The organism is Embleya sp. NPDC050154 (assembly GCF_044460165.1).
Lineage (GTDB): Bacteria > Actinomycetota > Actinomycetes > Streptomycetales > Streptomycetaceae > Embleya.
In genome coordinates, this window is the sequence record NZ_JBITJP010000002.1 from 173,015 (window position 1) to 286,962 (window position 113,948).

Annotated in this window: 100 protein-coding genes, 1 pseudogene and 1 riboswitch (2 of these 102 running past the window's edge); of the genes and pseudogenes, 46 read left to right on the plus strand and 55 right to left on the minus strand. The window is 71.7% G+C overall.

Annotated elements, in window-relative coordinates:
- The 7 genes from ACIBSV_RS04385 to ACIBSV_RS04415 all read right to left on the minus strand — a co-directional run.
- Positions 1-858, minus strand: the 5' portion of a protein-coding gene (locus tag ACIBSV_RS04385) for an acetaldehyde dehydrogenase (acetylating) (protein WP_395859439.1). Its footprint begins 60 nt before the window's first position; only the first 858 of its 918 coding nucleotides appear in the window; the start codon lies at positions 856-858; the stop codon falls past the left edge of the window.
- The gene (locus tag ACIBSV_RS04390) at positions 855-1,919 is read right to left on the minus strand and encodes an amidohydrolase family protein (RefSeq protein ID WP_395859440.1); all 1,065 of its coding nucleotides are present in this window, start codon (positions 1,917-1,919) and stop codon (positions 855-857) included. The genes ACIBSV_RS04385 and ACIBSV_RS04390 overlap by 4 nt, the downstream gene beginning before the upstream one ends.
- Positions 1,920-1,975: 56 nt before the next feature.
- The gene (locus tag ACIBSV_RS04395; protein WP_395859441.1) at positions 1,976-2,590 is read right to left on the minus strand and encodes a 3-hydroxyanthranilate 3,4-dioxygenase; all 615 of its coding nucleotides are present in this window, start codon (positions 2,588-2,590) and stop codon (positions 1,976-1,978) included.
- A 145-nt stretch (positions 2,591-2,735) separates the two neighbouring features.
- Positions 2,736-3,227, minus strand: coding sequence for a RidA family protein (locus ACIBSV_RS04400; protein ID WP_395859442.1), 492 nt, complete (start codon positions 3,225-3,227; stop codon positions 2,736-2,738).
- Positions 3,224-4,066: a 2-keto-4-pentenoate hydratase gene (locus ACIBSV_RS04405; protein ID WP_395859443.1), complete on the minus strand. Its 843-nt coding sequence runs from the start codon at positions 4,064-4,066 to the stop codon at positions 3,224-3,226. The genes ACIBSV_RS04400 and ACIBSV_RS04405 overlap by 4 nt, the downstream gene beginning before the upstream one ends.
- The gene (locus ACIBSV_RS04410; protein WP_395859444.1) at positions 4,066-4,878 is read right to left on the minus strand and encodes a 2-keto-4-pentenoate hydratase; all 813 of its coding nucleotides are present in this window, start codon (positions 4,876-4,878) and stop codon (positions 4,066-4,068) included. The genes ACIBSV_RS04405 and ACIBSV_RS04410 overlap by 1 nt, the downstream gene beginning before the upstream one ends.
- Positions 4,879-4,912: 34 nt before the next feature.
- On the minus strand, positions 4,913-6,376 hold the full coding sequence (locus tag ACIBSV_RS04415; RefSeq protein ID WP_395859445.1) for a 2-hydroxymuconic semialdehyde dehydrogenase: 1,464 nt from the start codon (positions 6,374-6,376) through the stop codon (positions 4,913-4,915).
- Positions 6,377-6,624: 248 nt separating this feature from the next.
- Here ACIBSV_RS04415 and ACIBSV_RS04420 point away from each other — a divergent pair, with 248 nt between their 5' ends.
- The 3 genes from ACIBSV_RS04420 to ACIBSV_RS04430 all read left to right on the plus strand — a co-directional run bounded on the left by ACIBSV_RS04420 (position 6,625) and on the right by ACIBSV_RS04430 (position 9,555).
- Positions 6,625-7,545, plus strand: a complete 921-nt coding sequence (locus ACIBSV_RS04420) for an alpha/beta fold hydrolase (RefSeq protein WP_395859446.1) — start codon at positions 6,625-6,627, stop codon at positions 7,543-7,545.
- 267 nt (positions 7,546-7,812) lie between these two features.
- The gene (locus ACIBSV_RS04425; RefSeq protein WP_395859447.1) at positions 7,813-8,964 is read left to right on the plus strand and encodes a cytochrome P450; all 1,152 of its coding nucleotides are present in this window, start codon (positions 7,813-7,815) and stop codon (positions 8,962-8,964) included.
- Positions 8,965-9,270: 306 nt separating this feature from the next.
- Positions 9,271-9,555 (plus strand): hypothetical protein, encoded by a 285-nt coding sequence (locus ACIBSV_RS04430; protein ID WP_395859448.1) that lies wholly within the window; start codon positions 9,271-9,273, stop codon positions 9,553-9,555.
- A 131-nt stretch (positions 9,556-9,686) separates the two neighbouring features.
- Here ACIBSV_RS04430 and ACIBSV_RS04435 read toward each other — a convergent pair whose 3' ends face one another.
- On the minus strand, positions 9,687-10,382 hold the full coding sequence (locus tag ACIBSV_RS04435; protein WP_395859449.1) for a TetR/AcrR family transcriptional regulator: 696 nt from the start codon (positions 10,380-10,382) through the stop codon (positions 9,687-9,689).
- Positions 10,383-10,464: 82 nt separating this feature from the next.
- Here ACIBSV_RS04435 and ACIBSV_RS04440 point away from each other — a divergent pair, with 82 nt between their 5' ends.
- Positions 10,465-12,030 carry an MFS transporter gene (locus ACIBSV_RS04440; RefSeq protein ID WP_395859450.1) on the plus strand — a complete coding sequence of 522 codons (1,566 nt, stop codon included), beginning with the start codon at positions 10,465-10,467 and terminating at the stop codon, positions 12,028-12,030.
- 22 nt (positions 12,031-12,052) lie between these two features.
- Here the strand turns inward: ACIBSV_RS04440 and ACIBSV_RS04445 are convergent, their stop codons facing one another.
- Positions 12,053-12,634, minus strand: coding sequence for a hypothetical protein (locus tag ACIBSV_RS04445; RefSeq protein ID WP_395859451.1), 582 nt, complete (start codon positions 12,632-12,634; stop codon positions 12,053-12,055).
- Positions 12,635-12,956: 322 nt separating this feature from the next.
- Between ACIBSV_RS04445 and ACIBSV_RS04450 the strand changes: the two genes are divergently transcribed.
- A complete protein-coding gene (locus tag ACIBSV_RS04450) occupies positions 12,957-13,679 on the plus strand; it encodes a polysaccharide deacetylase family protein (protein ID WP_395859452.1) in 723 nt (240 codons plus the stop codon).
- A gap of 665 nt (positions 13,680-14,344) precedes the next feature.
- Here the strand turns inward: ACIBSV_RS04450 and ACIBSV_RS04455 are convergent.
- Positions 14,345-14,854 (minus strand): Fur family transcriptional regulator, encoded by a 510-nt coding sequence (locus ACIBSV_RS04455; protein ID WP_395859453.1) that lies wholly within the window; start codon positions 14,852-14,854, stop codon positions 14,345-14,347.
- Between the two features lie 94 nt (positions 14,855-14,948).
- On the opposite strand from ACIBSV_RS04455, the gene ACIBSV_RS04460 reads away from it, so the two are divergent.
- The 3 genes from ACIBSV_RS04460 to ACIBSV_RS04470 all read left to right on the plus strand — a co-directional run bounded on the left by ACIBSV_RS04460 (position 14,949) and on the right by ACIBSV_RS04470 (position 18,637).
- Positions 14,949-16,280, plus strand: coding sequence for a cobalamin biosynthesis protein CobG (locus tag ACIBSV_RS04460; protein WP_395859454.1), 1,332 nt, complete (start codon positions 14,949-14,951; stop codon positions 16,278-16,280).
- A 112-nt stretch (positions 16,281-16,392) separates the two neighbouring features.
- Complete coding sequence (locus tag ACIBSV_RS04465) at positions 16,393-17,022, plus strand: precorrin-8X methylmutase (protein WP_395859455.1); 630 nt, start codon at positions 16,393-16,395, stop codon at positions 17,020-17,022.
- 70 nt (positions 17,023-17,092) lie between these two features.
- Positions 17,093-18,637, plus strand: a complete 1,545-nt coding sequence (locus tag ACIBSV_RS04470; protein ID WP_395859457.1) for a precorrin-2 C(20)-methyltransferase — start codon at positions 17,093-17,095, stop codon at positions 18,635-18,637.
- Between the two features lie 146 nt (positions 18,638-18,783).
- Here ACIBSV_RS04470 and ACIBSV_RS04475 read toward each other — a convergent pair whose 3' ends face one another.
- Positions 18,784-19,671, minus strand: a complete 888-nt coding sequence (locus ACIBSV_RS04475; RefSeq protein WP_395859895.1) for a cobalt-precorrin-6A reductase — start codon at positions 19,669-19,671, stop codon at positions 18,784-18,786.
- 71 nt (positions 19,672-19,742) lie between these two features.
- On the opposite strand from ACIBSV_RS04475, the gene ACIBSV_RS04480 reads away from it, so the two are divergent.
- Positions 19,743-20,954, plus strand: a complete 1,212-nt coding sequence (locus tag ACIBSV_RS04480) for a cobalt-precorrin-5B (C(1))-methyltransferase (RefSeq protein ID WP_395859458.1) — start codon at positions 19,743-19,745, stop codon at positions 20,952-20,954.
- 44 nt (positions 20,955-20,998) lie between these two features.
- On the opposite strand, the gene cobM is transcribed toward ACIBSV_RS04480, so the two are convergent.
- From cobM to ACIBSV_RS04510, 6 genes are all read right to left on the minus strand, one after another.
- Positions 20,999-21,760: a precorrin-4 C(11)-methyltransferase gene (gene cobM, locus ACIBSV_RS04485; protein WP_395859459.1), complete on the minus strand. Its 762-nt coding sequence runs from the start codon at positions 21,758-21,760 to the stop codon at positions 20,999-21,001.
- Positions 21,761-21,764: 4 nt separating this feature from the next.
- A complete protein-coding gene (gene cbiE / locus ACIBSV_RS04490; RefSeq protein ID WP_395859460.1) occupies positions 21,765-23,258 on the minus strand; it encodes a precorrin-6y C5,15-methyltransferase (decarboxylating) subunit CbiE in 1,494 nt (497 codons plus the stop codon).
- Positions 23,251-26,898, minus strand: a complete 3,648-nt coding sequence (gene cobN, locus ACIBSV_RS04495; protein WP_395859461.1) for a cobaltochelatase subunit CobN — start codon at positions 26,896-26,898, stop codon at positions 23,251-23,253. Before cobN ends, cbiE begins: the two co-directional genes overlap by 8 nt.
- 212 nt (positions 26,899-27,110) lie before the next feature.
- Positions 27,111-27,209: riboswitch (cobalamin riboswitch) on the minus strand.
- 137 nt (positions 27,210-27,346) lie between these two features.
- Complete coding sequence (locus ACIBSV_RS04500) at positions 27,347-28,474, minus strand: threonine aldolase family protein (protein ID WP_395859462.1); 1,128 nt, start codon at positions 28,472-28,474, stop codon at positions 27,347-27,349.
- Between the two features lie 94 nt (positions 28,475-28,568).
- Entirely contained in the window at positions 28,569-28,769 is a 201-nt protein-coding gene (locus ACIBSV_RS04505; RefSeq protein WP_026218153.1) for a cold-shock protein, read from the minus strand.
- Positions 28,770-29,093: 324 nt separating this feature from the next.
- Positions 29,094-30,242 carry a CaiB/BaiF CoA transferase family protein gene (locus ACIBSV_RS04510; protein ID WP_395859463.1) on the minus strand — a complete coding sequence of 383 codons (1,149 nt, stop codon included), beginning with the start codon at positions 30,240-30,242 and terminating at the stop codon, positions 29,094-29,096.
- A gap of 87 nt (positions 30,243-30,329) precedes the next feature.
- On the opposite strand from ACIBSV_RS04510, the gene ACIBSV_RS04515 reads away from it, so the two are divergent.
- A complete protein-coding gene (locus ACIBSV_RS04515) occupies positions 30,330-31,061 on the plus strand; it encodes an ArsR/SmtB family transcription factor (protein WP_395859464.1) in 732 nt (243 codons plus the stop codon).
- 73 nt (positions 31,062-31,134) lie between these two features.
- On the opposite strand, the gene ACIBSV_RS04520 is transcribed toward ACIBSV_RS04515, so the two are convergent.
- On the minus strand, positions 31,135-32,349 hold the full coding sequence (locus ACIBSV_RS04520) for a hypothetical protein (protein ID WP_395859465.1): 1,215 nt from the start codon (positions 32,347-32,349) through the stop codon (positions 31,135-31,137).
- A gap of 827 nt (positions 32,350-33,176) precedes the next feature.
- Complete coding sequence (locus tag ACIBSV_RS04525; RefSeq protein WP_395859466.1) at positions 33,177-34,163, minus strand: GlxA family transcriptional regulator; 987 nt, start codon at positions 34,161-34,163, stop codon at positions 33,177-33,179.
- 131 nt (positions 34,164-34,294) lie between these two features.
- Here ACIBSV_RS04525 and ACIBSV_RS04530 point away from each other — a divergent pair, with 131 nt between their 5' ends.
- The 4 genes from ACIBSV_RS04530 to ACIBSV_RS04545 all read left to right on the plus strand — a co-directional run bounded on the left by ACIBSV_RS04530 (position 34,295) and on the right by ACIBSV_RS04545 (position 38,303).
- Positions 34,295-35,224 (plus strand): NAD-dependent epimerase/dehydratase family protein, encoded by a 930-nt coding sequence (locus ACIBSV_RS04530; protein WP_395859467.1) that lies wholly within the window; start codon positions 34,295-34,297, stop codon positions 35,222-35,224.
- 52 nt (positions 35,225-35,276) lie between these two features.
- Positions 35,277-36,026 (plus strand): hypothetical protein, encoded by a 750-nt coding sequence (locus tag ACIBSV_RS04535; RefSeq protein WP_395859468.1) that lies wholly within the window; start codon positions 35,277-35,279, stop codon positions 36,024-36,026.
- Positions 36,027-36,088: 62 nt separating this feature from the next.
- A complete protein-coding gene (locus ACIBSV_RS04540) occupies positions 36,089-37,504 on the plus strand; it encodes a tetratricopeptide repeat protein (RefSeq protein ID WP_395859469.1) in 1,416 nt (471 codons plus the stop codon).
- A 118-nt stretch (positions 37,505-37,622) separates the two neighbouring features.
- Complete coding sequence (locus ACIBSV_RS04545) at positions 37,623-38,303, plus strand: hypothetical protein (RefSeq protein WP_395859471.1); 681 nt, start codon at positions 37,623-37,625, stop codon at positions 38,301-38,303.
- A gap of 48 nt (positions 38,304-38,351) precedes the next feature.
- Here ACIBSV_RS04545 and ACIBSV_RS04550 read toward each other — a convergent pair whose 3' ends face one another.
- From ACIBSV_RS04550 to ACIBSV_RS04575, 6 genes are all read right to left on the minus strand, one after another.
- Entirely contained in the window at positions 38,352-39,455 is a 1,104-nt protein-coding gene (locus ACIBSV_RS04550; protein ID WP_395859472.1) for a DNA cytosine methyltransferase, read from the minus strand.
- A 9-nt stretch (positions 39,456-39,464) separates the two neighbouring features.
- A complete protein-coding gene (locus ACIBSV_RS04555) occupies positions 39,465-39,896 on the minus strand; it encodes a very short patch repair endonuclease (protein ID WP_395859897.1) in 432 nt (143 codons plus the stop codon).
- Positions 39,897-40,002: 106 nt separating this feature from the next.
- Positions 40,003-41,118, minus strand: coding sequence for an ATP-binding cassette domain-containing protein (locus ACIBSV_RS04560; protein ID WP_395859473.1), 1,116 nt, complete (start codon positions 41,116-41,118; stop codon positions 40,003-40,005).
- Entirely contained in the window at positions 41,115-41,951 is an 837-nt protein-coding gene (locus ACIBSV_RS04565; protein ID WP_395859899.1) for an ABC transporter permease, read from the minus strand. The genes ACIBSV_RS04560 and ACIBSV_RS04565 overlap by 4 nt, the downstream gene beginning before the upstream one ends.
- A gap of 50 nt (positions 41,952-42,001) precedes the next feature.
- A complete protein-coding gene (modA, locus tag ACIBSV_RS04570; protein ID WP_395859474.1) occupies positions 42,002-42,847 on the minus strand; it encodes a molybdate ABC transporter substrate-binding protein in 846 nt (281 codons plus the stop codon).
- A 25-nt stretch (positions 42,848-42,872) separates the two neighbouring features.
- Positions 42,873-43,301: a molybdopterin-binding protein gene (locus tag ACIBSV_RS04575; protein WP_395859901.1), complete on the minus strand. Its 429-nt coding sequence runs from the start codon at positions 43,299-43,301 to the stop codon at positions 42,873-42,875.
- 1,303 nt (positions 43,302-44,604) lie between these two features.
- Here ACIBSV_RS04575 and ACIBSV_RS04580 point away from each other — a divergent pair.
- The 3 genes from ACIBSV_RS04580 to ACIBSV_RS04590 all read left to right on the plus strand — a co-directional run bounded on the left by ACIBSV_RS04580 (position 44,605) and on the right by ACIBSV_RS04590 (position 46,646).
- Entirely contained in the window at positions 44,605-45,654 is a 1,050-nt protein-coding gene (locus tag ACIBSV_RS04580; RefSeq protein WP_395859475.1) for a C39 family peptidase, read from the plus strand.
- Positions 45,655-45,663: 9 nt separating this feature from the next.
- The gene (locus ACIBSV_RS04585; RefSeq protein WP_395859476.1) at positions 45,664-46,266 is read left to right on the plus strand and encodes a hypothetical protein; all 603 of its coding nucleotides are present in this window, start codon (positions 45,664-45,666) and stop codon (positions 46,264-46,266) included.
- Positions 46,267-46,487: 221 nt separating this feature from the next.
- On the plus strand, positions 46,488-46,646 hold the full coding sequence (locus tag ACIBSV_RS04590; protein WP_395859477.1) for a DUF397 domain-containing protein: 159 nt from the start codon (positions 46,488-46,490) through the stop codon (positions 46,644-46,646).
- 339 nt (positions 46,647-46,985) lie between these two features.
- Here ACIBSV_RS04590 and ACIBSV_RS04595 read toward each other — a convergent pair whose 3' ends face one another.
- The gene (locus ACIBSV_RS04595) at positions 46,986-47,966 is read right to left on the minus strand and encodes a LysR family transcriptional regulator (RefSeq protein ID WP_395859478.1); all 981 of its coding nucleotides are present in this window, start codon (positions 47,964-47,966) and stop codon (positions 46,986-46,988) included.
- A gap of 106 nt (positions 47,967-48,072) precedes the next feature.
- Here ACIBSV_RS04595 and ACIBSV_RS04600 point away from each other — a divergent pair, with 106 nt between their 5' ends.
- The 3 genes from ACIBSV_RS04600 to ACIBSV_RS04610 all read left to right on the plus strand — a co-directional run bounded on the left by ACIBSV_RS04600 (position 48,073) and on the right by ACIBSV_RS04610 (position 50,384).
- A complete protein-coding gene (locus tag ACIBSV_RS04600) occupies positions 48,073-48,966 on the plus strand; it encodes an NAD(P)H-binding protein (RefSeq protein WP_395859479.1) in 894 nt (297 codons plus the stop codon).
- A gap of 95 nt (positions 48,967-49,061) precedes the next feature.
- Complete coding sequence (locus ACIBSV_RS04605; RefSeq protein WP_395859480.1) at positions 49,062-49,427, plus strand: darcynin family protein; 366 nt, start codon at positions 49,062-49,064, stop codon at positions 49,425-49,427.
- A 408-nt stretch (positions 49,428-49,835) separates the two neighbouring features.
- A complete protein-coding gene (locus ACIBSV_RS04610; RefSeq protein WP_395859481.1) occupies positions 49,836-50,384 on the plus strand; it encodes a DUF1062 domain-containing protein in 549 nt (182 codons plus the stop codon).
- Between the two features lie 114 nt (positions 50,385-50,498).
- Here ACIBSV_RS04610 and ACIBSV_RS04615 read toward each other — a convergent pair whose 3' ends face one another.
- Positions 50,499-51,218, minus strand: coding sequence for a DUF4232 domain-containing protein (locus tag ACIBSV_RS04615; protein WP_395859482.1), 720 nt, complete (start codon positions 51,216-51,218; stop codon positions 50,499-50,501).
- 595 nt (positions 51,219-51,813) lie between these two features.
- On the opposite strand from ACIBSV_RS04615, the gene ACIBSV_RS04620 reads away from it, so the two are divergent.
- The 3 genes from ACIBSV_RS04620 (at position 51,814) to ACIBSV_RS04630 (ending at position 56,332) form a co-directional block, all read left to right on the plus strand.
- Complete coding sequence (locus ACIBSV_RS04620) at positions 51,814-54,339, plus strand: FtsX-like permease family protein (RefSeq protein ID WP_395859483.1); 2,526 nt, start codon at positions 51,814-51,816, stop codon at positions 54,337-54,339.
- A 113-nt stretch (positions 54,340-54,452) separates the two neighbouring features.
- Positions 54,453-55,688 (plus strand): sensor histidine kinase, encoded by a 1,236-nt coding sequence (locus ACIBSV_RS04625; protein ID WP_395859484.1) that lies wholly within the window; start codon positions 54,453-54,455, stop codon positions 55,686-55,688.
- On the plus strand, positions 55,685-56,332 hold the full coding sequence (locus ACIBSV_RS04630; protein WP_395859485.1) for a response regulator: 648 nt from the start codon (positions 55,685-55,687) through the stop codon (positions 56,330-56,332). Before ACIBSV_RS04625 ends, ACIBSV_RS04630 begins: the two co-directional genes overlap by 4 nt.
- A gap of 9 nt (positions 56,333-56,341) precedes the next feature.
- On the opposite strand, the gene ACIBSV_RS04635 is transcribed toward ACIBSV_RS04630, so the two are convergent.
- Both ACIBSV_RS04635 and ACIBSV_RS04640 read right to left on the minus strand, forming a co-directional pair.
- Positions 56,342-57,433, minus strand: a complete 1,092-nt coding sequence (locus ACIBSV_RS04635) for an alpha/beta hydrolase family protein (RefSeq protein WP_395859486.1) — start codon at positions 57,431-57,433, stop codon at positions 56,342-56,344.
- A gap of 332 nt (positions 57,434-57,765) precedes the next feature.
- Positions 57,766-58,329 (minus strand): hypothetical protein, encoded by a 564-nt coding sequence (locus ACIBSV_RS04640; protein WP_395859487.1) that lies wholly within the window; start codon positions 58,327-58,329, stop codon positions 57,766-57,768.
- A 215-nt stretch (positions 58,330-58,544) separates the two neighbouring features.
- Between ACIBSV_RS04640 and ACIBSV_RS04645 the strand changes: the two genes are divergently transcribed.
- Positions 58,545-63,500 (plus strand): tetratricopeptide repeat protein, encoded by a 4,956-nt coding sequence (locus tag ACIBSV_RS04645; protein WP_395859488.1) that lies wholly within the window; start codon positions 58,545-58,547, stop codon positions 63,498-63,500.
- Between the two features lie 80 nt (positions 63,501-63,580).
- Positions 63,581-64,030 carry a hypothetical protein gene (locus ACIBSV_RS04650; protein WP_395859489.1) on the plus strand — a complete coding sequence of 150 codons (450 nt, stop codon included), beginning with the start codon at positions 63,581-63,583 and terminating at the stop codon, positions 64,028-64,030.
- Positions 64,031-64,156: 126 nt separating this feature from the next.
- Here ACIBSV_RS04650 and ACIBSV_RS04655 read toward each other — a convergent pair whose 3' ends face one another.
- Together ACIBSV_RS04655 and ACIBSV_RS04660 are read right to left on the minus strand one after the other, a co-directional pair.
- Complete coding sequence (locus ACIBSV_RS04655; RefSeq protein ID WP_395859490.1) at positions 64,157-64,390, minus strand: hypothetical protein; 234 nt, start codon at positions 64,388-64,390, stop codon at positions 64,157-64,159.
- A gap of 8 nt (positions 64,391-64,398) precedes the next feature.
- On the minus strand, positions 64,399-64,662 hold the full coding sequence (locus ACIBSV_RS04660; RefSeq protein ID WP_395859491.1) for a hypothetical protein: 264 nt from the start codon (positions 64,660-64,662) through the stop codon (positions 64,399-64,401).
- Between the two features lie 370 nt (positions 64,663-65,032).
- Here ACIBSV_RS04660 and ACIBSV_RS04665 point away from each other — a divergent pair, with 370 nt between their 5' ends.
- From ACIBSV_RS04665 to ACIBSV_RS04675, 3 genes are all read left to right on the plus strand, one after another.
- On the plus strand, positions 65,033-66,253 hold the full coding sequence (locus ACIBSV_RS04665) for a helix-turn-helix domain-containing protein (RefSeq protein ID WP_395859492.1): 1,221 nt from the start codon (positions 65,033-65,035) through the stop codon (positions 66,251-66,253).
- A gap of 99 nt (positions 66,254-66,352) precedes the next feature.
- Positions 66,353-66,523 carry a hypothetical protein gene (locus tag ACIBSV_RS04670; RefSeq protein ID WP_395859493.1) on the plus strand — a complete coding sequence of 57 codons (171 nt, stop codon included), beginning with the start codon at positions 66,353-66,355 and terminating at the stop codon, positions 66,521-66,523.
- Between the two features lie 509 nt (positions 66,524-67,032).
- Positions 67,033-67,239, plus strand: a complete 207-nt coding sequence (locus ACIBSV_RS04675; RefSeq protein ID WP_395859495.1) for a hypothetical protein — start codon at positions 67,033-67,035, stop codon at positions 67,237-67,239.
- 209 nt (positions 67,240-67,448) lie between these two features.
- Here ACIBSV_RS04675 and ACIBSV_RS04680 read toward each other — a convergent pair whose 3' ends face one another.
- The gene (locus tag ACIBSV_RS04680) at positions 67,449-68,066 is read right to left on the minus strand and encodes a hypothetical protein (RefSeq protein WP_395859496.1); all 618 of its coding nucleotides are present in this window, start codon (positions 68,064-68,066) and stop codon (positions 67,449-67,451) included.
- A complete protein-coding gene (locus tag ACIBSV_RS04685) occupies positions 68,063-68,266 on the minus strand; it encodes a type II toxin-antitoxin system HicA family toxin (RefSeq protein WP_395859497.1) in 204 nt (67 codons plus the stop codon). The genes ACIBSV_RS04680 and ACIBSV_RS04685 overlap by 4 nt, the downstream gene beginning before the upstream one ends.
- Before the next feature lie 433 nt (positions 68,267-68,699).
- On the opposite strand from ACIBSV_RS04685, the gene ACIBSV_RS04690 reads away from it, so the two are divergent.
- The gene (locus ACIBSV_RS04690; protein WP_395859498.1) at positions 68,700-69,071 is read left to right on the plus strand and encodes a hypothetical protein; all 372 of its coding nucleotides are present in this window, start codon (positions 68,700-68,702) and stop codon (positions 69,069-69,071) included.
- A gap of 164 nt (positions 69,072-69,235) precedes the next feature.
- Here the strand turns inward: ACIBSV_RS04690 and ACIBSV_RS04695 are convergent, their stop codons facing one another.
- The 5 genes from ACIBSV_RS04695 to pruA form a co-directional block, all read right to left on the minus strand.
- A complete protein-coding gene (locus tag ACIBSV_RS04695) occupies positions 69,236-69,763 on the minus strand; it encodes a flavoprotein (RefSeq protein WP_395859499.1) in 528 nt (175 codons plus the stop codon).
- A gap of 247 nt (positions 69,764-70,010) precedes the next feature.
- Positions 70,011-70,154, minus strand: a complete 144-nt coding sequence (locus tag ACIBSV_RS04700) for a hypothetical protein (RefSeq protein ID WP_395859500.1) — start codon at positions 70,152-70,154, stop codon at positions 70,011-70,013.
- Positions 70,151-70,417, minus strand: a complete 267-nt coding sequence (locus ACIBSV_RS04705) for a DUF6247 family protein (protein WP_395859501.1) — start codon at positions 70,415-70,417, stop codon at positions 70,151-70,153. Before ACIBSV_RS04705 ends, ACIBSV_RS04700 begins: the two co-directional genes overlap by 4 nt.
- A 311-nt stretch (positions 70,418-70,728) precedes the next feature.
- Entirely contained in the window at positions 70,729-71,658 is a 930-nt protein-coding gene (locus ACIBSV_RS04710) for a proline dehydrogenase family protein (protein ID WP_395859502.1), read from the minus strand.
- 34 nt (positions 71,659-71,692) lie between these two features.
- Complete coding sequence (pruA, locus tag ACIBSV_RS04715; protein WP_395859503.1) at positions 71,693-73,321, minus strand: L-glutamate gamma-semialdehyde dehydrogenase; 1,629 nt, start codon at positions 73,319-73,321, stop codon at positions 71,693-71,695.
- 259 nt (positions 73,322-73,580) lie between these two features.
- On the opposite strand from pruA, the gene ACIBSV_RS04720 reads away from it, so the two are divergent.
- Positions 73,581-75,170, plus strand: coding sequence for a PucR family transcriptional regulator (locus tag ACIBSV_RS04720; RefSeq protein WP_395859504.1), 1,590 nt, complete (start codon positions 73,581-73,583; stop codon positions 75,168-75,170).
- Positions 75,171-75,266: 96 nt separating this feature from the next.
- Here ACIBSV_RS04720 and ACIBSV_RS04725 read toward each other — a convergent pair whose 3' ends face one another.
- On the minus strand, positions 75,267-76,058 hold the full coding sequence (locus ACIBSV_RS04725; protein ID WP_395859505.1) for an SDR family NAD(P)-dependent oxidoreductase: 792 nt from the start codon (positions 76,056-76,058) through the stop codon (positions 75,267-75,269).
- Between the two features lie 294 nt (positions 76,059-76,352).
- Here ACIBSV_RS04725 and ACIBSV_RS04730 point away from each other — a divergent pair, with 294 nt between their 5' ends.
- Together ACIBSV_RS04730 and ACIBSV_RS04735 are read left to right on the plus strand one after the other, a co-directional pair.
- Entirely contained in the window at positions 76,353-76,625 is a 273-nt protein-coding gene (locus ACIBSV_RS04730) for a hypothetical protein (RefSeq protein WP_395859506.1), read from the plus strand.
- Positions 76,622-76,870 carry a hypothetical protein gene (locus ACIBSV_RS04735; protein ID WP_395859507.1) on the plus strand — a complete coding sequence of 83 codons (249 nt, stop codon included), beginning with the start codon at positions 76,622-76,624 and terminating at the stop codon, positions 76,868-76,870. Before ACIBSV_RS04730 ends, ACIBSV_RS04735 begins: the two co-directional genes overlap by 4 nt.
- A gap of 84 nt (positions 76,871-76,954) precedes the next feature.
- Here ACIBSV_RS04735 and ACIBSV_RS04740 read toward each other — a convergent pair whose 3' ends face one another.
- The 4 genes from ACIBSV_RS04740 to ACIBSV_RS04755 form a co-directional block, all read right to left on the minus strand.
- Positions 76,955-78,115 (minus strand): acyl-CoA dehydrogenase family protein, encoded by a 1,161-nt coding sequence (locus ACIBSV_RS04740; RefSeq protein ID WP_395859903.1) that lies wholly within the window; start codon positions 78,113-78,115, stop codon positions 76,955-76,957.
- Positions 78,116-78,257: 142 nt separating this feature from the next.
- The gene (locus tag ACIBSV_RS04745) at positions 78,258-79,250 is read right to left on the minus strand and encodes a hydroxymethylglutaryl-CoA lyase (RefSeq protein ID WP_395859508.1); all 993 of its coding nucleotides are present in this window, start codon (positions 79,248-79,250) and stop codon (positions 78,258-78,260) included.
- Positions 79,250-81,325: an acetyl/propionyl/methylcrotonyl-CoA carboxylase subunit alpha gene (locus ACIBSV_RS04750; RefSeq protein ID WP_395859509.1), complete on the minus strand. Its 2,076-nt coding sequence runs from the start codon at positions 81,323-81,325 to the stop codon at positions 79,250-79,252. Before ACIBSV_RS04750 ends, ACIBSV_RS04745 begins: the two co-directional genes overlap by 1 nt.
- 11 nt (positions 81,326-81,336) lie before the next feature.
- Complete coding sequence (locus tag ACIBSV_RS04755) at positions 81,337-82,941, minus strand: carboxyl transferase domain-containing protein (protein WP_395859510.1); 1,605 nt, start codon at positions 82,939-82,941, stop codon at positions 81,337-81,339.
- Positions 82,942-83,018: 77 nt separating this feature from the next.
- Here ACIBSV_RS04755 and ACIBSV_RS04760 point away from each other — a divergent pair, with 77 nt between their 5' ends.
- Complete coding sequence (locus ACIBSV_RS04760) at positions 83,019-83,579, plus strand: TetR/AcrR family transcriptional regulator (protein WP_395859511.1); 561 nt, start codon at positions 83,019-83,021, stop codon at positions 83,577-83,579.
- 104 nt (positions 83,580-83,683) lie between these two features.
- Here ACIBSV_RS04760 and ACIBSV_RS04765 read toward each other — a convergent pair whose 3' ends face one another.
- The 3 genes from ACIBSV_RS04765 to ACIBSV_RS04775 all read right to left on the minus strand — a co-directional run bounded on the left by ACIBSV_RS04765 (position 83,684) and on the right by ACIBSV_RS04775 (position 85,935).
- Complete coding sequence (locus ACIBSV_RS04765; protein WP_395859512.1) at positions 83,684-84,193, minus strand: hypothetical protein; 510 nt, start codon at positions 84,191-84,193, stop codon at positions 83,684-83,686.
- A gap of 241 nt (positions 84,194-84,434) precedes the next feature.
- Positions 84,435-85,091, minus strand: coding sequence for an alpha-ketoglutarate-dependent dioxygenase AlkB family protein (locus ACIBSV_RS04770; protein WP_395859513.1), 657 nt, complete (start codon positions 85,089-85,091; stop codon positions 84,435-84,437).
- A 19-nt stretch (positions 85,092-85,110) separates the two neighbouring features.
- A complete protein-coding gene (locus tag ACIBSV_RS04775; RefSeq protein ID WP_395859514.1) occupies positions 85,111-85,935 on the minus strand; it encodes an enoyl-CoA hydratase family protein in 825 nt (274 codons plus the stop codon).
- A 342-nt stretch (positions 85,936-86,277) separates the two neighbouring features.
- Between ACIBSV_RS04775 and ACIBSV_RS04780 the strand changes: the two genes are divergently transcribed.
- Both ACIBSV_RS04780 and ACIBSV_RS04785 read left to right on the plus strand, forming a co-directional pair.
- A complete protein-coding gene (locus ACIBSV_RS04780) occupies positions 86,278-87,003 on the plus strand; it encodes a response regulator transcription factor (RefSeq protein WP_395859515.1) in 726 nt (241 codons plus the stop codon).
- A complete protein-coding gene (locus ACIBSV_RS04785) occupies positions 87,003-88,397 on the plus strand; it encodes a sensor histidine kinase (RefSeq protein WP_395859516.1) in 1,395 nt (464 codons plus the stop codon). The genes ACIBSV_RS04780 and ACIBSV_RS04785 overlap by 1 nt, the downstream gene beginning before the upstream one ends.
- A gap of 119 nt (positions 88,398-88,516) precedes the next feature.
- Here ACIBSV_RS04785 and ACIBSV_RS04790 read toward each other — a convergent pair.
- Together ACIBSV_RS04790 and ACIBSV_RS04795 are read right to left on the minus strand one after the other, a co-directional pair.
- Positions 88,517-88,924 (minus strand): annotated as a pseudogene (locus ACIBSV_RS04790) (PaaI family thioesterase); the annotation flags it as partial.
- A gap of 66 nt (positions 88,925-88,990) precedes the next feature.
- The gene (locus ACIBSV_RS04795; protein WP_395859517.1) at positions 88,991-89,890 is read right to left on the minus strand and encodes an alpha/beta fold hydrolase; all 900 of its coding nucleotides are present in this window, start codon (positions 89,888-89,890) and stop codon (positions 88,991-88,993) included.
- 217 nt (positions 89,891-90,107) lie between these two features.
- Between ACIBSV_RS04795 and ACIBSV_RS04800 the strand changes: the two genes are divergently transcribed.
- The 5 genes from ACIBSV_RS04800 to ACIBSV_RS04820 all read left to right on the plus strand — a co-directional run bounded on the left by ACIBSV_RS04800 (position 90,108) and on the right by ACIBSV_RS04820 (position 96,428).
- A complete protein-coding gene (locus tag ACIBSV_RS04800; RefSeq protein ID WP_395859518.1) occupies positions 90,108-91,568 on the plus strand; it encodes a glycosyltransferase in 1,461 nt (486 codons plus the stop codon).
- Positions 91,565-93,820 carry an ArnT family glycosyltransferase gene (locus ACIBSV_RS04805; protein ID WP_395859519.1) on the plus strand — a complete coding sequence of 752 codons (2,256 nt, stop codon included), beginning with the start codon at positions 91,565-91,567 and terminating at the stop codon, positions 93,818-93,820. The genes ACIBSV_RS04800 and ACIBSV_RS04805 overlap by 4 nt, the downstream gene beginning before the upstream one ends.
- Before the next feature lie 67 nt (positions 93,821-93,887).
- Entirely contained in the window at positions 93,888-95,162 is a 1,275-nt protein-coding gene (locus ACIBSV_RS04810) for a VWA domain-containing protein (protein ID WP_395859520.1), read from the plus strand.
- Positions 95,159-95,959 carry a peptidase gene (locus tag ACIBSV_RS04815; RefSeq protein WP_395859521.1) on the plus strand — a complete coding sequence of 267 codons (801 nt, stop codon included), beginning with the start codon at positions 95,159-95,161 and terminating at the stop codon, positions 95,957-95,959. The genes ACIBSV_RS04810 and ACIBSV_RS04815 overlap by 4 nt, the downstream gene beginning before the upstream one ends.
- A 160-nt stretch (positions 95,960-96,119) precedes the next feature.
- On the plus strand, positions 96,120-96,428 hold the full coding sequence (locus ACIBSV_RS04820) for an antibiotic biosynthesis monooxygenase family protein (RefSeq protein ID WP_395859522.1): 309 nt from the start codon (positions 96,120-96,122) through the stop codon (positions 96,426-96,428).
- A gap of 85 nt (positions 96,429-96,513) precedes the next feature.
- Here the strand turns inward: ACIBSV_RS04820 and ACIBSV_RS04825 are convergent, their stop codons facing one another.
- Together ACIBSV_RS04825 and ACIBSV_RS04830 are read right to left on the minus strand one after the other, a co-directional pair.
- Positions 96,514-97,023: a hypothetical protein gene (locus ACIBSV_RS04825; protein ID WP_395859523.1), complete on the minus strand. Its 510-nt coding sequence runs from the start codon at positions 97,021-97,023 to the stop codon at positions 96,514-96,516.
- A 108-nt stretch (positions 97,024-97,131) separates the two neighbouring features.
- Positions 97,132-97,920 (minus strand): dioxygenase, encoded by a 789-nt coding sequence (locus tag ACIBSV_RS04830; protein WP_395859524.1) that lies wholly within the window; start codon positions 97,918-97,920, stop codon positions 97,132-97,134.
- A 126-nt stretch (positions 97,921-98,046) separates the two neighbouring features.
- Between ACIBSV_RS04830 and hrpA the strand changes: the two genes are divergently transcribed.
- Positions 98,047-102,000 carry an ATP-dependent RNA helicase HrpA gene (gene hrpA, locus ACIBSV_RS04835; RefSeq protein WP_395859525.1) on the plus strand — a complete coding sequence of 1,318 codons (3,954 nt, stop codon included), beginning with the start codon at positions 98,047-98,049 and terminating at the stop codon, positions 101,998-102,000.
- Positions 102,001-102,036: 36 nt separating this feature from the next.
- Here the strand turns inward: hrpA and ACIBSV_RS04840 are convergent, their stop codons facing one another.
- From ACIBSV_RS04840 to lon, 3 genes are all read right to left on the minus strand, one after another.
- Positions 102,037-102,327, minus strand: a complete 291-nt coding sequence (locus ACIBSV_RS04840) for a YiaA/YiaB family inner membrane protein (protein WP_395859526.1) — start codon at positions 102,325-102,327, stop codon at positions 102,037-102,039.
- 116 nt (positions 102,328-102,443) lie between these two features.
- Positions 102,444-103,004: a hypothetical protein gene (locus ACIBSV_RS04845; RefSeq protein ID WP_395859527.1), complete on the minus strand. Its 561-nt coding sequence runs from the start codon at positions 103,002-103,004 to the stop codon at positions 102,444-102,446.
- 265 nt (positions 103,005-103,269) lie between these two features.
- Entirely contained in the window at positions 103,270-105,687 is a 2,418-nt protein-coding gene (gene lon / locus ACIBSV_RS04850; RefSeq protein ID WP_395859528.1) for an endopeptidase La, read from the minus strand.
- Between the two features lie 338 nt (positions 105,688-106,025).
- Between lon and ACIBSV_RS04855 the strand changes: the two genes are divergently transcribed.
- The 3 genes from ACIBSV_RS04855 (at position 106,026) to ACIBSV_RS04865 (ending at position 109,626) form a co-directional block, all read left to right on the plus strand.
- Positions 106,026-107,267 carry an MFS transporter gene (locus tag ACIBSV_RS04855; RefSeq protein ID WP_395859529.1) on the plus strand — a complete coding sequence of 414 codons (1,242 nt, stop codon included), beginning with the start codon at positions 106,026-106,028 and terminating at the stop codon, positions 107,265-107,267.
- A gap of 189 nt (positions 107,268-107,456) precedes the next feature.
- On the plus strand, positions 107,457-108,062 hold the full coding sequence (locus ACIBSV_RS04860) for an NADPH-dependent FMN reductase (protein WP_395859530.1): 606 nt from the start codon (positions 107,457-107,459) through the stop codon (positions 108,060-108,062).
- Positions 108,063-108,114: 52 nt separating this feature from the next.
- Positions 108,115-109,626, plus strand: coding sequence for a DHA2 family efflux MFS transporter permease subunit (locus tag ACIBSV_RS04865; protein ID WP_395859531.1), 1,512 nt, complete (start codon positions 108,115-108,117; stop codon positions 109,624-109,626).
- A 110-nt stretch (positions 109,627-109,736) separates the two neighbouring features.
- Here the strand turns inward: ACIBSV_RS04865 and ACIBSV_RS04870 are convergent, their stop codons facing one another.
- Positions 109,737-110,483 carry an HdeD family acid-resistance protein gene (locus ACIBSV_RS04870; RefSeq protein ID WP_395859532.1) on the minus strand — a complete coding sequence of 249 codons (747 nt, stop codon included), beginning with the start codon at positions 110,481-110,483 and terminating at the stop codon, positions 109,737-109,739.
- A 118-nt stretch (positions 110,484-110,601) separates the two neighbouring features.
- A complete protein-coding gene (locus tag ACIBSV_RS04875) occupies positions 110,602-112,437 on the minus strand; it encodes an AMP-binding protein (protein ID WP_395859533.1) in 1,836 nt (611 codons plus the stop codon).
- A gap of 252 nt (positions 112,438-112,689) precedes the next feature.
- On the opposite strand from ACIBSV_RS04875, the gene ACIBSV_RS04880 reads away from it, so the two are divergent.
- Positions 112,690-113,931 (plus strand): acyl-CoA dehydrogenase family protein, encoded by a 1,242-nt coding sequence (locus ACIBSV_RS04880; RefSeq protein WP_395859534.1) that lies wholly within the window; start codon positions 112,690-112,692, stop codon positions 113,929-113,931.
- Positions 113,928-113,948, plus strand: the 5' portion of a protein-coding gene (locus ACIBSV_RS04885) for an acyl-CoA dehydrogenase family protein (RefSeq protein WP_395859535.1). It continues 1,125 nt past the right edge of the window; 21 of the gene's 1,146 nt are visible here — the first part of the coding sequence; the start codon lies at positions 113,928-113,930; the stop codon falls past the right edge of the window. The genes ACIBSV_RS04880 and ACIBSV_RS04885 overlap by 4 nt, the downstream gene beginning before the upstream one ends.

Here is a 113,948-nt window from a genome sequence, read left to right on the forward strand (position 1 = left end):
CCCGGCGTAGGCCGGCAGGTAGTGCGCCGCGCCCTCGACTTCGAGGAAGACCGAGACCAACTTGCCGCTGCCGCCCGCCAGTCGGGCGAGCGGATCGTTCGCCGTGATCGGGCGGAACTGCACGTCCTGCTTGAGCCGGTAGCCCGGGACGTAGGAGGCGACCTCGGCGACCATGGTCAGGATCGACGCGGTCACCGCCGCCTCGTCGGCGTCCGCGCCGATCACGCAGTACACCGTGTCGCGCATGATCATCGGTGGTTCGGCCGGGTTCAGCACGATGATCGCCTTGCCCTCGGCCGCGCCGCCGACCTGTTCCAGGGCACGCGACGTGGTCTCGGTGAACTCGTCGATGTTGGCGCGAGTGCCGGGACCGGCCGAACGCGAGGAGATGGACGCGACGATCTCCGCGTAGGCCACCGGCGCGGTTCGGGACACCGCGGCGACGATCGGGACGGTGGCCTGGCCGCCGCAGGTGACCATGTTCAGGTTGGCCGCGTCCGGATGCTCGTCCAGGTTGACCGCCGGGATCACGTACGGGCCGAGCGCGGCCGGCGTCAGGTCGATCAGCCGCTTCCCGTACGGCGCGAGCACCTCGGCGTTGTGCCGGTGCGCGCCCGCCGAGGTCGCGTCGAACACGATTTCGATGTCCGCGAAGTCGGGCATGGCGAGCAGGCCCTCGACGCCCTCGTGCGTGGTCGGTACGCCGAATCGGGCCGCCCGGGCCAGGCCGTCCGACGCGGGGTCGATGCCCACCATCGCGGCGAGTTCGAGCGTGCTCGACACCCGCAGAATCTTGATCATCAGGTCGGTGCCGATATTGCCCGACCCGATGATGGCGACCTTGGTCCGGTCGGTCATCGCTTGAGTCCCTTCGTGGGTTCCGCCAACTGTCGCGGCGCGTACCGCTCGCCCGTGCCGGGTCGCTCACCGAGTCCGAAGAAGCGCGCCGCGTTGCCGCCGAGGATCATCCGTCTTTGCTCCGCGGTCAGTTCGGGGCAGGCCCGGATCACGCCGCCGGGGTCCGACTCGCCCAGCGGGAACGGGAAATCGGTGCCGAGCATGACCCGATCCGGCCCCATCACCTCGACCAGCAACCGCAACGCGCGCGGGTCGAACACGGCCGAGTCGACGTGGAAGCGCCGTACGTACTCGGACGGCGGCCTGGGCGAATCGGCCCGGACCAGATCCCGGTTGTGCCACGCGTTGTCGGCCCGACCGAGCAGGAAGGCGAAGCTGCCGCCGCCGTGGCAGAAGCACAGCCGCAGTGACTCGGGCAACTTCTCGAACGCGCCCTGGAGGATCATCCCGAGGATGCTCAACTGGGTCTCCGCGGGCATCCCGACCAGCCACGGCAACATGTGGCCGCGCATGCGCTCGCCGCCGAGCATGTCCCACGGGTGCACGAGCACCGGGATCTCCTCGGCGGCACAGTGCGCGAGGAACTCCACGATCCCGTCGTCGCCGAGGTACCGGTCGCCGACGTGGTTGCCGATGTGCACGCCGCGATGCCCGGCCGCCGCGGCCCGGGACGCGGTCTCGCACGCCGCGCCGATGTCCTGGAGCGGGACCTGACACAGCGGCAGCAGTCGCTCCGGGTCGAGCGAGCAGTAGTCGAGGATGCGTTCGTTGACCAGGTCGCACCACTCGACCGCGCGCGCGGTCTCGGCCGCGTAGCCGAACATCAGCGGCGTCGAGGAGATCGCCTGGACGTCCACGCCGAGCGTGTCCATGTCCGCCAGCCGGCGTTCGGGGTCCCACAGCGGCGCGATCACCGGGCGGTACTCGTCCTCGCCGCTCATCATCATCCCGGTGCCGTCACCGTGGACCCGCAGCCACGGCTCGCCCGCGCCCGTCAGGATGCGGCTCTCGGCCCGCGAGATCCTCGGGAAGACGTGCGAATGGACGTCGATGACAGTCACGGAACCTCCGTGGTTTCACCGCCGGGCTCGGCCGGCGGTCGGGGCAGGGGTGCAGATCAGGCGGCGGGTCCGGGCCCGGTCCGGGGGGTCCCGGCGGTGTCGGAGCGGGGCACGGTTCGCGGACGCATCGCGTCCGGCCAGTGCCGGCCCGGGTGGATCGCGCCGCAGTGCGGGCAGGTGCGGTCGCCGTCGTAGAAGGCCTCGAACAACGGCGGCAGGTCTTCGACGATCGACCCGAGTTGCACCGTCGAGCGGTTCACCAGCCGGTGACACTCGACGCAGTACCACTCGAAGGCGTCGATCAGACCCTGCGCCCGGCTGAATTCGACCACCAGTCCGATGCTGCCCGCCTCGGGCCGCTGCGGCGAGTGCCGCACGTGCGGCGGCAGCAGGAAGACGTCGCCCTCGTTGATCTGGATGTCGACCGGCGGCTTGCCCTCCTCCTCCATCACCCGGAGCACCATGTTGCCCTGGAGCTGGTAGAAGAACTCCTCGATCGGGTCGTCGTGGAAGTCGGTGCGCTGGTTGGGGCCGCCGACCACGGTGACCACCAGGTCGGCCTCGGTCCAGATCTGGATGTTGCCGACCGGCGGCTTCAGCAGTTCCCGGTGCTCGTCGATCCACCGGGCGAAGTTGAACGGCAGGCCATTGGTCGGCTTGGGCAGACTCATCGCTCGCGGTCCCTTTCTCTCACGGTCCGTTCGCGTTCTCGCGCGGTCGGTTCGGGTGCTCGCACTTCGGTTGTCGCGCGGTCGGTTCGGGTGCTCGCGCGGTTCGGTTCTCGTGCGGTTCGGTTCGGGTTCTCGCGCGATCGCTTCAGGGCTCGCCGACGACGGCGGGGTCCGGCGTGGAGCGGTCCCGCGTGGAGCGGTCCCGCGTGGAGCGGTCCGGCCTCGGCAGGTACGCGACACAGGAGATCTCGATCAGCAGATGCGGATGCGGGAGCTGGTGGACCGCGACGGTGGTGCGCGTGGGGCCGCTCTCGTCGAAGTACTCGGCGTAGACCTCGTTGTAGCCGCCGAAGTCGTTCATGCTGACCAGGTACGTGGTGAGCGAGACCGCGTCGGCCAGACCACCGCCCGCGGCGGCCAACAGGTCGGCGATGTTCTCGATCACCGCCCGGGTCTGCGCCCGGATGTCCAGATCGGTGGTGCCCATCGCGTCCGCGCTCGCGCCGACGAAGGTGCCGTCGGGTCGCCGGGAGCTGGTGCCGGACACGTAGACGAAGTCACCGGCCCGCTTGACGTGCGGGAACCGGCCGCGCGGGGCGGCCTTGCCGGCGACCAGGATGCCGTCGTCGGCGCTCATCGTGTGGTCACCTCCGCGCGGCCGAGGCCGGCCGCGGACACGCGCACGTGCGCGCCCTTGGGCAGCGGCATCGCGGCGGTGGCAGCCCCCGCGAGCACGACCCATCCGGGCCGGAGTTCGAGACCGGCCTCGGCGGCCAGTCGGGCTGCCGCGATCAGCGAGCGCAACGGGTTGCCCAGGATCGCCGCCGAGGACCCGGTCGCCACGACGCGTCCGTCGATCTCGACGAGCAGGCCCAGGTTGCTCAGGTCGAGTCCGGTCGGGTCGTGCCAGGGACCGAAGCCGAAGCCGGCCGCGGACGCGTTGTCCGCGATCACGTCGGGCAGCGTGAACTTGAAGTCCGCGTAGCGCGAGTCCAGCACCTCGTAGGCGACCGCGACACCGGCGATCGCGCGGACCGCCTCGGCCGGGGTGATCGTGCCGGACAGCGGGCTGCCGATCAGGAACGCGATCTCCGGCTCGATCCGGGGGTGGATCAGCTCGCCCAGGTCGAGCACACCACCCTCCTCGACCAGCATCGCGTCGGTGAGCAGCCCCCAGATCACGTCGTCGACGCCCATCTGGACCATCTTGGCGCGGCTGGTGAACCCCATCTTGACGCCGATCAGCGCCTCGCCCCGGGCCACCCGACGGTCGATCACGGCGCGCTGGACCCGATACGCGGTGTCCAGGTCGAGATCGGTGGTGTCGGTGAGCCGGGCGACGGTACGCCGGCCTCGTCCGGCCTCGTCCAAAGTGGCGGCGAGGGCGGCCACGAGTCGGGCGCCGGTGGCTTCGCCGTCACCCACGTGCGGGGCGCCCGCGGTGCTCTCGGTCGCGCCGTCGGCGGTGTCGGTCATCAGTTCTCCTCGGGGTTCGTCGCCGCGAACGCGACACGTACGTCGCCGAGCCCGTCGATCCGGGCCTCCAACACGTCTCCCGGGGCCACCGCCACCATCGGGCCCAGCGCGCCGGTGAGCACGGTGTCCCCGGCGCGCAGCGGTCGGCCGAGCCGGACGAGGATGTCCGCGAGCCAGATCGCCGCGTTCAGCGGGTGGCCCAGGCAGGCCGCGCCGACGCCGGTGGAGACCGGCTCGCCGCGCCGCTCCAGGACCATGCCCGCGAGCCGCAGGTCCGAGTCGCCGAGCGCCACCGGCCGGTTGCCGAGCACGTACATCCCGGAGGAGGCGTTGTCCGCGACGGTGTCCGCGATGCCGATGTCCCAGTCGCGCACTCGGCTGCCGCACACCTCGATCGCGGGCAGCACGAACGCGGTGGCCCGGATCAGGTCGGCGACGGTGTGCCGCTCGTGCGTCAGGTCGGCCTCCAGTACGAGCGCGACCTCGGCCTCGGCCCTGGGCTGGAGCACCGCACCGACCGGTATCTCGGCGCCGTCCGGCACCGCCATGTCCGCGTACAGCATGCCGAAGTCCGGTTCGTGCACCCCGAGCTGGCTCTGCACGGCGGCGGAGGTCAGGCCGATCTTGCGCCCGACCAGCCGGCGGCCCTCGGCGAGCCGGCCGACGGTCAGCCGCTCCTGGACCGCGTACGCGTCCTCGACGCCGGTGATCAGGTCGCGCACCGGCGCACACGGGACGCCGGACCTCTCCGCGTCGAGCAGCCGCGCGGCGGCCGCGTCGATGGCGTTCGTCGTTGTCTCAGTCACTGTCACTCTCGTTCCCGGCGGCGGTCGGATCCTGATTCGGTCAGATCTTGATGCAGATGTTCACCGGTTCGGAGAAGAAGTCCAACGAGTACTCGCCGCCCTCCCGGCCGATCCCGGATGCTTTGATCCCGCCGAACGGGGTGCGCAGGTCCCGCAGATTCCAGCAGTTGACCCACACGATCCCGGCCTCGACGCGCGGGGCGACCCGGTGCGCGCGGGAAAGGTCACGCGTCCAGACGGTCGCGGCCAGGCCGTACGGGCTGTCGTTGGCGAGTTCGATCGCCTCGTCCTCGGTGTCGAACGGCAGCACATGGCAGATCGGCCCGAAGACCTCCTCCCGTACCGTGCGCGCGCTCTGCGGCAGGCCGGTCAGCACCGTCGGTTCCACGTGGAACCCCCGGTCCCGCTCGTCACCGAAGCTCGGTACGCCGCCGCCCGCGACGACCGTGGCCCCCTCCTCGAGGGCGAGCCGGTAGTAGGACAGCACCTTGTCCCGGTGCGCCGCCGAGATCATCGGACCGTAGTCGGTCAACGCCCCCGCTCGGGAGCCGAGTTCGGCCACGAACGCGGCGAAGATCGAGCGCTCGACGTAGATCCGCTCGGTGCACAGGCAGATCTGGCCGGAGTGGGTGAAGGCGGAGCGTACGGTGCCCGCCACCGCTTCCTCGAAGTCCGCGTCGGCGAACACGATCGCCGGGTTCTTGCCGCCGAGTTCGAAGGACACCGGGGTGATGTGCTCGGCCGCCTTGCGCATGATCGCGCTGCCGGTGGCCGATTCGCCGGTGAACGCGATGGCGTCGACGCCCGCGTGCTCGGTGAGGAACTCCCCCGCCGCACCCGCGCCGTGACCGTGGATCAGGTTGAACACGCCGACCGGCAGCCCGGCTTCGTGGATCACCTCGGCGAGCAGCGTCGCGGTGCACGGCGTCTCCTCGGACGGCTTGGCCACCACGGTGTTCCCGGCCGCGAGCGCGGGGGCGACCTTCCAGGTCAGCAGCAGGAGCGGGAGGTTCCACGGCGAGATGATCGCGACCACGCCCAGCGGACGGCGCACGGTGTAGTTGAGCGCCTGGCCGGTGCCGCCGCTCCATCCGGGCACGGCGGTCGAGTGGGCCCGCTCGGGCCGCCCGTACAACAGGTCGGCGTAGGCGCGGAAGTTGCCGATCGCCCGGGGGATGTCCACGGTGGCGGCGAGCTCGCGCGGCTTGCCGGTGTCCGCGACCTCGGCGGCCACGAACTCCTCGAACCGGGCCGCGATGCCGTCCGCGATCCGCCGCATCGCCTCGGCCCGAAGCTCGACGGACGTCGACCCCCACTGCGAGAGCGCGCTGCGAGCGGCGGCGACGGCGGCGTCGACGATCGCCCGATCGGCCTCGGGAACATCGCCCACGACGGCCCCGTCCACCGGGTTCACCAGCGGGAATCTCTCGCCGCCCGCCCGGCTGAACTCTCCCGCCAGATAGTGCGCGGGCAGCACACCCGTCCCGGCCACCGACCGTCCCATCGCCCAATCCCTTCGCCGCAAGCCCGACGCAGCGAGCTTCCCCCGGCCAAGACATGCCCGTCCAATACTCTTTGGACCGTGATGCATATCGATTTCGGTATGTCACTCTCCGCCATCGACCCGCTGATGCGACCGCTCGATCGCACCTCCTCCAACGCACGATCAAACTAATGCTTGAAGATGGCTTGACTCATTAGTTCGATGATCGATAGAACTACGACATCAAGCCGTCGCCGGAGGTAGAGATCATGGGCATCACCGCTGTTCCGCAGGTCGCGCACCGTTTCGTGGAGGTCGACGGGGTTCGGGTCTTCTACCGGGAGACCGGGCCGGTGGGTGCGCCCACGTTGCTTCTGCTGCACGGCTTTCCCTCGGCCTCGCACCAGTTCCGACGGCTGATGGACGTGCTGGGCAACGACTTCCGGTTGATCGCGCCGGACTACCCCGGCTTCGGGCACACCGAGGCACCGGCGGGCTTCACCTACTCGTTCGAACGGCTGGCCGATGTGGTCGAGGGCTTCGTGGACGCGCTCGGGCTGGATCGGTACGTGCTGTACACCTTCGACTTCGGCGGTCCGGTCGGGTTGCGGCTGGCCGAGCGGCGGCCGGCGGCGGTCGCCGGGTTGATCGTGCAGAACGCGAACGCCTACGCCGAGGGCCTGTCGGAGATGGCCCGCGACTTCATCGCGCTCACCCCCGAGGTGGAGGGTGCCCGGGAGAAGGCCGCCGAGTTGCTGGTGCTGCCGGTGACCCGGAGCCAGTACGAGGGCGGCACCGCCGACCCCACCCTGGTGGCGCCCGACGGCTGGACCCTGGACCAGCACTTCCTGGACCAGCCGGGCCGCAAGGAGGCCCAGGTCGACCTGGCGCTGAACTACCACACCAACGTCGCGCTGTACCCGAAGTGGCAGGCATGGCTGGCCGAACACCGCCCGGCGACGCTGATCGTCTGGGGCCGCAACGACATCTTCTTCCCGGCGACCGGCGCACACGCCTACCTCGCCGACCTCCCCGACGCCGAGCTGCACATCCTGGACACCGGGCACTTCGCCCTCGAGGACAAGCTGCCGGAAATCGCCCCACTGATCGCGGACTTCCTGCCCAGGGCCTGGGACGGGAAGGCCCGGGCCGGGGACCGGAAGGAGAGCATCGGATCGGTGTCCCGCTGATCACGCCCGCCTCGGGTCCGCGTGTCGATCTCCCGGATCGGCGCCGTGCGCGGCGCGAGCCGGGAGCAGGGGCCCGAGCCGGAGCAGGGTGGCGGCGAGTGCGAGGACGGCCGCGACGGCGGTGACGGCACGCGACAGCGTCCATGCCACCTCCGGATCGGGCGTCGTCGCGGGGCTCGTGGTTGGCGGGCGAGGTGGGGCCTCGCTAGGTTGGCCAAGCACGTTGTCGCCGATCGAAAGCGGTTCTCGGTGGATGTCGCTCGCGCCATGGCCCACGATCCGCACGGCGTCTTCGCCCGAATGCGCGAGGCCGGACCCGTGCACGCGATCGTCGCACCGGACGGCAGCCCCGCATGGTTGGTCACGCGGTACGCGGATGTCCAGGCGGCTCTGGGCGACCCGAGGTTGTCGTTGCACAAGGGGCATGCCAAGCCCGGCGGTTACAAGGGATTCGAACTCCCGCCCGCACTGGACGCCAACCTGCTCAACATGGACCCGCCCGACCACACCAGACTGCGCCGCCTCGCCGGCCAGGCCTTCACCCCGCGCCACACCGCCGACCTGCGCCCCCGGCTCGAACGCACCGTCGAGTCCTTGGCCGACGATCTCGCCGGCCGCGAACGGGTTGACTTGGTCAAGGACTTCGCGTCGCCCTTCGCGGTCGACGTGATCTCCGAACTGCTCGGCGTGCCGACAAAGTCCCGGTCCGACTTCCGCACCTGGACCAATGCCGTACTGGGTGCGGACGCCACCCGGGAGGGCATCCGCGCGACGGTGCGCGAGATGTACGCGTTCTTCGTCGCGCTGCTCGCCGCCAAGCGCGCCGAGCCCGGTCCCGACCTGCTGTCCGCGCTGATCGCCGCGCGGGACGCCGAGGATCGGCTGAGTGAGGACGAACTGACCTCGTTGGCCTTTCTGTTGCTCTTCGCGGGCTACGAGAACTCGGCCAACCTGATGGCCGGCGCGCTGCACGCGACGATCGAGGACGAGGCGCTGCGCGACGCGCTGCTCGCCGACCCGGAGGCGGTTCCGGTCCTGGTCGAGGAGGTCGCCCGGCACATGTCGCCGGCGCTGCTCGCGATCCGCCGCTTCCCGCTGGAGGACATCGAACTCGGCGGCGTCACCATCCCGGCCGGCGACACCGTCTTCCTGTCGATCGCCTCGGCCAACCGCGACCCGCGTCGCTACGCCCGTCCGGACCGGATCCAGTTGGACCGCCCCGATCCGGCCCGCCACCTGAGCTTCGGCCAGGGCATCCACTACTGCATCGGCGCACCGCTGGCCCGCCTGGAGGCCGAACTCGCGGTCCGCACCATCCTGACCCGCTTCCCGAAGACCCGACGGCACGCGCCGGTCTCGTGGCAGCCGTCGGTCCGCGTGCGCGGCCTGAGCGCGCTCCCGGTCGAACTCGGCGACTGACCCGGACGACTTGTGTCGCCCCGCGCCGGCGTCGGGGATTCCCGGGGCCGCTGTCCGGGCGTTTCCGGGAGTCGCGGCGGGAGGGTGCCGCCGCGGCGAAACCGCGAAAGGGGTCGTCCGGCGTCCGTTGGGTCATGCCACTGTCGGCGAACTGTCACAACTCTGTGAGAACTCTGTGGGCCGGCCGGATTGTCCGGTGACGGCGCGTCCGAAAGGGACCACAGTGGAAGCCGCACGACAGGGGATCGACGGTGCGACCTCACGACCGTCGAAGGGTGGCGTGCCATGGAGGGGGAGTCGGAGTAGATGTCTGTTCGTCGAGCGGTTTCCGCGCAGGCGCACCACCACGGCGTACTCGGCCGGGAGACCGACGGCGGCGCCCTCGGGCGGGCCCGAGCCGGCCGGCCGTCGGGCGTGCGCTGGTGGACTCGGCGCACCACGCAGGGCGCCGCGATGATCGCGCTGATGGTCGTGGCGCTGGTGGTCGGGCCTTCGCTGGGCGTACTGCCGTCGCTGTCCGAGCGAGTGGACGGGGTCAGCCGGATCACGAACGTGGTCAACGACTCGGACGCCCCGGTACACAAGCGCTGACCGAGCGGCGCGCTCGCCTCCCGCTCCGCCCTCTCCCGAAGGCCGGACTCTGCGATCGGGTGGGGCCGGCGGGCCCGGGTCGGTTCGGTGCCCGCCCGACACCGTTTTCGTGCGGGCCGCCCGACGTCGCTTCAGTGCCGTACCGACTCGATCACCCGACGCAGGCCGACCTCCAATAGCCGCGGGTCGTCCCAGTCGCGGGTGACGTGGTCGAACAACATCCCCTGGAGCAGCGCCAGCATGATGTGCCCGTCCAGGCGCGCGTCGGTGGAGCCCAGCGACAACGCGATCAGTTCCGCGAAGGCTCGGAACTCGGCCTGACAGCGGATCATCGCCTCGCGGATCAACGGCTCGCGCGCGCCCGCGAGTTCCAGCTCCAGACGGGCCAACTGCACGCTGCGTTCGCCGTCCCACCACTCGCGCATGTACGCGGCCAGTTGCGGATAGTCGATCTCGATCGGCCGGACCGCCGTCATCCGCATCAGTTCGTGCGTGATCTCCCCGGCGAACCTCTTGTCCCGTTCGGCCATCCGCTCGATCACCGCCAGGATGAGCTGATCGCGGGTCTTGAAGTAGTACGTGACCGAGCCGTTGGGCAGCCCCGCCTCCTCTTGTACCGCGCGATGGGTGAGCCCGCGCAGCCCGTGAGTGGCCAGCACCCGAATCGACGCGTCCAGCATCAGCGTGCGGCGGTCGACGCGCGCCGAGCCGGCGGGCGGATCGGGTGTGGCGGGTACGCCGGCCGGGGCCACCCGGACTGCCGGGGCCGATGTGGCGGAGGGGGCAGAGGCGTCGGGCGTGCCGGCGGGATCGTTCACGTGGGGCATGTGTCCATTATCCCTGCGCTTGACGCTTGTAGAAATATTCTCTACAACTATAGAACTTACTTCTACGAACGTAGGAACAGCGATGGCTTCCTCAGGGATACCCGCCACCGAGTCCGCGGTCGGGGCCGACGCGGACGCGGCCACCGAATCCGCCGGGGCCGCCGGGCGCTCGCGATCCGCGGGCCCCGGCTCGACCCGCTCCGCCCGCCCGGTGAATCCGAAGCTCGTGCTGCTGCTCGTGTGTGTCGCGCAGTTCGTGCTGCTCGTCGACGACACGATCGTCAACGTCGCGCTGCCCACCATCGGCGACGATCTCGACTTCACCGAGAGTTCGCTGTCCTGGGTCACCAACGCCTATTTCCTGACCTTCGGCGGCTTCCTGCTGATCGGCGGCGGTCTGGCCGACCTGCTCGGCCGACGGCGCCTGTTCGGGATCAGCCTGGTGATGTTCGTGCTGGCGTCGGCGGTCTGCGGCATCGCGCCGAACTCCGCGGTGCTGATCGGAGCCCGCGCCGCACAGGGCATCGCCGGCGCGCTGTTGTCCCCCGCCGCGCTGGCCATCCTGCTGGCGACCTTCCGGGAACCGGCCGAGCGAGCCCGTGCGCTGGGCACCTGGGCCGCACTCACCGGGCTCGGCGCGGCCACCGGCCTGTTGCTCGGCGGCGCGCTCGTCGAGTGGACCCACTGGCGCTGGATCTTCCTGATCAACCTGCCGGTGGGCGCGCTCACGCTGCTCGCGCTGCCCAAGGTGATCGGCCCGGACGACCGGGAAGCGGTCCGTCGCGTACCGGACTTCGCCGGTGCCGCGATCGGCACCGCCGCCGTGCTGACGCTCGTGTACACCGTGGTCGAGACCGACACCCACCCGTGGAGCTCGACCCGGACCCTGCTCGGACTGGGCATCGCGGCCGTCCTCGCGATCGGCTTCGCGGTACGCCAACGCTACGCGGCCGAACCTCTGCTGCCCCGAGCCCTGTTGCGGATGCGGCACCTGGTACTCGCGGACGTCCTGGTGCTGGTCGCGGCCGGCGGTCTGTTCGCGATGTTCTTCTTCCTCACCCTGTACATGCAGCGAATCCAGGGCTGGTCGCCGATGGAGACCGGCCTGTCCTTCCTGCCGTTCAGCGTCGGCATGGGACTCGGGGCGGCGGTGTCCACCAAACTGATCGCCAACCGCGGCCCGTTGCTTCCGGTGAGCGTGGGCCCGGCGGTCGCCGCCGGCGGCATGTGGCTGATGAGCCGCCTGGACGCGCACAGTTCGTACACCGGTCACCTGATGCCCGCGCTGGTGGTCACCGGCCTGGGCCTGGGCGTCGCGTTCGTCGCGATCATTCACACCGCGACCGGCGGAGCCGGCGAGGGCGAAGGCGGCGTCGCCTCGGCGATGGTGACGACGTGTCAGCAGATCGGCGCGGCGATCGGCATCGCGGTCCTGGTCACGGTCGCGACCAACCACACCAAGGATCGGGTGAAGTCCGGCGTCGTGCAGCAGGACGCCGTGGTGGACGGATTCAGCCGGGCATTCGAGATCCAGGCGGGCCTGATGGGCGCGGCAGCCCTCCTGGGCATCGTGGTCGGCGTGGCCACCGCCCGCCATCACGCGGCCCGGAAGGAAGCGGGGTCGGATCCTCTCTCGGGCTTGACGTAGGAGAACCCGGGGCGGCCGGGTTCTATTCGGCGCCACCTCGGGCGGGTTCGCCGAGGTGGCGCCGGCGGTACGACCACGTCACCGCCGCCAGGAGCGGCGCCCACCACACCAGCGGCTGGTACAGCACGCCGAGCAGGTCGCCTCCGGAATCGGTCATGTCGTTGTGCGGGACGGCCCACCAGAACAGGAACTGGGTCCACAGCAGGGCCAGGATCACCACACCGGTGTAGGCGACGCGCGTCACGAGCACCGGATTCATCCGCCGCCCGCCGACGAACGGGACCCAGCGGGGTGGGCGTTCGCCCCAGGGCCGGACCAGTCCGAGGGTGAGCAGGGCGGCCAGTTCGGTGCTCAGGCTGAGGAAGACCACCCACGGCCCGCCCCACCCGGTCATGTTCATGTTCGCGTAGCCCTGCTCGGTGTATCCACCGTGGTTGCCGAAGACGAGCGCGAACCGCCAGATCGCGGAGGGCAACGGGGTCAGCGCCGCGACATGCGCGGCCACGATCGCCCAGCGCGGGGCGGGTGGCACTTCAACGGCGGAGCCCGGTACGGGAGCAGGTGCGGGTGTGCTGGTGGCGCCGGTCTCCGGAGGTGTGATCATGTGCGGAATTCTGGCATCGGGTGCGATGTCGCCACCTCGGCGTACGGACCTGCCTTCCGGTCGATCGCGGGGATGAGGGCGGAGCGTCGGGTACGGCCCGCGAGGGATCGACGGCCCGGCGGTCGAGACCGGATTTGTTCGAGGCGGTCGGATTCAGTCGCGTTCGGCCCGCCGCACCGTGCTCGAGTCCTGGGGCTCGAATTCGGAACTCCGGCGCGCGGGACGACGATCCACCGACCCCCGATCCGCCGATCCGGTGAACTCCCGTCGCGTCCTGCGTGTCCTCGTGAACGCGGTCTCGGACATGTGCAAGACACTCGGCATGGACACCACTTCCGCCACGTCGCGCCGTACGTTGCTGATGGGCGCCGCCGCCACCCTCGGTCTTCTCACCGTCGCCACACCGTCCGCCGTCGCCACCGACGGACAACCCTCCCCACGCCCCGCCTTCGTCTCGGAACCGGTCCGCTTCGTCGACGCCGGGCCCGGACGCATCGCGGTCACCTTCGACGACGGACCGCACCCCGAGTACACGCCGCGGGTACTGCGGGTACTGCAGAAATATCGGGTGCCCGCGACGTTCTGCGTCGTGGGCTCGGAGGTCGAACGACACCCCGGACTGCTCCGCGCGATCCACGACGGCGGCCACGCGATCGCCGGCCACTCGTGGTCCCACGCCGACCTCCGGCAACTGCAGCCGGCCGCCGTGATGGAGGAAGTGGAGCGCAATCTGACCACAATCGATCAAGTCCTGCCGGGACTTCGGATCGAGTGGTTCCGCGCCCCGTACGGCCGCTGGTCGGCGGAGGTGATGGGCGCGCTGCGCGCCAACGGCCTGCGCCCCCTCGGCTGGTCCGTCGATCCCCGCGACTGGGAACAGCCCGGCACGAACGAGATCGTCCGCCGAATCCTGGCCGACACCACAACCGGCTCGATCATCGTCAACCACGACGCGGGCGGCGACCGCTCCCAAACGGTGGCCGCCCTGAGCCTATGGCTCCCCCGCCTCCTGGCAGCCGGCTACCGCTTCGTCCTCCCAACCTGACCCGCCCCCACCACACATCCCACCCCGAGAAACCCGACACAAGCCCAAGCCCCGGGCCGGCAACGCACGTAACCCGACGCAGCCGACACCGGCACGCCGGACGTGCGTCAACGCAGCCCGGGTCGGCACCACAGCCAAGCAGCGGACCGGGGTCGCGCGCGATCGAACCGCGAGCGCCCCGGCAGCGCACCACGTCCGCGCGGCCACGCAACGCGCCGACGCGGCGGGCGGCGGCGGACGACCGGCCCAGCCGCCGAGTCGCAGGTCGCCGCGGCGACGAGCATGGGCGGCCGTGGGCGGCGCTGAGCCCGCGCCGTGTGGCGGTCGCTGAGCCCGCGCCGTGTGGCGATGGGAGTGGCCGGGCGTAGCGGGTCCTGTGCCGGGCGCACGTTGGTGTCGGCGGATTCGGCCCTCGCTTCCTGTACGGGTGTCCGCGTCCGGCCGGGCAGGAGAAGGCCCCGAGACATGCTCGGCCGGTGCCGCAGGATCGGGGCGCGACGCCGGACGGTCGGGTGCTGCCGGTGGGCCACGACGGCACGCACATCCTCGGCCGGACCCCGGATCAACGGAACGTGACGCCCGGTGGTCGAGTGACGCCGGTCGATCGGGGCGAAGTGCCGAAGGTACTCGACCGGGTGGGTCGGGTGAGGGTGGTCGGGTGTGGGTCAGGGGCGGGTGGTGTGTCGGCTTCGGTGGGGGGCTTCGAAGGGGGCGGGGGGCTTCGTGCAGGATTCGCAGCGGCCGGTGAGGGCGACGGCTGTCGGGTCGAGGACGAAGCCCTGTGCGGCGGCCAGGCGGGAGGCGACGTCGTCCAGTAGGTCGCCCGGCGCGTGGCTGACCGTGCCGCAGACGCGGCAGCGTACGTGCACGTGTGTGCCGCCGACCAGGTGGCCCGCCAGGTGGTAGGTGGCCGCGTCGTGGCGCAGCCGGGTGAAGGCGACCAGGTCGAGGCGTTCGAGTGCGTCCAGCGCGCGGTAGATGGTGGTCCGGTGCACGCCCGGCGCCGCCCGGGACACGGCGGCGAAGATCGCGTCGGCGCTCAGATGTTCGTCGGCGTCCGCGAGCACCCGAAGCACTGCGGTGCGCGCCACCGTGACCCGCTCGCCGTGCGCGCGGATCTGCCGCACCGCCTCGGACACCGGGTCGGGGGTGGGGTGCTGTACACCGTCGTCCATATGCAACAGTGTCGCATCTGGCCGATCGACAACCCGACATGGGGTGACAGGCCGGGCATACCGATACGAGGCACCGAGGCACGACGAAGGGGCGGTGGGTGCGGTGGTGGTCCGCGAGCGCGACGACGCCTGCCCCGGGGTCGTGGACGCGTCGCCGGCCGACGACGGCCTGATCGCGCGCGTACGCCTCCCGGGCGGTCGGCTCACCCCCGCCCAACTACACGAACTCGCCGAGCTGGCAGCGCGTTTCGGTACCGGTTCGGTCGACCTGACGGCACGCGCGAACATCCAACTGCGCGGCCTGGCCGAGGCCGACCTGCCCGCCCTCGCCGAGGCCGTCACCGCGGCCGGCCTGATGCCCTCCCGCAGCCACGACCGGGTGCGCAACATCCTCGCGAGCCCACTGGCCGGCCGCGACCCGAACGCGCTGCTGGACGCGGACGCCGTACTCACCGCCGTCGACCACGCCCTGTGCGCGGCCCCGGATCTGACCGCCCTGTCCGGCCGCTTCCTGATCGGCATCGACGACGGCGGGCTCCCGATCGCCTCCGCCCGGCACGACCTGGACCTGGTCGCGCCGGCCCGCGACACCTTCGCGCTGCACACCGCCGGCCACGACACGGCCTGGCGATTCGCCCCCGCCGACGCACCGGCGGCGATCGTTCACGCGGCCCGCGCGTTCCTGGCCGCCCGCGCCGACACGGGTGCCTGGCATATCCGCGAACTCCCTTCCGGCGCGGCCCGGTTCGCCGCCACCCTCGGGTCCGCCCCCTTCCCGAGTCGTATCCGCGAGCCCGCGGTCGCCGGCCCGAGCCCCGGCGGGCCACGTCGCCACAGCGGCAGCCGGCCACCCATCGGCGTACTCCCGCAGTCCGACGGCCGCTTCGCCGTCGGAGCACTGGTCCCCCTCGGTCGCCTGACGCGACGTCACCTGTCCACCCTCGTCGGCTTGCGGGCCGAACTGCGCATCACCGGCACCAGAGGCGTGGTGATCCGCGACGTGACCGACCCGGCAGCGACCTCGGCCGCTCTCGAAGCAGCCGGCCTGCCATGCGACCCCGCTTCCCCGTGGCGCGGCGTGACCGCGTGCAGCGGCCTGGGCGCCTGCCGCCGGGCCCTGGCCGACGTGCGCACCGAGGCCACCCGTCACGCACTGGGCCACTCCCCCATCGGCGTCGCCCTCGCGGACACCACCCCGATGGACACGGATCGTGCGGCCGCCGATCCCCCCGGAGCTCTCGGCCGCGCCGACACGCACTGGGTCGGCTGTGCCCGCGCATGCGGCAAGCCCGCCGGTGCGACGCTTGTGGTCGCGCGCGAGGACGGCACCTACGAAACCGTCCCGCCCGGCCGAGCGCCCACCCCCGGACCGGTACCCGCACGGGTACCCGCACCGGGCCCACCGGCACCGTCCACCCCGGCATGACGGCCGACGGACTCCCCGCGCGGCAGATTCTTCATCGGGCACGCAGCACCATGCCCCCCACACGCACGACGACCATCACCACCACCCACACCCGGGCAAAGGAGCAGCCGACGTGGACGACGACTGGATCAAGGACGGCGCCGAGATCTATCGGCGTTCGTTCGCGACCATCCGGGCCGAGGCGGACCTGTCCCGCTTCCCCAAGGACGTCTCGCGCGTCGTCGTCCGGATGATCCACGCGTGCGGCATGACCGACCTCCCGCAGGACGTCGGCTTCCACCCCGATGTGGCCCGTGCCGGTGCCGAGGCGCTGCGTGCCGGTGCGCCGATCCTGTGTGACGCGAACATGGTCGCGTCCGGGGTCACGCGCAAGCGGCTGCCCAAGGACAACGACGTGCGCTGCCTGCTCGCCGACCCGCGCACTCCGGTCCTGGCCGCCGAACAGCGCACCACCCGCAGCGCCGCCGCCGTGGACCTGTGGGTCGACGACCTCGCCGGCGCCGTGGTCGCGGTCGGCAACGCGCCGACCGCGCTGTTCCGGCTGCTCGAACTGATCGACCAGGGCGCCCCGCGCCCCGCCGCGATCATCGGGATCCCGGTCGGCTTCATCGGCGCGGCCGAGTCCAAGCAGGCCCTGGCCGGCCATCCCGCCGGCATCCCCTATCTCGTCGTACACGGCCGCCGCGGCGGCAGCGCGATGACCGCCGCCGCCCTGAACGCACTGGCGAGCGACCAGGAATAGGCGGCGGGCAACAGCCCGAAGCCGAGAAGTCGCGAAAGAGAATCGCCCCACCCACCCCCAGGAGCACAGCGTGACCACCACCGGCCGCCTGTACGGCATCGGCCTCGGCCCGGGCGACCCCGAGCTGATCACCCTGAAGGCGCATCGCCTGATCACCTCGGCCGACGTGGTCGCCTACCCGGTCAAGAAGGGTGCGCGCGGCGTCGCGATCACCATCGCCGAGCCGTATCTGAGCAACACTCAACTCCGCCTCCCGCTCGAATACCCGGTAACCACCGAGAGCACCGATCACCCGGGCGGGTACGACGGCGCGCTCGCCGACTACTACGACTCGACCGCCGCCGAGATCGCCGCGCACCTGGACGCCGGGCGCGACGTCGCGGTGCTGTGCGAGGGGGACCCGTTCTTCTACGGCTCGTACATGTACTGGCACGAACGCCTCGCCGACCGCTATCAGGTCGAGGTGGTGCCCGGCGTGACCTCGGTCAGCGGCGCGGCGGCTGTGCTGGGTCGGCCGCTCGTGCAGCACGACGAGGTGCTCACCATCCTGCCCGGTACGCTCCCGCCCGACGTGCTCGCGGCCCGGCTGCGGACCGCCGACTCGGCTGCGGTGATCAAGCTCGGCAAGCGGCATTTCCCGGCGGTGCGCGGTGCGTTCGAGCAGGCCGGGCTGGCCGAGCGCACCTGGTACGTGGAGCGCGCGACCACCGATCGGCAGCAGGTGCGGCCGCTCGCCGACGTAGTCCCGGACGAGGTCCCGTACTTCTCCCTCGTGATCACCCCATCGGCGGCGTCCGGCGGCGAGTTCGCGACCAACCGCACGCCGCGCGCGCCGGAACCGGAGTACGTGCTGCCCGAACCCACCGGCGAGATCGGCTCGATCGACGTGGTCGGCCTGGGGCCGGCCGGTCCGGAATGGCTCACCCCCGACGCGCACGCCGCGCTCGCCGCCGCCGATCACGTGGTCGGCTACGGCCCGTACGTCGACCGCGTGCAACCTCGCCCCGGGCAGAAGCGGCACCGCACCGACAACCGGGTCGAGGCCGAACGCGCGCGCCACGCCATCGCGTTGGCCGAGGCGGGCGGCCGGGTCGCGGTGGTCTCCTCCGGCGACGCGGGCGTGTTCGCGATGGCGTCGGCCGTACTGGAGGCCGCGCACGAGACGGCCACCGAGGTCCCGGTCCGGGTGGTCGCCGGGCTGTCGGCGATGCAGGCGGTGGCGTCCCGCGCGGGTGCGCCGCTGGGCCACGACTTCTGTGTGATCAGCCTGTCCGCGATCCTCAAGCCGTGGGACGTGATCGAGCGTCGGCTGACCGCCGCCGCCGAGGCGGACCTCGCGGTCGCGATCTACAACCCGGCCTCCAAGACCCGGCGCACCCAGGTCGCCGAGGCCCGCGACCTGTTCCTCAAGCACCGCGGCCCGGACACCCCGGTCGTGGTGGGCCGCGACGTCGGCGGCCCGACCGAGTCGGTGCGCGTGGTCCGGCTGGCCGACCTGGACCCGGAGGTGGTGGACATGCGTACGCTGCTGATCATCGGCTCGTCGCAGACCCGCACCTATCCTCGCCCGGACGGCGGCACCGGCGTGTACACGCCGCGGCGCTACCCGGCCTGACGATCGGGCCGACCGTGTTCGCGTACGTCCGTCGGGTCGAGCCGCGCCGTCCGCCGGGCCGGCCCGGCGCGCCGGGCCGGCGGCTCGGCCGGGTCGCCAAGATCGACTCGGGGCCGTCCTGTGTCACAGTGAGTGGCGTGCGCGACTCACCCTTCGGCCGCAGCGGCCCGCTCGGCCGGCCCGGCAGGCCCGGCCAGGACCCACCGCGCGGCGGACTCCGCGTCGGTGACCTGTGCCGGTGCGCGCACCCGGGGACGGCGGATCAGCACCACCGGCAGACCCAGCTCGCGGGCGGCGGCGAGTTTGGCCGCCGTCAGGGCACCCCCACTGTCCTTGGTCACGAGCGCGTCGATGCGCCGGTCACGCAGCAGCGCAATCTCGTCGCCGACCGTGAACGGGCCTCGGGACAACAGCACTTCGCACGCGCGCGGCAACGCGCCCGTGGGCGGCTCGACGCTGCGCAGCAGGAACCACAGGTCGTCCAGGTGCGCGTAGGGCGCGGTCTCCAGGCGGCCCGTGGTCAGGAAGACCCGCCGAGCCAGGCCCGGCAGAATCCGCGCGGCCTCGTCGGCGGAGTCGACCGGGTGCCAGCGGTCGCCGGGCACGGCGGTCCAGCCCGGACGTTGCAGGCGCAGCAACGGGACCTCGGCCTCGGCGCAGGCCGCGACCGCGTTCGCCGAGATCCGCGCCGCGAACGGGTGAGTGGCGTCGACCACGGCCACCGCGGCCCGCGCCCGCAACCACGCGACCAGGCCGGGCACGCCGCCGAAGCCGCCCACGCGGGTCTCGCCGACCGGCAACACGGGCGCGCTGGTACGCCCGGCCAGCGACGAAACGACACGCAATCCCGGGACGTCCACCAGCCGCGCGGCGAGCACACGCGCCTCGGCGGTGCCTCCCAGCACAAGCACCACACGGCCCCCGTCACCGACGGCGACCGACCCGACCGGATCACCGGAGGCAACCGAGCCGAGCGAGCCGCCCGATCCGATCATCGGCGCGTCGGCGGTACGGGCTTCCGTCGCCCCGCTCACCGTACGCGCCTCTCCCGCCCCGCTCACCGCACGCGCCTCTCCCGACCCGCTCACGATTGGCTCCTCCCCCGATGACCCGCCCCGATCAGTTGCGCCGAGGGTGGACCACCGGAGCATGCGCGACCGCCGCCGCGACGGCCGCCTACCAGGCTCTGCTGACCGGCGAGTTTCCCGACCCGGTGACCGTGTGGCTGCCCGGCGGCCAGGCGCCCGCGTTCGCCCTCGCCGTCGAAGAGCTCACGACCCAAGACCTCATGCCCCGAGAGCTCACGAGCCAAGAACGAAGAACCCAGGAACGAACGGCCCAAGACCCCACGAAGCAAGACCCCACAACCGAAGCCCCCACCGCGAAGCACCCCCTGCCCCACACCGCCATGGCCGGCGTAGTCAAGGACGCCGGCGACGACCCCGACGTCACCCACGGAGCACTGATCCGGGCCACCGTGCGGCACGCCGCGCCCGGTTCCGGCGTGATCTTCCGCGCGGGTCCGGGCGTCGGCACGGTGACCCTGCCCGGCCTGCCGCTCGCGGTCGGTGAACCGGCCGTCAATCCCGTCCCGCGCAAGCTGATTCGCGAGGCGGTGGCCCGGGTGGCCGCGGCGCACGGCGGCACCGGCGACGTCACGGTCGAACTGTCCGTGGACGACGGCGCCCGGATCGCCGAACAGACCTGGAACCCGCGGCTGGGCATCCTCGGCGGCCTGTCCATCCTGGGCACCACCGGCATCGTGATCCCGTACTCGTGCTCGGCCTGGATCGACTCGATCCGCCGTGGCATCGACGTCGCGCTGGCCACCGGCGAAACGCACGTGCTCGGCGCGACCGGCACCACCTCCGAGCGGGTCGGCGCCGAGGTGTACGGCCTGTCCGGTACCGCGCTGCTGGACATGGGCGACTTCGCCGGCGCGCTGCTCAAGTACCTGCGCAGGCACCCGATCCCGCGGCTGACCATCGCCGGTGGCTTCGCCAAACTCTCCAAGCTCGCCGACGGCCATCTCGACCTGCACTCGGGCCGGTCGCAGGTGAACCTGGACGCGCTCGCCGAACGGGCCACGGCGGTCGGCGGGGACGCCGACCTGGCCACCCACATCCGCGCCGCGAACACCGCCCTGCACGCGCTCGAACTGGCCCGCGCGGCGGACGTCCCGCTCGGCGACGCCGTCGCGGAGGCCGCCCGCGACGCCGCCCGAGCCCTGCTGCGCGGCAGCGAACTCCCGATCACCGTCGACGTGATCGCGATCAACCGCACCGGCACCATCGTCGGCCGGGCCGCGCCCGCCTAGCCCCGGGCCCGATCCGGTCGGCGCCCGGTCGCCGCCGGTCCGGCTCACCCGACCGGCCTCGGCTCGGTCCGGTCACGAATCTCGCTGTACAAGTGGCTGTCGCAGAAGCCCGGTTCACCCAGGACGCGGCCGACCATGATGACCGCCACCGCCTTGATGCCGTTGTCCCGCACCAGGGAGACCAGGTCGACGAGTTCGCCGCGCACGATCAACTCGTCCGGACGCGACGCGCGCGCGACCACCGCGACCGGGCAGTCCGCACCGTACAGCGGGGTCAACTCGGCCACCACGCGCTCGACCTGACCCACCGCCAGATGCAGCACCAGCAGCGCGCCGGACCGGCCCAGGGTGGCCAGGTCCTCGCCCGGCGGCATCGCCGTCGCGTTGCCCGCGACCCGGGTCAGGATCACCGTCTGGCCCACCGTGGGCAGCGTCAGTTCGCGGCCCATCGCCGCCGCGGCGGCGGCGAACGCCGGTACGCCCGGGGTGATGTCCCACGGGATGCCGAGCGCGTCGAGGCGGCGCTGCTGCTCCGCCACCGCGCTGAAGAACGAGGTGTCCCCCGACTGGAGCCGGGCCACGTCGTGCCCGGCCGCGTGTGCGGCCCGCAGTTCCTCGACGATCTGGTCCAGGTTCAGCTCGGCGGTGTCCACGAGGCGGGCCCCGGGCGGTGCCGCCTCGACCAGTTCGCGCGGCACCAGCGCGCCCGCGTACAGGCACACCGGCGACGCGGCGATGATCCGCAACCCCCGCACTGTGATCAGGTCGGCCGCGCCGGGGCCGGCGCCGATGAAGTGCACGGTCATGGAACTACTCCTCGTTCGCATCGGAAGGCGGCTTGACCGCCACCCACTGGGTGACCGGCATCGCCGGGCGCCACCCGGTGAACCGGCCCACCGGAGCGGACCGGGTGATCTGCACGCGCGTCAATTCCCCGCCGAACACCGCGCGATGCCGCAACAACTCGGCCTCGGTCTCGGCCACCACCGCGTTCGCGACCAGTCGGCCGCCGGGGCGCAGCGCCGCCCAGCAGCGTTCGACCACGCCCGGCACGGTCAGCCCGCCGCCGATGAACACGGCGTCCGGTGCCACGCCCGCGAGTTCGGCGAGCCCCACATCCTCCGCGAGCACCTCCGGAGCCCGGCCGACCACGATCCGCAGCCCCGGCACGCCCAGTGCGACCGCGTTCGACCGGGCCCGTTCGGCGCGGTCCTCGCGGGTCTCGAAGCCGATCGCCCGGCACGTCGGATGCGCGCGCATCCACTCGATCCCGACGCTGCCGCTGCCCGCGCCCACGTCCCACAACACTTCGCCCGGAAGCGGCCCGAGCGCGGCCAACGTCATGGCCCGAATCTCGCGCTTGGTCAACTGCCCGTCGTGCGCGTAGACATCGTCCGGCAGGCCGGGCACCCGGCTTCGTCCGGGGCCGTCCCCACACTCGACGGCGACCACGTTCAGGTCGGCGAACCGCCGTTCGGGGGCCGCCGCGAGCGCGTCCGCGCTGCCCTGCCACGCGGACTCCGCCGGACCGCCCAGGTGCTCCAACACGGTGACCGTACTCGTCCCGAAGCCGCGTTCGCGCAGCAGTACGGCCACCCGTCCCGGCGTCAGTCCATCCGCGCTCAGCACCAGGACGCGTGCCGCACGGGCGAGTTCGACGGCCAGTGTGGCCGGCGGGCGGCCCACCGCGCTGACCACCGGCACACCCTGCACGGACCAGCCCAGCCGTGCGCAGGCCAGCGAGGCCGACGACGGCGCGGGCACAACCGTGACCCGCGCGGCGCCCAACTCGCGGACCAGGGTGGCCCCGACGCCGAAGAACATCGGGTCGCCGCTGGCCAGCACACACACCCGCCGCTGCGCGGCCGACTCGGCCACGAACCGCACCGTGAACGGCGACGGCCACTCGACCCGCTCGGCCCCGGTGTCCGGCACCAGCGCGAGATGCCGTGCACCGCCGACCAGCACCTCGGCCGCGGCCACCGACTCCCGGGCGGCGAAGGAGAGTCCGTCCCAGCCGTCGTCGCCGATCCCGACCACGCACACCGACCCGGCAGGTTCCGGGTCGGGTCCGGCCTCATGGCGCGGCCGCCGCGCGGCGGACGTCTCGACCGGATCGCCCGGCCGGACCGAGCCGGGCAACCAGCCCAGGTCCGCGGGCCCGGTCCCGGCGCCCGCGCCGGACCACGCCATCCCGAGCGCCGGCCCCGGACGCAGCCCCGGAAGCCGGTCCTCACCCGGATCGGTACTCACCTCGGGCGGCGAACCGGCCCTTCCGGGCGCGTCGCCGCCCCGCTCAGGCATCCCCCGCGTCCTCGCCGCCCTCGAGGTCGCCCTCGACATCCAGGTAGACCTCGCGCAGCCCGTCCAGCGTGGCCGCCTCGGGCTTCTCCCACATGCCCCGGTCGGCGGCCTCGAGCAGTCGTTCGGCGATTCCGCGCAGCGCCCACGGGTTGGCGGTGCGCATGAACTCCCGGTTGGTCTCGTCCAGGACGTACTCGCCCGCGAGCTTCTCGTACATCCAGTCCGCCACCACACCGGTCGTGGCGTCGTAGCCGAACAGGTAATCCACCGTGGCGGCCAGTTCGAACGCGCCCTTGTAGCCGTGCTTGCGCATGGCCTCGATCCAGCGCGGGTTGACCACCCGGGCACGGAAGACCCGTGCGGTCTCCTGCTGGAGCGTCCTGGTGCGGACCGCGTCCGGCATCGTCGAGTCGCCGATGTACGCCGCCGGCGCGGTGCCGGTCAGCGCGCGCACGGCCGCGACCATACCGCCGTGGTACTGGAAGTAGTCGTCCGAGTCGGCGATGTCGTGCTCGCGCGTGTCGGTGTTCTTGGCCGCGACCGCGATCCTGCGGTACGCGTCCTCCATGTCTTCGCGCGCGAACACCCCGTCCAGGCCCCGCCCGTAGGCATAGCCGCCCCAGGTCGCGTACACCTCGGCCAGGTCCGCGTCGTCGCGCCACGTGCGCGCGTCGATCAGCGGCAACAACCCCGCGCCGTACGCGCCGGGCCGGGAGCCGAACACGCGCGTGGTCGCCCGACGCGCGTCGCCGTGTCGGGCGGTGTCGGCGCGCACGTGCGCCCGGACGTAGTTGTCCTCGTCCGGCTCGGCCAACTCCGCAACCAGCCGCACCGCGTCGTCGAGCAGCAGCACCACGTGCGGGAAGGCGTCCCGGAAGAAGCCGGAGATGCGCACCGTCACGTCCACCCGCGGCCGGCCCAGCTCGGCGAGCGGGATCGCCTCGATCCCGGTCACCCGGCGCGACGCGTCGTCCCACAACGGTCGCACGCCCAGCAACGCCAACACCTCGGCGATGTCGTCGCCACTGGTGCGCATCGCGCTGGTGCCCCACACCGAAAGGCCCACCGAACGCGGCCAGTCGCCGTCGTTGTCGGCGCGGTAGCGGTCCAACAGCGAGTCCGCGAGCGCCTGTCCGGTCTCCCAGGCCAACCGGCTCGGGATCGCCTTCGGGTCCACGGTGTAGAAGTTGCGTCCGGTCGGCAACACGTTGACCAGCCCGCGCAGCGGCGAACCGCTGGGCCCGGCCGCGACGTAGCCGCCCTCCAGCGCGTGCAGTACCGCGCCGATCTCGTCGCCGGTGCGGTCCAGGCGCGGCACGATCTCGGTGGCGGCGAACGCCAACACGTCGGCGACCGCCGCCGATGCGGTGCCCAGCACCTCGTGCGTGACGGCCAGGGCCCGAGCCGGGTCCCACCCGCCCGCCTCCATCGCCGCTACCAGGCGGTGCGCGCGGTCCTCGGCGTCGTCGGTCTCGGTGCGCGAGGCGCCGCCGCCCTCGACCAGACCGAGCGACTCGCGCAGCCCGGGCAGCGCGGCGGCCTTGCCGCCCCACACCTGACGCGCCCGCAGCATCGCGGTGACCAGGTTGATCCGGCCCTCGCCGGTGGGCGCGCTGCCCAGGATGTGCAGGCCCTCGCGGATCTGCGCGTCCTTGACCTCGCACAACCACCCGTCCAGGTGCAGGATCAGGTCGTCGAACTCGGCCTCGTGCGGCCGGTCGGTGATGCCCAGGTCGTGGTCCAGCTTGGTGGCCTGGATCAGCGTCCAGATCTGTGCCTGCAGCGCCGGGCCCTTGGCCGGGTCGAGCGCCTGCACGTTGGCGTACTCGTCGAGCAGTTGCTCCAGGCGGGTCAGGTCGCCGTACGTCTCGGCCCGCGCCATCGGCGGCACCAGGTGGTCCACGATGATCGCGTGCGCGCGCCGCTTGGCCTGCGCGCCCTCGCCCGGGTCGTTCACCAGGAACGGATACACCAGCGGCAGGTCGCCGAGCACCGCGTCCGGACCGCATTCCGCGGACAGGCCCAGGTTCTTGCCCGGCAGCCACTCCAACGTGCCGTGCTTGCCCAGGTGTACGAGCGCGTGCGCGCCGAATCCGCCCGGGCCGGCGGGCGCGTCCAGCCACCAGTAGGCGGCCAGGTAGTGGTGGCTCGGCGGCAGGTCCGGGTCGTGGTAGATGGCCACCGGGTTCTCGCCGAAGCCGCGCGGCGGTTGGATGATCAGGATCACGTTGCCCGCGCGCAGCGCCGCGAGCACGATCTCGCCCTCGGGGTCGCGCGAGTGGTCCACGTACAGCTCGCCGGGCGGCGGGCCCCAGTGTTCCTCGATGTTCGCGCGCAACCCCAGCGGCAACTTCGCGTAGCGCTCACGGTACTCGGCTGCCGAGATGCGGACCGGGTTGCCTTCGAGCTGACCCTCCGTCAACCACTCCGGGTCCTGGCCGCCCGCCGCGATCAGCGCGTGGATAAGCTTGTCGCCGTCCGGCGGTTCGAGCCCGGGCAGCGCGTCGGCGCCGTCGAGCGCGCCGACGTCGTAGCCGGCCGCGCGCATCGCGCGCAGCAGCGCGACGGCGGAGGCCGGGGTGTCCAGGCCGACCGCGTTGCCGATCCGGGAGTGCTTGGTCGGGTACGCGGACAGCACCATGCCGATTTTGCGCTCGCCGACCGGAATGTGCCGAAGTCGGGCGTGCCGCACCGCGATCCCGGCGACGCGCGCGGCCCGCTCGGGGTCGGCGGCGTAGTGGGTGAGCCCGTCCGGGCTCGTCTCCTTGAACGAGAACGGGACGGTGATCAACCGGCCGTCGAACTCGGGCACCGCGACCTGGGTGGCCGCGTCCAGCGGGGACAGGCCCGCGTCGCCCGCCTCCCATTCGGCCCGGCTGGTGGTCAGGTTCAGCGCTTGGAGGATGGTGATGTCCAGGCCGGCCAGCGCGCCGACGTCCCATTGCTCGTCGTCGCCGCCGGCGGAGACCTCGGCGGGCTTGGCCCCGCCCGCGCCGCCCGCCGCGAGCACGGTCACCAGCAGCGCGTCGAGTTCGCCCAGCGCCGCGAACAACGACTCGTCCGCGCCACGCAGCGACGCGCACCAGATCGGTACCGGCCGGCCGCCCGCGTTCTCGATCGCCGCGCACAGGTCGTCCACGAACGCGGTGTTCCCGGCCAGGTGGTGGGCGCGGTAGTAGAGCACGCCCACGGCGGGGCCGTCGACCTCGCGCGCGCTGCGGTCCAGTCGGCCCCAGGAGGGCACCTCGACGGGCGGCTCGAAGCCGTGCCCGGTGAGCAGCAGCGTGTCGGAGAGGAAGCGGTGCAGTTGGGTCAGGTTGTCCGGGCCGCCCTGGGCGAGGTAGGCGTGGGCCTGCGCGCTCACCCCGGCGGGTACGGTCGCCAGTTCCATCAGCGCGGCGTCGGCGGTGAGTTCGCCGCTGAGCACGACCACCGGGCGCGGACCGGCCAGCAGCGCGTCCAGCCCCGCCTCCCACGCACGCCGCCCGCCGAGCAGGCGCACCACGACCAGGTCGGTGCCGTCCAGGAGCGCGGGCAGGTCGGCGACGTCGACGCGGGCCGGGTTGGCCAGTCGCCAGTCGCCCTCGCTCGCCTTCGCGCTGAGCAGGTCGGTGTCGGATGTCGACAGGAGCAGGATCACCGGGCGCCTCCGCCGATGCCGGCGTGGCGGACCACGGAGTGGATGTCGCGAACGGGAGAGCCGCCGTCGAACGTGCCGCGGAAGCGAGCGGGAATGCCGCTGGAGTGGGTGCCGCAGTCGAAGCTGCGGATGCAAGAACGCCGGCAGGACGAAATCGTCACCTGGAGCGCCTCTCCGGGGTCCTCGCCCCATCGGACTCGGGGTGAGACGCGCAGTTCCTGACTCCCGGTCCCGTCGCCGGCGTCGGATGACGTCTTACGGCGGAGCCGGTCACAGTGGCGGGACCGTCCCGGGATCGCACCGGGTTCCTGCCACGCCCTCCCCGCGCCGGTAGGGCCGGCGCGGGGCCAGCATCGCTCAGTGGCCCGCCTTGACGCAACATGCCCCGATCGGCGTCGGAGCCGGTGGTGACACATGTCACCACCGGCTCCGACGCCGGTTCTCGGGCTCAGCCGTTCTTGCGCACTCGCTCCACGAAGGCACCGAACTCGTCGGCGACCTCGTCCGCACTCCAGTCCAGGGCGGGTTCGGCGACGGTGATCTCGGCGAACGACATCCCCGGCAGGCCCGGCTCGGTCCAGCGGCCGGCCAGCCACACGCCCCGGTCGGCGGCGTACTCGAGACCGATCCGGTTGAGCAGCTCGGCCGGGTACGGCAGCCACATCTGGAACTGGTGCGTGTGCGGGACGGCCGGGAAGACGGTCGCCCCGGGCACCCGGGCCAGACCTGCGGCCACGACCTCGGCGTGCGCGACGTAGCCGGGTAGCCGAGGCAGCGTCTCCTCCAGGGCCATGAGCGCGTCCAGTGCCATCGGCCAGGCCTGAAAGGGCCGCCCGCCGTACCGGTGCCGCCACGCGTGCGCCTCCTCGATCAGCTCGGCGCCCCCCGCGAGGGCCGCTCCGGCGTTCGCGCCCAGGCCCTTGTAGTAGGAGACGTAGACCGAGTCGAACAGGTCGACGATCTCGCTCGGCCCGCGGCGAAGGTAGGTGGTGCTCTCCCACAACCGCGCGCCGTCCAGGTGCAGGGCCGCGTCGCGGTCCCGCGCGGCCTGCACGACGGCGATCAGCTCGTCCCACTCGGGCAGCACGAATCCGTGATCGCGCAGCGGAAGTTCGTAGAACAGGGTGCCGAAGCGCTCACCACTGGTGCGGATGTCCTCGGCGGTGATCTGACCGGGGCCCTGGGTGAGCGTCAGGGGTCGAAGTCCGGACAGCACCGACACCGCGTCGCGCTCGTAGGTCAGCGGATGGGCCCTCGGGTGGATACCGACCACGTTCGAACCGGTCGCGCCGGCGTGACAGCGCAGCGCGACCTGCTGGGCCATGGTGCCGGTGGGAAACAGCAGCGCCGCCTCGGTGCCGAGCAGCTCGGCCGTACGCGCCTCCAGCCGGGCGACCACGCCGCCGTCGCCGTACATGTCCGGCCACTCGCCGGGTTCGACCGTCTCCTGCGCGTACGCGGTCAGCCGGGCCAGCCGTTCGGCGACCGTGGTGGGCCGTACCCCGGACAGGATCCGGCCGCATGCGCGGATCGCGCGCAGCCTGCCGACGTGCTCGTCGTTTCCGATGTATCCCATGCACGCATCATCCAACGCGGGCCGCGGGCCCGGACACACGCAAGCGCGGCCCGCACCGGAATCGGTGCGGGCCGCGCTCGGCGATGATGTGCCGTCAGACGGTGATGTTCTCCGCCTGCGGGCCCTTCTGGCCCTGAACAGCGTCGTAGGAGACCTTCTGGCCCTCGACAAGCTCACGGTAGCCCTGCGACTGGATCGCCGAGTAGTGCGCGAAAACATCCGGGCCGCCGTCGTCCGCCTGGATGAAGCCGAAGCCCTTTTCCGCGTTGAACCACTTCACGGTTCCAGTAGCCATACAAATCTCCTTCGTGGTGCCAAATGGAAATGCGCACGTGCGCATGTCCAAGTCGCAACAGCAATCCATTTTTCACATGAACCCGGTTCGACATAAACAAAAAGCGCCCGACGGTCACGACCGTAAGGCGCTCACAAAATTCATGGGAACCACTACTGCAACTGCCCCGAGGCTAGCACGGAAAAGTCCTCGACCCCGGAAGGCACGAAATATTTCTTCTCGACCCCGCACTCGGACCCCGCGCCGGACCCCGTACTCGGACCCGGCGCTCCGACTTCGCACCCCGGCTGCCCCGCGCCCGGACGCCCCGCGGGAGGCCACCGCTCACTCGGGTTCGATCCCCAACTCGGCCAGGATCGCCGCCGTGTGTTCGCCGACCGCCGGGATCGGGCCCATCGCCGCCTCGCGACCGGTCACCGTGACCGGCGGCAGCAGCGCGCGCAGCGGACCGGCGGGCGAGTCGATCGTGCGCATCCGGTCCCGCGCGGCGTGTTGCGGGTGCTCGGCGAACTCGCCGACGGTGCGCATCCGGGCGTTGGCAATGCCCACCTCGTCCAGGCTCGCCACGATCTCGGCGGCGCCGCGGTCCGCGAAGGCCGCCTCGATCAACTCCGTGAGCCGCTCGTTGCCGGCCACGCGCAACGAGTTGCTCCGAAACCGGGGGTCGTCGATCAGGTCCGGACGACCCAGCACCCGCTCGCACAACGCGGCCCATTCGCGGTCGTTCTGCACACCGACGAACACCTGGCCGCCGTCGCCGACGCGGTACGGACCGTACGGCGCGATCGCCGCGTGTCGCGCGCCGGTGCGCGGCGGAGGCGTCCCGCCGTAGGTCGCGAAGTAGTACGGGAAGCCCATCCACTCGCCGAGCGCGTCCAGCATGGACACCTCGAACGCACTGCCCTCGCCGGTGACCCGGCGCTCGTAGAGCGCGGTGAGCATGCCGGTGAAGGCATACATCGCGGCGGCGATGTCGGCGATCGGGATGCCGGCCTTGGCGGGCGCGTCCGGTGTCCCGGTGACCGAGAGCAGACCGGCCTCGCATTGCACCAGCAGGTCGTACGCCTTCTTGTCGCGATAGGGACCCGAAGTCCCATAACCCGATATTCCACAGACGATCAGCCGGGGAAATCTGGCCCGCAAATCCGCCGCGCCCAGGCCCAATCGATCCGCCGCGCCGGGCGCGAGATTCTGCACGAACACGTCCGCGCGGGCGAGCAGGCGGTCCAGGATTTCCGCCGCGCGCTCGTCCTTGAGGTCGAGCGCGAGGCTTTCCTTCCCGCGATTCGCCCAGACGAAGTGGCTCGACAATCCCTCGACGGTCTCGTCGTACGCGCGGGCGAAATCGCCCGCGCCCGGGCGCTCGATCTTGATCACGCGCGCGCCCAGATCGGCCAGTTGCCGAGTCGCGTACGGCGCGGCGATGGCCTGTTCCAGGGAGACGACGGTGACACCGGCGAGGGGTAGGGGCACCCGTCCATCTTGACAGGGCGTCAGGCGTGCGACACGGCGGCGCACCCTTCGGCGCGCGCCGAAGCGTCGCCGGCCGATGATGGCGACATGGACTCGATCGCACGTGCCACCGACCCGGATTCGGTCCCGCGACTCGCCGCGCTCGCCGCACTCCTCGCGGACGAGACGCGCGCGGCGGTTTGCCTCGCCCTCCTGGACCGCCGTGCCTGGACGGGCGGCGAACTGGCTCGGCACTGCGGGGTCGCGCCGTCCACGATCAGCGAGCATCTGACCCGATTGGTCGAGGGCAGCCTGCTGGTCCAAGAACGGCAGGGCCGACACCGGTACGTCCGGCTCGCGGACCCGGGGGTGGCCCGCATGGTCGAGGACCTGGCCGCGTACGCGACGCCCGTGACCACCCGTCCGGCGAACACGCTGCGCGCGCACTCGGCGGGCGCGGCCCTGGCCAGGGGCCGCACCTGCTACGACCACCTGGCCGGCCGGCTGGGCGTGGCGATCACCGACGCGCTCACCGCCCGGGATCTGCTCCGCCAGGACACCGGCTTCGCGCTCACCGACCCGGGCATCGCATGGCTCACCGACCTGGGCGCCGACCTCACCACGTCTCGCAAGCGCCCGTTGGCCCGGCCCTGCCTGGACTGGACCGAACGCCGCCACCACCTCGCGGGCACGGCCGGCGCCGAACTGTGCCGGCTGTTCGGTGCCCGGGGGTGGACGGAGCGGGTCGGCACGGGTCGGGCGGTCCGGGCAACCGAGGAGGGGCGCAGCGCGCTGGGGCGGTTGTTGGGAATGCGGGAGGCGGAGTTCGAGCCGGCGTGACGAACCCGCCGCGCGGGGGCGGTCCGATCGGGCGGCTCCCGGGTCGACGGACGTGTCGTGGGCGAGGTGTCGGTCAGTCGCCGGACGGAGGCCGCAGGCGCAGCCGGTCAAGCAGACGGCCGGGCCAAGAGCGCCTCGGTCGGGGTGGGTTCGACGTGTCGGCCGCCTTACCCGCGTGCTGCGACTCGGGATCGGGCTCCGGGTCGGCCTCGCGCTCGGGCAGGTATACCGCCTGCCGCCACCGCACGGTTGCCACCCCCAGCTTCCAACTCCGCTCGTCGGGGCCGTAAGTCACCGGCGTCGGGAGTACGCGGAACCCCGCCACGTCCGCCGCGTCGTAATCGGCCACGCCCAAGCCGGTGCCCGAAGGTGTGTCTGTGGGTGTGGTCGTCCGTATCTCCCACTCGCTCCCGCGCCCGAAGATCTGAATCGGCATCCCACCCCGAACCCGGACGCCGGGCCGAATCCGCAGACACGGCCGATCCGGCCCCAGCCGGTGAAGGGGGGCGCCGGCGATCCTCGGCTCTCCACACACCAAGGTGAATTCGCCTCCCGACACCCAAACCGCCTCCAACACCGAGACCTCGGACGGGTGGGTGATCGGCACGATCGCCGCCAGGTCGCCCACGCCGTGCAGCACGAACGTACCCTCGGGCAGATCGGGCCGAATGGGCGGCGTCGGGTCGACGTCGAGCGACCACGCCCCACCCGCGGTGACAACCAGCAGCCGCGGTCCGGCGACCTCGAACTCCGGTGCCTGCCAAACTTGTTCCCGACGCTCATCGATCCCCCGCCAGCCCCCCGTATCCGCCCCTTCCCTCGGCGGCACCATGCGGACCTCGACCTGCCCACCCGACCGGTCGCCGGTGAGCCTGGCCACCCCGAGCGGTCCCGTGTAGCAGACCACCTCGCTGCCGAAGCCCTCCACCGAGCGCTCGAACTCCCGCGCCGCATCCGGTTCTTTGAGCTGCAAGGACCACGCGCCGGAACACCGGACCCGCACCGTCCGCAGCCCCTGGTCCGAGATCAGGATGCTGCCGTCGGAGCCCTCACGCGGACCGTCGTAGACACACTCCTCGGCCGGCCCACCCGGTCGATCGATGCGCCACAACCGCACGTGTCGCCCCGGCGCGCTCTCGACCTGCAACAGGGCCGGCCGACCCGGCACCGGAAGATCCAGCACCACGTCGGCATCCCCGAAGCCCCGATGCGTGAAGGGCGTGTCGTCCTGCCCGTGCCCCCGAACGGGCCCGAACGCCGCACTGTTCCGCCGACCAGGTTCGTACATCGTCCGACGATCCCACGCGGCCACGAGTCGGATAAGCCGGAACCCCCTCCCTCCGCGAACCGGCCACCGAGGCCCGCCCGGGTCGACGACCGATCAGGCCACCTGCCCACCGGCGGCGGCGGCCGACCGGCCGGCCGGCCGCGGGGGCGCGTAGCGGACGTGCATCCGGGCGCGTAGCGGACGTGCAACCCGAGCGCGTAGCGGACGGCCCGACCGTGACCGCGGAGCGGGCATGCGCGCGCGCACCGACCGGGCTTGCTCGTCCCCTACGCGGCCGGCCGGTTGCGCGTCCCCTACGGGTTCGGGTCGAGCCGGTCTCTCCGAGCCGGGGCGCTTGGCCCCTACGGGGCAGGTCACCCATCCGCTGCGGGATCGCGGCCGCAGTCGAGTCGGGCACAGCGGAGCGGGTTGGTCCTGTGGTGCGCGGGTGGCGGGCGCGTAGCGGACGTGCAACCCGCGCGCGTAGCGGACGGCCCGACCGTGACCGCGTAGCGGGCATGCAACCCGCGCGCACCGGCCTGCCTGCTCGTCCCCTACGCGGCCGGCCGGTTGCGCGTCCCCTACGGGTTCGGGGTCGAGCCGGTCTCTCCGAGCCGGGGCGCTTGGCCCCTACGGGGCAGGTCACCCATCCGCTGCGGGATCGCGGCCGCAGTCGAGTCGCGCACAGCGGAGCGGGTTGGTCCTGTGGTGCGCGGGTGGCGGGCGCGTAGCGGGCGTGCAACCCGAGCGCGTAGCGGACGGCCCGACCGTGACCGCGTAGCGGGCATGCAACCCCGGGCGCGCGACCGGCTTGCCGTCCCCTACACGCCCGGCCGATTGCGCGCCCCCTACGGGTTCGGGGTCCGGGCGCCGGTGGCCGCCGGCTCGGTGGGGATGCGGGTGAACGCCGCGCGATAGCCGCTGGGGGTCAGGCCGGTGCGGCGGACCAGGTGTTTGCGCAGCGAGTCGGTGGTGCCGATGCCGCTGTGGTGTGCCACCAGTTCCATGGACAGGTCGGTGGTCTCCAGCAACTCCCTTGCCCGATCCACCCGTTGGTGGAGCAGCCATTGCAGTGGGCTGAGGCTCGTCTCGGCGTGGAAGCGTCGCGTGAGGGTGCGCACGCTGGTGCTCGCGTGCGCGGCGAGGTCGGCCAGCGTGAGCGGTTCGTCGAGCCGGGCCAGGGCCCAGGCCCGGGTGCCGGCGAGCGACACACCGCTTTCCGGTGGGAGCGGTGATTCGATGAACTGGGCCTGGCCGCCGGGGCGTACCGGCGCGGCGACGACCAGACGCGCGACCGTGTTGGCCGTGGCGGCGCCGTAGTCGGTCCGGATCAGGTGCAGGCACAGGTCGATCCCGGCGGACAGACCGGCGGAGGTCAGGATCGGGCCGTCCTCGACGTACAACACGTCCGGCCGCAGGTCCACGGCCGGGAAGCGGCGGCGGAACTCCTCGGTCATCATCCAGTACGTGGTGGCCGCGCGCCCGTCCAGAAGGCCCGCCTGGGCCAGCACGAACGCGCCGGTGCAGATCGACGCCATCCGCTTCCCCGCCGCCGCGGCGTCACGCAGCGCGGCCAGGACGCGCGGGTCGGCATCGGCGCGCGCACCCGTGCCGGTGACGATCACCGTCTCGGCGTCGTCGATCGCGTCGAGGCCGTGCGACACCACGATGTCCAGGCTGCCGGTGCCGACCACGGCGCCGGGCTCGGCGGTACACACCCGCACCCGGTAACCGGCCGCGCCCTCGACCAAGTCGACGCCACCGAGCACCAGTTCCGGGATGGACAGGTCGAACGTGGTCACCGGTGGCACGGCCACAACGGCTATTCGATGCATGGCCCGAACCTCCGGATGTTTGGCATTCCGGCCACTACCGTACGCCCCGACGCGGGCGGGAGGGTGATCACGTCCTTCTCGGACACCTCTACTTCCCCTTCGCTTCCCCTTCTCCCCTTCCCGGAGCCCTGATGTCCTCGTCATCCGTCTTCCACGTCGTCGTCGGTGCCGGTGCCACCGGCTCGGCCACCGCACTGCTGCTCGCCGAGTCGGGTGAGCGGGTCCGGGTGGTCAGCCGCCGCGGTGGCGGCCCGCCGCATCCGCTGATCGAACGTGTCGCCGCCGACGCGACCGATACCGCCCGCCTGATCGAGCTCACGAGTGGCGCGCGGACGTTGTTCAACTGCGCGATGCCGCCCTACGATCGCTGGCCCATCGACTGGCCGCCGCTGGCCGCGGCGATGTTGACGGCGGCGGAGCGCACGGGGGCGCACTACGTGATGCTCGGCAACCTGTACGGCTACGGCCCGGTGGACGGGCCGATGACCGAGGACCTGCCGATGGCCCCGACCACCGTCAAGGGCCGCGTCCGCGCGGAGATGTGGACGAACGCGCTGGCCGCGCACGACGCGGGCCGGGTCCTGGTCACCGAGGTCCGGGCGAGCGACTTCCTGGGTGCGGGAGCGGGCTCGTTGTACAACTTCCTGGTCGTCCCGCAGGTGCTCGCCGGCACCCCGGCCGCGATCCCCGGCGACCTGGACGCGCCGCAGAGCTGGTCCTACATCGGCGACGTGGCCCGCACCCTCGTCGCGGCGGCGCGGTCGGCCGAGTCCTGGGGACGGGCGTGGCACGTACCGTCGTCGACCGGCTCCATCCGGGACCTCACCGCACGCCTCGCCGAGCTGACCGGCTCACCCGCCCCCCGGCTGACCCGGTTGACGGCCGAGGAGGTGCGCGCGATCGGCCTGGAGAACCCGATCATGGCGGAGGTCGAGGAGATGCTCTACCTCACCGAGGGCGCGTCCATCCTCGACGCGACGATGACGACGAAGATCCTGGAGGTGTCCGCGTCCCCCTTGGACACCGCGTTGCGCGAACTGGGCTCTCCGGTGGGCGAATAGGCGTCGCGCCCGGCCCGGCCGTGTTCCCGTCCCGTTCCGACACACTTGTCTCATGGACGACGACGCGGAGCACGCCCGGGCCTGGCTCGCCATCGAAGGCATCACCGAGTCCGACGACGGCACGTGGCGAGACGCCGAGACACCCGACGAACCGATGACCGCCAACGAGCTGGCGCATTCCTGGGTTGATGTCGCGATCACGGATCCGGACCTGGACGGGGCCGGGCGGTTGCGGCTCGCGTTCGGGTTCCTGGACCTGTTGGACGACTATTGGGTGACCTGCGAGATGCGTTTCGCGCTGGCGAGCAGGACCGACCCGCCTCCCGCGGACGTGTTCTGGGCCGGCTACCGCGCCCGGTTGGAGGCGGAACGGGAGTACGCGGCGGTCGGTTACTCCCTTTGGGTGGACTGGTTCGAGGATCGAGGCACCGTGGAGCGGGCGTTCGCCGAGGTGCTGGGCAACGATCTCGACCGGTTGGGTCGAGTCGCCCGGGACGAGCCGTTGTTCCGGCGGGCCGGCCGTGTGCTGGAGTGCTCGGGCCCGGTGCCGTGGCCGCTCAAGTACCCGGTGTACCAGGCCGCGGCGGCCCGGCCCGAGCTGCACCCGGCCCTGTTCCAGGGGCTTCGGGGCAGCTACGGGGATGTCCACGGCAGCCTCGACACGGCGGCCGGCCTCGCCCTGCTCGGCCGGCTGCGCCTGCCCGCCGACACCCCCGACGTCGAGCGCCTGCGTACCGTCCTGGCGGCGGGCCACAACAACCACTACCGGTCCCCGGGCGCGTGGGAGGCCGCCGCGTCCTGAGTTCGCGCGATCCGCGAGGCGTGTTTAATCGGGTCTCATCGGCGCGACGGAAGGACCCCGCGATGGGCACGGTGGATCGGCACGGGCTCGAACTGTCCGGCATGGGTCCGGAGGCGGTCCGGCACTATGAACGTGCGCTCGACGCGCTGTTGTTCTTCCGGCCCGAGGTGAGCACCGAGGTCGAGGCGGCGCTGCTGGCCGATCCGAACGCGCCGATGGCCAACGTGTTCGCGGCCTATCTGGGCCTGCTGGGCACCGAGTCGGTGGACGCCGCCGCCGCGAACGAGCGCTACGCCGCGTTCGTGCCGACCCCCACCCGGGTCGGCGCCCGCGAGGTCGCGCACATGCGGGCCGCCGAGGCGTGGCTGGCCGGCGACATCCACCGGGCCGGCGACATTCTGCACGAGTTGGTCGTGGCGTACCCCCGGGACGCGCTCGCGCTGCTGGTCGGCCATCAGATCGACTTCCTCACCGGCGACGCGCTGCGCCTGCGCGATCGGGTCGGCGGCGCGCTGAGCGCGTGGGATCGGGACGATCCGCACTACGGTCCGGTGTTGGGGATGGCCGCGTTCGGCCTGGAGGAGACCGGCCACTACGCGCGCTCCGAGGAGGCCGGGTCGGCCGCCGTGGCCGCGAATCCGCGCGACGTGTGGGCGATCCACGCGGTGGTGCACACCTACGAGATGCAGGGCCGGTTCGCCGAGGGCATCCGCTACCTGGACGCCCGCACCGCCGACTGGACGGGCGGCAACTACCTGAACGTGCACAACTGGTGGCACTACGGCCTGTTCTCGATCGAGGCCGGCGCGATCGATCGCGCGCTGGCCATCCACGACGCGGTACTGCACAACGACAAGTCGCTCGGTGTCGCGATGGAACTCCTGGACGCCTCGGCCCTGTTGTGGCGCATTCACCTCACCGGCAACGCGCAGGTCGAGCGCTGGAACCGGCTCGCCGACGCGTGGGCGGCCCGCGCGGACGTCCCGTATTACGCGTTCAACGACACGCACGCCGTGATGGCCTACCTCGGCGCCGGCCGGATCGCCGCCGCGCAGGCGGTGATCGAGGACCGCGAGAGCCGGCTCGGCACACCCCACCGAGAGGTGGCCAACGACCGGATGACGGCGCAGGTCGGCCTGCCGGTCTGCCGCGCGCTGGTCGCCTTCGAACAGGGCCGGTACGCGGACACCGTCGACATCCTCGTCCCGATCCGGCACCACCTGAACACCTTCGGCGGCAGCCACGCCCAGCGCGACGCGATCCAGCAGACCCTGGTCGAGGCGGCGCTGCGGGGGAACCGGCACAACCTGGCCCGGACGCTGCTCAGCGAGCGGATCAATCTCCGCCCGACCAGCCCGTACAACTGGCTGGGCCGGGCCCGCCTGGCCGACGCCCTGGGCCGGTCCGCCGAAGCCGCCGAAGCTCGCGAGCGCGCCGCCGAGCACAGGGCCACGATCACGGCGGCCTGGGGGCGCTGACCCGGGCCGACCACGCCCGCGCCCCGTGCGCGAGAATTGCGCACTCGTCCCGGGCCGAATCGATCGGCCCGCGACGCCATCGACCGCACGGGATCGACCGCACAGGAGAGTGGCACGCATGGGTGAGTCCTCGGCAACCGGTTCCGGAGCTCGGCGCCGGGTTCCGGACGATCAGGGACTGCTCGCCGCCGCCGCGCGGACTCCGGGCGGCTCGGTCGCCGAGATCGATCCGGCGTTCGCCGACGACCCCAACGGATACGTGCCCGGTGAGGCGATCCGAGGAGCGTGGGTGGTCGGTCCGGACGGGCTGCTGACCGGCGAGTACCGGGAGAACCCGCACCACGGGCCGCCGCGGGACGACTTCACCAAGCTGCTCGAGGACGACGCGTGGTTCGGCTGGCTCGGCGAGGACCCGGCCGGCGCGATCCGCGAATCGGTCACCGAGTGCTTCGAGGACCAGGCTCCGGGCGCGGTGCTGACCTGGATGAAGGTGCTGGAACCGCCGCGCTGCGCGACCACCGGTCGGCCCGCCCCGGACAACGAGCAGTTTCTGATCCCCACCCGGGCCGGCGTGGCCGTCTGGTTCGCGGCGCAGATCAGCGCGCCGGACCGGGCCCGGGCCACGGTGTGCGGCATCTTCACCTGGGTCGCGATCCACCTCGACGCCCCGGACGATCGCCGGGACCGCGTCTGGCTCGACCTGGACGCGGACTTGGACTGGGCGGAGCAGCAGCTCCCGCCCCGGATGTACGGCTTGGACGCGGGGACGGGCGACGGCGAGGGTGCCCCGAGCGCCTGAGCCGCGACCGGTGGGCCTCGCTCCTCCCGCGCCCGCGCGCTCGGTGCGCTACCGCGCCGCCAGCAATCGCGGCTTCAAGTGCCGGGCGATCGCCTCCGCGAGCCCGGGCGGCACCGCGTTGCCGATCTGCCGGGCGATCTCGGTCTTGGAGCCGCACCACACGAAGGTCTCCGGGAAGGACTGGAGCCGGGCCGCCTCGCGATGCGTGATCGGGCGGTTGACCCGGTCGGTCGGATCGTCCGGATTCCACTGCGGGTGCAGGTACTGACCCTTCTCCGGCTTGTAGAACTCGGTCCGGATGGTCAGGGACGGGTGGTCCCAGCGCATCCGGCCCATCACGTCCGTCGTGCCGGTCTTCTTGTTGCGCCAGCAGTCCGGCAGCAGGTGGTCCGGCAGGTCGAATCGACCGCCGCCGGGCGGGACGCAGTCGTAGCGCAGCAGCGAACGCTCGATCGGCGTACGGGCCAGGTGCAGGTCGGCCTCCTTGAACACGCCGGGCACGCTGCGGCCGAAGAACTCGGTTTTGGCAACCGGCAGGCTGGTCGTACCGGGGACCCTCGGCAGGTGCTCGATCGCGTCGCGGACGGTGTTCCAGCGCAGCGGGCGACCGGGGCCGTGGGTCGGCTCGGGGACGGTGATCTCACCGATCCGGGAGCCGATCACGATCGCCCGCTTGCGCCGCTGCGGAACGCCGTAGTCCACCGCCGGGAGCAGCGCGTCGGTCAACACGTACCCCTCCAGGAGGCCGCCGGGCCGAGCCTCCGCGAGCAGCAGCGCGAACTCGGCGGACTTCTGGAAGCGGTCCACGTTCTCGATCACGAACACCTTGGGCCTGGCCCGGCGCACGAAGCGCAGGTATTCCTTCCAGAGCTTGTTGCGCGGGTCCTCGACGTTGCGGCTGCCCAGGTTGGAGAAGCCCTGGCAGGGCGGGCCGCCGATGATCAGGTCGGCGCGCGGGATGTCCCTGTCCGGGATCTCCGCGATGTCGCCCCAGCGCATGTGCGCCTCGCCGAAGTTGGCGGCGTAGGTCGCGGCGGCGTGCAGATTCCACTCGACCGCCATGACCGGCCGAAAGCCCTTCGCGGCGGTGAATCCGGACGTCATTCCACCGCAGCCCGCGAACAGGTCGATCATGGTGATGGGTCGTGCCATGCGGACAGGTTAGCCGGCCGCGCGTCGGGCGATCACCGCCTCCCGCACCCTGGCCGCCGCCGTGACCGGGTCCTCGTGCTCCCAGACCCGCACGACCAGCCAGCCTGCCTCCGCCATCCGTCGGTCGGTGTCGGCGTCGCGGGTGCGGTTTCCCTCGATCTTGGTCTTCCAGAACTCGGCGTTGCGCTTGGGCCAGGTCCCGTGCACCGGGCAGCCGTGCCAGAAGCAGCCGTCGACGTAGACGGCGACCTTGGCCGGGCCGAACACGACGTCCGCCTCGCGGCGGATGCCCTTGAGCGGGCGGCGGTGCACGCGGTAGCGCAGGCCCATGCCGTGCAACACGCGTCGCAGCGCGACCTCGACGCCGGTGTCCTTGCTGCGTTGGCGACTCATCCGCGCGCGGGTCGCATCCGTGGTGGTCAGGCTCGTCACGAAGACCATGGTGCACGGTCGCACTGTCATCGGGCGCGCCGTCGGCGGGCGCGCTGCCGTTGGTCGCGCCGTCATCGCACCGGGGAGGGCGAGGCCGCCGGGCCGGGTGCCTCGCTCAGGCCGGGTACGCCCGCGCCTCGGTCGCCTTGACCGCTGCCCACACCGGCTTGCCGGGCGCGAGTTCGAGTTCGGCGACCGCGAGCGGAGTGACGTCGGCGAGCAGCGGGACGGGGCCGGTCAGTTCGATCCGGACGGTGTCGCCGTGCAGTTCCATGCCGCCCACCTCGACCTGCCACAGGTTGCGCGGGCTGCCGTCGGGCCGGCTCCGGTACAGCGTTACCGCGGCCGGTGGGAAGGCCACGAACACCTCGTCCGCAGCCGGTAGTTCGGCCACCACCAGGCGCTGCCCGCCGGGCAGGTCGACGCCGCCGGCCGAGGTGGTACCCCGGTACAGGTTCAGGCCCACCAGGCGCGCCACGTAGTCGGTACGCGGGTGCCGGGCCACCTGGGCCGGCGTACCGTCCTGGACCGCGTGCCCCGCCTCGATCACGGTGAGCCGGTCGGCCAGCACCATCGCGTCCAGCGGGTCGTGGGTGATCACCACCGCGACCCCGTCGAAGTCGGCCAGGTGCCGGCGCAGCGTCGCGCGCACCTCCACCCGGGTGCGCGCGTCCAGCGCGGCCAACGGCTCGTCCAGGAGCAGCAGTCGCGGATGGGTGGCCAGCGCGCGGGCGAGCGCGACCCGTTGCGCCTGTCCGCCGGAGAGCCGGCCCGGCTTGACGCCGGCGTGTTCGCCCAGACCGACCCGGTCCAGCCAGTCCGCCGCCAGGCCGCGGGCCTCGCGTCGGCCGACGCCCTGGCAGCGCGGGCCGAAGGCGACGTTCTCCAGCGCGGACAGGTGCGGGAAGAGCAGGTAGTCCTGGAAGACCACGCCCACCGGTCGCCGCTCGGGTGGCGTGTACAGCCGCCGCTTCGGGTCCTCCAGGTCGACGCCCGCGAGCCTGGTGTGGCCGCCGGCGCCGAGCGGGACCAGGCCGGCCAGGGCACGCAGCGCGGTGCTCTTGCCGGCGCCGTTGGGGCCGAGCAGCGCGACCACCTCGCCGGGTGCGGCGGTCAGGTGTACGTCCAGGCGGAACGCGTCGCGGGTGACGACGAGGTGGGCGTCGAGGCCGCCGGCGTGGTCCGGGGCGGTCGATTCACTCGCGCCGGCCGCTTCGTCCGGGCCGGTCACGAGGTGGTCATCCAGCGTTCGCGCAGGCCGGCCAGGATCAGCACGGACACCGCCAACAGCACGAGGGAAAGCACGATCGCCGCCTCCGGGTCGGTTTCCAGGGCCAGGTAGACGGCGAGCGGCATGGTCTGGGTCTTGCCCGGGAAGTTGCCGGCGAAGGTGATGGTGGCGCCGAACTCGCCGAGCGCGCGGGCCCACGCGAGCACCGCGCCGGCCGCCACGCCGGGCGCGATCAGCGGCAGGGTGACCCGGCGGAACGCGGTCCAGCGGGACGCGCCGAGCGTCGCGGCGGCCTCCTCGTAGCGCGGATCCGCCGCCCGCAGCGCGCCCTCGACGCTGATCACCAGGAACGGCATGGCCACGAACGCCTCGGCCACGATCACGCCGGTCGTGGTGAACGGCAGCGTGTAGCCGAAGGTCTCGTCCAACCACTCGCCCACGATGCCCCTGCGGCCGAGCACCAGGAGCAGCGCGACACCGCCCACCACGGGCGGCAGCACCAGCGGCAGCGTGACCAGCGCGCGGACCAGTCGGCGGCCGGGGAAGTCGGTCCTGGCCAGCAGCCAGGCCAGCGGCACCCCCAGGACCAGCACGACGCCGGTGGCCACGGTCGCGGTGAACAGCGAGAGCTTGAGCGCCTCGCGGACCTCGGTACTGCCGAGCTGACTCCCCAGGTCGCTCCACGGTGCCCGGATCAGCAGCCCGAGCAGCGGCAGCACCAGGAACACCAGGCCGATCAAGCCGGGTACGAGCAGGGCCAGGGGTGCGCCGCCGCGTCGGGGGCGATCGGCCCGCCTGCGTCCGAACGGCGTGCGCCTGGCTTGCTCGCGCACGGCTTGCTCGGGCCTGGCCTGCTCGCGGCGGCGGACCCGGGGAGGTTGGCTCACGGTGTCTGGAAGCCCGCCGTCGTCAGGGCCGTGCGGCCGGGCTCGGACAGGACGTACGCCACGAACGCCTTGGCCGCGTCCGTGTTGGGCGCCTTGGCGAGCGGGACGATCGGGTACGTGTTGACCGCCTGCGCGGACTCGGGGAAGTCCACGCCGACCACCTTGGCGCCGGCCGCCTTGACGTCGGTGCGGTAGACGAGGGCGGCGTCCACCTCGCCCAGGGTGAGCTTGGTGAGTGCGGCCTTGACGTCCTGTTCGAGCGTCGAGGGGGTGAACTTGACCCCGGCCGCGTCGAGGGCCGTCTTCGCGGCGGCGCCGCACGGCACCTGCGGTGCGCACTGGGCGACCTTGAGGCCGTCCTGCTTGAGGTCGGCGAGCGACTTGATGTTCTTCGGGTTCCCCGGCGCGACCGCGATCTGCAACGTGTTCTTGGCGAAGGCGGCGGGCCTGCCGTCGGCGCTCTTGGCGTCGGTGACGAGCTTCATGTTCTTCTCGTCGGCGGAGGCGAACACATCGGCGGGCGCGCCCTGGTTGATGCTCGCGGCCAGGGCCGAGCTGCCGAGGTAGTTGAACTTGACCGTGACACCCGGGTGCGCGGACTCGAACTGCTTGCCCAGCGCGGTGAACGTCTCGGTCAGCGAAGCCGCGGCGAACACGGTGACGGTGCCCTTGAGCGGCTTGGCGTCGGCGGCGGGCGCGGACGCGCCGGCACCGACCGGCGGCGTGGCCCCGCCGACCTTCTTGTCGTCCTTGTCGTCGTCGCTGCCGCATCCGGCGAGCGCGATCAGCGCAGCCGCGAGCAGCGCCGCCGAAACCGCACGTCCGGCCCGCACCGTGCCCATGGCACCCATCGTGTCGACTCCCCACCTATTCGAGGGAGTGCTCACGCGCGCCCTCGGTCCGCTCCACCATGACATTCGTCGACTTCACCACTGCCGTGGCGAGCACCCCGACCCGCAAGCCGAGTTCGTCCGCGGCCTCGGCGCTCATCAGCGAGACCACCCGGTACGGCCCGGCCTGGATCTCGACCTGGGCCATCACCGTGTCCTTGCGGACGTCGGTGACGATGCCGCGGAAGCGGTTGCGCGCGGACGACCAGCCGAGTCGCTCGCTGTCCGCGCGGGCGTCGCCGGCGGCCGCCGAGCGGGCGAACGCGGCCAGCGCTGCACCCTCCACCACCCGCCGACCGTTCTCGTCCCGCCGCGCGTCGAGCCGACCGGAGTCCACCCACCGCCGCACCGTGTCCGCGCTCACTCCGAGCAGAGCCGCCGCGTCACCGATCCCGAACATGTTCACGGCCGGGATCCTAGTCACGAGCGCCTCTCCCACCGAGCGAAGCCGATACCCGCAAACCACGGCAGAAGCCGCCACTTGCGGATCATCATCCTTGCAGATGCGAGGATCATTCGACCATAGGGGTCGCAGATTCGATGGAATCAGGCACTGTGTCAGGAGGCCGTGTCGGACGTTGCCGCTGTTCGCGTCGACTCGCGGGGCGGCCGGTTCAGTGTGTTCGGTGGTACTCGGCGAGGGTGGTGAACGCGGCCTTGGGCTCCCAGGGCAGGTCGGGGTAGGCGTCCCCGTGGCGGTTCTCCAGGACCTCGACGATGCCGTAGCTCGCCAGATCCAGGTCGTCGCGGGGTCGCCGTCGGGGCGGTGCGGGCGGGAGTGCAGCGCGAAGAGGAACACGAAGGTGCTGTCGACGCCTCCGGCGTCGAACGCCTCGAGGAGTTCGCGCATGTAGCCGGCCTGTCCGGCGTCGTCGCGGACGTACTCGCCGTTCAGGTGGATCGGTGCGCCGGTGTCCTTGTCGTGCTCGACGATCTCCAGGCCACGCGCGCCCGTGTCGCCCGCGCCGCGGAAGCATGCGGCACCGAACTCGGTGATGGCGAACGGCTTTTGTTGCGACGCGACGAGACCGTGGACGCCCTCGGCGAACTGCGCGGCGGTATCGGCCGACCGGTAGAGGTCCAGGGACACGGTGTCGAAGGGCGTCCAGTCGACGCGTTCCAGCGGTACGGCGGCGTAGGTGATCCGGCCGCCGAATCGTTCGCGGACGAGGGCCGCGACCTTGCCGAGGAAGTCGTTCACACACGCGCCGATTTCGGCGATGTGCTCGCGCAGGCGGTCCGGGGGCCAGTAGTTCGACCCGCTCGTTTCCGCCCGGCCCGGCGCCGGCCCTGGACCAGCCACATCACCGACGCCCTCGAACGGCGCGCACTCCTGCCGAGCCCCGGATAGCCGACGGATTCCTCGTTCATACGGCAGCAGCTCAACACCCGGAGCAGTGGAACGCGGCACCACCCCGAGACGACACTCGGGTTCTTGGCCCGCCCAGCCTCGGCCCAATGCACGAAACGGTCCACCAACTCCGCCGGCGGACCGTCGCGAAAGGTCGAGGTTGGATAGCGCAAGCCAAAGGCGTGCTTAGCACACCGGCAAGCCACATGAAGGACATTATAGATTTCAGCCGCTGATTACCACAGTAAGGCGGATTTTCACCTCTTGTAACGATCTTGTCACCTGTAGAACGATGAGGAACCCACCACGCGCCTTCCAGGCGTCGGTGGCTTGATCGACCATGAGGAGGGCATTGTCGATGACCAACCTGACCGAAGCTGATCTCGCCACGCTCGGGGATTCACCGATTACCATCAGATCGGCACACTTCGAGAACATTCACCTGCGCATGAACGGCAGCGGAGTAACCACCCAGACCGCCAATGGCGGCGGGACGGTGAACTGCTCACCCGGGGCAGGTTCCTACGAGTCGTTCAAACTGTGGCGCCAGGGCGACGGGTCGTACTCCGTGGAGTCGGTGGCATTTCCGAATGTCTACTTACGCATGACGGCTCCGGGATTCACCGCCCCCGCCGGTCAGGGCGGCGGGCTCGTAAACTGCCAGTTCAACGCCAGGGGCGGCTCGGACGAGAAGTTCCGTCTACAGCAGCAGCCGAACGGCTCGTTCTCATTCGAATCCACATCCTTCGCGAAAGTCTTTATGCGCATGGATGGTTCCGGGGTGGTCGCCGAGCCCGGTGGGACGGTCAACTGCCAGTTCGGCACGACTACCGGAGGCGGCCTCTATGAGAAATTCTTTCTCTCGAAGGTCGACCAAGTCGTGGTCGGCTTCCAAGGCCAGCACCAGCAGCGGACCAACTGGTGCTGGGACGCGTGCTCGGTCAGCGTCGAGCGCTACTATCGCCCGCAGTCCGATTGGACTCAGTGCCGGCTGGCCACCGCATTGGCCATTGACCGCGGGAACGCGGGTGCCCAATGTTGTCCGGCGCCGGCAATGCCGGGGGGCGGTGGCGGTGTCTGCAACCAGGGCTCGTGGCCAGACCGACCCATGGAATTGATGGGTCTCACGCATCGCGTGTTCAATCGCCCCTTGACGGTGGCCGAGGTAAGAGCGCAGGTGACACAGAACCGGCCGATCCTCGTGGATCTGCACTGGAGAGTGGGGGATAGGCTCTGGCCGGGGCACATCGTCCTCATTTACGGCTACCAATCCGTGGGCGGAGTGGATCGCGTCGTCATATACGATCCGGGTAATGGCGGAAGCGTCGAGAATTACACCTATGCCGACTTCTGCATGCGGTACTCCGGCAACGGAGAATGGATCAACAGCTACACCACCGAGCCTTAGGGAGCCGTCATGCCACTGAATATGCCTGACCCGCCGGTGCGGGCGCGGGACAAGACGCGCTCAACGCTCGGCGTGGTAGCGAGAGGTCACGGGGCCGGCCTGCAGAAGCTGGGCGCGGCTCGCGTGGAGGATCTGGAACTGTCAACACCACACCAGGTGTTCGTCATGGGACCCGACGCCGCCGAGGCCGGTGGCAGTCTGGACCGGGCGCGGCCAATGGGCTGGCGCTTCCTGGTGGAGTCCGGGGGTGAAGTGATCGCCAGTGCCGAGAGCCCCGAGGGCCCGGAACAGCCGGAGGGAGCTGGGGAACCGTCCTTCAGTGAGGGACAAATCGTGGCATCCACCGCTGGTGCGGTGAAAGCGGCGCGGGCGTTACCGCAGCTCGCGAACGCCGGGTTCGATCTGCGGCTGCTACGGATCCCGGCGATGTATCAGAACGCGCTGTGGTTGCACTCCTCGCATGCAGACCTGCTGATACCGCTGGAGCCGTCACCGATCGGGGATGCGGGCAAAGTCGTCCCGCCGCCGGTGTTCTTCCGGAAGCTGGCCGAGTACGCCCGTGACTGGAACCCGCTGGGGGCACAGCCCCGTGGCGGCAGCGGCAACGACTAGAACTTGTCCGGACGATCATGTCGGACTGCTCGGCTTTACGGCTCGGGAGTGACGGTCAGCCGAAGACGGAACGGTTCGGGCTTTGGAAGACGGCCTACGAACCGCACCGGCTGTGGTCAGCCGACGGAGTCCCAGCCGCCCGGTTCTTCCTCTCGTCCGCCGAACCGACGACGCGGTTCAGTGATCCGTGTGCAGATAGCAGCAGTTCGGCGAACATGCACATGGAGGCTCCCGATCGGGAAGGTCGTGCGGAGTGCGTGGAGGTCGCCCCGGGCTTCTCCGTCGTACGTGACCGGGACTCGAAGGACCTGAGCGTCGGCCACTTGGTCGTCGTCCCCGCATCCTGGTTCGCGCTGCTGTCCACGTTGCTCGCTGCCTGATCCACCAGCCGACCGAGCCCCGTCACCTCACGTGGCGGGGCTTCGTCGTGCAACCGATGCAGCGCAGAGCCCGACCCCTACGTCCATGCGGGTCAGAGGGTCTGTGCTCAAGTGTGTCGTTCGGGCGTCGAGAGCAACAAGACGGCGCGCGAAGCAATACACACGCGCTCCGTAATGCGCCAAGGCTTCGCCACGAGCCCGGTGTACACACTTGACGGGCCGCCGGCCCATCAAGGATGCCGAGCCGGACGGGGTGAGGGGCGTGCCGACGGGCGGGCGCGCACGCACCTTGGATTGCTGGCAACGCGCATGCGTCCGTCGGGGCCGGGTGGTGCCGTACTACTCCGGGTCGGGCGTGTTCGCCGCGGTGGTCTCGGGGGTTGGGGTCGGGGGGCAGAGGGTTCGGCGGACGGTGTTGCGGAGCCAGTGGTGGGCGCCGTCGGCTGTGTGTCGGGGGTGCCAGGCCATGCCGATGGTCACCGGGGGCAGTTCCAGGGGCATGTCGAGGAGGTGCAGTCCGAGGGCGTCGGCGTCGTGGGTGAGCGGCGAGGGGGCGGCGCCGGGGAGTGCGGCGGGCACGAGGCAGACGACGTCGCTGCGGGCGGCGAGGGTCATCGCCGCCAGGTGGCTGGGGAGGACGACGCTGACCCGCCGGCGGAGGTTCCGCTCGCCCAGGGCCGTGTCGAGGGGGCCGGTGAACCGGCCCCGGCGGCTGACCGCGACGTGCTGGGCGGCGGCAAGCCGGGCCGGGGTCAGCGGCCCCTCGGTGAGCGGATGGCCGGGCCGGACGGCCGCCACCATGCGGAGGCCGACCAGTTCCTCGACCCGGGTTTCGGGGTCCACGTGGTCGATGGATCCGACCTCCAGGTCGATCCGGCCGTCGCGCAGGGCGGGTCCGGCCTCCAGGTCTTCGGCCAGGATCCGGAACGAGACCCCCGGCGCCTCCCGCCGGCCCAGTTGCAGCAGTCCGGGAGCCAGTGCCGCGCCGACCAGGTCGGCGGCTTGGAGGGTGAAGGTGCTGCTCAGGCCCGCGGGATCGACGCTCGCCCCGGGGCTGAGCAGCGCGCCGAGGCTGCGGACCACGGAGGCCGCCTCCTCACGCAGGGCCTGGGCGCGTGGGGTGGGAACCATGGTCTGTCCGGCCCGGACCAGGAGGGGGTCCTGAAGGATGCGGCGCAGCCGGGCGAGGGTGCGGCTCATCGCGGCGGGCGAGGTGTGCAGGCGTGCGGCGGCGCGGGTCACGCTGTTCTCGGCCAGCAGGGCATCCAGCGCGATGGCGAGATTGGCGTCGATGACCGGATCCGGGCTGCTCACCAGCATTATTCCATTTCAGTCAATGATTCCGTGCCGAAGTTCCCATTGTGGCAGCACCGAGATCCTCAGCAGGATCCAGGCGTAACGAACCGGCGCGACCTACGAGGTTTTCATGATCGTCATCACTGCACCCACCGGGAACATCGGCCGTCACCTGCTCTCGCTGCTCCTGGAGTCCGCCCCCGTCGCGGGCGAGGAACTGCGCGTGATCGTGCGTGATCCCGCCCGGCTTCCGGACGAAGCGCGCGGACGCGTCGACGTGGTCACCGGCTCGCACGCGGACGCCGAGGTCCTGGACCGGGCCTTCGAGGGTGCGGACGCCGTGTTCTGGCTCGTCCCCCCGGACTCCTCCCTGACCCCCCAGGACGGCTGGACCGGTTTCACCCGCCCCGCCGCCAAGGCGCTCGCCGCCCACGGCGTCGGCCACGTCGTCGGCGTCTCCGCGCTCGGCCGCGGCACTGGGCTCGCCGACCGAGCCGGCCTCGTCACCGCCTCCCTCGCCATGGACGACCTCATCGCCGACGCCGGCGTCGCCTACCGGGCCCTGGCCAACCCGTCCTTCTTCGAGAACCTCCTGGAGGAGGTGGACTCGATCCGCGAGCAGGGCCTGTTCATCGACACCGTCGACGCCGACCGCAAGGCCCCCTTCGTCGCGGTCGCCGACATCGCGGCCACCGCCGCCGGCCTGCTGCTGGACCGCTCCTGGACCGGCACCGGCAGCGTCGCGGTCCTCGGGCCGCAGGACCTGTCCCCCAACGACCTGGCCCGCATCATGACCGAACAACTCGGCCGCCCCGTCCGCTACGAGCGCCAGTCGCTCGAGGAGATGTACGCCACGCTCGTCGGCTACGGCCTCAACGAGGAGTTCGTCCAGGGCATCGTCGACATGAAGCGGGCCAAGGACGAGGGCCTCGACGCCGGCGTCGCCCGCACCCCGGACACCGCCTCTCCCACCAGCTTCGAGCAGTGGTGCGCGCAGACCCTCAAGCCCGCCGTCGACTCCTGAAGTCCGGTACCCGGCGCCGGAACACGCAGAGCCCGGCGCGCCCACACCACCTGCCGTGGCGCGCCCACACCACCTGCCATATTGGAGGCACCCCGATGCCCGCTGAAAAGACCGAACCGCCGATCACGGCGTTCATGCTGGTCAAGACCACAGCCGAGTGGCTCGCCCTGACCGTCCCGGAACGCGTGGAAGCCTTCACCACCCACGTGCTGCCGGCCATCAAGGCGAAGACCTCCGGCGTCCGGTCACGCTTCTACGACACGGAGTTCTACTCCGCACGCGTCACCGACGTCTGGGTGTGGGAAGCCGACGACCACCACGCCTACCGGCTCCTCATCGACGCACTACGCGAAACCCCTTTCTGGGACCGCTACTTCGAGGTCCTCGACCTCCTCGTCGGCACCGAGAACGGCTATGCCCGCACCTACGGCCTCGAACCCGTCGCCACGATCAGCACCTGACGCACCGCCCACCGCGTCGCTTACCGGGCGAGCCCGAGCCCTGCCGTGTCGCCGACCGGCGCGATCCGCCGGCCCGGCAACAGGAAACCGACCGCGACATCTTCGAGGCGATCGAAGCCTTCGTGAGCCGACCCAGGCCCCGTCACACCCGGTCCAGCCGCTGTGACGGGGCTTTTGTCGTGCCCAGGCCCGGCCGAAGAGTTTCGAGGCCCGGCGATGCGGCGCCCGAAAACCGGTGGAGTTGCGCCCCCGTGCGCCCTACCGTGCTGCCGAATCCAGTCGTCTGGGCAAGGACGTGCCGTTGTACACCCTGTGAGACCTCCCGAGCGATGAATCGTCGCGCGTCGCCGCACATGTGCGCCGCGCTGCTTTTTGCTGCCGACTTCTCACTGGAACCGGTGTACTTCTGTGCTCGAAAACTGGGTGGTCGTACCCACCTGCCTGCCGCTCGTTCTCCGCCGTTGTCACGCGTGCGCGTCCGAGCGCTTCCGGGCAAGCGGCAAATTCCGCGTCAACGCAAACCACAAGCTCATCGACGCCTGGCTCCTCGCGCTCTGTATCGCCTGCGGGGAAACGGCCAAGCTCACGGTCCTGGAGCGGATGAATGTGCGCTCCGTACGACCTGAACTGCTCGACCGGCTGCATGACAACGACCCCGGCCTGACGGCCGAGTTGCTCCAGGATCCGGTCCTACGGCGCCGTAATCGCATCGCCCTCGACTGGGACGGCGCCTGGCGCCTCGACACCGGCGGATCGGATTGTTCCGACCGCGAGGTGATCGACGTCTCGGTCCGCTTCGCGGCGCGGATCCCGGTCCGGCCGGGGCGACTGATCGCCGAAGGTTGCGGTCTTTCCCGGGCCGAGGTCGAGCGGCTGATCGTGGAGGGGAGAGTCGTCTCGGCGGTCCGGCTGAACGGCAAGCTCTCCGACGACTTCACCTTCACGCTCAAGCCCTGAGCCCTCATCGGGATCAGGGCCTGTCCGGTGTCTGTGGGTCTGTGGGCAGGGGCCCCACCGCTTGAAGCGGTGGGGCGGGGCCCGGGGTGTGCGTCGGTGTTGCGCGGGTGTGGGTCAGCCGCCCTGGCCGGCGCCGCCCATGGGGCCGACGTTGATCGGGGAGCCGGCGCCGTCGACGACCGGCACGGTGGGGGTGCCGGGCCAGTTCAGGGTGATGGTCCTGGTCTCTCCGGGCGGGGTGACCCGCAGGCCCGTGACCTTGACGCCGTAGTCGCCGGTGGCTCCGCTGGGGTAGGTGACGCCGAAGGACACGGACTTGTCGCTCTTGAGGACGAACGGGTCGGCCGGGGCGCCGAGGCGCTCGGCGGACAGGGGCCCCTTGGCGGTCTGGAGGTCGACGCCCGCGAATCCGGACATCGTGCAGTTGTGGCCGATGTTCTTGAACGTCACCATGACGGTGAGTTCGTCGTCGCCGCTGATGGTGGCGTCCTGCGCGGTGGCCCTGAGGTCGTCGGTGCGGCACTTGCCGATCGAGCCGTTGTCGCCGGCTCCGGCCCCGCCAGTGGTGCCGGTGCCGGTGGTGCCCTGGCCTGCGGAGGTCTTTCCGGCGGGGGTCGTACCGCCGCTCTGGCCGCCGCTTTGGTTGCCGCCGGTGGTGGTGGAGGCGGCGGGTTGGGTGGGGGCGTTGCCGGCCTGGCCGGCGGGTGCGGAGGCGGGGGGCGGTGCGGCGCCGGTGTTCTTGTCCGAGTCCGTGTCCTGGCACGCCGTCATCAGCATGGCGCCGGTGGCGAGGGCTGCGGAGACGAGAATGGCCTTGCGACGTTGGCCGAACATGAAGAGAACCCCTTGGTGTCCAGTGGTCGGGCCGAAACTCGTTCGGCTCCCGGCTGCTTGCGAGATCCACTATGAAACGGCCGCGGACGGCGGCGATACGGGAGTCGACGGTCCACGACGCCGCTGTCGCAGACCGGTGACATGGTCACGAGAGGGAACAGCGGACATCCCGGCACGCCCCGGACGCCCGCAACGGCCCACACGCCGGGCGGGTTCCGCCGGGGCGCACCGGATACCCCGGCAACAGGTTGGACGCTCGGTCGACCCGAGAACGAGCAGACTCTGTAACAACACGCTTACGGCGGACGAACGCGAGGACGGCTGGGACAGGGCTCGAAACTCGAACCATGGCCGGAAGAGCCCACCGCATGCGAAGTCAGCGGAACACGACCGGCGTTACGCGGTGAGGTGAGGCGTCCGTCTCGCAACGGCGGTGCGTCCTTTGTTGGTTCGGGTGGTCCGATCGGACCACTGGGGTGGCGATGGTGGATACCGAGGCCCTCCCGTGGACGTATCGAAGGGATATGGGCCCGCGTGAGGGTGGTGGGGTCTTGCCGACTTCGGCCGGAATCCCATCGTGTTCAGGACGTCGCCCATGCTCAGGAACGCCCTTCGTACCCTTGCCGCGCAGCGGGCGCGCCTGGCTCTGACGGTGCTCGCGATCGTCTTCGGCGTCGCGTTCGTCTCCGGTGTGCTCACCCTCAAGGACAGCATCACCGAGGCGTCCGCGTCGGCCGCCGCCGACGACTTCGCGGGGGTCGCCGTCGGCGTCCGCATCGATCCCGACCAGGACACGCCCGACCGACCCGTGCTGGACGCACACCTGGTGGATCGGCTGCGCGCGTTGCCCGGCGTCGAGTCCGTGCGCGGTTCCGTTTCCGGGCCCGCCGTGGTCGTCGACCGCAAAGGGCATCTGGTCGGCCGGGTCGAGGAGGCGGTGGGCACCAACCACGCGCCCGGGCCCGACGGTTCCGATCCGCTGTACCGGGTGACCTCGGGTCGCGCACCCACCGCCTCGGGCGAAATCGCCCTGGACGACGCGGGTGCCCGCTCGGCCGGCTACCGGGTCGGCGACCGGCTGCGCGTGGTCGCCGGCGGCGGCACGCTGGACGCCACGCTCGTCGGCACCGTGCACGCCGACGACGCCCGAATCCGCCTCGGCGCCACCCTCACCCTGTTCGACACCTCCACCGCGCAGGGCCTGTTCACCGCCCCGGGCACGTACGACCTGATCACCGCCTCCACCCACTCCGGCACCACCGACGCCGCAGTGATAGACGCCGTCCGCGCCCTGGTCCCCGCCGGTGCCGAGGTGGTCACCGGCGCCACACTCACCGCCGAACGCCGCGACCTGGCCGCGGCCGGCACCGTCGGATTGGCCACCGGGCTGCTCGTATTCGCCGGTATCGCGCTGTTCGTCGGCACGTTCATCATCACCAACACCTTCACCATGCTGATCGGCCGGCGCACCCGCGAACTCGCGCTGCTGCGTGCGGTGGGCGCCACCCGCCGCCAGGTCACCCGCTCGGTGCGCTTCGAGGCGTTGGCCACCGGCCTGGTCGGCGCGCTGCTCGGCCTGCTCCTGGGCATCGCCCTCGCCGCCGGACTGCTCGCCCTGCTGCGCGGCACCGACGCCGAACCGCCGCGCGGCCCACTCGTGGTACGGCCCGCCACGATCCTGTGGTCCCTCGTCGTGGGCGTCGGCGTCACCGTCGCCGCCGCGTGGCTACCCACCCGCAAGGTGGCCCGAATCCCCCCGATGGCCGCGCTCCGGGCGAGCCCGCCCAACCCCACGGGGTTGCTCCGCCGCAATCTGCTCGGCCTGCTCCTGCTCGTCGTAGGCGTCACCGGCGCGTACGTGACCACGCGCGTCGCGCCGGGCGGTGATGGCAAGCCCATGCTGATCGTGGTGTGCGGGGTGGTCGCGGTGACCGGCGTGCTGATGCTGATCCCGCTGTTGTCGGTGGCCGTCATCGGCCTCCTCGCCCGCCCGCTCACCCGGGTGTTCGGGGTGACCGGCCGGCTCGCGAGCCGCAACGCGCTGCGCGATCCGCGCCGTACCGCCGCAACGGCCTCGGCGCTGATGATCGGCCTGTTCCTGGTCACCGGACTGACCGTGATCGGCGCGTCGTTGCGGGACAGCCTCGACCACGCGGCGGCGCGCGGGCTGACCGCCGACTACGCGGTGTCCACCACGTTGCGCGACCCGATGGCTCCCGAGACCATGGAGCGGATCGGCCGTCTCCCGCACGTCGCCGCCGCGAGTGTGTACCGGACGAGCGCCGCGAGGATCGCCGGCGGCGAGCGCGAACTCGCCGCCATGGACGCGGTCGCCGGCCCCCGGGTGATGCGTCTCGACTTCGTCGCGGGTGGACCCGAGGCACTCGGCACAGACCTGCTCGTCGAGCGGATCGAAGCGGACTCGCGCGGGCTCGAGGTCGGCATGACCGTGCCCGTGACCTTCCCCGACGGCGTCCCGGGAACACTGCGCGTCGGCGGCATCTACCGCGCCAACCCGATCGTGGCGCCCTACCTGGTCTCCACCCACACACTCGACCCGCACCTGGAACGCCCGCTCGGCCGCCAGGTGTTCGTCCGCGCCGTGTCGGGCGAGGCCAAGGCCCTCCACGCCACCCTGGACGAGGCGTTCGGCGCCGACCCCGCGCTGCGCGTGCAATCCAAGGACGAGCTGCGCAAGGGTCTGGCGGCCGGCATCGATCTGCTCCTGAACATCGTCTACGGCCTGCTCGGCATGGCCGTCCTGATCGCGGTCATCGGCATCGTCAACACCCTCGCGATGTCGGTGCTCGAACGCACCCGCGAGATCGGCCTGTTGCGCGCGATCGGCCTGGACGCCCGCAGGGTGCGCGACCTGATCCGCCTGGAGGCGGCGCTGATCTCGCTCTTCGGCGCCCTGCTCGGAGTCGTCCTGGGCGTCGCGGTGGGCGTTCTGGCGGTGCGCGGCATCGACCTGGGCAACGTCCCCCTGGGCGCCACGATCCCGTGGCCGCGCATCGTCCTGTTCGTCCTCGGCGCGATCGGCGTCGGCGTGCTCGCGGCGGCGTGGCCTGCCCGTCGGGCGGCGCGCATGTCGGTGCTCGGCGCGCTCGGGACCGAATGAACCGCAGGAACCGGGGGCCGATCGCGCGGATCCCACGGACCCCGCGTGGCCCGATCGCGGACGTGCGCGGTGCGTGGCCGAACGCCCGGACCCCTCCCGATAGGTTGGCCGACGTGTACCGTCCGCCGCCCGGGTCGATCCCGCGCGCCCTCGTCTTCGACGTCGTGCTGGCGATGTCGGTCGCCGCCCTGGCGGGACTGCTGCGCGCGCTGGACTCGTTCGAGAACGGCGGATGGCAGACGCCGCAGAACGTGCCGTGGTGGGGAGTATTCATCCAGGTGGCCGCCGGCGCCGCGCTGATCCCGCGTCGCCGCCGGCCGCTCGGTTCGGCCGCGATCGTCTTCGCGCTGTCGATCGGCGGTCCGGTTCTGGCCGGGCCGTTCGCGGCCTACGCGCTCGGCGCGTACGCCGCGCACCGGCCCGCCAAGTGGCTGCTCGCCGCCGGGCTCGCGGTGACCATGTGCGAACCGTGGCGGGCCCAACCGGGTTCGGACGTCTTCGTCGAGTTCCTCGCCATCGGCACCCCGCTGCTGCTCGGGATGTACCTGGCCTCGCGCCGCAGCCTGCTGCTCGCGCTGACCGAGCGCGCCGAACGGGTCGAGCGTGAGCAGGCCGAACGCGATCGACGGGCACGGGCCGAGGAACGGCGCCGGTTGGCGGGCGAGATGCACGACATGATCACCCACCGGGTCTCGCTGATGGTGCTTCAGGCGGGCGCGCTGCGCACGATCGCCAAGCAGGACGACGTGCGCTCGGCGGCCGAGGAGCTACGCCTGACCGGTTGTCAGGCCCTGGCCGAGCTGCGCGAACTGGTCGCGGTGCTGCGCGCCCCCGACGAACCGATCCCGGGGCCGGGTGCCCCGGCCCAACCGATCGCGGGATCGAAGGCCCCCGACGATCCGTCGTCGGTCGGCACGCCGAACGGGCCGGACGTATCCGACCTGATCGCCGACTCGCGCGCCGCCGGCGTGACGATCGAGTCGACGGTGACCGGCGTACCGGCCGCCGGGGACGCGCCGGCCGCCGCGCGGACCGTGCGGCGCGTGGTGCAGGAGGCGCTGACCAACGTGCACAAGCACGCGCCCGGCGCCCGGGTGCGGGTGTCGATCCGGCACGAGCCCTCGGGCATCGGCGTCACCGTCGCCAACACCGAGGCGGCCCGGGCCCCGGACGTCGACCTGGGCACCGGCGGCACCGGCCTGCTCGGCCTGCGCGAACGCGTCGAACTCCTGGGCGGGCGGCTGCGTGCCGGACCCGACGACACCGGGGGCTTCGTGCTGGACGCGTTCGTCCCGATCCCCTCCGTATCCCTCCTGCCCCACCGAGATCTCGACGAAGGTGCCGCATGATCCGACTCCTGCTGGTGGACGACGAGCGCATGGTGTGCGCGCACCTGCGCACGATCCTCGGCGGTGCCCCGGATCTCGACATCGTCGGCGAGGCGTACGACGGCGCCGAGGCGCTGGAACAGGTGGTCCGGCATCGCCCGGACCTGGTCCTGCTGGATCTGCACATGCCCGGCGTGGACGGGCTGTCCGCGCTGCGCCGGATGGTCCGGCTCGACACGCCGCCCAAGGTCGTCGTGCTGACCACGATCGACACCGACGACCACGTGCTGCGCGCGCTGCACACCGGCGCGGTCGGCTTCCTGCTCAAGGACACCCCGCCCGAGGACCTGATCGCCCTGCTGCGGGTGGCCGCCGACGGCAATACCGTGTTGTCGCCGGCCGCCGCCCGCAATCTGATCGGCGCGAGCGCGGCCCGCGACACCGCGCGCCGTGCGGCCCTCCACACGATTCGCGAACTCAGCGACCGGGAGACCGAGATCCTGGGCTGTCTGGGCGAGGGCCTGTCCAACTCCCAGATCGCGGCCCGCCTGCACCTGACCGAGGCCACCGTCAAGGCGTACGTCTCGCGCACCCTGACCAAACTCGACTGCGCCAATCGCACCCAGGCCGGTCTGATCGCCCACGACGCGGGCCTGACTCGCTGACGCCGTCGGCTACCCGAGTCGGTCCACCAGCCAGTCGGCGGTGTCGGGGAGCCACGCGGACTGCGCGTTGCACAGCAGGTGGTCGCCGTACGGGACCACGAGCAGTTCGCCCGAAGGCGCCTGGTGAGCGGCACGTTCGGCGGGGAGTACGCCGGGCGTGATGTCCTCGCCGCCTTCGACCACCCGCAGCGGCGTGCCGATGCCCGTCGCGATCCCGGCGAGATCGACGCCGCGCGCGAACTCCTGGGCGGCGCCCGCGCTCCCGGTGCGCACGGTGAGCGTCTCCCGCACGAACAGCGGGAGTTCGGCCCAGTCGAGCCGGTACGGGCCGCTGACCGCGACGGTTGCGGCCACGCGTGGTTCGTGCGCGGCGGTCAGGGTCGCGTAGAAGCCGCCCAGGCTCATCCCGACCAGGCCGACGCCGGCGCCGGTGTCCAGGTCGGTACGGGTCTCCAGGGCGTCGATCACCCGGCCGACCACGCGGTGGTAGTCGGCTCGCGGCGCGGTGTCGACCAGGACGCCCTGGCCGGGGCCGTCGAAGGAGAAGCTCGCGACGCCGCGTCGCAGCAGCGCCTCGTCGACCGCGTGGAACTCCTCCTTGCCGGAGTTGAGGCCGGGAGCCACGACCACCACCCGGTTCGGCCGGACCCAGCCGGGAGGCCGGCGCAGCCATCCCGCGAACCCCTCCCCCTCGATCCGCACCGCACCCGGGTCCAGGCACGCGAACGCCCGTGCCATCACCGCGTCCGCCTCGCGCGCCGCCGCGATCGTGCGCTCGTGTTCGGCGAGCGGCGGGAACGTCGCACAGTGCAGCCAGCGCGCGGCGGTGCGCAGCGCGTCGCCCGCGGACACCACGCGCCCGTCCGCCGCGTACGTCTCGCCCGCGTGGCGGTACCTCTCGCCGACCCGCCGGAAGGCGGGCAACCAGTCGCGGAGCGTGTCGAGGTCGGCGGTGACCCGGTCGTACTCGTACGGATCCAGTCCGCAGACGAGCGCCCTGGAACGATTGCCGGCGATGAACTGCGGGAGGAATCCGGGCGCATCGAAAATGGTGGTGATGGCGGACGGGTCCGCCGGTCCGGTCGGTGTCGGCGCCTGCATCGCGGTCTGCTCCCGGGTCGGTCCTGGCGTTGCGGTGTCCGCGTGCCCGGGTCCACCGCTCGGGTGCGCCGGTGCACCCGCCGGGATCCAGCAGACATCGGCGGGTGTCTCCAGGGCCAACAACCGATTACCCGCACCGACAACCGAAGGTTGTCGGCCGTGGTGAGCGGCCTGGGCTCGGACCTCGGCCGGGTTCGCGTTCGTCGCGGCGGCCGCGCCGCGGCACTGCGCCCGGGCCCGGGCGGCGGCCGGGCGACACCCGGGGCTCGGGCGACACCCCGGGCTCGGGCGACACCCGGGTCACGAGACGTCGGCGCGCCGGACGTACCCGCTCACGAGACCAGGTCGCGCCAGAACGGCACCGTCACCGGCGCCTGCTCGATCGTCCCGCCGGCGAACTCCGCCGCGAGGTAGTTGGCCAGGTTCGCGCCGTACACCACGATGTCGGTCTGCATCATGGACAACACCGGGTGACCCCACTGGCCCTCGGTGCCGGGCAGGTAGCGGTGGCCGTACACCGGCACCATCGTCGGCACCCGCGCCAGGTGATATCGCGCCGACTTGAGCGCGTGCTTGAGCTGTGCCGGACGCGCGCCCCACGTCGAGGGCCAAAAAGCGTTGTGCTCGACGTCGAACAGGACACCCTCACTCGGCCAGCCCAGCTGCGCCTTCAGGCTCCGCGCGTTGCCGTCACGCCACTTCGGCCAGCTCTTCCCGACCGGCAGGCCGGCCGACAACAACAGACGGTGATCGGCGGCGAACCGGAATCCGAACTCCTTTTCCACCGATTCGAACTCGTCCTCGGTCAGGCCCGGGGCAATCTCGGCACCGGTACGCTCCAGCAGCCGGTGGAAATCCTGCTCGGTCGGTCGATCCGGGGGCGGTGTGCTGCTCATGGCCACCGAGCGTAGTCGGCGGCGGTCGGCGCGCCGGTGTCGCCATGTTCACACGCGGCGCGATTTTGCCCAAGCCGGGGCCGCCAAGCACCTGAAAGTCGGATGACGCGTGTTCTAGCATGAGCGCTCGATGCTGGGATGAACGGTGTTTGTTGGGTTGAACGGTCGGGGGACCCGTTGATCGACGTAGTTCGGCATACCCCGCGGGCCGCCCGATGACGGTCCCGCTTCTCGCCGCCATCGCGGCCCTCCTCGCTTTGGTGGCCGCTGTGATGTGGTTCGGATTCCGGCGCAGACCCGCGTCGATCGCGGCGCGTGCCGAGACGTTGTTGGCCCAGGCCGAGGCCGCGCACCGGGCGGGCCGACTGGCCGCGGCCGAGCGCGGCTATCGCCGCATCGCGGACGCGTTGGTCAAGCCCGGCATCGCCGACGCGCACGCCGAGACCCGGGGGCGGGCGCTGGTGGGCCTGGGCGAGGTGGCGAGCCGACAGGGCCGCTCGGCGGACGCGATCACCGCGTTCCGGACCGCGTTCGCGCTGACCGCGCTGCCCGCCGCCGCGCTGGAGCTGACCGCCGCCGACGCGACCCGGCGGGCCGGCCCCGGCGCGCTGGACATCGCGATCTGTGTGGACCTGGTCACCCGCACCGACACCGATCCCGATCACGCCGCGTACGACTTCCTGGAGGCCCGGTGCGTGGTCGCGCCCGGCCTGCCCAGGGCCGAACTGCTCGCGGTGGCGGAACTCGCGGGCCGGATCGAGGCGGGCGCGCCGCGGACCGAGTGGGCGGTGTACGGCCGCGCGTGCGCGCTGCGCGACCTCGGTCGGGCGGCCGAGGCGACCGCCGCGTTCGAGCGCGCCGACCGGCTCGTGCCGCGCGCGTCCACGTGCTACGAACTGGGCAGGCTGTACCGCGACGCGGGTCGCCCGGACGACGCGCTCGCCGCGTTCGAGCGCTCGTTGACCATCGAGCCGGAGCGGCCCGAGGTGCTGTACGCGATGGCGCTGACCCATCTGCGCCGCAAGCCCGCCGACAAGATGTCCCGAGCCGCGGCGCTCGAAGCCGCCGTGGCCCTGCTCACCCGCACCTGCACACTGGCCCCCACGCACGCCCAGGCCTGGCTCGGCCTGGGCCGCGCGCAGCACGCGCTGGGCCGGGACGCGGCGGCCCTGGAGCCGCTCCGCCGGGCGGCCGACCTGCTGCCCGAACACGCGGACGTGCAATTGGAGTTCGTCACGCTCACGCTGGCCCGGGGGGACCGCGTGGCGGCCTTCCCGGTGTTGCGGCGCGTCCTCGCGGCGCAGCCCGATCACGTCGCGGCCAACCTGACGCTGGGCACGCTGCACGACGAGGACGGCGACTTCGCGGCGGCGGCACCCTGTTTCGAGCGGGTGGTGGCGGCCGAGCCCAGGCACGCGCGGGCCCGCTTCGGGCTGGGCCGGGCGCTGTTCGAACTCGGTGCCGCGGGGCGCGCGGTGGTGCATCTGGCCGAGATCCGCGAGCGCGACGCGGCGCAGCACCACCTGTTGGCCCGCGCCTACAGCGCGACCGGTGAACTGGAGGCGGCCGACGCCTCGTTCTCGGCGGCGATCGAGGCGGGCGACGACAGCGCGCTCGCGCACCACCGGCAGGCGTGCGTACGGCTGCGGCGCGAGCGACGTCAGGACGCGATCGCGTCGTTCTGGCGGGTGTTGGACCGGGTGGACGACGATTCGCCGTTGGCGGCCGAGGCATTGCTCTTCCGTGGCATCGCCTATCGGGACGAGGGCGATCTGGGCGCGGCGCGGGCCGACGCGGACGCCGCGGTGGCCGCCGCGCCCGGCGACGCGCGGGCCCACTACGCGCGCGGGCAGCTCGCGGTGCTGGAGGACGAGTGGACGCTGGCCCGGCGCGAGTTCGAGACCACCGCCCGGCTGGATCCGCAGTACGCGCCGGCCCGCTTCGGGCTGGGCCTGGTCCGCGAGCACGCGGGCGACCACGCGGGCGCGGCGCAGGCGTACGAGAGCGGGTTGGCGGCCCGCCCGGACTGGACGCCGGGCGTGGTCCGACTCGGCGCGGCCCGGATCGCGGCGGGGCGCATCACGGACGGCATCGAGGTGCTGGGGCCGGTGCGTACCGAGCCCACCGGCGCGGCGCGCTTCCATCTGGGCCTGGGGTACGCCCGACTGGGTCGGGTGGATCGGGCGGACGAGTTGTGGGCGGCGCCGGGCGGGGTCAACGACGCGATCCGCGCGCACAACGTGGCCACCGCGCGCGATCTGCTGGCCAGGGCCGCGCTCACGGCCGGCGACCACGCGCTCGCGCGTGAGCACTGGCAGGCGTGTCGGGACGCGTTTCCCGACCACGAGGGCTATCGGGTCGCGCTGGCCGAGACCCTGTTTCGCGAGGGCGCCGAGTTGTTGCGGTTCGGCCGCGACCGGGGCGCGCCGCTGACGGCCGCACGGGATCGGCTCGACGCGGCGGTCGCGTTGGTGCCGGGCGATCGGCGGATCCGGGTGCACCTGGCGATCGCGGCGCTGTACGCGGGTGAACCGGCGGTCGCGGTGCGGTTGTCGGCCGCGCTCGATCCGGTGGCCGATCCGCGCGTGGGGCATCTGGCGCCGCTGGCCCGACTCGCGCTCGGCGCGGGCACCGTTCCGCTGGGCGCGCTGGCCGAGGCCGAACCGGCCGCGTGGGCGGTGCGCGGGATGCACGCCGCGCGGGCCCGCCGGTGGGGCGATGCGGCCCAGGCGTACCGGCAGGCGCTGGTGGTTCCCGGGCCGGTGGAGCCGCAGCCGCACACGGCGGTGTGCGAGTCGGCCGGGTGCGTCGCGTCGGCGCGGGCCGTATGCGGCCAGTGCGGGCGGGCCTATTGCGCCGACCACGGCGTGCTCGGCGGCGACCTGCCGGCCCGCTGCGGGGGCTGCGCGGACGCGATGTCGGCCGCGCTGACCGCGTGCGCGCACCAGGCCGGCACGGGTGCGGCGGCGGAGGCCGAGCTGACCCGGTGGGCGAGCGGCAGTGGGCGTACCTCGGCACACCACCTGTTGGCCCTGCTGCGTGCCCAGCGCGGCGATCACGACGCGGCGTTGGCGGGTCTGGAGCAGTTGTTGGCCGGCCCCGGGGCGAGCGACGCGGGCAGGTTGATCGCGGCTCGGGTGTACGTGCGCCGGGCCGCCGCGCACAGCGCCGACCTGGTCGCCGCGTCGGCGGACGTGGAGCGCGCGGCGGACCTGGTGCCGGAGTTGCCGCAGGTGCGTCGGGCCCGGCCGCTGTTGCGCTCGTGGCAGGCGCTCGCGCACGCCCGGGCGGATCGGCACGACGCCTCGATCGCGATTCGGCTCGAACTGGAGCGGGCGGCGCCCACCGATGTGCGCAACCTCCAGTGTCTGGCGCTGTCCGCGCTGCGCGCCGGGTTGGCCGACGACGCGGGTCGCACCACCGCGATGTGGCAACTGGTGTGCGGAACCTGGGCCGCGGTGCTGTACAGCCCGAGGTTCTGGATCGATCTGGAGGCGCGCACCGGGCGGGAGATCTCCGAGGAGCGGATCCGGATCGCGCGCACCGAGCAGATCGAACGGGTGCACCGCGAGTTGCGTGAGCGGGCCGGGCAGAGCGAGGGCGCGGTGGCCGCGCTGTACCGCGAGTTGGCACAGCGCTGGGCGTTGGAGGTGGCCGCGACCGAACGTGTCGCGCACACCGAGCCGGCACCCGCCTCGATCGTGTGCGGTCCGATGTTCCTGGAGCGGGTCGCCGACCCCGAGCACGGGTCGCCGGCGGGCCGCGAACTGGCCGCCGCGGTCCGGGGCGCGGTGGACGCGCACACCGCCGATCTGCTCGGCCCGTTGGGCCTGTACCACCATCTGATCGACGCGGGCCGGTTCGACGAGGCGGTCTCCGGGCTGACCGCGCTGGCCGGGTTGGCCGGGCCCGCCGCGACGCCGGGGGTGGCCGCGCTGCTGGCCCGGGCGCACCTGGCCCAGGCCCGGGATCTGGGCGAACGCGGCGAGTGGGCACCGGCGTTGGGGTGTCTGGAGCAGGCGGCGCCGCTGCCGGCGGACGCGATGGAGTTCGCCGCCCGGGTCGGAATCCAGGCCGCGCAGGCGGTGTTGGCCGCCGATCCGGACGAACACGCGGAGGCGGCCCGATTGTTGTCCCGTGCGTGGGCGCTGGCCCCGGACGGGCCGGGCCTGCGCGCGGCGTTGGCCGGGGCGTACGCGCAACTCGCCCGGCAGGCGCACGAACGCAAGCTGTACCGCGACGCGATCGCGCTGGTTCGCCGGGCGTTGGAGCTGACCCCGGACGACGCGGCCGTGCGGTCGTTGGCGGCCGGCGCGCTGCGCGGGCTGGTGATGGAGTTGTTGGCGACCGGCACCGACGCGGCGGTCGAGGAGGCGGTCGCGACGATGCGCGAGGCGTTCGCGCTCGATCCCGGCGAGGCGGGTCGGATCGGGTTGACCAACGCGCTGTTCCTGAGCGCCGAGCGACTCGCGCTGCGCGGTGGCGCGCGCGAGCAGGCGGTGGCGGCGATGCGCGAGGCACTCGAACTCGCGGACACCGGTGGGGAAAACGAGTCGCCGGCCGCCGAGGCGCGCCGTCGGGTGGCCGCGCTGTTGGTGGAGGCGGCGCGGACGAGCGAAGGCGAGGAGGACTTCGAGCGGGCGATCACCCTGCTCGAAGAGGCCCTGCACTACGGCGACGACCCGCCCACGCGCCGCGCGTTGGCGTTCAACCACTACTACGCGCGGCACTACGAGGTCGCCGAGGAGTTGTTGCGCCGCGAGATCGCCGACGGCCTGGAGATCGAGCCGCTGCGCGAGGCGTGGATCGTGGTGGTGGTGGACCGCGGCTACGACCTGCTCGCCAAGGGTCGCGCGTACGAGGCGATCGAGGTGCTCGGTCGGGCCCTCGCCGAGCACGAGGAGCCGAGGCTGCGGGACGCGTTGGTGGCGGTGTATCTGGGCGAGGAGCGCTATCAGGACGCGATCCGGGTGCTGGAGGCGATCCCGTTGACCCCGGAGAACACCGTGCTGCTGGCGCTGGCGTTGCACAACGAGGGGGTGCGGCAGGCGAACATGGGACACAACCACACGGCGCTCGTGCACCTGGAACGCGCGAACGAGTACCACCCCACGGACGGCACCCGGGAGATCCTGGACGAGATCCGGGCCCGGATCCACGGCTACTACTGACCGAGCGTCGACCGACCGGCCGCACCCCGGACCCCGCCGCCCACCCGACCGCCCACATCTCGGACCACGACCCACGGACCATGGACCTCGACCCCGGAGCACGGATCATGCCCGCAGCGGAGCGATCGCCCTACGACGTCCTCGGGATCACCCCGGCGGCCACCCCGCCCGAGGTGCACGCCGCCTACGAACGGGCGCTGGCCGAGGCGGACGGCACCGCCGCACGCGAGGTCTGCACGACCGCGTACCTGCATTTGCGCAACACCGGCCGGCGGCTTGGCGCCGACATCCTGGAGTACGCCGCGCCCGACCCGGCGAGCACCGCCCGCGAGGCCTTCGCGGGTGTCGCCGACGAGCCCTTCCTGGCCCCCGAGGCGCCGGCTCCGCCGATCGCCGCCCTGGTCGTCCTGCGCCGGGCCGAATCCGCCGCCGACCACCAAGAGCCACCGCCCACCAAGGGCACCTTCGCCGTCCCCACCCGCTTCTCCCCCACAGCCGAGGTCCTGCCCCCGGTGGACATCCCACACTGACCAAGTCCACACCTCGGCGACGCCAAGGCGAAACCCGACCTCGCCCGGCGGGACATCGGGGCCGGTCTTCCGAGACGCACGTCGTCCCGGCGGGTCGGCGTCAGTGCCCTGGGCAGATGGGCGGTTTCACAGCGAGACGGTGCGGGTGATGGTGACGACGAGGACTCCGGCGCTGATCGTGTAGCGGACGAACACCCCGGAGATCGTGGTTTCCCGGCGGTCTCGGTCGCTGCCGACCTGCACGGAGCCGGACCCGTAGGGGTCGCGGCCGATGGACGAGTCCACGGCGTTCTTGAAGGCCCGGACCTGCCCGGAGGACAGGGGTTTGAGGCCGTCTTCGGCCTCATTCGTGTATTGCACGCGATAGCTCATGTGATCGCGTTCCCGTCTCGGTCCACGCAGTCGCCGAAGTCGCCGGCCTTGAGGCGCTCGTGCACGGCCTCGTCGTCCTCCTGGGCCTCCGGAGGAAGCGCCCAGTGCAGGATGGCGTCGCGTTCGAGCCGATCGAGCGGGGTCTCGTACATGACCTTGTCGAACTCCTCGCGACGGTCCTCGGGGAGCGCGGCCCGGATCTCGGCGAGCGTATTCGGCAGCTCGATCCGCTCACCACGGACGACGGTGGTTCTGGGCATGGCGGCCTCCTGCTCGCGATGGCTTTCCAGAATGGCATCGCTCCGTTGACGACCGATAGCCGGCGCACACGAGCGGAGCACGCGAACTGGCGTGCGCCCCTGAGACTGCCGGAGTCGCCGCAGGTCACAACGCCCGCAGCCGGTGAAGCATGAGCAGCACGAACAGGTTTGCGCCCGGAGATGACTTCGCCCCGCTCCCACGGATGGCAGCGGAGCAGACTCACCTGCCGGCGTTGTGCGTCGGCGTACGCTGGCGGTACCTGATTATCCCGCCGGAGTACGGGGCGGCGCCGTCACCGGCTGCAGGGCAGCACCGGCGCGACGGCGCACACATCGGCTCGGGTGGACCTGCTCGGAGGGAATCCAGGCCATGCCAACGGACCACGATGAAACACCGACGTTCGCACCGCACAACGGCACGAGACTCGCCGCCGCGCGTGCCGCCCGAGGCTGGACGCAGAGCCGCCTCGCGATGGAGACGAACTTCAGCCTCGCCGCCATCAAGGCATACGAACGCGGCGCTAGATCCCTGGACCGCCCCGCGAACATCCTGAGCCTGGCGCGCGCCTTGAAGTGCCACCCCACGGACATCACCGGGGCGCCCTACTACGCGCCCGGATCGGATGACGGAGCCGTGTCCGCGATCAAACGTGAACTTCTCCGCTACAACCGAGCGCCCCGCCTGACGGAGGCACAGGCCCGCGAGGTCGATCTCGCCGAACTGCGCGCTCGTGTGGCCGAGGCAAACGCCTGGCGGCAGGCCGCAGCGATGACGCGAACCGGCGAGGTGTTGCCAGACCTGCTGCTCGACACCCGCATCGCAACGCACATCCTGGAATCGGACGACCGACGCGAGGCGTACGGACTGCTGTGCTCGGCCTACGAGGCGGCGATGCAGTACCTGTACAAAATGGGCCTGGTCAGCGATGCGACGCTTGCGACCGAGCGGGTCCTGTGGGCTGCCGAGCGTACGGAGGATCCGCTACGGATGTTGGCCGCGCGCTGGTACGAGTCGGGCGAGTACATCGGCATCGGCGAGCACGACGAGGCCGCGACCATCCTCGACGACGGCTTGGCCGAGTTGTCCAAGCCGCAGCACCGCGACGACCCATTGTCTCTGTCGCTCGCGGGCGCCTACCACCTGAAGGCATCCCTCAACTCGGCACGCGCCTACGACGACGCCGCCGCATGGGCGCACTGGGCGAAGGCCGAGAAGTCGGCGACCGAACTAGGCGGGGACCGCAACGACTTCGAGTTGGTCTTCGGCCCGACCAATGTGGCGATCTGGGGCGTGTCGCTGCCGGTCGAACTGGGCCGAGGGCGAGACGCGGTGCGCCGGTTGGAGCGGATCGTCTTGCCGCAGGACTACAGCAGGGAGCGCCGCAGCCACTTCCACATCGACGCCGGCCGCGCGCACTACCTGGCCGGCGACCACGACTCGGCATGGGACGCGTTCGAGTACGCGGAGCGCCTGGCGCCGCAGCACGCGAGGATGCATCCCGCAGTGCGGGAGAACGTGCGCCTGATGACAGCGAAGTACCGCAGGAGTGGGCGTCGAATGGAGTTCGCGAGGCGCGTCGGGGTGGCCTGACGCAAGCCCCGGAAGGGATACAAACTGTAGCCTCTCCGTCACTGGACGGCCCCTAGCGTTGTTGACCAGCAGGTTTCCAACGCGCGAGGGGCCGTTTTCATGTCAAAGTCCGTAGCCGTCCAACCGTCCGGAGACCCGGACCGCCCGATCCGGATCATCGCCCCGGACCGCGATCCCCTCGACGTGACGCGCGCCGAACTGACGGCTTTGGTACACGAGTCGCGGCTGCACCTGATGCGAACGTTCCCAGCCCCGCCGGTCGGCGGCTGAGTCCCCTGTCGCCGCCCGCGCCCGACCACACACCGGCGGGCGGCACCCGGTCCCGCAGTCACCGGCGCGGCTGTGGGACCGGCCCCTCATCCCTTGCCCGGTCGGGTGCCTGAAGACCCCCGCACGCCCGGCCGGGCAAGGCCATCGACCCACAGCCCGGAAGGAGGGTCGTGCACCCACCGCCCCACGGCCGCCAAGCCGCCCTCGCTCACCTCGCCGCAACCGCCGCCGACCGCACCCGACTCCAGGGCCGACGACCGAACCCCGCGACAACGCCACACCACCAACGGCAAGCCCACCACCAACAGTGCCGCACCGCCGGCGCCGCACTCCGCGCCGCAGTCGCCGACGCCCACCACGCCGGCATCCCCACCGAAACCATCGCCCGTATCGCCGGTTTCTCTCCCGGCAACGTACGGATGATCCTGCACCGCGAACACACCCCCGCGCTCAGCCGGCACAGGACGCAGACCGCCCCGACCGCCCCCTTCCGCCTCCGTGGAGAGATCATGTCCGCCTCACCCCCGTGGTCGATCGGCGACCATCTCTGGCGCAAGCTCGGCCACCGCAACCACCACCTCGGCACCATCACCAAGATCTGGCACGACGGCACCCGATGGATGGTCGAATACGAACACGGCGTCCGCACCCGGGAAACCGCCACCGCGCCCGCCACCGAGATGTACAAGGCAGGACCCATCGCCCGACCGGTCTGACCGACGGCCACAAACCCGCGTCGGCTCACTCGTGACGTAGCGCAGCGAACCGAGCGTGCCTGCCTTCGGCAAGTTCTCGGCGATCCGCTCGGCCGACTCGATGCGTCGAGCGTGCCGGCATCGCTCGCGCAGAGCGCTTCGGATGTCTCGTGAACATCGAATGCCCCTGCCACCGACCGGCGGCAGGGGCATTCGTGGTGCGCATTCGCTCAGCAAGCCACCCTGGCCACGGATTTCACCGGGCTCACAATGGCCGTGCGCTTCATGACCTCGGCCAATGTCGTGTCCTTGGTGTAGTCACGAGATCCGATGGTGACGCACTCCCCGGAGCTGTCCGGCCCGTCTTCCGGTCCAACGGTGAGGGGAAAGGTCATCAGGAACAATTCCGAGATGGCCAGCGCGACGGAGAACGCGTCACCCTGCTCATCCAGTTGGGTGAACAGCCAGCCGAGCGTGTCCGAAGGAACAGCGCAGACATAGACAACCTCACCCACCCCGTTACGGATCCCGCCCAGCAGCTCGGGGACCTGCTCGGGGACATCGAGAGCGGTGGCGATGCGGGTGTAGACCTCCAACCGCTCGTCGTGATGCATGTCCGCCGCCAATCGCGTGACGAGCTCGCCGGCTTCGAGGTCGTGAAGGCGTTCGTGGTGCTCCACGATTTCGAGCGTGCGCGCCTCCTCGAAGTGGAAGGCCAAGGCGTCGAGCAGGTCCGCGCGCAGTTCGTCGACGGTCGGTCGGCCCAGCATAAAGCCGGGTGCCTGCGGTGACGTCGCATAGAAACCGGTCTGGGTATCCCGAATGATCAGGTGAAAGAGTTCGCTCATTTCACGCCCATCGCCTTCAGCGCATCGTCCTTGCTCAGACCTACCTGCTTCACCAGGATGTCGCGGACAACGCCGGGCGCCAAACTCTCGCCGTCGCGGAACGCGAACGTAAGCGGAAATATTCCTTCCGCCTTGAATCTACGGTGCGAGCCGTTTTGCCGAACCACGACATAGCCGAGACCAAGGAGGACCTTCAGCATTTGCGCAGCCTTGAGCGAAGGGAATGGATTGGGCACTCGCCGTCCATGAGATGAGGGGGCCGTGGGTGATCGTGCGAGTTCCCGGTGGCGAGAAGTTCTCGATAGGTGAGCAAAGCAGATCACCCACATGTCTGCCGGAAGAAGGGCATCGTTCACTCGAACGCGCGATGCCACCCGTCGTGGCGGTCGGCGACGCACGTGATCGATACGACCGACTCATCGCGACCTTCAGCGTCCGCCGCGTCCCCTCGGCATGGGTCGACGCCACCCGCATCGGCGGTGTCCTGCTGCTCACCCTGGCCGGTCCGCTCGACGCCTACGCCCTGGTCCGCCCGACCGTCACCGGCTCGGGACAGGCCGACGGGCCGATCCTGTCCGACCCAACCGCGTCGTTCATGATCTCCCGACCGCAATCGCCCGACATCCGAGCGGCATGGGCCGCCGTACGGAGGGACGCGACGGCGCCACGCGGGCACCCGAAACACCCCCGGCCGCCCTCGACGGGGCCGACACGCGGTTCATCCTCGGCCTCGCCGTGCCCGGATGCAGCCGCTTCACCAGTAACGAGGCCGGCCGGCGCAGCACCAACCTCGGCCACCCGGACGGAAGTTGGGCCACCTTCGAGCACGCAACCGGCACGGTGGCCCAAGGCGGCCCCCGACGCTTGTGGGACGCCATCAATGCGATCCACCGGGAGTGGCAGGCCGCCGGATCCGCCCCGCACGACCTTCGATTGCGCATCGACGGCACCCGGCAGACCCTCTATCTACCGGGCAAGCCTGGAGGATGGCGACTCGACGGGTAGTAGTTCCCTCACCACGGCGACCCGCCGCACATCCACCGCCCACTGCCCAGGCCCCGAACATCCCGAAGCCGCCCTGCCTTCGGTGTTCGGAAGCGGGCCGCTCCACAACGCGCAAGTGCGGGACGGGCTGCTTTCGTGGCGCCCCCCGGCGACCGGCGATGGGTTCAGCCCGGATTCGCCGGTAGGAGGTTCGCGATCGCCGACCAGTCCACCGGGGCATCACCGCTGTGTGGCCGGCCGTTCGGGTCCAGGTGGATCGTGACGCCGTACGAGGACAACGTGCGGATGCTGTCGGCGTAGGCCGGGTGCGCGGCGAGGGTGTCGTTGAACCACGGGACGGCCACGGTCGGGAGGCGCGTGCTCAGCCATTCCGCGAGGGTGCCCAGGGCGACGTTGTCGGCCAGGTCCAGCGTCCATTTGTTGAGCGAGTTGAAGGTGAGCGGGCACGCGAGCAGGGCATCGGGTGCGGGGAAGGGACGTTCCTCACCCGGTCGGCGGTCGCGGGTGCGTGGCCGCCGACCGGCCACGGCGGTGAGGGTGTCGAGGCCGTTCGACAGCCAGTCGGCCGCCGTCGGCGTGAGGATCGGGCAGGGATCCCACCCTCGCGCTCGCACCTCGGCGAGGAGCGTGGCGATGTCGAGGACGGGCGGCGCCGCGCCCGCGACGATGTACAACACCCGGGATTCGCTCATGCGTCGGAGCATAGGAGGCGGTCACGGGACCGGACGCGCCCCGGGGCGGCGAGCGTGACTACGACGGGAATCCGATCGGGGGTTTCCATGCCCGAAGGGAAACGGGTTGGGCACTCGCCGTCCATGAGGTGAGCGGGTCGTGGTCAACCGGTCCAGATGAGGCTGATGACGCTGACCGTGACGCGCCGGTCCTGGACCATTTAAGCGGCGAAGCCGTAGCGGCCGAACGGCGCTTCCAAGGTGTCCTTCAGGCCACCGGCCATGCGGCTCCCGGCGCTCCAAGGTCCTGTTGGAGCCGGCGTTCGAGGACATCGAGCGCGTTGAGGGCGTCGCGGGGCAGGGTGCGCCTGACGAGGTCGGCCTTCGGGTGGTATTCGATGGAATAGCTCACCGGTCCGCCTTCCGGAGCCTTGCGAGCGGAATGGCGCCGACGTCTTCGCCGGCTCGGATGGCGCGGGCACGGTCGAGAACGTCGTCGTAGGTCCCGGCGCGGTGATATTGGAGGCGCCGCTGCCAGGGGCCGAGGATGTTGGCGAGTTGGGCGAGGTCGCCGAGGTCCGCCGCGACCTGGAGGGCGTGGGCGTATTCCTGTTCGAACTCGGCGCGGGCGTCGTCGGGGAGTTGGGCGCGGATCTCGCCGGGCGCGGGCCACATGGCGCCACCCGTATGGGGTGACGTCGGGTTCGCGCGGGTCTCGGATCTGCTCGTCCATATCCACAGCGTGGCATCGCGCAGGCCCTGGTCGATCGCCGGCGCACATGGCGGAGTGCGCGCGACCCGATGTGCGCCCTGTGGCGTCGAGCCTCCCCGATCCGGATCGAGGACGACCCCGGCCTGTGCCGACGGACCTGACCGTGCCGATGTGCGCCGACGGCGGGCCGGGAGCCGACCCGCGTCGCCGCCCCGAACGGGCAAGCGCCGGACGGGCCGACGTCGGCCCGTCCGGCGCTTCCACGTCGCCCCGTCTACCCCTTGGTGGCCATCGCGCGCAGGAAGAAGGTCAGGTTCGCCGGGCGCTCCGCGAGCCGGCGCATGAAGTAGCCGTACCACTCGGCGCCGTACGGGAGGTAGATGCGCATCAGGTCGCCGCGCTCGACGATCCGGGCCTGCTCCTCGGGCCGGATGCCGTACAACATCTGGAACTCGAAGCTGCCCGGCGCCCGCCCGGCCAGGTCCGCGAGGTGTCGCGCGATGGCGATCAGGCGCGGGTCGTGCGAGGCCACCATCGGGTAGCCCGCGCCCCCCATCAGGATCCGCAGGCACCGCACGTACGACCGGTCCACGTCGCCCTTGTCCTGGAACGCGACCGACTCCTGCTCCTGGTAGGCGCCCTTGCACAGCCGCACCCGTGAGCCTTCGTGGGCCAAGTCCCGGCAGTCCTGCTCGGTACGCCGCAGATAAGCCTGAAGCACCGCGCCCACCCACGGAAAGTCCTTGCGCAGATCGCGCAGGATGCCCAGGGTCGAGTCGGTCGTGGTGTGGTCCTCCATGTCCAGGGTGACCGTGGTGCCCACCCGCGCGGCGGCCGCGCAGATCCGCCGGGCGTTGTCCAGCGCGATCTGCTCGCCGTCGCCGGGCAGGAACTGTCCGACGGCGGAGAGCTTGACCGACACCTCGGCGCTGCGCGCGAGGCCGGTCTCGCCGAGCGTGCCGAGCAGCGACTCGTACGCGTCCACCGTCGCGTCGGCCTGGGCCCGGTCGGCGGTGTCCTCGCCGAGGTGATCGAGCGTCACCTTGCGCCCGGACTCGACGAGTTCGCGCGTGACCCGGATCGCGTCCGCGAGCACGTCGCCCGCCACGAAGCGGTCCACGATCGCCCGGGTCGGCGGCAGGTGCTCGACCAGCGAGCGGGTCCGCGGCGAGCGGGCCGCCGCGAGGATGGGGCTGCGGAGCATTTCTTCTCCCGAAATACCGGTGGGGTGAGGTGGGTCAGCCCATGTGCGGGTAGCGGTGGTCCGTCGCCGGGACGAACGTCTCCTTGATCGAGCGCGAGCTGGTCCAGCGCATCAGGTTCTGCATCGCGCCGGCTTTGTCGTTGGTGCCGGACGCGCGCCCGCCGCCGAACGGCTGCTGACCCACCACCGCACCGGTGGGGCGGTCGTTGATGTAGAAGTTGCCCGCCGCGAACCGCAGCACGTGCGCGGTGTGCGCGATCGCCTCGCGGTCCTGCGCGATCACCGCGCCGGTGAGGCCGTACGCGGACACCGACTCCATCTGGGCGAGCATCGTGTCGTAGGCGTCGTCCTCGTAGACGTGCACGGCCAGGATCGGGCCGAAGTACTCGTCCTTGAAGATGTCGTGGTCGGCGTTCGCCGAGACCAGCACGGTGGGTCGGACGAACCAGCCGACGCTGTCGTCGTAGCTGCCGCCCGCGGCGACCTCGACCGTGTCGTCGGCGTGCGCGCGGTCGATCGCGGCCTTGTTCTTGGCGAACGCGCGCTCGTCGATGACCGCGCCCAGGAAGTGGCTCAGATCGGTGACGTCGCCCATCGACAGCCCGTCGACGGTGGCCAGGAAGTCGTCCTTGAAGCCGGATTCCCAGATCGAGCGCGGGATGTAGGCGCGCGAGGCGGCCGAGCACTTCTGGCCCTGGTACTCGAACGCGCCGCGTACCAGCGCCGTGCGCAGCACGTCGTGGTCGGCGCTGGGGTGCGCGACCACGAAGTCCTTGCCGCCGGTCTCGCCGACGATCCGCGGGTAGGTGCGGTAGCCGGCGATGTTCTCGCCGACCGTGCGCCACAGGTGCTGGAAGGTCGCGGTGGACCCGGTGAAGTGGATGGCCGCGAGCGCGGGGTGCGCGAGCGCGACCTCGGAGACCGCGATGCCGTCGCCGGTGACCAGGTTGATCACACCGGCCGGGAGTCCGGCCTCCTCGAGCAGGCGCATCAGCAATACGGCCGAGAAGGTCTGGGTGGGCGAGGGCTTCCAGAGCACCACGTTGCCCATCAGCGCCGGCGCGGTGGGCAGGTTGCCCGCGATCGCGGTGAAGTTGAACGGGGTGATCGCGTAGACGAAGCCCTCCAGCGGCCGGTGGTCCGTGCGGTTCCACACGCCCGGGCTGCTGATCGGCTGCTCGGCCAGCACTCGGCGGGCGAACTGCACGTTGAAGCGCCAGAAGTCGATCAGCTCACAGGAGGAGTCGACCTCGGCCTGCTGCGCGTTCTTGCCCTGGCCCAGCATGGTCGCGGCGGCGATCGTCTCGCGCCACGGGCCGGCGAGCAGGTCGGCGGCCTTGAGGAAGATCGCCGCGCGGTCGTCGAAGGACAGGTCGCGCCACGCGGGCGCGGCGGCCAGGGCCGCGTCGATCGCGTCTCGGGCGTCCTGGGCGCCGGCGTTCGCGAAGGTGCCCAGGCGCGCGCCGTGGTTGTGCGGTTGCACCACGTCCGTGCGCTCACCGGAGCCCATCCGGCGCTCGCCGCCGATGGTCATCGGGAGGTCGATCGGGGCCGCGGCCAGTTCCTTGAGCTTCGCTTCGAGGCGGGCCCGCGCGGGCGTGCCGGGGGCGTAGTCGTGTGCCGGCTCGTTGACCGGGGCGGGGACCTGGGTCACAGCGTCCAAAACGGCGCTCCTCTTCGGTGATCCGATGTTCGGTGATCGATCCGAATGTTCGGATGATCGACGTGTTCGGTGATCTGGGCGGTCTCGGCGTTCGGCGGTCCGGGTGAGCGGTGCTTCGCCGGACGCCTGATCCGCGCCGAGACGGGCATGGCTCTCGACCCCAACGCTAGGCCGGACTCGGCCTCGGGTGTTTATCCGATCGGTTAAACTCGAAACACCCAACTTGGCTCATCGGCCAACATTCCCGAAGGGGTCGAAAGTGGCCGAAACCGGCGTCCCGCTGCGTGAACTGCTGGCCGCTCTGGGTGGCCCGGTCGGCGACGGCCCGGTCCGGGTCGCGGCGGCGGCCGGCGGCCTGGAGGGCCTGGTCCGACACGTGTCGATCCTCGACCCGGAGGAGGAGCCGCACGCGATGCCGGGCGACCTGCTCCTGGCGGTCGGCCTGCGCGGCCGGGCGGCGGCGGGCACGGTGCGCGCGGCGGGCGTGGCCGGTGCGACGGCGGTCGCGGTCAAGGGTGAACACGCGGCGCTGCGCGAGGTCGCCGACACGGCGGGCGTGGTGTTGCTCTCGGTACGCCCGGAGGCCCGCTGGGAGCAGGTGGCCGCGCTCGCGCACGCCGCGTTGGACGAACGCCCGGACGCCGAACCACCGGACGGCGGCGACCTGTTCTCGCTCGCCCAGACCACCGCGATGCTCACCGGCGGCGGGGTCAGCATCGAGGACAGCGCCAACCGCGTGCTCGCCTACTCGCGCGCGACCGGGCCGGACGAGGCGGACGAACTGCGCCGGTTGTCCATCCTGGGCTGGCAGGGGCCGGAGGAGTACATGGCCCGGCTGCGCGACTGGGGCGTCTTCCACCGGCTGCGCACCACGGCCGAGGTGGTCGCCGTCGAGGAGCGCCCCGATCTGGGCATCCGCCGCCGACTGGCGGTCGGCGTGCACGCGGGTGGGCGCTGGCTGGGCACGATCTGGGTACAGGAGGGCCGGCAGCCGCTCGCCGAACGGGCCGCCGAGGTGCTGCTCGGCGCGGCGCGAGTGGCCACACTGCACCTGGTCCGGCGGCGCACCCGGCTGCCCGCCGAGGCCGGCGTGACCCGGGAGAACGTCGCGGGCCTGCTCACCGGCGCCGTCGCGGCCCGGACCGCGGGCACCCAGTTGGGCCTGGATCCGGTGCGGCCGGTGCAGGTCCTGGGCTTCACCGTGCGCGCGAGCAGGCCGGACGAGCCGTCCCAGGAGTTGGCCAGGACCGAACTGGCCAACCTGGTCTCGGTATACGCGGCGGCCCGGCACAGCCACGCGCACGTCGCGCCGCTGGGCGCGCGGCTGTACGTACTGCTGTCCGCACCGCCGGCCGAGTCGGTGGTGCTCGGTTGGGCGCACGAGATCGCCGAGGCGGCGCACGGCCACCTGGACCTGGCGGTACGCGGCGCCGTCGGCGACCCGGCGCCGAGCCTGGCCCGCACGGTGGCGGCCCGGGAATCGGTCGACCGGGTCCTGGACGCGATGGCGGCGGGCGGTGTGTCGGCCGAGGTCGCGGCCCTGTCCGAGGTCCGCCCGGCGGTGCTGTACGGCGAGGTCCAGGCGCTGCTGACCGACCGGCGACACATCCGCGACCCCCGGCTGAACGCGCTGCGCGCGCACGACGCCGAGCACGGCACCGAGTACACCGGCTCGGTGCTGGCCTGGCTGGACGCGCTGGGCGACGTGCGGGCCGCGGCGGCGGACCTGCACATCCATCCCAACACGCTGCGCTATCGGATCCGCCGGGCCGGCGAACTGACCGGGCTGGACTGGGCCGACCCCAAGACCCGGCTGCTCGCCGCGCTGCTGCTGCGGTTGCCGGAGTGAGGCACACGGATCGCGGTCGGCCCGCCGGGGGCGCCGCGCCCGGCGGTCGGTGCGCCGCGTGAGCCGCGCCTCGCGGTCGGTTCGCCGGCGCGGTGCTCAGACCCTGATGCCCAGTTCGGCCAGCAGGTCCAGGCTCACGTACTCGCCGCCGGTGCGCGAAGCCGGGCCGTCGCACAGTTCCAGGGTCGCGGAGACCATCTGGTCCATGGTCTCGATCTGATCGGGGCGCAACTGCCCGCCTACCAACTCCTCCGCGCCCTCACTGAGCACCGCGGCCCGCGGCTCGATCGTGTTCACCCGGATCCCGGTCCCGTACAGCTCCGCGGCCAGCGCGTTGGTGATCCGGTTCAACGCGGCCTTGGACGCCCCGTACACCGCGGTCTTGGTGCCCAACACGCCCAGTTCGAACGGCGGCCCCGCCCACGGCCGCGCGGTGCCGCTGGTCACGTTCACGATCCAGCCCTCGCCGCGCGTGGCCATCGCGGGCACCACGGCCTGACACAACTCCATCGGCGCGAGCACGTTGACCTCGAAGTGCAGCCGCGCCCGTCGTTGCGGATACACCCGCAACGACGCGTACGAGGCCATCGCCGCGTTGTTGACCAGGATGTCGATCGGCCCGCCGAGCCCCTCCTCGGCGGCCGGGACGATCCTGGCCCGCTGCCCCTCGTCGGACAGGTCGGCCACCACCACCGCGCTGCGCCGCCCGTGCCGGGCGATCAGCGTCTCGGTCCGCTCCAACGACCCGGCCAGGTTGCCCTGTCGCAACGTACGCGCGGTCACCGCCACGTCGGCTCCCTCGGCCGCGAGCCGCACCGCCAACGCCGCCCCGATTCCCCTGCTGGCCCCGGTGATCAAAGCTCTACGTCCCTCGAACCGCTTGGCCACGGCGTCCCTCCCTGGTCCCGGACAACTGCCTGCCCGCCACCATCCTCACAACAGTGGACTAGGTCAACCATCAGAACGCGAAATCCCACCTTCCGGAATCCCAGGCTCGACCGGCGTCCGCCCGGTCGCCGTGGCTTGGACGATCGTCGGCAACTCGGGGGAGATACGTCGGCGCCCCCGCATTCTCGCGGGGGCGCGCGCCGGGGTCGTGTGTGGTGCCCTCGTGCGCGCCGGCTGTCGGGCGGGGACCGCGCGATGCCATTCTGGAAGGCCCATCGCGAGCAGGAGGCCGCCATGCCCAGAACCACCGTCGTCCGTGGTGAGCGGATCGAGCTGCCGAATACGCTCGCCGAGATCCGGGCCGCGCTCCCCGAGGACCGTCGCGAGGAGTTCGACAAGGTCATGTACGAGACCCCGCTCGATCGGCTCGAACGCGACGCCATCCTGCACTGGGCGCTTCCTCCGGAGGCTCAGGAGGAGGACGAAGAAGATGCCCGCCGCATCAAGGCCGGGGATTTCAGCTTTGCCCAGTGGACGGACGGCGACGGAAACGCGGTGCCTCGATGAGCCGCTACTACGTGCAGTACTCCGACCGGGCCGAGGATGGCCTCAAGCCCCTGTCGGCCTCGCAGATCCGCGCCTTCAAATCGACCGTCGAATCAACCGTGGGCAACGACCCCTACGGGCACGGTTCCAGTCAGGTGGGGTCCGACCGGGACCGCCGCGAGGCCACGGTTACGGGCGTGTTCATCCGGTACATGGTCAGCAACAGCGTGTTGGTCGTGAGCGTCACCCGCGCCGTCTCGCTGTGAAACCGCCCATCCGCCCAGGACACCGACGCCGACCCACCGGGACGACGTGCGTCCCGGAAGGCCGGCCCCGGTGTCCCGCCGCGATCAGCGCGGCAGCCCCAGCTCGCGGGCGATCAGCATGCGCTGGACCTCGCTGGTGCCCTCGCCGATCTCCAGGATCTTGGCGTCGCGCCAGAAGCGGGCCACCGGGTACTCGTTCATGAAGCCGTAGCCGCCGTGGATCTGGGTGGCGTCGCGGGCGTTGTCCACCGCGCTCTCCGAGCTGTAGAGCTTGGCCAGCGCGGCCTCCTTCTTGAACCGCTCGCCGTGCACCAGCAGCGAGGCGGCGTGCCGCCAGGCCAACCGGGAGTTGTGCGCGCGCAGTTCCATGTCCGCGAGCTTGAAGGCGATCGCCTGGTTGGCGCCGATCGGGCGGCCGAATGCCTCGCGTTCGCCGGCGTAGCGCACCGACTCGTCCACGCAGCCCTGCGCCAACCCGGTGGCCAGCGCCGCGATGGCCACCCGGCCCTCGTCCAGGATGGACAGGAACTGGGCGTAGCCCCGGCCGCGTTCGCCGAGCAGATTCTCGGCCGGGACGCGCACGTCGTCGAAGGACAGCTCCCGGGTGTCCGAGCAGTTCCAGCCGACCTTGGAGTACGGCGGCGCGACGGTGAAGCCCTTGGTGCCGGCGGGCACGATGATCGTGCTGATCTCCTTGCCGCCGCCGGCCTTCGTGCCGGTGACCGCGGTGACCGTGACGAAGCCGGTGATGTCGGTGCCGGAGTTGGTGATGAAGCATTTGCCGCCGTTGATCACCCACTCCCCCGTCGCCTCGTCCAGGCGCGCGGTGGTGCGCGTGGCGCCGGCGTCCGAGCCGCCGCCGGGCTCGGTCAGGCCGAAGGCGCCGAGCATCTCGCCGCTGGTCAGCTTGGGCAGCCAGGTCTCCTTCTGCTCCTTGGTGCCGAACCGGTGGATCGGCATCGCGCCCAGCGAGACGGCCGCCTCCAGCGTGATCGCGACCGAGGAGTCGACCCGGGCCAGCTCTTCGAGCACCAGGCCCAGCGCGAGGTAGTCGCCGCCCATGCCGCCGTACTCCTCCGGGAACGGCAGCCCGAACAGACCCATCCGGCCCATCTCGCGCACGATCGTGTACGGGAATTCGTGCTTCTCGTACAGCTCGCCGATCGCGGGTGCGATCACATCCTTGGCGAACTCGGCGACGGTGCGCCGCAGTTGCTCGTACTCGTCGTCGAGGCGGTGGTCCAACATGGGGCAGGCTCCCGGATTCGGTGGCGGGGCGGGTCGGCGCGCTCGTGGCGACACCGGTCCGTGGGTGGGTCGGTGGGCTGCGGGTGGGCGGTCGCCGGGGTGGGTCTTCGACGGTCCGGCGGGGGGTTGAAGTCCCGCTCTAGGAGGTCGGGTCGGTCAGTGCCAGGCCGTGGGCGTCCACCCGCTTGCCGGCGAGTGCCTGGACCGCGCGCGAGGGGCTGGGGCGGCCGAGCAGTTCGGCCATCCACACGCTGGTGGCCACCAGTGCGCCCAGGTCGACGCCGGTGTCGATGCCCAGGCCGTGCAACATCCAGACCAGGTCCTCGGTGGCCAGGTTGCCGGTGGCGCTCTCCGCGTACGGGCAACCACCCAGGCCGCCCGCCGAGGCGTCCACCGTGGTCACCCCGAAGCGCAGCGCCGCGAGCGTGTTGGCCAGCGCCTGGCCGTAGCTGTCGTGGAAGTGCACGGCGATCCGCTCGGCCGGGACGCCGGCCTCGGCGAAGGCGGTCAGCAGCGCGGTGACGTGTCCGGGCGTGGCCACGCCGATCGTGTCGCCCAGGCTGAGCTGCGAACAGCCCATCTCGACGAGGGCCTTGCCGACCCGGACCACCTGGTCGAGCGGGACCGGGCCCTCCCACGGGTCGCCCCAGCACATGGACAGGTAGCCGCGGGTGTCGATGCCGGCGGCACCGGCCCGTTCGACCACCGGGCGGAACATATCCAGCGATTCGGCCACCGTGCGGTTGAGGTTGCGTCGGGCGAACGTCTCGGTGGCGCTGCCGAACACCGCGATCCGTCGCGCGCCCAGCTCCAGCGCGCGGTCGAAGCCGCGTTCGTTGGGCACCAGGACCGGCAGCCGGCGATCGACCGTCGCGATCTCGTCGTCCGCGACGACGGCCGCGAACACCTCTGCGGCATCAGCGAGTTGGGGCACCCACTTGGGCGAGACGAAGCTGGTCACCTCGATCGTGCCCAGGCCGGCCCGGGCCAGCCGGCGGACGAACTCCACCTTGGCCTCGGTGGGCACCACGCCCGACTCGTTCTGGAGTCCGTCGCGCGCACCCACCTCGTGGATGAACACCCGTTCCGGAAGCCCGGATTCACGGTGGGTGTCCGGCAGCTGTCGTGTCATCAGGTCTTCGCCTCCCGGTCGAGCGGTGCCTCGGGCAACCCGTCGAGCGGCACGGCCGGCGACCCGCCGATCGGCTCGTCGAGCGCCCCGTCGAGCGGTGCGGCCGGCGTCTCCGCCACCACCACCGCCGGCGCCTCGGCCACCACCAGCGCCAGCGTCTGGTCCATCGCCACCGACGCGCCGGCCGATACACCGATCTCGGTGACCACGCCGTCGAAGGGCGCGGTCAGCGCGTGCTCCATCTTCATCGCCTCCACCACGACCACGGTCTGGCCGCGGGTGACCCGGTCGCCGACCGCGGCCTTGACCACGGTGACCGTGCCGGGCATCGGCGAGGTCAGCGCGCCACTGGCCGCCGCGCCGCCGGCCGCCTCGGCCCGTACGGTGTCCACCTCGCTCACCCGCCAGGTGTCCGGGCCGTACGCGAGCCAGCGCACCCCGGCCGACTCGGCGGCGTAGTCGAAGCGCTTGGTCAGCCCGTCGTGGCCGACCACGAGCCCGCCCGGCACGACCCGCACCGACGCGGCGACCGGTGGGCCGCCGTCCACCGAGACCTCGCCGTCGCGCACCCGAACCTCGATCGGCTCGCCCGGCCCGATCCGCAACACGTGCGTGTCCCAGGCCGGCCCGCCGACCCGCCACCCGGTCTGCGCCGAGAACGGGTCCACCCAGCCGGTGCCGGTGATCCGCTCGGCGCGCGCCGCCAGCGCCGCCGCGACCGCCACCTCGGGCGGCGCCGGCCGGCCGATCAGGTCGTCCGTCCTGGCCTCGACCAAGCCGGTGTCCAGGTCGCCCGCGAGCACCGCCGGGTCGCCCAACAGGCGGTACAGGAAGCCCAGGTTGGTGGTCACGCCCAACACCCGGGTCTGCGCGAGGGCCGCCCGCAGTCGGCTGATCGCCGTCGCGCGGTCGTCGCCGTACGCGATCACCTTCGCCAGCATCGGGTCGTAGGAGCTGCCGACCTCGCCGCCCTCGCGCAGCCCGGAGTCCACCCGGACGCCCTCCAGGTCCGGCTCACACACCGTCAACACCCGTCCACCGGTGGGCAGAAAGCCCCGGTCGGGGTCTTCGGCGTAGATCCGCGCCTCGACCGCGTGGCCGTGCATCGAGACGTCGGACTTGCCGATCGCGGCACCGGCGGCGACCCGCAGTTGGCTCTCCACCAGGTCGACCCGGGTGACCAGTTCGGTCACCGGGTGCTCGACCTGGAGGCGGGTGTTCATCTCCATGAAGTAGAACGAGTCGGGATTCTCGGCCGGCACGATGAACTCGATGGTGCCCGCGCCCACGTAGCCGCAGGCCTTGGCGGCGCGCACGGCGGCGGCGCCCATCTCGGCCCGGGTGTCCGGATCCAGCAGCGCGGACGGGGCCTCCTCGATGATCTTCTGGTGCCGGCGTTGCAGGCTGCACTCGCGTTCGCCCAGGTGCACGACGCTGCCGTGGGTGTCCGCGAGCACCTGGATCTCGATATGCCGGGGGCGCTCGATCCAGCGCTCGATCAGCAGCGTGTCGTCGCCGAACGCGCCCTTGGCCTGCCGGCGGGCCGCCGCGATCTCGTCCGCGAGCAGCGCGCCGTCGTGCACCAGGCGCATGCCCTTGCCGCCGCCGCCCGCCGACGGCTTGATCAACACCGGGAAGCCGATCTCCCGGGCGATGTCCGCGAGTTCGCCGTCGGACATGCCGGCCGCGCCACCGCCCGGCACCACCGGGACGCCGTAGGCCGCGACCGTCTCCTTGGCCCGGATCTTGTCGCCCATCAGCTCGATCACCGCCGCCGGCGGTCCGACGAAGACCAGCCCCGCCCGCTCGACGGCGGCGGCGAACGCGGCGTTCTCGGACAGGAATCCGTAGCCCGGGTGAATCGCCCGGGCACCGGATCGCAGCGCCGCGGCGACCACGGCGTCGCCGTCGAGGTAGCCGGGCACCTCGACCGCCACATCGGCCTCGCGCACGTGCCGCGCGTCCGCGTCGTCCGGCGCGTACACGGTGATCGCGCGCACGCCCAGTCGGCGCAGCGTGCGAATCACCCGGACCGCGATCTCGCCTCGGTTGGCGACCAGTACAGCCTCGAACACGTCGTGACCCCTCACATCCGGAACAGACCGAACCGCGGCTCGGCCAGCGGCGCGTTTCCACACGCCGTCAGCGCCAGCCCCAGTACGGTGCGAGTGTCGAGCGGGTCGATGATCCCGTCGTCCCACAGCCGCGCGGTCGCGTAGTAGGCGTTGCCCTGGCGCTCGTACTGGTCGCGGATCGGCTGCTTGAACTCCTCCTCGCCGGACCAGCTCTCGCCGCGCGCCTCGATCTGGTCGCGCTTGACCGTGGCGAGCACGGTCGCGGCCTGCTCGCCGCCCATCACCGAGATCTTGGCGGTGGGCCACATCCACAGAAAGCGCGGACTGTACGCGCGGCCGCACATCGAGTAGTTGCCCGCCCCGTGCGAGCCGCCGATCACCACGGTCAGCTTGGGCACGCGCGTGGTGGCCACGGCGGTCACCATCTTGGCGCCGTGCTTGGCGATGCCGCCGTGTTCGTAGTCCTTGCCGACCATGAAGCCGGTGATGTTCTGCAGGAACACCAGCGGCACCCCGCGCTGGTCGCACAGTTCGATGAAGTGCGCGCCCTTGACCGCGGATTCGGCGAACAGGATGCCGGTGTTGGCGACGATGCCCACCGGGTGGCCGTGGATTCGGGCGAAGCCGGTGACCAGCGTGGTGCCGTACTCGCCCTTGAACTCGTGAAAGCGCGAGCCGTCGACGATCCGGGCGATCACCTCGCGCACGTCGTAGGGCGTGCGCGCGTCCGGCGGCACCACCCCGTAGAGCCCGGCCGGATCGACCGCCGGGGGCTCGATCTCGCGTACGTCCCAGGGCAGTCGCGGCCGGGCGCCGAGCGTGCCGACGATGTCGCGGACGATCCGTAGCGCGTCCTTGTCGTCGGCCGCGAGGTGGTCGACCACACCGGAGATCCGGGCGTGCACGTCGCCGCCGCCCAACTCCTCGGCGCTGACCACCTCACCCGTGGCGGCCTTCACCAGCGGCGGGCCGCCGAGGAAGATCGTGCCCTGGTCGCGCACGATCACCGTCTCGTCGCTCATCGCCGGCACGTACGCGCCGCCGGCGGTGCACGAGCCGAGCACGGCGGAGATCTGCGGGATGCCCTTGGCGCTCATCTGCGCCTGGTTGAAGAAGATCCGGCCGAAGTGGTCCCGGTCCGGGAAGACCTCGTCCTGCATCGGCAGGAACGCGCCGCCGGAGTCGACCAGGTACAGGCATGGCAGCCGGTTCTCCAGCGCGATCTCCTGCGCGCGCAGGTGCTTCTTGACCGTCATCGGGTAGTACGTGCCGCCCTTGACGGTCGCGTCGTTGGCCGCGATCACACACTCGCGTCCGGCCACCCGGCCGACGCCCGCGATGATGCCCGCCGCCGGCGCGTCGCCGCCGTACATCCCGTCGGCGGCCAGCGGCGCGATCTCCAGGAACGGCGTGCCCGGGTCGAGCAGCGCCTCCACCCGGTCGCGCGGCAGCAGTTTGCCGCGCGCGGTGTGCCGCTCCCGGGCGCGTTCGCCGCCGCCCAGGGCGGTGGTCGCCAGCCGGTCGCGCAGTTCGCCGACCGCGCGTTCGTGTGCTTCCGCGTTGGCCCGGTACGTCTTCGCCCCCGGGTCGGCGGCTGTGCCGAGCACGCTCTCCATGACACCGCCTCAAGTTAACCTTCGTTCACCTGCCCCCGAGGTTAACCACGGTTAATCCGAGTGTCTAGCATGGACACATGACCGTGAGCCGCCGAGACCAGATCCTGCAGGTGGCCGCCCGGCTTTTCGCCGAGCGCGGCTATCAGGGCGTGGGCATGGACGACATCGGCGCGGCGGTCGGGATCAGCGGCCCCGCGCTGTACAAGCACTTCCGGGGCAAGGAGGCGATGCTGACCGAATTGCTGGTGGGCATCAGCGAGCAGCTCCTGGCCAGAGGGCTGGAGCGGGCCGCGATCGAGGACCCGGCGCGGGCTCTGGACGCGCTGATCGAGGGTCAGGTCGAGTTCGCGCTGCGTCACCCGGACCTGATCACGCTGCACGACCACGCGCTCAACCAGGTGCCCACGGCCGAGCGGCACCGGATCCGCCGGGTGCAGCGCGCGTACGTGGAGATCTGGGTCGAGGTCGCGCTCAAGGCCCACCCGGACCGCCTCGACGACCGCGAGGCGCGCGCCGCGGTGCACGCCGCCTTCGGCCTGATCAACTCGACCCCGCACACCCTGCGCACGCCGCAGCGCGTGCTGGCGCCGATGTTGCGGCGGATGGCCCTGGCCGCATTGGCCGCGGCGGCGGGATAGCCCGGGGCCGACCCGGGACGGGTCTTCGGCTCCCGGCGCATCGGGCGTGTCTTCGGTCCCCGGCCGCCCGGGGGCGTGGGTACCAACGCGCGCTTCGCGTTCGGCTACGCGGATCCGTACGGGATGTCCACCGCGTCGGTGCGGCCGGACCAGGCCAGGTCGAGATGCCAGCATCCCGGCGCGGGCAGGTCGATGTTGGACGGGCCGGGGCCGCCGATCACCTCGCGCGTGACGATGTCGCTGCCGCCGACCAGGGTCGCCTCGATCCGCAGCGTCCCACTCGGCCGCTCCACGCCGTCGGGCCGCGGGCGCACCGCCCACAGGATCTTGCTCGGCCGGCCGGGCCGGGCCGGGGCCGTGTACGGATACCCGAGCAGGATCGCGACGATCTCGCCGCGCGCGCCGAACACATGCGGGGGCGCGGCACCGGGCGCGAGGCCCACCCGCGCCCACTCGGGTAACTCGCCACGGTCGACGGCGGCCCCGCACGGGCCGCTCCCGTGCGCCGGCGACGCGGACACCACCGCCCGGTAGTGCGCCGGCCCGCCGCACGCGACCAGGACCGACGCGCCCACGGCGAGAAGCGGACCGACCCGGCGGCGTCGCGGTGACATGGCGCTCCCAATGGCTCGTGTGGCCGGTCCGATTCGGGCCGACGGCGATGCCGCGCGGTGGACCCGGGACTCCCGAGGAATCCGATGGGTGATCGACCGACTCCGCTCGGTGACTCGTACGAGCGTTCCCTTCCGGGCGTGATCCGTCAACCCCGTCCCGAGGGAAGAGACACCCGGCGTCGGACTCGGGGGTGCCCCGGGGTCGCGGCCGGGTGAGGGCCGCGCCCCGGGAGCGCGGCCCTCACCCGCCGGGTCGGCCCGACGCCCGGATGGTGATGTTGAGCCGCCCGGCGGCCAACCCGGTGCTCGGATCGCCGGTGCCCGGGCGGATCCTGGGCACGCCGTGGTACGCGAGGCGGGACGGGCCGCCGAACACCACCAGGTCGCCGCCGCGCAGTTCCACGTCCGTCCACGGGCGGGTGCGGGTCTCGGTGTTGCCGAACCGAAAGACGCACGTGTCGCCGATGCTCAGCGACACCACCGGGGCCGGCGACTCCTCGTCCGCGTCCCGATGCAGACCCATCCTCGCGTCCGCGTCGTAGAAGTTGACCAGACCGATGTCGTACGGGTCGGCCGGGATCGAGCCGTACACCTCGGCCACCGCCCGCCGGGCCGCGTCGCCGAGCAGTGGCGGGAAGGGCTTGACCCGCTCACCGGTCGGCAGTCGCTCGGTGTAGCGGTACGGCTCCCAATGCAGTCCCAGGCTCACGCTGCGCACGCTCATCACGCCGCCCGACGGCATCACCACGTGCCGCATGCCGGCCGGCGGCGCGGCCCACGACCGCGCCGCCACCACCAGTTCGCGCTGCTCGTCGAGCGAGAGCCAGTCCGGTACGTGCCATGCTCCCGGCGCGATCTCGACCCGCTCCCGGGGCAGCGGGAACAGTTCGCCGTTCACTCCGCGCGCCGCCTCCCGCTCATCCGGTCACCCACTTCGGCTTGCGCTTTTCCCGGAAGGCCGCCATGCCCTCGGTCGCGTCGGGCGAGGCGAACAACTCGGCGGAACGCCGCGCGAGGGCTTGGCCGTCGCGGTCGAAGCCCGCCCGTACCGCGCCGGTGGTGAGCTTCTTGGACTCGATCAGGCCCTGTCGCGAGCACAGGCGGAACGAGGCGACCAGCGCGGCGACCGCGTCGTCCGCGCCGCCGACGCCGTCCACCGCCCGGGTGAGCAGCCCGATCCGCTCGGCCTCCACGCCGTCGAACACGTCGCCGGTGAGGAAGTATCGCGACACCGAGCGCGGGTCCATCCGCGGCGCCGTGGTCAACGAGATCACCGCCGGGCTGAGCCCCAGCCGCGCCTCGGTGAACGCGAAGGTGGCCTGCCCGGGCGCGATCGCCAGGTCCGCCGCGCCGACCAGACCGATCCCGCCCGCGCGCGCGTTGCCCCGCAGGTGCGCGACCACCGGCACCGGTACCTCGACCACCAGCCGCAGCAGCGCAAGCAGTTGCTCGGCGCCGTGCGCCATGCCGCCCGCGGCGGCCTCACGCAGGTCCATGCCCGAACAGAAGGTCGGCCCGGTGTGGGTGAGCACCACCGCGCGCACCCGCTCGTCCACGCCCGCCTCGGCGAGGTGGTGGCGCAGCCGGGCCACCAGGCGCGCGGACAGCGCGTTGCGGTTGGCCGGCGAATCCAGCGTGATGGTGGCGATTCCGTCGTCCAGGCTCATCCGCACCGGGTCGTCGGTGGTGGGCGGGTGCGTCGGCTCGGCGTCCGGGTTGCTGCGTACCGGCTCGGCGTCCACGGTTCTCCTCCGGGTTGGGGGCGGTCGGCGCGACGATCGGGGGTCACCCGTGCCGCGCGGGGCCGGCGCCGCGGTGGGCATGGTTGCCGTCGCGATACCGGTCCCGTGGCCCTGGGGCCTGTCTTCAAACCCCCGTCGGAGGACTGAAGACACGCCCCAGATCCTCACATGAGCGGGTCATCCGCGACCGAACGGCGTCGCTTTCATGTTCCTTTCATGTCCGGCGCGCACATTGGTACGACACGCTTTGTGCCGAGTCCACACGGAGGGTGTCCGCGTGCGACCGTGGGGCGACCCGCAGTAACCGGTCCCCCGGATCCGCCGAATCAAGGAGTCGCCGCCATGACGCCCGCCGCCGACACCGGAACGCCGCACATCCTCGTCGTCGACGACGAACCCGCCGTTCGCGAGGCACTCGAGTCCAGCCTGCGCTTCGAGGGCTACCGGGTCACCCTCGCCGACGAGGGGGTGGCCGCGCTCACCGCGATCTCCGGCGACGCACCCGACCTGGTCCTGTTGGACGTGCTGATGCCGCGCATGGACGGCCTCACCGCGTGCCGGCGACTACGCGCGCGCGGCGACACGCTCCCGGTGCTGATGCTCACCGCGCGCGACGCGGTCGGGGACCGGGTCACCGGGCTCGACGCGGGCGCGGACGACTACCTGGTGAAGCCGTTCGAGCTGGACGAACTGCTGGCCCGGGTACGGGCGCTGCTGCGCCGCAGCGCGATGTCCGGGCCGAGCGAATCAGCCGACGACACGCTCTCCTTCGCCGACCTGCGGATGGACACCGCCTCGCGCGAGGTATCCCGGGCGGGCAAGCCGATCGACCTGACCCGAACGGAGTACACCCTGCTGGAGTTGTTGCTCACCCATCCGCGCCAGGTGCTGACCCGGGAGCAGATCCTGCGCAACGTCTGGGGGTTCGACTTCGAACCCGCGTCCAACTCGCTCGACGTGTACGTGATGTACCTGCGCCGCAAGACCGAGGCGGGCGGCCTGCCCCGGCTGGTGCACACGGTGCGCGGTGTCGGCTACGTGCTGCGCGTGGCGGAAACGCCGGCCTGATGCACCGTCACCTGCCACTGCGCGCCCGCCTGGCGCTGCTCACCGCGCTCGCCGTCGCGCTCGCCGTCGCGGCGGCGGCGGTGACCTGCTGGGTGCTGACGCGCAATCAACTGCGCGAGCAGATGGACCGCACGCTGGCCACCACCGGCACACCGTTCCTGAATCCGCGCGGTGGGCCCAGCTCCACCATCGCGGACATCTGCGGCCGGCCCGCTCCGCCGTTCCAGCGCGGCCTGTTGACCTACCAGGTGATCAGGGCGGACGGGTGGTCCTGCACTCAACTGGGCACCAGCACCGACCCGGTGGCCCCGGTCCCGGTGAGCGATGACGACAAGGCGGTCGCGGCGGGCGGCAAGGAGGTGACATTCCACGACGCGACCGCCAAGGACGGCAGGCACGTCCGGGTGATGACCCAGCGGGTGAGCCGGGACACGGCGGTGTCGGTGTCCCGGCCGCTCGGCGAGATCGAGAGCTCGTTGGACAGCCTCGCCATGTGGCTGGTGGTGGTGAGCGCGATCGGCATCGTGGGCGCCGCGACCCTGGGCCTGTTGGTCGCCCGGGCCGCGCTCAGGCCGGTGGACCGGCTCACCGAGGCGGCCGAACACGTGGCCCGCACCGAGGACCTGGACACCGTGATCCCGATCGCGGGCAAGGACGAGATCGCGCGCCTGGGCCGCTCGTTCAACGCGATGACCGCGTCGCTCAAGGCGTCCCGGCTGCGTCAGCAGCGGTTGATCGCCGACGCGGGACACGAACTGCGCACGCCGCTCACGTCGTTGCGCACCAATACCGACCTGCTGCTGCGCAGCGAGCAGACCGGGCGGCCGATCCCGACCGCCGACAAGGAGCGCCTGCTGCACAACGTCAAGGCACAACTGGTCGAACTCTCCGACCTGGTCGGCGATCTGCTGCTGCTGGCCCGGCCGGAGCAGGTGCCCAACGCACCGCCGACCAGCACCGCCGCGCTGCACACCGCGGTCGAACGCGCGGTGGGGCGGGCCAGGTTGCGTGCGCCGGACGCGCGGATCGAGGTGGACCTCAGTCCCTGGTTCGTGCGCGGCGAACCCGCGTCGCTGGAACGGGCGGTGGTCAACCTGCTGGACAACGCGCTCAAGTTCGGCGGCGCCGAGGGGGAGGCGAGCGTCGAGGTCCGGCTCGAGGACGGCGAACTCACCGTGCGCGACCACGGCCCCGGCATCGCCGAGGCGGACGTGCCGTATGTGTTCGAACGCTTCTGGCGCGCGCCCGCGGCGCGCGGCCTGCCCGGTTCCGGTCTCGGTCTGGCCATCGTGGCCCGCACCACCGCCGAGGCGGGCGGCACGGTGGCCCTCGAGCCCGCCGAGGACGGGCCCGGCACGATCGCCCGCCTCCGCCTCCCGGGCACATCGAGCTGACCGGATCGCCCCGGGCGGAACATCGGGTCGGCCGAAGCGAGGCGGACCGCGTGCCAAAAGCGTGGCAAGCCCGCGCGGCAACCGCGCTGGCGAAGGGTCCGGATGCGGGCGGTCGCCGTCGCCACCGCCACGGGTTCGCCGTCGGGACCGATGAGTTCGCCGGCCAGGAACGCGATGTCCCGGCCCCGCCGCACGACCCGTCCCCGGCCGACCAATCGTCCCGGACGAGCGGGCCGCAGAAACTGCACGTGCAGGTCGAGCGTCGGCGCGAACCCGTCCGCCGGCAACGTCGCGACCAGCGCCGGCCCCAGCGTGTCGTCCAACATCGCGGCCAGGAATCCGCCCTGGATCACACCCACGGGGTTGAGGAAACGATCGTCGATCTCGAACGCCACCTCGATGGTGCCCCGCTCCGGATCGACGTCGACCAGCTTCCACCCGAGCAACGCCGCCGCGGGCGGCGGCGCGACCCTGCCCGCCACCACGTCCCAGAACGGCCCCTGCCCGCGTTGCCCACCCGGCTCCATGGCCCCGGTGAACACGACCCCACCGACGCCCCTGGGCCGCCCGGGGTGGAAGGCGGCCCTCGGGCGTCAGCCCTGGTCGGCGAAAGCGGCCAGGTGCTCCAGCAGCAGGCCCGTCAGGGCTTCCGCGCCGTTCTCCGGGACCCAGTGGTCGACGTCGGCGAGCACCTCGAAGCGGTACGGGCCGGTGACCGAGTCCGCGGTGGCCTCGGCCGCGGCACGGCCGAAGGCGGGGTCGCGGTCGCTCCAGACGTAGAGCGTGGGGGTGGCGATGTCGCCGATGTCGCGCAGCGCCTTCGGGTCGATCGCCCGGTACCAGTTCAACGCGCCGGTGAGCGCGCCCGGTTCGCGCAGAACGGCGAGGTAGCGCTCGGTGAACTCGGTGGGCAGCGAGGCGAACGCCGCGCGCAGGTAGGCCGCGTCGTCCCCCAACAGCTTCTCCTCGGCCACCCCGCGGGTGCGGAACAGCCGAATGTACGAGGACTGTTCCCGCTGTCCGGTGGAGTCGTCGCGCACCGCCGCGGTGAGTGCGAGCGGATGCGGCGTGGACACCACCGTCAGGGTGCGCAGCCGTTCCGGGTGCAGGCCCGCCACCTGCCAGGCGAGCGCACCGCCCCAGTCGTGGCCGACCAGGTCCACCCGGGTCGATCCGAGCGCGTCCAGCACGGCGATCACGTCGCCGACCAACTCGTCGCGCCCGTAGGCCGATTCCTGGGGAGGGCGGGCTCCCGGCGAGTAGCCGCGCTGGTCGAACGCGATGGCCCGGTAGCCGGCCCGCGCCAGTCCCAGGAGTTGCGCCGTCCAGGACGCGGACGTCTGCGGGAAGCCGTGCAGGAACAACACCGGCCGGCCGTCCGCCGGTCCGGCCACTCGGGCGTTGAAATTCCATCCGCCCGCCGGGATCTCCACGGCCTCCACGAACGGTTGCGCGGAGTCCGCACCGACTGATCTACCCGCCGAGGTATTCATCCGACCTCCGGATCGCTGTGTCGCGCCGTACCGGTCCTGCGATCGGCAGCATAGGCGCGTCTCGGACCGCGAGATTCGCATCCCACCACCGTCCCGCGCCACCCCCCGTCCGTCTCCGTGCCCGGGACACCCCGGTTTCCGGCCGCCGCGACGATTCTCATCCCACCTTAAGAAACGCCTCAGACGGCTCCCAGGCCCGCTCGACAACGTCACCGGCATGAGCCTGACGACACCGATTCGCACCCGGATCGTGGACGTGGTGGTGCCCGTGTACAACGAGGCGCACGTCCTGGCCGCCAGCGTGCGCCGTCTGCACGCCTATCTGCTCGGCGGATTCCCCTACGCCTTCCGCATCGTCATCGCGGACAACGCCAGCACCGACCGGACCTGGCAGGTGGCCCGCGACCTGGCGCGCGAACTGCCGCACGTACGCGCCGTGCACCTGGACCGCAAGGGCCGCGGCCGGGCGCTGCGCAAGGTGTGGACCGAGTCCGACGCGGACGTGGTCGCCTACATGGACGTCGATCTGTCCACCGACCTGGACGCCTTCCTCCCGCTGGTCGCGCCGTTGGTCAGCGGTCACAGCGATCTCGCCATCGGCACCCGGCTGGCCCGTTCGGCGGCGGTGGTCCGCGGTCCCCGCCGCGAGGTGGTGTCGCGGTCCTACAACCTGCTGCTGCGCGGGGTGTTCGCGGCGCGCTTCTCGGACGCCCAGTGCGGCTTCAAGGCGGTGCGCACGGTGGTCGCGCAGGCGCTGTTGCCGCACGTCCACGACGAGGAGTGGTTCTTCGACACCGAACTGCTGTTGCTGGCCGAGCGCAACGGGCTGCGGATCCACGAGGTCCCGGTGGACTGGGTCGATGATCCGGACAGCCGGGTCGACGTGCTGCGCACCGCGCTGGACGATCTGCGCGGCATGGCGCGGGTGGCCCGGCGGATCGCGGCGGGCACCTTCCGGGTCTCGGTCCCGCCCCGGGTACGCGAGGCGCGGCTGCCGCGCGGCATGCGCGCGCAGTTGCCGCGCTTCGCGCTGATCGGGGTGCTGAGCACGCTGGCACACCTGCTGCTGTACATCCTGCTGCGCGACGGCATGGGCGCGCTCGCGGCCAACGCGCTGGCCCTGACCGTCACCACGATCGCGAACACCGCGGCCAACCGCCGATTCACCTTCGGGATCCGCGGCCGGGCCGGGGCCTGGCGCCATCAGGCCCAGGGCGGCCTGGCCTTCGTCGTCGGCCTGGGCCTGAGCAGCGCGACGCTGGCCGCGCTGCACGCCGCGACCGCCCGGCCCTCGCGCACGGTCGAGGTGGGCGCACTGGTGGGCGCGGGCGTGGTCGCCACCGTCGTGCGCTTCCTGCTGCTGCGGGTGTGGGTGTTCCGGACCGCGCGAGTCGCCGCCTCGGTGGGTCCGTTCGATCCCTCGGACCCGACGTCCGCGGCGGATCCGGGGGCTTCGGCGACCGCGACAGGCCCGGGCCGGGCGATCGCCTCGGTGACTTCGATCACGTCCGACGCGGCCGGCGGCTCGACCCCTTCGGCGGCTTCGACCGCCCGGACCGCCCCGGCCACACGGATCTCCTCGGCCCCCTCGCACCGGTCCGCCGGCGCGACCGAATCCGCCGGTCCGACCGGCATCGACTCCGCCGGTTCGACCGGCTCGGCAGGTGAGGACGCATGACCGCCGTAGTGGCTCCGCTCCCCGTACCGCGTCCCGACGCCGGCAGCGCGACCGGCAAACCCTGGTACGCCCGGCCGGTTCGCGGGCGCGAGGCGGACGCGCCCTGGGTGCGTCCCGCGTTCCTCGCCCTGCTGGTGGGCACCGGCCTGCTGTACATCTGGGGCCTGGGCGCCTCCGGCTGGGCCAACTCCTTCTATTCGGCCGCGGTCCAGGCCGGGACCGAGAGTTGGAAGGCGTTCTTCTTCGGCTCCTCGGACGCGGGCAACTCGATCACCGTCGACAAGACCCCCGCGTCGTTGTGGGTGATGGGCCTGTCCGCACGGGTCTTCGGCGTCAACGCGTGGAGCATCCTGGTCCCGCAGGCCCTGGAGGGCGTCGCCACGGTCGGCGTGCTCTACCTCGCGGTACGGCGCCGGTTCCCGGCCTGGGCGGGTCTGTTGGCCGGCGCGCTGCTCGCACTCACGCCGGTCGCGGCGCTGATGTTCCGGTTCAACAACCCGGACGCGCTGCTGGTACTGCTGCTCACCGTCGCCGCGTACGCGGTGTTGCGTGCCCAGGAGAGCGCGAGTACCCGCTGGTTGGTGCTGGCCGGCGCGTGTGTGGGCTTCGGCTTCCTGGCCAAGATGCTCCAGGCGTTCCTGATCGTGCCGGCCTTCGCGCTGGTGTACCTGGTGTGCGCGCCGGTCGGGTTCTGGCGCCGGGTGGTGCAACTGCTGTGGTCCGGTCTCGCGTTGCTGATCGCGGGCGGATGGTGGATCGCCATCGTCGAACTGTGGCCGGAATCCTCCCGCCCCTACATCGGCGGCTCGCAACACAACTCGATCCTGGAACTCACGCTGGGCTACAACGGGCTCGGCCGGCTCAACGGCAACGAGACCGGCAGCGTGGGCGGCGGAGGCGGCGGAGGCGGCGGACCGCGCGGCGGCGGTGGCGGCAACTGGGGTGCCACCGGGTGGGACCGGTTGTTCAACGCCGAGATGGGCGGCCAGATCTCCTGGTTGTTGCCCTCCGCGCTGATCCTGCTCGCGGTGGGCCTGTGGCTGACCCGACGCGCACCGCGCACCGATCCCGCCCGCGCGGCGATCGTGCTGTGGGGCGGCTGGCTGTTGATCACGGCGTTGGTCTTCAGTTACATGGCGGGCATCTTCCACGCCTACTACAACATCGCGTTGGCGCCGGCGATCGCCGCGGTGGTGGCGATGGGCGCCGCGCTGCTGTGGGAACTGCGCCGGGTCGTGCGCGCGGCGGCGGTCACGGCGCTGACCGTGATGGTCGGCGCGTGGTGGTCGTACCACCTGCTCGACCGGACGCCGGACTGGCATCCGTGGCTGCGCCACGTCGTGCTGATCGGCGGAGTCTTCGGCGGACTGGGCCTGTTCGGCGCCGCGCTGACCGCGCTGCGCGGGCTCGCGCCGGTGGCCGCCGCGGTCTCGGTGGCCGCGCTGCTCGCGGGACCTGCGGCGTACACGTGGGACACCGTCTCGACCGCCAAGGGCGGGTCGATCCCGTCGGCGGGGCCGGCCGGAATGGGCTTCGGGCGCGGCGGGCCCGGTGGACCCGGTGGCATGGCGGGCGGACCCCGGTCGTTCCAGGGCGGCCCGCCGGGACCGGCCCAGGGCGGCCAACCGGGTCAGGGCGGCCAGGCGTTCCCGGGCACCCCGGGGCAGAACGGCCAGGCCCCCGACGGCACCGGCGGCACGCGAGGGCAGCGCCCCACGCCGGGCAACGGCGGCGCTCCGCAGGGCAACGGCGGGATGACGCCCCGTCAGGGCGGCGGCATGGGCGGCGGCGGGATGGGCGACGGCGGGATGGGCGGACTGCTCAACGGCAGCACACCCGGCAAGGAGGTCGTCGACACGCTGAAGCGCGACAGCGACGCGTACACGTGGGTGGCCGCCTCGGTCGGCTCGAACAGCGCCTCGGGCTATCAACTGGCCACCGGCAAGCCGGTCATGCCGATCGGCGGATTCAACGGCAGCGACCCCTCGCCGACCCTGGCCGAGTTCCAAAAGTTGGTCACGGACGGTCGGATCCACTACTTCATCGGCGGCGGAGCCGGCGGCATGGGCGGCGGCGCGGGCGGTGACGGCATGGGCGGCGGAATGCGCAGCATGGGCGGCAGCAACGCCTCCCAGGCCATCGCGACCTGGGTCGCGCAGACGTTCACCGCGACCACCGTGGGCGGGGTGACGTTGTACGACCTGACCGCGCCCGCCGGGAATGTTTCCGACGAATCGTCATCAACCGCCTGACGGGTTGTCAATCGGCCTACGGCAGACGGCAAACGGCGGGCCGTTTTGATCCGTAGGATCCTCCCCCGTGACGATCAAGATGCGAAAGGTCGGGGCCGGCTTGATCGGCCTGCTGACGACCTTGGCTGTCGTGGGCGGTTCCGCACCGTCCGCGATGGCCGACGAGACGAATCCGACCGGGCCTCCGCCGAAAGTCGAGCTGGTACTCGACGTGAGCGGATCGATGAAGGCCAACGACGCCGGCGGGATGACCCGCATGGACGCCGCGAAGAAGGCCTTCAACGAGGTCGTGGACAGCGTCCCGGAGCCCGCCGACTTCGGCGTGCGGGTGCTGGGTGCCACCTACCCGGGCAACGACAAGGCCAAGGGGTGCGTGGACACCCAGCAGTTGGCCCCGGTCGGCAGGCCCAACAAGGTCGTGATCAAGAACGAGATCGCCAAGCTGGCCCCGACCGGCTGGACCCCGATCGCGCTGTCGTTGCGCGAGGCCGCCAAGGACCTCGGCACCGGCACCGGCAGCCGTCGGATCGTCCTGATCACCGACGGCGAGGAGACCTGCGCGCCGCCCGACCCGTGCGACGTGGCCCGCGAGTTGGCCGCGTCCGGACTCAACCTGATCGTGGACACGCTGGGCCTGGTCCCGGACGAGAACACCCGTCGTCAGCTCTCCTGCATCGCGGAGGCCACCGGCGGCACCTACACCTCGGTGCTCAACGCGGACGAGTTGTCGCAGAAGGTCCAGCAGATCGTCAAGCGCGCGGTGCGCGAGGCGGACGAGACGCCCGCGTCGGTCAAGGGCAGCCCGAACGGCTGCCAGGACGCGCCGTTGCTGGCGCCCGGTGTCTACAGCGACCGCGAGGAGTTCAGCCAGCACCTCTGGTACAAGGTCCCGGTCAAGCCGAACCAGGAGTTGCGGGCCACCGCGACGGTGGGTTCCGACCGCAAGGTCGCGCGCGACTACGACGTGACGGTCACCGCGTTCAGCGAGGACGGCCGTGAACTGGTCGGCAACGCGGGGGCGGGCAACGGCCGCACGGACGTGCAGTCCGCCGGTCTGCGCTACCCGTACAAGACCGACAGTGACAACGCGAAGACCAGGACGATCTGCCTGGTCGTCACCAACGCGTTCGCCGCGCAGCCGAACGTGGCCACCAAGCCGGGCCTGCCGCTGGAGTTGACGGTGGACCTGGTCCAGGCCACCGACAGCAAGGCCGCGAACGTGCACGGCCTGGGCCGCGGTTGGGTGTTCCTGGGCGTACTCGCCGGGTTCGGCCTGATTGCCGGGTTGTTGGCCGGCTGGCTGCGCCGGGCGTTCAAGGCTCTCGGGAAGGCGATGTCATGACGAGCGCGATCCGTGGAATCAAGCGGGCGTTGGCGACGGTCGCCGCGGCGTTCGTGGGCGTGACGCTGTTCGCGGCGCCGGCGATGGCCGATCAGGACGTGCCGCCGGGGACGTCGTTCCTGGGCGCGGGCACGCTCGCGCTCGGCCAGGACGCGCGCTGGTCGGCGTCCCAAGGCGAATATCTGTACTGGCAGTTCCCGGCCAAGGCGGGCAAGGAGATCCACGCCAAGGTGGATCTGGAGTTGGCCTCCGGCAACGCGCGCAGCGGCCCGGTGACCTACCGGATCGAGATCTACGACGGCCTGCGTCGGCGCCAGCCGTGCGTGGAGGGCAAGCAGGTCGCCACGGCGCAGAAGACCGACACCAAGCTCGGCCTGACCTGCACCCCGCGTACGGTCCGCGACTGGGCCGAGCCGTGGTCCACCGACCCGCTGCCCGGGATGTACTTCGTCCGGATCGCCGCGATGGACGTGCCCGACCTGGACGCGGGCGCCGCGACCAAGGTGACGGTGCGGGTGGACACCAAGGACGGCGACGACCAGGTACCGACCTCGGACCGGCGGCTGTCCGACCCCCTGGTGCCGATCACCAAGGCCGGCTCGGTGCTCAAGAGCGGCCAGACGGCGGATACCCGGTCGGTGGCCTGGGACCAGGAAGAGGACCACTGGTACCAGTGGGACTGGATGGACGGTCCGAACGCGCGGTGGTTCTGGACCGCGATGGCGACCTTCGTCGCCGTGGTGTTCGGCATCCTGGGCTACCAGCTGACCCGGAAGAAGCGGAGCTGGTTCGGCTGACACCGCCCGGCCGACGGTCCGTGGGCCGGTCGTCGGCGTGGCGAACCGCCCCGGCGCGATCCGCGCCGGGGCGGTTCGCCATGATCCTCCTGTCGCCCGGACCCGGATCGTTCACCCGATCCGAGCCCGGCAGCCGATCCGACCGAGCAGGGAGCCTGTCATGATCATCGAGCACGCGGACATCACCGTCGCGGAAGGTCGCGAGGCCGAATTCGAGGCCGCGTTCCTGCGGGGCCGCGAGGTCGTCGCCAAGTCCGACGGCTTCCGCTGGGCGCGCCTGATCCGCCAGGTCGAGTCGCCCACGTCGTACCTGCTGCTGATCGGCTGGGAGACCCTGGAGGCGCACACGGTCGGCTTCCGCGAGTCGGACCTGTTTCCGCAGTGGCGGGCCATCGTCGGCGAGTTCTTCGCGGTCCCGCCGACGATCGTGCACTACGAGAGCGGCCTGACCCCGGCCGACGAGGCCTGAGGCGCGGAACGCGTCGATACCGAGGTCCCTCGCCCGAGACGGGCGGGGGACCTTCGCGTGTACCGACCCCGGGGCCCGCCCGGGCTCACTCCTCCCACAACCCGGCCACGGTCAGGCCCGGGTCGATGTCGGCCAGGGCCCGGGTCGGGTCCAGGGTGGGGAGCACCCGGTGGGTCGCCGCCGCGTGCGCGTAGACCAACAGGAGGTCCTCGGCGGTCCAGCGGACCGAGGGCCAGACCGCGTCGCGGCCCGGGCACAGGCGGGTCAGGCGGGTGTGAAACTCGTCGAGTTCGGCCGGATTGGTGAAGGTCCGAGCCGCCTCGATCGCGTCGTGGTCGGTGCGCAGGAGCGCGTGCGTCGGCACCACGGGAACTCGCATCACGGCGTCCGGGTCGGCGTCCGACATGCCCAGGCCGCGCGCGACGCGGTGCAGCGCCGACGCCATCAGCAGCGCGACGAGCAGCCCGCTGTCCTCCCGTACACCGCCGGACGGGAAGAACCTCGCCGCCCAGAAACGCTGTTCGGTGTTCAGGTGCTCACGCACGAGCATGCAGCCGACTCCCACGCAGCTCTGCGGCAGGGTTCTGGCAGCCATGCGGCTACGTTACGGCTCCGGTGGCGCGCCGTGGCGCAGTTCCATTTATTTACGACATTGGCCTTATTCGGACCATCCGGCTCCGCCGCGCCATCCGGCTCCGCCGCGTCAGCCCAGTTGGATGGATCGCTTGGAGAGCCCGAACCAGAAGCCGTCGATCACCTGGCTCAGCCGGTCCAGATCCTCGTGGCCGGCGCCGAGCGAGACGAACAGCGGCGCGAGGTGCTCGGTCCTGGGGTGCGCCAGGCGCGCGGCGGGCGCCTTGTGGGTGAAGTCGAGCAGCGCGTCCACGTCGCCGGCGCGGAACGCCTCGTCGCCCCAGTGGTCGAACTCGCTCGACCACCCCGGCGCCGGCGCGTCCGCCCGGGGATCCAGGCCACGCAGGTTGTGCGTGAAGAAACCGCTGCCCACGATCAGCACACCCTCCTCGCGCAGCGGCGCGAGCCGTCGGCCGACCTCGTACAGCCGCACCGGGTCCAGCGTGGGCAGCGACATCTGGAGCACCGGCACGTCGGCGTCCGGGTACATCTCGACCAGCGGTACGTACGCGCCGTGGTCGAGGCCGCGCTCCGGCACATCCTGCACGTCGGGTCCGAGCAGCGCCCGCACCCGCGCCGCGAGGTCGGGGGCACCCGGCGCCGGATACGTGACCCGGTAGTAGTGCTCCGGGAAGCCACCGAAGTCGTACACGAGCGGAATCGTGCGGGTCGCGCCGAGCGCGATCGGGGCGTCCTCCCAGTGCGCGGACACCATCAGGATCGCCGTGGGCCTGGGCAGCTCGGCGGACCAGGCGGCGAGCTGGCCGGTCCACAGCGCGTCGTCCGCGAGCGGCGGTGCGCCGTGACCGAGGTAGACGACGGGCATGCGCGCGGCGCCCCGGGGCGAGGTGGTGTCCATGCGCCCAGGATACCAAGTAGTTCTACGTTCAACAATTGACATGGCAGGAGGATCTGCCGGGGGATCGCCGTCGGGAGTAATCCGCTGGCCTGCGCCCCCGGGGTGCCACTTATCCTTGACCCCGTAATGGGAACGCCAGTAGCCACATCTCAGCTCGCCGACCTCCAGGCGCGCCTGCCCCACCTGATGCTTCGGGATCAGGACCGTCTGCGCCGTCGTCTCGACCGGACCCGCAAGAACCGCAAGGGTCCGCAGCAGGTCGCCGAGACCGAGAGCCTGATCACCGCGTTCGACGCCGCCGAGACGCGGGTCGCGAACCGGCGCGCCGCCGTGCCCACGATCGGCTACCCCGAAGCGCTGCCGGTCAGCCAAAAGAAGGACGACATCCTGGCCGCGATCCGCGACCACCAGGTCGTGATCGTCGCGGGCGAGACCGGCTCCGGAAAGACCACCCAGATCCCGAAGATCTGCCTGGAGCTGGGTCGCGGGGTGCAGGGCCTGATCGGGCACACCCAGCCGCGCCGGATCGCCGCGCGTACGGTCGGCGACCGCATCGCCGAGGAGCTGGGCGGACAACTGGGCGACGTGGTCGGCTACAAGGTCCGCTTCAACGACCAGTCCAGTGACAACACGCTGGTCAAGCTGATGACCGACGGCATCCTGCTCGCCGAGGTGCAAAACGATCGGCTGCTGCGGCAGTACGACACGCTGATCATCGACGAGGCGCACGAACGCAGCCTCAACATCGACTTCCTGCTCGGTTACCTCAAACAGTTGTTGCCGCGCCGTCCCGACCTCAAGGTGATCATCACCTCGGCCACGATCGACCCGGAGCGCTTCTCGCAGCACTTCGACGACGCGCCGATCATCGAGGTGTCCGGCCGTACGTATCCCGTCGAGGTGCGCTATCGCCCGCTCGTCGCGGAGATCGACGAGGACGAGGACGACGAGGAGAGCGGGGGCAAACGCCGCGCCGACGATCGTGATCAGGTACAGGCGATCAGCGACGCGGTGGACGAACTGCTCGGCGAGGCGTCCGGCGACATCCTGGTCTTCCTCAGCGGTGAGCGCGAGATCCGGGACACCGCCGAGGCGCTGAACAAACGACAGCTGCGCAACACCGAGGTACTGCCCCTGTACGCGCGCCTGTCCGCCGCCGAACAACATCGGGTCTTCCAGCAACACACCGGGCGACGCATCGTGCTCGCGACCAACGTCGCCGAGACCTCGCTGACCGTGCCGGGCATCAAGTACGTGATCGACCCCGGCACCGCCCGGATCTCCCGGTACAGCCTGCGCACCAAGGTGCAGCGGCTGCCGATCGAGGCCGTCTCGCAGGCCTCCGCCAACCAGCGCAAGGGCCGCAGCGGGCGCACCTCGGACGGCATCTGCATCCGGCTGTACTCACAGGAGGACTTCGAGTCGCGGCCCGAGTTCACCGACCCGGAGATCCTGCGCACCAACCTGGCCTCGGTCATCCTCCAGATGACCGCGCTGGGCCTCGGCGACATCGCCGCGTTCCCGTTCGTGGAGCCGCCGGACCGGCGCAACATCAAGGACGGCGTCCAACTCCTCCAGGAACTGGGCGCGCTGGACCCGGACGAGCCGGACGTACGCAAGCGGCTGACCCCGGTCGGCCGCAAGTTGTCCCAGTTGCCGGTCGACCCGCGTCTGGCCCGGATGATCCTGGAGGCGGACCGCAACGGCGTGGTGCGCGAGGTGCTGATCATCGCCTCCGCACTGTCCATCCAGGATCCGCGCGAGCGCCCCGCGGAACACCAGCAGCACGCCGATCAGTTGCACGCGCGGTTCGCGGACAAGGAATCCGACTTCCTGGCGTACCTCAACCTGTGGAACTACATCAAGGAACAGCGCGACGAGCTGTCCTCGAGCCGGTTCCGCAAGTTGTGCAAGAGCGAGTTCCTGCACTACCTGCGCATACGTGAATGGCAGGATCTGCACAGCCAGTTGCGCTCGGCCGCCAAGTCGCTCGGGATCGAGGCCGTCGGCGAACCGCAGGAGCCGAACACGCAGCACATCCACACCGCGATCCTGTCCGGACTGCTCTCGCACATCGGCCTGATGGACCCGGCCAAGCGCGAGTACGGCGGCGCGCGCGGCACCCGCTTCTCGGTCTTCCCCGGCTCGGCGCTGTTCAAGAAGCCGCCGCGGTGGGTGATGGCGGCCGAACTCGTCGAGACGTCCCGCCTGTGGGCGCGGATCGCCGGGCGGATCGAGCCCGAGTGGATCGAGCCGCTGGCCGGGCACCTGATCAAGCGCACCTACAGCGAGCCGCACTGGGAACAGAAGATGGCCGCGGTGATGGCCTACGAGAAGGTCACGCTGTACGGCGTGCCGATCGTGGCCGCGCGAAAGGTCGGCTACGGCAAGGTCGACCCGGAGCTGTCCCGCGAACTGTTCATCCGGCACGCCCTGGTGGAGGGCGACTGGCGTACGCACCACAAGTTCTTCGCGGCCAACCGGCGCCTGCTCGCGGACGTCGAGGAACTCGAACACCGGGCCCGCCGCCGGGACATCATGGTCGACGACGAGACCCTGTTCGACTTCTACGACGAACGCATCCCGGCCGATGTGGTCTCCGGACGGCACTTCGACGCGTGGTGGAAGAAGGCCCACCGGGCCGAGCCGGATCTGCTGAGCTTCGAGAAGTCCATGCTGATCAACGCCAAGGCGGGCGCGATCACCGAGGAGGACTACCCGAACACGTGGGTCGAGGAGGGCTTGGAGCTCAAGCTGACCTATCAGTTCGAGCCCGGCTCGAACGCGGACGGGGTCACCGCGCACATCCCGGTCGCGGTGCTCAACCAGCTCACCGGCGAGGGCTTCGACTGGCAGATCCCGGGCCTGCGCGAGGAATTGGTGACCTCGTACATCCGTGCGCTGCCCAAGGGCATCCGCCGCGGCTTCGTGCCGGCGCCGGACTACGCGCGCGCGATCCTGGCCCGGATCCCGGCTCGCCGGGGGTCTTTGGTGGACGTGCTGGAGCGCGAGTTGAGCCGGATGGCCGGCATGCCGGTCAAGCGCGAGACGTGGGACCTGACGAAGGTGCCCGAGCACCTGCGGATGACCTTCCGGGTGCTCGACGACGACCGGCGCACGCTCGCCGAGGGCAAGGACCTGGAGGCGCTCAAGCTCAAGCTGCGCGACCGGATGCGGGCCGCGGTGTCCGAGGCGGCGAGCACGCTGGACATCGAGCGCACGGGCGTCACCGCCTGGAGCATCGGCGAACTGCCGCGTGTGGTCGAACAGCGACGCGGGCCGCTGGTGGTCAAGGCGTATCCGGCGCTGGTCGACGAGGGCGCGTCGGTGGCGGTCCGGCTGTTCGACAGCGAACCCGAGCAGTCGCGCGCGATGCGGCGCGGAACGCGGCGTCTGGTGCTGCTGAACGTGCAGTCGCCGGTCAAGCAGATCCAGGGCCGGCTGCCCAACATGGCCAAGTTGACGCTCAGCCACAACCCGCACGGCGGCATCGACGCGCTCTTCGAGGACATCCTCGCGTGCGCGGCGGACATGCTGATCCAGGACGCGGGCGGCCCGGTGTGGGACGAGGCCGGCTTCGCGCGGCTGCGTGATCGGGTCAAGGCCGGGCTGCCTCGGCTGACCGAGGACACCGTGGTCAAGGTCGAGCGCGTCCTGGGTGCGTCGCACAACGTGGCCGGGCGGCTGAAGGCCACCCGGAGTCCCGCGCTGGCACCGGCGCTCGCCGACTTGAAGGCGCAGTACACGGCGCTGGTGCACAAGGGCTTCGTGACCGAGGCGGGTTGGCGCCGGCTGCCGGACGTGCATCGCTATCTCCAGGCGATGGAGCGCCGGTTGCAGCGTCTGGAGGCGGACCCGGTCCGAGATCGCGAGCGCATGTTGAAGGTCCATCAGATCCAGGCGGCCTACCGGGACCTGATGGACCGTCAAACCAAGGGCGGACCGATCCCGGCGGACGTCGCGGCGGTGCGCTGGCAGATCGAGGAACTGCGGGTGAGCTACTTCGCCCAGTCGCTCGGCACACCGCAGCCGGTGTCCGACAAGCGGATCCTGAAGACGATCGAGGAATTGGGCCAGTAGGCCGGGGGCGGCGCGTCGAGCACCGCCCCTTCGGGCTCAGATCCCGTCGTTGCGGAACAGGTCGTGGTCGGTCAACAGCTTCTCCAGGCGCGCCTGGTCGACCCGGCTGACCACGGCCTCGCTCTCCTGGCGGTCGCGGACCACCTTGGCGATGGTGATGCTCGACGTCACGACGTAGAGCACGCCGAGGCCGAGGAAGGCCCGGATCCAGCGGTCCACCGGGAGGTAGACGATCCCGATCAGGACCGCGCTCACGGATACGCCGAAGGACAGCGCGGCCTGAACGAAGAAGCCCTGGGTGTTGTTGGTACGCAGCGGCGTTGTCATGGCAACAGTGTTGGGCCGACCGGGTGTTGCGCGCATGAGTAGGTGTACTCAAGTGGGACGGCCCCCGGCGGAAGGCCGGGGGCCGTACAGGTCGGCGATGTGGATGTCGGTCGGTGCTACGTCCAGCGCTTGGTGCCGTTGGTGCTGTTGGCGCACACCAGCGGTTCACCCTTGTTGTTCACCGCCGTGGCGCCGAGCTGCGAACAGAACTGGCCTCTGACCTTCACGCCCGCATCAGCCGGCGGCGGATCGGCCTTGGGCGGGTCTGCCTTCGGCGGGTCCACCTTGGGCGGATCGGCCTTCGGTGGATCGGCCTTCGGCACGTTCGCTTCGTCCTGCGCCGGTGCCGCCGGTGGCGGTTCGGCGGGAGCCGTGGTCGCGGGCGGCGGCGCTGTGCTGCTCACCGGCGGCGCGCTCGTCGGCGCCGCCGTGGTGGCGGCGGGCGCGGGCGTCGTCGCCGCACCCGAGGGGACCGGCGTCGACGTCGAGGCCGGCGTCACCTTGTCCTTTCCGGAGTCGTCCTTCCCGTCGGACACCGCGTTCGCGAAGGCGACCAGGAAGACCACGCCCGCGACGATCGCGACGCCGATCTTCAGCGGGCGCTGCCAGTCGGTGTACTTCCACATCAGGAAGATGCCCACCGGCGCGAACACGACGAGCAGGACGACGATCCACAAGGTGCGTTGGTACCAGGGACGTTGTGGCTGAGGTTGCGGCGGAAACCCAGGCGGTGGCGAAGCGGACGAACCGTCTCCCCAACCCGGGCCCCCACCCGTTCCATATGACATGCCGCGAATACTGACAGCAACCAACCGAACTATCCGGCGCGTGACCGAATCGAGATTCACCGCCAACCGGCTTGTCCGATCTTGGCCGAAAAATGCTGCGCGAGCCGCCCGGAAGGCGACTCGCGCAGCAGGGTTTTCGCAGGTCGACGCAGGATCAGGCGGCGATGGTGTGCTTGGCGTTGGCCGGCTCCAGGGCCAGTTCCAGCACCTCGCGCACGTCGGCGACCGCGTGCACGGTGAGTCGGCTCAGGATCTCCTCGGGCACGTCGTCCAGGTCGGCCTCGTTGCGCTTGGGGATCAGCACGGTGGTCACACCGGCCCGCTCCGCGGCGAGCAGCTTCTGCTTCACGCCGCCGATCGGCAGTACCCGGCCGGTGAGCGAGACCTCACCGGTCATCGCCACGTCCGAGCGGACCGGCCGCCCGGTGAGCAGCGACACCAGCGCGGTGGTCATCGTGACACCGGCGCTCGGGCCGTCCTTGGGGACCGCGCCGGCCGGGACGTGGATGTGCACGCCTCGGTCCTTGAGGTCGCCCACCGGTACCTCCAGCTCCGCCCCGCGCGAGCGCAGGTAGGACAGCGCGATCTGCGCCGACTCCTTCATCACGTCGCCGAGTTGGCCGGTCAGGGTCAGTCCCGTACCGCCCGTCTCGGCGTCCGCGAGCGACGCCTCGATGTAGAGCACGTCGCCACCCGCGCCGGTGACCGCGAGCCCGGTGGCCACACCCGGCACCGCGGTGCGCTGCTCGGCCTTGCTCAGCAGCGACTCCGGGGTGTGCCGGGGCCGCCCGAGGTAGTCGCGCAGGTCGCCGGCGTCCACCGTGATCGGCAGCGGGTGCGCGTCGGCGTCCAGCGCCTGTCGGGCCGCGACCTTGCGCAGCACGCGGGCGATCGAGCGCTCCAGGGTGCGCACGCCCGCCTCCCGGGTGTACTCGCCCGCCAGCAGCCGCAGCGCGTCCTCGGTGAAGGACACCTCGGTGTCGTCCAGACCCGCCTTGTCCAACTGACGCTTGATCAGGTGGTCCCGGGCGATGACGACCTTCTCGTCCTCGGTGTAGCCGTCGAGCCGGACCAGTTCCATCCGGTCGAGCAGCGGCTCGGGGATGGTCTCCAGGACGTTGGCCGTGGCCAGGAACACCACGTCGGAGAGGTCGAGTTCGACCTCGAGGTAGTGGTCGCGGAAGGTGTGGTTCTGGGCCGGGTCGAGCACCTCCAGCAGGGCCGCGGTCGGGTCGCCGCGGTAGTCCGAGCCGACCTTGTCGATCTCGTCGAGCAGGACGACGGGGTTCATGCTGCCCGCCTCCTTGATCGCCCGGACGATGCGACCGGGCAGGGCGCCGACGTAGGTGCGCCGGTGGCCGCGGATCTCGGCCTCGTCGCGCACGCCGCCGAGCGCGACCCGGACGAACGAGCGACCCATCGCGCGGGCCACCGACTCGCCCAGCGAGGTCTTGCCGACACCGGGCGGGCCGACCAGGGCCAGTACCGCGCCGGACCGCCGGCCGCCGACCACGCCCAGCCCGCGCTCCTCGCGGCGCTTGCGCACCGCGAGGTATTCGACGATGCGCTCCTTGACGTCCACCAGGCCGGAGTGGTCCGCGTCCAGGATCGCGCGCGCCTCGGCGATGTCGTACGCGTCCTCGCTGCGCTCGTTCCACGGCATTTCCAGCACGGTGTCCAGCCAGGTGCGGATCCAGCCGCCCTCGGGCGACGCGTCGGAGGCGTGCTCCAGCTTGTCGACCTCCTTGAGCGCGGCGGCCAGCACCTTCTCCGGCAGGTTCGCCGCCTCGACCCGGGCGCGGTAGTCCTCCTCCTCGCTGTCCGGGGTGCCGTTGAGCTCGTTGAGCTCCTTGCGCACCGCGGCGAGCTGCTGCTTGAGCAGGAATTCGCGCTGCTGCTTGTCCATGCCCTCCTGGACGTCCTTGCGGATCGTCTCGGCCACGTCCAGCTCGGCGAGGTGGTCCCGGGTCCAGCCGACGACCTTGGTCAGCCGCTCCTGGACGTCGACGGTCTGCAGGACCTCGATCTTTTGCTGAAGCGTCAGGTACGGGGCGTAGCCGGAGTTGTCCGCCAGGTCGCTCGGGTCCTCCAGCGCCTGTACGTGGTCGACCACCTGCCACGCGCCGCGCTTGCCCAGCACGGTGGTGACCAGGGCCTTGTACTCGCGGGCCAGCTCGTGGGTGTGCTCGTCCGCCTCGACGTCAGTCACCCGGGTCGCCTCGACCCACAGCGCCGCGCCGGGGCCGGTGGTTCCGGTGCCGATCCGCACCCGGCTCTCGCCGCGCACCACCACGACCGACTCACCCCCGGGCAGCCGACCGACCTGCTCGATCACCCCGAGCGTGCCCACCGCCGGGTATTGCCCGTCGTCGCGCGGAACAAGCAGCACCCGCGCCTTGCTCTCACTACGGATGCCGGGTCCGGCGGACCGCCCCGCGGCGGCCCGCGCGGCATCCACGGCGGCACGGGTCTCCGCGTCGTCGAGTTCGAGCGGGACCACCATGCCGGGGAGGACGACCACGTCGTCCAGCGGAAGAACCGGCAGGGTCAGTGTCCCGATGGTCTCGCTCATGTCATGCCCCTCAGGTAGCCACAGTCGAAAAAGTTGCGCTGCACTGACTCAAGAAACAAGAGCCCCTCTTTGTTCCCCCACCCTTCCGATCCCTGTTCGCCCACAGCGAAGCGCTTCGGCCGGCAGGCGGGGGCGGGGGTCGGACGTCGGGGGCGGCAGGTCGGGGGCGGGGAGATCGGGGGCAGGACGTCGGCAGGTCGGGGGGCGACGGGCTCGTGATGTCGAGGACGGGGTGACGTTGAGGGCGGGATACCGCCAGACCCGGGGCGGCGGGGGCGGTTGTACTGGGACTCCCCGTTGTCGGGGATCCCCTCCCCCGCCCTGCCGAAAGGGACGTCATGTCCGTCATTGCCGGAGCCGACTCGCACACCGCCGACGCACCCGGACCGGACGCGGGGCAGCCGCGCCGGTACTGGCCGGGCGTGGTGTGTCTGTCGGTCGGGATCTTCGCGATCGTGACGAGCGAGATTCTCCCGATCGGGTTGTTGACGCCGATCGGGGACGACTTCGGCGTCTCGGACGGCACTGCCGGGTGGTTGATGGTCGTACCGGGCCTGTTGGCGGCGGTCTGCGCGCCGGTGGTGACGGTGTGCACCGGGCGGCTGGATCGGCGCACGATGTTGGTCGCGCTGATCGTGTTGTTGGCGGCGGCGAACTTCCTCGCGGCCGTCGCGCCCGCGTTCTGGGTGGTGTTGGTGGCGCGGGCGCTGGTGGGGGTCACCATCGGCGGGTTCTGGTCGATCGGGGCCGGACTGGCGCCTCGGTTGGTGCGTGCGCAGCGGGTGGGTACGGCAACCGCCGTGATCTTCGCGGCCGTTCCGGCCGGCTCCGTGCTGGGTCTGCCCGCCGGTACACAGCTCGGCGAACACATCGGCTGGCGCGCCTCGTTCGTGGTCATGGGCGTGCTCGCGCTGGGCGTGGCGATCGCGCTCGCCGTGCTGTTGCCGCCGCTGCCCGCGCTCGAGGTCACCCGGGCCCGGGTGTTGCGCGATCTGCTGCGCGGCACCGGCATCCGGATCGGCCTCGCCGCGACCTGCCTGATCGTGATCGCGCACTTCGGCGCCTACACGTACGTGACGCCGTTCCTGGAGCAGGTCACCCGGGTGGACCGGGGGCTGATCGGCGTCTACCTGTTGACCTTCGGCGTGGCCGGCATCGTCGGCAACTTCGTCGCGGGCGTGACGATGGTCCGCAACCTGCGCGCGACGTTCCTCACGTGCGCGGCGCTGATCGCCGTCGCCACGCTGCTGTTCCCCCTCCTCGGCCGCCGGGACGCGGGCGCGATCGGCCTGCTCGTGGTGTGGGGCCTGGCGTACGGCGCCGTCCCGGCCTGCTCGCAGACCTGGTTCGCCCGCTCCGCGCCGCACGCCCAGGAGGCCGCCACGGTCGTGTTCACGTCGTCGTTCCAGCTCACCCTGGCAACCGGCGCGCTCGCCGGCGGCGCCGTCGTCGACGCCTCCTCCCCCTCGACGGTCATGGTGTGCGCCGGTGCCGTGGCCCTGGCCACGATCGCCGTCCTGACCGCCCTCGGCGGCCCGGACGAGGCGTCCCCGACGGCTACGGACGCGAAGCGCGCTTGAACGATTCCCCCTCGGCACCGGCAACCCCCGGGCCGGGTCCGGGTGACGACTCGGGAAGAGAAGTGCGGATCCGGGCTTGACCTGAAGTTAACTTCAACTTCTAACGTCTTCACCAGGCGCTCGGACGGCAACGATTCCGGGCCCGCACAGGACTCGTTCGCACTTCTCTTCATCTCCTTGGGGGATCCCATGAGCACCGACACGCAGACCACCACCACTCCGAAGACCTTCCGGCTGGCCGTCATCGTCGGGAGCACCCGCGAGGGTCGCTTCGCTCCGGTCGTGTCCACCTGGTTCGCTGGCAAGGCCGAGCAGCACGGGGACTTCGAGGTGGACATCATCGACCTGGCGCACGACCGGCTGCCGGACGTGTGGGCCCCGATGGGCAGCGAACCCGCCGCCGTGGTCACCGCGGTCGGTGCCCGGCTCGACGCCGCCGACGCGTTCGTGGTGGTCACGCCCGAGTACAACCACAGCTTCCCGGCCGGGTTGAAGAACATGATCGACCTGTTCCGCGGCGAGTGGCAGGGCAAGCCGGTCGGCTTCGTGTCCTACGGCGGCATCTCCGGCGGCCTGCGCGCCGTCGAGCAACTGCGCCTGGTCTTCGCGGAGCAGCACATGGTCACCACCCGGGACGGGCTGGCGTTCCCGATGGCCTGGGAGAAGTTCGACGCGGACGGGCAGCCGGTCGACGTCGCGGGCACCGACGCCGCGGCCAAGGTGATGCTCGATCAGCTCGCGTGGTGGACCGACGCCTCCCGGTCGATGCGCGCGCGCCGCCCGTACGGCGTCTGAGAACCATCCGGGAAGCCGCCGCCATTCCTCCGCCGAACGCCAGGAGCCCGTGATGGCAACGACCACCGCCCCGACCGCGAGTGCGCCCGCGGCCGACGTCCCCACCCCTTCCCGAAGCCTCGCGGCGATCGCCCTCGTGGTCGTCCTCGGCTCGGTGATGTCCGTACTCGATGTCACCGTCGTCAACGTCGCGCTCAACCACCTCGCGCAGGACTTCGACGCCCCGCTCGCCACCATCCAATGGGTGGCGACGGGATACACACTGGCCCTGGCCACGGTCATCCCGGTGGCCGCGTGGGCGATGGGCCGGTTCGGCACCAAACGCCTGTACATGTTCTCGATCGGCACCTTCGCGGCCGGATCCGTGCTGGCCGGACTGGCCTGGTCGGCCGAATCGCTGATCGCCTTCCGGGTCCTCCAGGGGCTCGGCGGCGGCCTGATCATGCCGGTCGGGATGACCATCCTGGCCCGGGCCTCGGATCCCGCCCGGATGGGCCGCACGATGGCCATCCTGGGCATCCCGGTCCTGATCGGCCCGCTCGCCGGCCCGATCCTGGGCGGCTGGCTCGTGGACGACGTGTCCTGGCGCTGGATCTTCTTCATCAACGTGCCGATCGGCGCGATCGCCCTGGGGCTGGCCGCCAGGGTCTTCCCGCGGGACACCCCGCAGCCGACCAAACCGCTGGACGTGCCCGGGCTGCTGATGCTCTCCCCCGGTCTGGCGCTACTCATCTACGGCCTGGCCACCGGCGGCGACAAGGGCGACTTCGGCTCCACCGGGGCGCTGGTGCCCGCCGTGCTCGGCGCGCTCCTGGTGGTCGGCTTCGTGGTCCGGGCCCTGCGGATCGAACACGCGCTGATCGACCTGCGATTGTTCCGCAGCCGCCCGTTCGTGGCCGCCGCGGGCACCATGGTGCTGTTCGTCTGCGCGTACTTCGGCTCGATGATGCTGGCCCCGCTGTACTACCAACTGGTGCGCGGCGAGAGCGCCACCGCCTCCGGCCTGTTGGGCGCACCGCAGGCGCTGGCCACCGCGCTGTCGATGCAGGTCGCCAGCAGGCTCAGCGACCGGGTCGCGCCGGGACGGATCGTGCTGGTCGGGATCGTGGTCGCCGCCTCCGGGTTCCTCGCCTTCACCACGCAGGTCGCCGCGGACACCCCCTACTGGGTGCTGATGTCCTGCCTGTCGGTGATGGGCGTCGGGGTCGGCATGACGCTGATGCCGACCACCGCCTCCGCGCTGCGCGCCATGTCGCACGAGCAGGTCGCGGTCGCCGGTACCACCTTGACCATCATCCAGCAGGTCTCGGCCGCGGTCGGCGGGGCGCTGATGTCGGTGCTGCTGGCCGGCGCGATGCGGGACGGCCTGCCGGCCGGGCAGGGGGCCGGTGGGCTCGGCGAGTTGCACTCGTTGTCGCCGGCGGTGATCACCGAGATCGGGCCGCGGTTGGCGGACGCCTTCCAGGGGACGTACTGGTGGGCCGTGAGCTTCATGGCACTGGCGTTCCTGCCGGCGCTGCTGATGAGCCGGCGCACACCCGCGGCGCACGTCGAGGCGAGGTAGGTCCGCCGCTTCGCCGGCCGCCGACGCACCATGGGCCCCTGCCGGGGCGGGACATCATCGAACGCCGGACGGGCTGCGACCAGCCCGTCCGGCGTTCGATGGCGTCCGGCCTACACCTCGTCGTCGCGTCGTTTCGTCATCGTGTCCGGGCCCTTGAAGGTGCCTTCCCTGGTGCCGTCCCGTTCGGCCTTCCACTCGGCGGAGGCCGGGTCGCCGGAGACCTCGTCCGCCGCGGGCGACCCCGCCTCCGGGACCTCCGCCTCGCGGACCATGCCGACGATCCGACGGCCCGTCAGGCCGAGGCTGACCAGGCTCAGTCCGTCGAAGAGCAGGGCCAGCGAGATGAACGTACCGATCGCGTAGCGGCTGCTGCTCGGCCATTCGGCCAGCACCAGCAGGCCCAGGACCAGGTCGACCACGCCGACCAGGACGGTCCAGATCATCTTGGCGGACATGCTCGCGACGCCGCCCACGATCCGGAACATGCCCGCGCCCAGCAACAACAGGGCCACGAACAGGGTGAGCGCCTCGGCCGCCACCTCGGGCCGGCGCAACAACACCACGCCCGCCGCGATGTTGAGCGCGGAGACCGCGACCACGAGCCAGAACGCGTTCTCCTTGCGCGCCTGGATGGCCTGGACGAACCCGACCACGCCGCCGATCAGCAGCAACCAGCCGAACAACACCATCGTGGTCAGCGTGGCCACGCCCGTGTAGACCAGACCGACGATCCCGCCGAGCACCAACACCGTGCCGAGCACGACCAGCAGGCCGAACCCGAATCCCTTGCCGCTGCGCCGATGCCGCCCCGCGCCGGACTCGGCGGTCGGTCCCGTGACGCCGTTCGTGCTGTCCATGGGTGCCGCTCCTTGGATCTGCCACGCCCGCAAAGTCGCGTGCGTGTTACGCCTTCCCATTGGAAAGCGACATATCCGCACGATCAGCTATCCGCATGACCGAGAGCGGCGAACGAGGTCAGCGCCGCGTTCCCGGCGGCAACGACGGCGGCAGCGCGGACCGCACCGGGGACAGCGCGGGTGCGAGCGCCGGCCGCGCCGCGGGCATCGGCGTCGCCGCCGACACCGCCACACCGCGCACCGCCGGGCCCGGACGATCGGCCAGACCCAAAAAGTGCCGGCGCAGGCGGTACTTCTCCACCCGCCCGTTCGGCGTCCGCGGCATGCGCGCGACGATCCGCACGTGCTCCGGCCGCATGTACGCGGGCAACGACTGCGCGCACCACGCGCGTAGCTCGTCCGGGTCGAGCGGACGACCCGGCTCGGGCTCGGCGTACAGGACCACCTCGTCCTCGTCGTCCCGGTCGGCGGGCACCCCGAACACCGCGCCCACCGCGATGTCGGGATGCTGGTTGACCAGGTCCTCGATGTGGTAGGCCGACACGTTCTCGCCGCGGATCCGGATCCGGTCCACGACCCGGTCGACGAAGTGCAGCAGCCCGTCCTCCTCGTCGAGCACCGCCGCGTCGCCGGTGTGGAACCACAGGTTGCGGGTGGCCTCCGCGATGCTCAGCGGATCGTCCACGTACTCCTGCACCAACAGGCCCGGCAGATGCGGGCGGACCGCGAGGTGGCCGACCACGCCGCGCGGCACCGGACGGTCGTGCTCGTCCAGGATCGCCACCCGAGCGAACGGCAACGGCGCGCCCAGACAACCCTTGCGCACGATCCGCGCCCCGTCGACCACCGGTACGCCCAACCGGGAGCACACCTTCGCGACCGCCGCCGGCGCCAGCCCGCGCCGCAGCGGCGCCGGGGTGACCTCGCTCGGGTCGAGCCCGACCAGGACGGCCGCGATCGGCAGGCCCGTCTCGACCTGCCCGTAGCCGGCCACCACGGTGTCGATCCCGAACCGGCGCGCGAACGCGTGGTGGGTCGGCGGCAGCGGCTGCATCAGCACCGTGCTCAGCGGGTTGTTCCGCTCGCCGCGCCGCTCCGGCGCGCCCGCGAGCCAGCCCACCATCGTCTCGGTCAACACCGCGCCGGTGGCCCCCGCCGAGGCCACGCGCCGCCAGAAGTCGACCGGATGGAACCGGTCCCACAGCGAAACGCCCGCGCCCGCCCACGCGGCCCGGGCCAGTCCCGCGAACGCGCCCTGGACCGAATGCAGCGGCAGGTCCACGTGCACCACGTCCTCCGGCGTGGTGAGCCGGCGCAGCAGCAGCGTGTACGAGGCCAGCCAACGGTGCGCCAGCAGGGCGGCCTTGGGCCGCCCGGTCACCCCTGCGGTGTGCACGATCATCCCGATGTCGCCCGGGTCGATCGTCACCGCCGGCGGCACCGCGCGGGCCAGGAAGTTGGCGTAGGCGATCTCGGGGTAGCCGTGCGGCGGCCTGGGGCCCACCGCGTCGTGCACGGTCAGCCTCGGCAGCCGGTTCAGATGCGGCCGTACCGTCTCCAGCGTGTGCACCAGCGCGCGTTCGGTGACCACCAGCAGCGGCTGGGTGGCCTCCAGTTGCTCGACCAGCAGATCGCCGATCGCGTCCGCGTCCAGCGGGCAGTACACCGCGCCGGCCTTCCAGATGCCGAACATCCACAGCGCGGCGGCGTACGCGCTGCGGCAGTGCACCGCCACCCGGTCGCCGCGCCGGATGCCCGCCCGGGCCAGGTTGCCGGCGATCGTGTCGGTGGCCCGCTTGGCCTCGGCGTAGCTCAGGTCCAGGCCGTGTTCGCCGTAGTGGATGAAGACCCGCATCGGGGTGCGCACCGACCACTTGTCCAGTGCTTCGGTGACCGACTCCCCGTCCGCGGCGAGTTCGGCGGCGAGACCCGCCTCGAGTTCTTCGGCGGTCATGACTGGTACAGCACCCCCTGCGACGCGCGGCATCCCGGAAGGTCCCGGCTGAAGTCCGTGCGGGTAGCTCGATCACACGGGGAGACGAACATATCGCCTGAGTGCATCGCTTGGGGGCCCGGGCGCGGGCTTCCTACCGGTGAGTTCAGCGCCTAGCATCCAGGTGGCCCGGTTGTCGACGGTGCGTCGGTGTCGATGAACAGGGCGTCATGACGACGGACGGAGGCACCGGTTGTGGGAGAGCGGGACGGCGTGAGCGACCGAGAACCGGACGACCCTGCCGGCGGCGGACCGGATGCCGGTGCCGTCGACGCGGCCCAGGTGCGGCGCAGAGTGGCCGAACTGGTCGCGGCACACGATCCGACCACGATGCCCTCGGCCGAGTTCCTGGGCCATCGCTTCGACGCGGGCCTGGCCTGGGTGCACTTCCCGATCGGCTGCGGCGGCCTGGGTGCCTCGCGGGCGTTGCAGCAGGTGCTCGAGAGCGCGTTGACCGCGGCGGGCGCGAAGGCGGCCGGTGGGTACCGCAATCCGATCGGCCTGGGGATGGGCGCGCCCACCATCGTCGCGCACGCGGGCCCGGAGTTGCGGGCCCGGTTGTTGCGCCCGCTGTGGACCGGCGAGGAGATCTGGTGCCAGCTCTTCAGCGAACCCGGCGCGGGCTCGGACCTGGCGGGTCTGGCCACCCGGGCGGTGCGCGAGGGTGACGGCGACTGGATCGTCAACGGTCAGAAGGTGTGGACCTCGCTCGCGCACAAGGCGCGCTGGGCGATGCTGCTCGCCCGGACCGATCCGGACCTGCCCAAGCATCAGGGATTGACCTACTTCTTCCTGGACATGACGTCGCCGGGGGTCGAGGTGCGTCCGCTGCGCCAGGCCACCGGACAGGCCGAGTTCAACGAGGTGTTCCTGACCGACGTGCGGATCCCGGACGCGCACCGGGCGGGCGAGGTGGGCCAGGGCTGGACGGTGTCGAACACGACGCTGATGAACGAGCGGGTGGCCATCGGCGGCGCGGCGGCCCCGCGCGAGGCGGACGCGATCGGCGCGGTCGCGCGGATGTGGCGGGATCGGCCGGAGCTGCGTACGCCCGGGCTGCACGACCGGCTGCTGCGGGCCTGGGTGGAGTGCGAGGTGGCCCGGCTGGGCAACGAGCGCATCCGCCAGCAGTTGGCGGCCGGCGCGCCCGGCCCCGAGGGGTCGGCGGCCAAGATCGCCTACGCCCGGCTGAACCAGGACGTGACCCGGTTGTGGCTGGAGCTGACCGGCGAGGAGGGGCTCGGCTACGACGACTGGGCGATGCGCCGCAGCGAGCTGGGCCAGGCCACGCTCGGTGCGCGCGCGCCGGGTTACTACTACCTGCGGGCCAAGGGCAATTCGATCGAGGGCGGCACGTCCGAGGTGCTGCGCAACGTGATCGCCGACCGGATCCTGGACCTGCCGCGCGAGCCGCGGACGGACACCAGGGTGCCGTGGAAGGAGATGCCCCGGTGAGCGAGTCCGGCATGCCG

Bases quoted from the DNA above. Each gene is read 5' to 3' on its own strand.
- ACIBSV_RS04870 (WP_395859532.1), bottom strand. From the start codon at position 110,483: ATGGACAGCACGAACGGCGTCACGGGACCGACCGCCGAGTCCGGCGCG.
- ACIBSV_RS04785 (WP_395859516.1), top strand. From the start codon at position 87,003: ATGCACCGTCACCTGCCACTGCGCGCCCGCCTGGCGCTGCTCACCGCG.
- ACIBSV_RS04670 (WP_395859493.1), top strand. From the start codon at position 66,353: ATGTCAAAGTCCGTAGCCGTCCAACCGTCCGGAGACCCGGACCGCCCG.
- ACIBSV_RS04820 (WP_395859522.1), top strand. From the start codon at position 96,120: ATGATCATCGAGCACGCGGACATCACCGTCGCGGAAGGTCGCGAGGCC.
- ACIBSV_RS04800 (WP_395859518.1), top strand. From the start codon at position 90,108: ATGAGCCTGACGACACCGATTCGCACCCGGATCGTGGACGTGGTGGTG.
- ACIBSV_RS04500 (WP_395859462.1), bottom strand. From the start codon at position 28,474: ATGGGATACATCGGAAACGACGAGCACGTCGGCAGGCTGCGCGCGATC.
- ACIBSV_RS04660 (WP_395859491.1), bottom strand. From the start codon at position 64,662: ATGCCCAGAACCACCGTCGTCCGTGGTGAGCGGATCGAGCTGCCGAAT.
- ACIBSV_RS04505 (WP_026218153.1), bottom strand. From the start codon at position 28,769: ATGGCTACTGGAACCGTGAAGTGGTTCAACGCGGAAAAGGGCTTCGGC.
- ACIBSV_RS04430 (WP_395859448.1), top strand. From the start codon at position 9,271: ATGTCTGTTCGTCGAGCGGTTTCCGCGCAGGCGCACCACCACGGCGTA.
- ACIBSV_RS04815 (WP_395859521.1), top strand. From the start codon at position 95,159: ATGACGAGCGCGATCCGTGGAATCAAGCGGGCGTTGGCGACGGTCGCC.
- ACIBSV_RS04405 (WP_395859443.1), bottom strand. From the start codon at position 4,066: ATGACCGACACCGCCGACGGCGCGACCGAGAGCACCGCGGGCGCCCCG.
- ACIBSV_RS04605 (WP_395859480.1), top strand. From the start codon at position 49,062: ATGCCCGCTGAAAAGACCGAACCGCCGATCACGGCGTTCATGCTGGTC.
- ACIBSV_RS04640 (WP_395859487.1), bottom strand. From the start codon at position 58,329: ATGAGCAGCACACCGCCCCCGGATCGACCGACCGAGCAGGATTTCCAC.
- ACIBSV_RS04865 (WP_395859531.1), top strand. From the start codon at position 108,115: ATGGCAACGACCACCGCCCCGACCGCGAGTGCGCCCGCGGCCGACGTC.
- ACIBSV_RS04680 (WP_395859496.1), bottom strand. From the start codon at position 68,066: ATGAGCGAACTCTTTCACCTGATCATTCGGGATACCCAGACCGGTTTC.
- ACIBSV_RS04620 (WP_395859483.1), top strand. From the start codon at position 51,814: ATGCTCAGGAACGCCCTTCGTACCCTTGCCGCGCAGCGGGCGCGCCTG.
- ACIBSV_RS04780 (WP_395859515.1), top strand. From the start codon at position 86,278: ATGACGCCCGCCGCCGACACCGGAACGCCGCACATCCTCGTCGTCGAC.
- ACIBSV_RS04600 (WP_395859479.1), top strand. From the start codon at position 48,073: ATGATCGTCATCACTGCACCCACCGGGAACATCGGCCGTCACCTGCTC.
- ACIBSV_RS04555 (WP_395859897.1), bottom strand. From the start codon at position 39,896: ATGGTCTTCGTGACGAGCCTGACCACCACGGATGCGACCCGCGCGCGG.
- ACIBSV_RS04665 (WP_395859492.1), top strand. From the start codon at position 65,033: ATGCCAACGGACCACGATGAAACACCGACGTTCGCACCGCACAACGGC.
- ACIBSV_RS04765 (WP_395859512.1), bottom strand. From the start codon at position 84,193: ATGTCACCGCGACGCCGCCGGGTCGGTCCGCTTCTCGCCGTGGGCGCG.
- ACIBSV_RS04840 (WP_395859526.1), bottom strand. From the start codon at position 102,327: ATGACAACGCCGCTGCGTACCAACAACACCCAGGGCTTCTTCGTTCAG.
- modA (WP_395859474.1), bottom strand. From the start codon at position 42,847: ATGGGCACGGTGCGGGCCGGACGTGCGGTTTCGGCGGCGCTGCTCGCG.
- cobM (WP_395859459.1), bottom strand. From the start codon at position 21,760: ATGACCGTGCACTTCATCGGCGCCGGCCCCGGCGCGGCCGACCTGATC.
- ACIBSV_RS04520 (WP_395859465.1), bottom strand. From the start codon at position 32,349: ATGTACGAACCTGGTCGGCGGAACAGTGCGGCGTTCGGGCCCGTTCGG.
- ACIBSV_RS04395 (WP_395859441.1), bottom strand. From the start codon at position 2,590: ATGAGTCTGCCCAAGCCGACCAATGGCCTGCCGTTCAACTTCGCCCGG.
- ACIBSV_RS04425 (WP_395859447.1), top strand. From the start codon at position 7,813: ATGGCCCACGATCCGCACGGCGTCTTCGCCCGAATGCGCGAGGCCGGA.
- ACIBSV_RS04580 (WP_395859475.1), top strand. From the start codon at position 44,605: ATGACCAACCTGACCGAAGCTGATCTCGCCACGCTCGGGGATTCACCG.
- ACIBSV_RS04455 (WP_395859453.1), bottom strand. From the start codon at position 14,854: ATGGACGACGGTGTACAGCACCCCACCCCCGACCCGGTGTCCGAGGCG.
- ACIBSV_RS04530 (WP_395859467.1), top strand. From the start codon at position 34,295: ATGTCCTCGTCATCCGTCTTCCACGTCGTCGTCGGTGCCGGTGCCACC.
- ACIBSV_RS04745 (WP_395859508.1), bottom strand. From the start codon at position 79,250: ATGACACGACAGCTGCCGGACACCCACCGTGAATCCGGGCTTCCGGAA.
- ACIBSV_RS04690 (WP_395859498.1), top strand. From the start codon at position 68,700: ATGGGCCGCCGTACGGAGGGACGCGACGGCGCCACGCGGGCACCCGAA.
- ACIBSV_RS04860 (WP_395859530.1), top strand. From the start codon at position 107,457: ATGAGCACCGACACGCAGACCACCACCACTCCGAAGACCTTCCGGCTG.
- ACIBSV_RS04550 (WP_395859472.1), bottom strand. From the start codon at position 39,455: ATGGCACGACCCATCACCATGATCGACCTGTTCGCGGGCTGCGGTGGA.
- ACIBSV_RS04675 (WP_395859495.1), top strand. From the start codon at position 67,033: ATGTCCGCCTCACCCCCGTGGTCGATCGGCGACCATCTCTGGCGCAAG.
- ACIBSV_RS04855 (WP_395859529.1), top strand. From the start codon at position 106,026: ATGTCCGTCATTGCCGGAGCCGACTCGCACACCGCCGACGCACCCGGA.
- ACIBSV_RS04805 (WP_395859519.1), top strand. From the start codon at position 91,565: ATGACCGCCGTAGTGGCTCCGCTCCCCGTACCGCGTCCCGACGCCGGC.
- ACIBSV_RS04450 (WP_395859452.1), top strand. From the start codon at position 12,957: ATGGACACCACTTCCGCCACGTCGCGCCGTACGTTGCTGATGGGCGCC.
- ACIBSV_RS04545 (WP_395859471.1), top strand. From the start codon at position 37,623: ATGGGTGAGTCCTCGGCAACCGGTTCCGGAGCTCGGCGCCGGGTTCCG.
- ACIBSV_RS04420 (WP_395859446.1), top strand. From the start codon at position 6,625: ATGGGCATCACCGCTGTTCCGCAGGTCGCGCACCGTTTCGTGGAGGTC.
- ACIBSV_RS04525 (WP_395859466.1), bottom strand. From the start codon at position 34,163: ATGCATCGAATAGCCGTTGTGGCCGTGCCACCGGTGACCACGTTCGAC.
- ACIBSV_RS04730 (WP_395859506.1), top strand. From the start codon at position 76,353: ATGCCCAGAACCACCGTCGTCCGTGGTGAGCGGATCGAGCTGCCGAAT.
- lon (WP_395859528.1), bottom strand. From the start codon at position 105,687: ATGAGCGAGACCATCGGGACACTGACCCTGCCGGTTCTTCCGCTGGAC.
- ACIBSV_RS04875 (WP_395859533.1), bottom strand. From the start codon at position 112,437: ATGACCGCCGAAGAACTCGAGGCGGGTCTCGCCGCCGAACTCGCCGCG.
- ACIBSV_RS04400 (WP_395859442.1), bottom strand. From the start codon at position 3,227: ATGAGCGCCGACGACGGCATCCTGGTCGCCGGCAAGGCCGCCCCGCGC.
- ACIBSV_RS04830 (WP_395859524.1), bottom strand. From the start codon at position 97,920: ATGGACACCACCTCGCCCCGGGGCGCCGCGCGCATGCCCGTCGTCTAC.
- ACIBSV_RS04415 (WP_395859445.1), bottom strand. From the start codon at position 6,376: ATGGGACGGTCGGTGGCCGGGACGGGTGTGCTGCCCGCGCACTATCTG.
- ACIBSV_RS04650 (WP_395859489.1), top strand. From the start codon at position 63,581: ATGGACCTCGACCCCGGAGCACGGATCATGCCCGCAGCGGAGCGATCG.
- ACIBSV_RS04685 (WP_395859497.1), bottom strand. From the start codon at position 68,266: ATGCTGAAGGTCCTCCTTGGTCTCGGCTATGTCGTGGTTCGGCAAAAC.
- ACIBSV_RS04445 (WP_395859451.1), bottom strand. From the start codon at position 12,634: ATGATCACACCTCCGGAGACCGGCGCCACCAGCACACCCGCACCTGCT.
- ACIBSV_RS04585 (WP_395859476.1), top strand. From the start codon at position 45,664: ATGCCACTGAATATGCCTGACCCGCCGGTGCGGGCGCGGGACAAGACG.
- hrpA (WP_395859525.1), top strand. From the start codon at position 98,047: ATGGGAACGCCAGTAGCCACATCTCAGCTCGCCGACCTCCAGGCGCGC.
- ACIBSV_RS04755 (WP_395859510.1), bottom strand. From the start codon at position 82,941: ATGGAGAGCGTGCTCGGCACAGCCGCCGACCCGGGGGCGAAGACGTAC.
- ACIBSV_RS04630 (WP_395859485.1), top strand. From the start codon at position 55,685: ATGATCCGACTCCTGCTGGTGGACGACGAGCGCATGGTGTGCGCGCAC.
- ACIBSV_RS04590 (WP_395859477.1), top strand. From the start codon at position 46,488: ATGGAGGCTCCCGATCGGGAAGGTCGTGCGGAGTGCGTGGAGGTCGCC.
- ACIBSV_RS04480 (WP_395859458.1), top strand. From the start codon at position 19,743: ATGACCCGCCCCGATCAGTTGCGCCGAGGGTGGACCACCGGAGCATGC.
- ACIBSV_RS04595 (WP_395859478.1), bottom strand. From the start codon at position 47,966: ATGCTGGTGAGCAGCCCGGATCCGGTCATCGACGCCAATCTCGCCATC.
- ACIBSV_RS04825 (WP_395859523.1), bottom strand. From the start codon at position 97,023: ATGGCTGCCAGAACCCTGCCGCAGAGCTGCGTGGGAGTCGGCTGCATG.
- ACIBSV_RS04440 (WP_395859450.1), top strand. From the start codon at position 10,465: ATGGCTTCCTCAGGGATACCCGCCACCGAGTCCGCGGTCGGGGCCGAC.
- cbiE (WP_395859460.1), bottom strand. From the start codon at position 23,258: ATGCCTGAGCGGGGCGGCGACGCGCCCGGAAGGGCCGGTTCGCCGCCC.
- ACIBSV_RS04645 (WP_395859488.1), top strand. From the start codon at position 58,545: ATGACGGTCCCGCTTCTCGCCGCCATCGCGGCCCTCCTCGCTTTGGTG.
- ACIBSV_RS04795 (WP_395859517.1), bottom strand. From the start codon at position 89,890: ATGAATACCTCGGCGGGTAGATCAGTCGGTGCGGACTCCGCGCAACCG.
- ACIBSV_RS04760 (WP_395859511.1), top strand. From the start codon at position 83,019: ATGACCGTGAGCCGCCGAGACCAGATCCTGCAGGTGGCCGCCCGGCTT.
- ACIBSV_RS04515 (WP_395859464.1), top strand. From the start codon at position 30,330: ATGGACTCGATCGCACGTGCCACCGACCCGGATTCGGTCCCGCGACTC.
- ACIBSV_RS04695 (WP_395859499.1), bottom strand. From the start codon at position 69,763: ATGAGCGAATCCCGGGTGTTGTACATCGTCGCGGGCGCGGCGCCGCCC.
- ACIBSV_RS04710 (WP_395859502.1), bottom strand. From the start codon at position 71,658: ATGCTCCGCAGCCCCATCCTCGCGGCGGCCCGCTCGCCGCGGACCCGC.
- ACIBSV_RS04535 (WP_395859468.1), top strand. From the start codon at position 35,277: ATGGACGACGACGCGGAGCACGCCCGGGCCTGGCTCGCCATCGAAGGC.
- ACIBSV_RS04635 (WP_395859486.1), bottom strand. From the start codon at position 57,433: ATGCAGGCGCCGACACCGACCGGACCGGCGGACCCGTCCGCCATCACC.
- ACIBSV_RS04540 (WP_395859469.1), top strand. From the start codon at position 36,089: ATGGGCACGGTGGATCGGCACGGGCTCGAACTGTCCGGCATGGGTCCG.
- ACIBSV_RS04435 (WP_395859449.1), bottom strand. From the start codon at position 10,382: ATGCCCCACGTGAACGATCCCGCCGGCACGCCCGACGCCTCTGCCCCC.
- ACIBSV_RS04705 (WP_395859501.1), bottom strand. From the start codon at position 70,417: ATGTGGCCCGCGCCCGGCGAGATCCGCGCCCAACTCCCCGACGACGCC.
- ACIBSV_RS04735 (WP_395859507.1), top strand. From the start codon at position 76,622: ATGAGCCGCTACTACGTGCAGTACTCCGACCGGGCCGAGGATGGCCTC.
- ACIBSV_RS04615 (WP_395859482.1), bottom strand. From the start codon at position 51,218: ATGTTCGGCCAACGTCGCAAGGCCATTCTCGTCTCCGCAGCCCTCGCC.